We start from the raw sequence: 112,489 nt of genomic DNA on the forward strand, positions 1-112,489 counted from the left end.
CGATCCCTTCGGACCGTCCGGGATGAAGTGCACCTGGGGTGAGGCGCCTACTATTCCGCCGCGCGGCGCGGCTTGAGCGGCCGGCGCGCCAGCACGTCGGCGAGGAAGCGGCCGGTATGGCTGCGCTCGGATTTCGCGACGACCTCCGGAGGGCCGGCTGCGACGATCTCGCCGCCGCCATCGCCGCCTTCGGGGCCGAGATCGATCACCCAGTCGGCGGTCTTGATGACTTCGAGATTGTGCTCGATCACCACGACCGTGTTGCCCTGCTCGACCAGCTCGTGGAGGACCTCCAGCAGCTTCGCCACATCGTGGAAATGTAGTCCGGTGGTCGGCTCGTCGAGAATGTAGAGTGTGCGGCCGGTGGCGCGCTTGGAAAGCTCCTTGGAGAGCTTGACCCGCTGCGCCTCGCCGCCCGACAGGGTGTTGGCCTGCTGGCCGACATGGATATAGCCCAGCCCGACCCGGGCCAGTGTCTCCAGCTTGTCGCGCACCGCCGGCACGGCCTTGAAGAACTCAGCCCCCTCATCGACCGTCATGTCGAGCACGTCGGCAATGGACTTGTTCTTGAAGGTGACTTCCAGCGTCTCGCGATTATAGCGCTTGCCCTTGCAGACGTCGCAGGTGACGTAGACGTCCGGCAAAAAGTGCATCTCGATCTTGATGACGCCGTCGCCCTGGCAGGCCTCGCAGCGCCCGCCCTTGACGTTGAACGAGAAACGGCCCGGCCCATAGCCGCGCGCCTTCGCCTCCGGCAGGCCGGAGAACCATTCGCGGATGGGGGTGAAGGCGCCGGTATAGGTCGCCGGATTCGAGCGCGGGGTGCGGCCGATCGGCGACTGGTCGATATCGATCACCTTGTCGAGGTGCTCCAGCCCCTCCAGCCCGTCATGGGCGAGGGGCGGCTCGGAAGCGCCATTGAGCCGGCGGGCCACGGCGCGGTAGAGCGTATCCACCAGCAGGGTCGACTTGCCGCCGCCGGACACGCCAGTCACAGCGGTGAACAGGCCCAGCGGAATTTCAGCGGTGACGTTCTTCAGATTGTTGGCACGGGCATTGACCACGCGCAGCAGCCGCTTGCGGTCTGGCTTGCGACGCTTGGGCACCGGCACAGCCATCTCGCCGGTGAGATATTTGCCGGTGAGCGAATGAGGATTGGCGAGAATCTCCTGCGGCGTGCCCTGGGCGACGATGCGCCCGCCATGCACGCCCGCGCCCGGGCCGACATCGACGACATAGTCGGCGGCCAGGATGGCGTCCTCGTCATGCTCGACGACAATCACTGTGTTGCCAAGGTCGCGCAGCCGCCGCAGCGTGCCGAGCAGGCGTTCATTGTCGCGCTGATGCAGACCGATGGAGGGCTCGTCGAGCACATAGAGAACGCCGGTCAGCCCGGAACCGATCTGCGACGCCAGCCGGATGCGCTGGCTCTCGCCGCCGGACAACGTCCCTGAGGCGCGGGCGAGGGTGAGATAATCGAGCCCGACGTCAAGCAGGAAGGCGAGGCGCTCGCGGATCTCCTTGAGGATGCGCGCCGCGATCTCGTTCTGCTTGTCGGTGAGCTGGCCGGGCAGGGCGGCGAACCACTCCAGCGCATGGCGCACGGAAAGCTCGGCCGCCTCGCCGACGTGACGGCCGGCGATCTTGACCGCCAGAGCCTCGGGCTTCAGCCGGTAGCCATGGCAGGCCGCGCAGGGCACGGCGGAGAAATATTTGCCGATTTCCTCGCGCGCCCAGTCGCTTTCGGTCTCCCGCCAGCGCCGCTCCAGATTGGTGACGATACCCTCGAAGGTCTTCACCGTCTCATAGGCCCGCATGCCGTCATTATAGACGAAGCGGATCGTCTCGGCCTTGGAGCCGTGCAGGATGACGTTCTGCACCTTCTCCGGCAGGTCGGCCCAAGCCGTGGTGAGCTTCACACCATAATGGCGGGCGATCGCCTCCAGTGTCTGGCCGTAATAGGGCGACGTCGACTTGGCCCAGGGCGCGATGGCACCCTGCTTAAGCGTGCGCGATTTGTCCGGCACGATGAGGTTGGGGTCGATCTTGCTCTCATGGCCCAGCCCGTCGCAGGTGGGGCAGGCGCCGAACGGGTTGTTGAAGGAGAACAGGCGCGGCTCGATCTCGGCAATGGTGAAGCCGGAGACCGGGCAGGCGAATTTTTCCGAGAACACGATGCGGCGCGCCTCGCCGCTCTCTTCCTTCTCATCCGCGAACTCGATCACCGCGATGCCGTCGGCGAGGCCCAATGCGGTCTCGAACGAATCCGCCAGCCGGCTGGCGATGTCCGGGCGAAGCACGAGGCGGTCGACCACCACGTCGAGGTCGTGCTTGAATTTCTTGTCGAGCGCCGGCGCGTCGGCGATCTCATGGAATTCACCATCGATCTTGACGCGTTGAAACCCCTTCTTCTGGAACTCGGCCAGTTCCTTGCGGTATTCGCCCTTGCGCCCGCGCACCACGGGGGCAAGCAGAAAGAGGCGGGTCTTGTCGGGGAGCGCCAGCACGCGATCGACCATCTGGCTGACCGTCTGGCTCTCGATCGGCAGGCCGGTGGCGGGCGAGTAGGGCACGCCCACCCGCGCCCAGAGCAGGCGCATATAGTCGTAGATCTCGGTAACCGTGCCGACGGTCGAGCGCGGATTCTTCGAGGTGGTCTTCTGCTCGATGGAGATCGCCGGGGACAGGCCGTCGATCTGGTCGACGTCCGGCTTCTGCATCATCTCCAGAAACTGGCGGGCATAGGCCGAGAGGCTCTCGACATAGCGGCGCTGACCTTCGGCATAGATTGTATCAAAAGCGAGCGACGACTTGCCCGAACCCGACAGGCCAGTGAACACCACCAGGCTGTCGCGCGGGATTTCGAGATCAACATTCTTGAGATTGTGCTCACGCGCGCCGCGGATCGCAATCGTGCGAGCATCGCGGCGCGGGATATCCACGCGGTCCTTCATTCCAACTCTTCTCGCCGGTTCATCTACGGGCAGCTACGCCAACCTAGTCGCGTCCGGGGCGGCGCAATCCCGAGAAGAGGACCGCCCGGCGAGGGATCAGCCCCCGACGCCGTTAAGCACGGCCGAAAGACCTGCCGCCACCACCATCCCGCCGACTACGGCCAAAATGGCACGCCGGATCAACGCCTGACGGGCGTCCTCCGCACGGATGGCAATGGCGCGGGCGCGCGGGCGGCGGGGCATATGGGTCATGATGGGACAGGCTCCCTCTGAGAACACAGGGTAAACATAGTCCGGCTCCGGCACTTCGCAATGTCCGACTCGACGACTTGCTACAGCTTAGTCGTAATGATAGGAACATAACAAGAACGTTCTCATGCGTCGGACCGGTATCGCCGTCAGTCGCAAAATGGTGGACAAAGCAACGGCTCGGCGCGCAAGCGGGGCGCGGTGCCCGGTCGTTTGGTTTAGTATGCGCTCCCTTTCACGAGCGCGCGCATGTCGGGCGTCCGGCAGTTTCGGAGGACAAGATGGCGGGCAGCGTCAATAAAGTGATCCTGATCGGCAATCTCGGCCGCGATCCGGAAGTACGCACGTTCCAGAATGGCGGGCGGGTGTGCAATCTGCGCATCGCCACCTCGGAAACCTGGCGCGACAAGGCCACAGGCGAGCGCAAGGAGCGCACGGAATGGCACAGCGTGGTGATCTTCAACGAGAACCTGCTGCGCGTGGCCGAGCAATATCTGCGCAAGGGCACCAAGGTTTACATCGAAGGCCAGCTTGAGACGCGAAAGGCCAGCGACCAGTCCGGCGGCCCGGAGCGCTATTTCACCGAGGTGGTGCTGCGCCAGTTCCGCGGCGAGCTCACCATTCTCGACAGCCGCAGTGGCGGCGGTTCCGAAGGCGGTGGCGGCGATGACTACAGCGCCGGCGGCGGCAGCGATTTCGGCTCGGGCGGCGGCTATAGTGGCGGTGCGGGCGGCAGCACGGGCGGCGGGCGCTCCTTCGGCGGCGAGCGCAAGCCTGCCCCTGTCAGCGGTGGCGCGGGCGGCGGTGGCGGCAAGTTCGGCGGCGGTTCGGGCGGCGGCGATCTCGACGACGAAATCCCGTTCTGACGTGGGGAGCGGGTCGGGCGAGAGGGGCGCTCGCCCCGCTGCTCGACGCGTCTCCGGCGATACGGATCCACGCCTTCTGCGCCATGGCGACGCTGGCCCTCGGCACGGTCCAGCTCGCCGCGCCTAAGGGCACGCTGCCGCACCGCTCCCTCGGCTGGCTGTGGTCGGGGCTTTTGGCCACAGTGGCGGTCTCATCCTTCTGGATTCACGGGATGCGCTGGTTCGGGCCGTTCGGGCCCATCCATATACTCTCGCTGTTCGTTATCGTGTCCCTTCCGCTGGCGCTACTGCGGGCGCACCGCGGCGACGTGACCCGCCACGCGCGGGCAAGACCAGCCTGTTCTACTGGGGCCTCATCGCCGCCGGGCTGTTCACCTTCTGGCCGGGCCGGATCATGAGCCAGGTGCTGTTCGGCGGTTGCGGCGGGCTGCCGGACCGCGGCTCTAGGGAAACAGCTCTTATTATACCGCACGTGGTGGCCAGCACAGGAAGAAGCGACACGGGTCTGCTCGCATGAATTGCATTACTAATCGAAAGAGGTAACCTGTTCTCTCGGCATGTAGGAGAGGGGCATGGTCACGCAATCACCATCGGAACAAGTGCGTGCAGCAGGGACAGGCTGGGTCGTCCTCCTCTCCTTTTTATTCAGGGTGTTGGCGATATTAGCGGTTGGCGTGCTGATCTGGTGGTTCAGCGCGCCCATCGCTGTGCTCTTGCAGAACACCGCGCGCTTCAAATACGACAAGCTGGAAGTGTCAGTGCAATTGACGGGCGACTCCCGCGAGGTGCTAAACGCCCTTCTCGCCAAGATCATAGAAACCGCTGCACTGAACGACACTCAGAAAATCGAAAAACTCGAAAGTCTCCTCAGCCGTTACGAACGTTTCATTGATGCGACGATCATTTCAGAGAGAACAGGGGGAGTTGTTCGGACGGAATATGACAAGGCGTTCCAGCAGCTATTGGATCGTGATGTTGCCGGCGCCCGGTCCACACTCAACGAGCTCTATGCGCGTTATCCCACCCAATGGAATATCCACGAGCTAAGGCGTACGATTGCAGATCTGCCTGACAAGCCGAACGATGGGCAATTTCAGCAGCTTTATGCCGATATCGCGAAGTATTGTGCGTGGGCAGCCGATCCGAAGCTGATACAAGATATGGACGCTGCGGCTGGCAAGGTTACCGCGCTCAAGCGCACGGGTTGCGGGAGGCCTGTGGTGCCTTAGGCTAAAAACGACGCCCTTATCCCGTCGATGACGAACTGCACGGCCAGTGCCGCCAGCACGATGCCGAGCAGGCGTGACAAGATCACATTGCCGGTGACGCCGAGCGCCTTGTCCATGCGCTCGGCGGCGAGGAAAACGGCGAGGCAACTGCCGATCACCAGCGCGGTGATGAAAAAGAGCAACGCCAGCAATCCTAGATCGCCCCGCGCCTCACCGGCCAGCAGCAGCATGGCGGTGATGGCCCCGGGGCCCGCCATCAAAGGTATGGCGAGCGGGAACACCGCGAGCGTCCGCAGCAGCTTGTCGCGCTGCGCGACTTCCGAGGGGTCGAATTTACGCTCGGTGCGGCGGCCGAACACCATCTCGAACGAGATCGCAAACAGCAGCAGCCCGCCAGCGATGCGAAAGGCGGGCAGGGTGATGCCCAGCGCCGCCAGCAGCGGCGCACCAACGAGCCCGAAAGCCACCAATATCGCCAGGGCGATGGCGGCCGAGCGCAACGCCACCAGCCGCCGCTCGGCGCTCGTCAGGTCCGTGGTTACCGCCAGGAACAGCGGCGCGAGGCCGATCGGATCGATCACCACAAGCATGGTGACGATCGCCGAGAACACATAGTCCAGCACGGCGTGCCCCCTTTGCTGTTCCGTCCGCCGCAGCCGCCGGTCAACCGCCCGCGCACGACGCAGTGTCGGTACGGTACCGCGTTATAAGATCGCCTGCGCGTCGCGCTGCCAAGGGGGCGGCCCCGGCTGCCGGACGCATCTCCCCGCCACGCTTACGCCACGTTCCGGCAATGCTGCGGAAATGCGGCTGTAAGTTTTTGACGTATCAGCGTTTTTAGCGGCGCCGAAAATGCGCCGTTGCTGGCCTTTCGGAGCGGAATCGGCTAAACAGGCAAACATGTTCCGCAACCACGGAAAGACGATTCCTTGTCCGATTCCGATACTTTGACTCCGGAGGGCGGCGGTCCTTCGGACATTCGGCCCGTTTCGATCACCGATGAGCTCTCGCGCAGCTATCTCGATTACGCGATGAGCGTCATCGTTTCGCGCGCGCTTCCCGATGTGCGCGACGGCCTCAAGCCGGTGCATCGGCGCATTCTGTTCTCCATGCGCGAGAACAACTACACGCCCGAGCGGCCCTACAATAAGTCCGCCCGCGTCACCGGCGACACGATGGGCCGGTACCACCCGCACGGCAACCAGGCGATCTATGACGCGCTGGTGCGGTTGGCACAGGATTTCTCGATGCGCCTGCCGCTGATCGACGGTCAGGGCAATTTCGGCTCCGTCGACGGCGATCCCCCGGCGGCCGAGCGCTATACCGAGGTGCGCCTCGCCAAGCCGGCGATGACCCTGCTGGACGACCTCGACAAGGATACGGTCGACTTCCAGGCCAACTATGACGGCCGCGAGCAGGAGCCGACAGTTCTGCCTGCCCGCTACCCCAATCTGCTGGTCAATGGCGCCGGCGGCATCGCCGTCGGCATGGCCACCAATATCCCGCCGCATAATCTCGGCGAGGTGGTGGATGCCTGCGTGGCGCTGATCGACGACCCCTCGCTCGATATCGAGAAGCTGCTCGACTACATTCACGGCCCTGATTTTCCCACCGGCGCGCTCATTCTCGGGCGCAGCGGCATCCGCCAGGCCTATCTCACAGGCCGCGGCTCTATCGTCATGCGCTCACGCGCCACGATCGAGGAAATCCGCAAGGACCGCGACGCCATCATCGTCACCGCCATTCCCTATCAGGTGAACAAGGCGACGATGATCGAGCGGATCGCTGAACTGGTGCGCGAGAAGCGGCTGGAAGGCATCGCCGAGATGCGCGACGAGTCGTCGCGCGAGGGCATGCGCGTCGTGTTCGAGATCAAGCGCGACGCCCAGGCCGACGTCGTGCTGAACAATCTCTACCGCATGACATCGCTGCAGACCTCGTTCGGCGCCAATATGGTGGCGCTCAATGGCGGCAAGCCCGCCTTGATGAACCTGCTGGATCTGCTGACCGCCTTTGTCGCCTTCCGCGAAGATGTCGTGAGCCGGCGCACTAAGTTTCTGCTGCGCAAGGCGCGTGACCGCGCGCATGTGCTGGTGGGTCTCGCGATCGCTGTCGCCAATATTGACGAGATCATCCACACCATCCGCACCTCGCCCGATCCGGCAACCGCCCGTGAGGCGCTGATGACCCGGCACTGGCCGGCCATGGATGTGGCTCCGCTCATCGCGCTGATCGACGATCCGCGCCACCGTCTGGCGGAAGACGGTACCTATCGGCTCTCCGCCGAGCAGGCACGTGCCATTCTCGACCTGCGCCTGCAGCGCCTCACGGCGCTTGGCCGCGACGAGGTGGCGGATGAACTTGACAAGATTGCCGTCGAGATCCGCGAATATCTCGACATTCTTGGCAGCCGCGAGCGGATCCGCACCATCGTCAAGGACGAGTTGCTGGCGGTGAAGGCGGAGTTCGGTACCCCGCGCAAAACCGAGATCATCGAGGCCGAAGGCGACTTCGAGGACGAGGACCTGATCGCGCGCGAGGACATGGTCGTCACTGTGTCCCACGCCGGCTATGTAAAGCGCGTGCCGCTTTCCACCTATCGGGCCCAGCGACGCGGCGGCAAGGGCCGCTCGGCGATGCAGACCAAGGACGAGGATTTCGTCACCCGCATCTTCGTGGCTTCCACCCACGCGCCCGTGCTGTTCTTCTCCTCCAAGGGCCAGGTCTACAAGCTCAAGGTCTGGCGCCTGCCGATGTCTGCCCCGCAATCGCGCGGCAAGGCGCTGGTGAACATCCTGCCGCTGACCGAGGGCGAACGCATCACGTCGATCATGGCACTTCCGGACGAGGAGGCCTGGAGCCGGCTACAGATCATGTTCGCCACCAATTCCGGCACGGTGCGGCGCAACGAGCTGTCCGATTTCACCAATGTGAACCGGAACGGCAAGATTGCGATGAAGCTCGAAGAGGGTGAGTCGATCGCCGGCGTGCAGCTCTGCACTGAGGCCGACGATGTGCTTCTGACCAGCGCGCATGGCCAGTGTATTCGCTTTCCCGTCACTGAGGTCCGTGTCTTCAAGGGCCGCGATTCCATGGGCGTGCGCGGCATCCAGATGGAGGAGGGCGACCGGCTCATCTCGATGGCCATCATCCGCCATGTCGACGCCACGGCCGAGGAGCGGGCTGCTTATATCAAGCTCGCCAACGCTATTCGCCGTAGCCAGATCGGCGTGGAGAACGGCTCCGAGGCGGGGATCGAAGAAGCCGACATCGTCGAGGCGGAGATCGTTGATGCCGAGGCCGGGGAGGGCACCGTTGCCCCCGCCGAGATCGACCAGGCGCGCTATGTCGCGATGGGCGCGGCGGAGCAGTTCATCCTCACCCTGTCGGAGAATGGCTACGGCAAGCGGACCTCGTCCTACGAGTACCGCACCACGCGACGTGGTGGCAAAGGCATCGTTGCCATGGCGGTCAACGATCGCAACGGGCCGCTGGTCGCCTCCTTCCCGGTGGAGGAAGCCGACCAGATCATGCTCGTCACCGATGGCGGCCAGCTCATCCGCTGCCCGGTCAACGGCATCCGCACGGTCGGGCGCGGCAGCCAGGGCGTGATCGTGTTCGACACGGCCGAGGACGAGAAGGTAGTGTCGGTCGAGCGCGTGACCGAGGAAGAGGGCGAGGACTCACTCGGCGGCGAGGGCGAGGCCAGCGACGCGCCGGTTTAGTCGCGAGGCTATCCATCTGAGCGGCGCGGATATATCCGCGCCGCCGGTCTTTCCGGTATGGTTCCTGCTCGCTGGCTGGTTCGGTCGGGGAATGCATCATGCACGTCACCCTTGTCGCCGTGGCCTGGCTGTTGGCCACGTTTCTCACCGCTACGTCCGCCATTGCCGGTGATGCGATCGGGTTCCGGCAGTTTCAGACGTCAGCGGGCGACGGAAGTCGGAAGCTCGATATCGCCGTCTGGTACCCAACTCAGGCCAGCGGCGAGGCTAGGCTGATCGGCGACAACATGGTTTTTGTCGGCCAGTCGGTCCTGCCGAACGCCCCGCCGGCGCCGGCTAGCCATCCGCTTGTCGTGCTGTCGCATGGCTTCAGCGGAAACATGTTCAATCAGGCGTGGCTGGCGGTTGATCTTGCCCGGCGAGGCTATGTGGTCGCGGCTGTGAACCATCCCGGCACCACAAGTCGCAACATGGACAAGGCGGTCGGCAGGCGTTTGTGGGAGCGCCCGCGCGACATATCCCATGTCATCGATGAACTGACCCGCGCTCCCGCATGGGCGGGCGTCGTCTCCCCGGACCGAGTCGCCGTGATCGGTCATTCGCTTGGCGGCTGGACGGTGATGGAGATCGCCGGCGCGCGGTTCGATACGGCACGGTTCGACGCCGATTGCCACGCCAACACGACGCTCGCGGCTTGCGATGTCTACCACCAGCTTGGCGCCGGCGTTGATAGCCAAGCCCGGGCCGCGCTCGAGCAGGATCTGTCCGACCCGCGCGTAAAGGCGGTGGTCTCGCTCGATCTGGGGCTGGCGCGCGGCTTCGAGCCGGAAAGCCTCGGCCGCGTGCGTGTGCGGGTACTGGTGATGGCGGCCGATGACGGCGACGCACATTTGCCTGCGGAGCTGGAATCCCGCCATCTTGCCAATGGGCTGCCGCCGGCCGCGACCCGCTATGTCGACGTTCCCGGCGCGACCCATTTTAGCTTCCTCAACCTGTGTAAGCCCGGTGGCCGCGAGCTGCTGGAACAGGAAGTGCCAGGCGACGGCATGGTCTGCCGCGATGTCGAGGGTGCCGTGCGGGCCGACATCCACCACCGGGTGGCGGACGAGATTGCCGGCTTCCTTGACGCCTCGCTTCCGCCGCAGTGAGAGCATTCAACGCTGGGCCGGCGCTTGCGTCCGCGGCGGGAGGCCGCTAACGCTTGCCGCGCACTCTTGAGGCCGATGATGAGCGCCACGCGCACCGCTTTCTATCCTGGCTCGTTCGATCCGCCGACCAACGGCCATGTCGAGGTCGCCCGCGCGGCTGCCCGGCTGGTGGATCGGCTGGTCGTGGGCGTCGGCGTCCATCCCGGCAAGACGCCGCTCTTCGCTCCGGCGGAGCGGCTGGAGATGCTGCGCGAGGTCTTCGCGCCGATCGCTCTGGAAGAGGGTGCCCATCTCGACTGCGTCACCTTCGACAATCTCGTGGTGGATGCAGCCGAGGCCCACGGCGCCAGCCTTTTGATCCGCGGCCTGCGCGATGGCACCGATCTCGACTATGAAATGCAGATGGCGGGGATGAACGTGACGTTGAATTCACGCGTGCAGACCGTTTTCCTGCCCGCTTCCCCCATTGCCCGCCCCATCACCGCCACTCTGGTCCGGCAGATCGCTGCCATGGGCGGCGATGTGTCCGCCTTCGTGCCGAGTGCCGTTCTGGCCCGCCTCAGCGGCCGGTTCCGGCGCGAGGCCTAGCGGCGGGCGGCGCCCGCCATCGCTCAACGGAGTTCATGCCCATGATCCGACGCCTTTTCGCCGCCCTCTCCGTCGCCTGCGCGCTGGCCGTGATCGCCGCAGCGCCGGCCTCGGCGCAGGCGCCCAAGCTGCCGCCGAATGTCGATCCGCAGAACGCCATCATCATGCAGACCACCAAGGGTCCGGTGATCTTCGTGCTGCGTTCGGACCTTGCGCCCCAGCACGCCGAGCGCATCAAGACTCTCGCGCGCGAGGGCTATTACGACAATGTGCCGTTCCACCGCGTCATCGAGGGCTTCATGGCCCAGACCGGCGACGGCCAGTTCGGTAACGGTACCGGCGGCTCGCGCTACCCCAACGTGCCGGCCGAGTTCTCGAACGTGCCGTTCAAGCGCGGCACGGTGGGCATGGCCCGCTCCTCTGCGCCGAATAGCGCCAATTCGCAGTTCTTCATCACCTTCGGCGACGCCTCGTTCCTCAATGGCCAGTACACGGTCGTCGGTCAGGTCGTCTCCGGCATGGAGAATGTGGACAAGATCAAGCGCGGCGAGCCGGTGCAGAACCCCGACAAGATCGTTTCGATGAAGGTGGCTTCCGACGTCAAGTGACGCCGCCCCATCCCCGACCCATTGCAAGGAGAGACCCGATGACCGACACCACCGAAACCACGCTGCTGCTCGAAACGACGCAGGGGCCGGTCACCATCCGCTTCCGTCCCGACCTCGCCCCCGGCCATGTCCAGCGCATCGCTGAACTGGCCAAGCAGGGCTTCTATGACGGCGTGGTCTTCCACCGCGTCATTGAGGGCTTCATGGCTCAGACCGGCGATCCGACGGGCACGGGCCGTGGCGGCTCGGGCAAGAACCTGAAGGCCGAGTTCAACAAGGGTCGCCATGTGCGCGGCACCGTCTCCATGGCCCGCGCCCAGCACCCGGATTCGGGCGACAGCCAGTTCTTCATCTGCTTCGGCGACGCCGGCTTCCTCGACGGTCAGTACACCGTGTGGGGCGAAGTGACCGAAGGCATGGAGAATGTCGACAAGATCAAGCGCGGCGAGCCGGTGCAGAACCCGGACAAGATCGTCAAGGCGACCGTCTCCGCCTGATCACCCTGACGTTTAGATCCTGCGTCATCCCGGCCGCGCCCAGGCGCGCGCCGGGATCGCTATTTCAGGCTTAGTCGCATGCGCGTCGATCTGTTCGATTTCGATCTGCCGCCCGAGCGGATCGCGCTCCGGCCCGTCTCGCCGCGCGACACGGCGCGCATGCTGGTCGTGCGGCCCGGCGCCACGCCGGAACTCACCGACGCGCAGGTGCGCGACCTGCCCGATCTGCTGGCGCCGGGCGATGCACTCGTCGTCAACGACACGCGCGTGTTTCCGGCCCGCCTCGACGGCATTCGCCGCCGCGCGGCCTCTCAGGGCGACGGCGTGCAGGTGGAAGCCATGCTGCACAAGCGGCTCGACCCCGACAGCTGGCTGGCGCTGGCCCGCCCCGGCAAGCGGCTGGCACCCGGCGACATCATCGAATTCGCGGCAGCGGAAGGTGAGGCGCCGCTCGCCGCACGCATCGCGGCGAAGGGCGAGGGCGGGGAGGTGACGCTGCGCTTTGACGCGTCCGGTGCCGCGCTCGATGCCGCCATCGCGGCCATCGGTCATATCCCGCTGCCCCCCTATATCGCCGCCAAGCGCCCCGATGACGCGCAGGACCGTGCCGACTACCAGACGATGTTCGCCGCCCATGAGGGGTCCGTCGCAGCCCCCACCGCCGGGCTACATTTCACGCCGGAGCTGATCGAGCGGCTGGCGGGGCGCGGGGTTGAGACCCATCGCGTCACCCTGCATGTCGGCGCCGGCACCTTCCTGCCGGTGAAGGTGGACGACACGGAAGACCACCGGATGCATGCCGAATGGGGCGAAGTCTCAACAGAGGTGGCTGTGGCGCTGAACGCGGTCAAGGCGCGGGGCGGCAAGGTGGTCACGATAGGCACCACGGCGACACGGCTGATCGAGAGCGCCGCGTCGGAAGAGGGGCGGCTCACGGCGTGGCGCGGTGAGACCGATATCTTCATCACTCCCGGCGCCCGCTTCCGCTTCATCGACGGCATGCTCACCAATTTCCATCTGCCGCGCTCGACGCTGGTGATGCTGGTGGCGGCCTTTGTCGGCCACGAGACGCAGAAGCGCGCCTATGCGCACGCGATCGCGACCGGATACCGCTTCTATTCCTATGGCGATGCCTGCCTTTTGCTGCCACAAGCCCGGCCATGAACAATCCCGACCCTCGCCAACAGACTGATTTCCATTACCGCCTGCACGCCACGGACGGGGCGGCGCGCCTTGGCGAGGTCGTCACGCCGCGCGGTGTCGTCCGCACGCCGGCCTTCATGCCGGTCGGCACCGCGGGCACGGTGAAGGGGATGTATCCCGAGCAGGTGCGCGATCTCGGCGCCGACATCCTGCTCGGCAACACCTATCACCTGATGCTGCGCCCCGGCGCCGAGCGCGTGGCACGGCTTGGCGGGCTACACGAGCTGATGCGCTGGCCGCACCCGATCCTCACCGATTCCGGCGGCTTCCAGGTCATGTCGCTGGCGGGCCTACGCAAGATGAGCGAGAAGGGCGTCACCTTCCGTTCGCACATTGACGGCGCCTATCACGAGTTGACGCCCGAGCGCTCGATCGAGATCCAGGGCCTGCTCGGCGCGGATATACAGATGCAGCTGGATGAGTGCGTGCGCCTGCCGGCGAGCCGCGACGAGATAAATCGCGCCCTGCAGCTCTCGCTGCGCTGGGCCGAGCGTTCAAAGAGGGCGTTCGAGGCGCAGCCGAAGGGACGCGCGCTGTTCGGCATCGTGCAGGGCGGCGACGATGCCGAACTGCGCACCCAATCCGCGCGCGGCCTGATCGATATCGACTTTCCCGGCTATTCCATCGGCGGCCTCGCGGTCGGCGAGCCGCAGGCGGTGATGCTGGCGATGCTGGAGGTTGTCACGCCGATCCTGCCAAAGGACAAGCCGCGCTACCTCATGGGCGTCGGCACGCCGGACGATATCATCGAGAGCGTGGCGCGCGGCGTCGACATGTTCGACTGCGTGATGCCGACCCGCGCCGGCCGGCATGCGCAGGCCTTCACCCGCTTCGGCAAGATCAACCTGAAGAACGCCCGCCACGCGGACGACCCGCGTCCGCTGGACGCGGAAAGCGATTGTCCGGCGGCGCGCGACTATTCCCGCGCCTATCTCCACCACCTGGTGCGCTGCGAGGAGATGCTGGGATCGATGCTGCTGACCTGGGTGAATCTGGCCTATTACCAGAGCCTGATGGCCGGTATCCGCGCCGCGATCGCGCAGGGGCGGTTCGAGGCGTTCAAGGCCGAAGTGAAGGAAGGCTGGGCGCGCGGGGACATCCCGGCACGGTGAAGCCGTTTCACCTGCCGTCATCCCGGACGGCCGACGGCCGATCCGGGATCCCTTGACACAACGGGTCGGCACGACGTGCCGTCAATGGCCCGGGCCATGTCACGACGTCATCCCCGGGCTTGGCCCCGGGATCCACGTCTTGCAGTTTGGTGAAGGAAAGTCGTGGATGCCCGGGACAAGCCCGGGCATGACGGTCTTCCTGCTGATCACACAGCCAGCTTGCCGGCGATGGTCGCGACGTGCTTGCCCTGGAAGCGGGCGCCGGCGAGTTCGACCTCGGAAGGCTGGCGCGAGCCGTCGCCATCCGTGATAGTCGCGGCGCCGTAAGGCGAGCCGCCCTTGATCTCGTCGACGCCCATCTGGCCCTGGAAGGCGTAGGGCAGGCCGACCACCACCATGCCGTGATGCAGCAGGGTCGGCACGAAGCCGAGAATGGTGGATTCCTGCCCGCCATGCTGGGTGGCGGAGGAGGTGAACACCGAGCCCACCTTGCCGACCAGAGCGCCGGTGAACCACAGGCCACCGGTCTGGTCGATGAAGCTGCGCATCTGCGAGGCGACCGTGCCGAAGCGGGTCGGCGCGCCGAAGATGATGGCGTCATAATCCTTCAGTTCATCGACGGTCGCGATCGGCGCCTTGTGGTCCAGCTTGAAGTGGCCGGCCTTGGCGACTTCCTCGGGAACCGTCTCCGGCACCCGCTTCACCGCCACATCGGCCCCAGCTTCCCGGGCGCCCTCGGCGATAGCTTCGGCCATCGCCTCGATGTGACCATAGGTCGAATAATACAGCACCAGAACCTTAGCCATTTGTCTCACCCTTCGTCGCGTTTCGCGGGACCCTCGGTCCCGGTGAATGTCATGGCGCGAACCTAGTACCGCGGGCCGCAGGGCGAAAGCGGCATGACCGACGGAGCGGTCTTGCATTCGTGCAATTGGACAAGTTTGACCGGCTCCTTTGTCCGCCTCATCGCTGTGGGCCTCGAAACGCGGGGCATGAATGGCCACGGCCGCTTGCCTTCGCGGAGCGAAACCCTTAATCCCCATTCGCGTGGGGGCCCGTAGCTCAGCTGGTTAGAGCGCGTGACTTTTAATCATGAGGTCCTGGGTTCGAGTCCCAGCGGGCTCACCACGCGCAAAGGCGTTGTTCCTGAAGTCGTTTTCAGCAGCAGGTGTTGATATGTCCTACGCACAGCTTCTCCCGGCCACGGCCTTCGCCCTTGCCCTCGGCGCTGCCCAGCCGGCTCTGGCGGCGGGTGGTTTCGAGTGCCCAGTGAGCACAATTGAGGCCTCCCATGCCGCCACCATCAAGGCGGCGCTGCCGACCGGCGATGGGCTCGACGCGCCGGTCGCGCTGGACGCGGCGGTCGATTCGCTGCGCGCTAAGGGCATCGGCTCGGGGCTGATCATTGATGGTGTGATCACCGCCTACTGCCCCTCCGTGGCGGCGCTGACCGGGCTGAGCGATGCGGCCAAGACCGCGAAGCTTGCCACCTTCGCCTCGCGCGTCACCCGCACCGTCTATGCGCTCGACAGCGCCGACGCGGTGATCCTCGACGTCGCCTTCCCGCCGGCAATTCTCAACGCTATCAACGCCAAGGCCGCCGCGGCCAAGGTGTCGCCCGAAGCGTGGGTGCGCGGTGCCGTCGATGCTGCTCTGAAATAAGCCTTTGCGCTGGCTCTCTTTTCGTGAGCCAGCGCCGTCAGTTTCCGGTGAGGGATTCCAGCCGGGCGATGACGGTCTGGTGGAACTGATCGAGCGTGTCGATGCTCGTATGGTCGATACCGGGCTGGCCGGAGAGGTCGATATTCTCCAGGTCGCCGGTGTAGCCGGGCGTCGCCTCAACCGGCACGCCGAAGCCGTCCGCAGCCCAGAAATTGATGAGAATCGCGACATTCTGCGGCACCGGATCGGGCGCCGTGGCGTCGAAAGTGACCGCGAGGTCGACCGGAATATTCTGCGTTTCCAACGCATTAGCAACCGTTATGACAGCGTTGGCGCCCAGCGAATGGCCGATCAGAATCGTGGGGCCTTCATGTCCCTCACGCGCGCGCTGGTCGATCAGGGCGATAACCTGCTGCGCCTCGTCCCAGCCATAGATCTCCGCGTGATAGCCTTGGGCGACCAGCTCCTGCGCCAGCGCATCAAGTCCTTGCGAGAACACGCCAAACAGCCCACGCAGCAGATAGACATGGGTATCGGCGCGCCCCGGCAGCGGCGCGGCGGCGCTCTGGCCGTGATGCGGCGCATGGGCCGGATTGGCGTGACCGGTGAGTGCAGTGAGGTGGACGATCGGTGCGATGAGAGCAAGAAGGGTGAGCAGGCGCAGCAGCCGTTTCATTCTGTGACCCCGGAGCGTAGAAGCTTCCGCTAGATAGACCAGCTTGCCGCCGATTAGCCATCCTCGGCTGAACCTCGCCCTGTCGAGACCCGTCATGACCAGCCCCGACATGCCCAGCACCTTTGCAACCGTGCCGACTTCCCATGCCAACCGCTATCTCCAGCAGCTCTGTAAGCACTGGACGCACAAGCTGGAGGTGAGCTTCACCCCCGAGCGGGGCGTGGTGGGCTTTCCCGGCGGCACGGTCGCCACGCTGGAGGCCGGGCCGGAGGGGCTGGCGGTGCGGATCGAGGCGCCGGATGTGGAGATGCTGGAAGAGATGAAGGGCGTCGTCGCCCGCCATCTCGATCGCTTCGCCTTCCGCGAGGCGCCACTGCGCTTCGACTGGCAGCCGGCCTGAACCCTATCCGGCCGCGCCCGCTTTTCCGTCACCCGTTTTTTCAGCAGCCGCTTTTCCATCACCCTTGCGAATGCGGAAAGAGAGCACGCCCCCGGTCTGCGCCTGCGCTTCCAGCACATGGCCGTCCTGGCGGGCGAGGTGGGGAATGTCGATCGCCGCCATCGGGTCGGTGCAGTCGATGTGGATCACCGCCCCCGGCGCGGCGCGCGCCAGCGCCCGCCTTGTGTGCAGCGCCGGCAGCGGGCACTTCATTCCCTTGAGGTCGAGCCTGAGCGGCGCGTCGTCGTGATCCATGGCACCCTTCCGCGCCGGGGTTAGGACGGGCCGGCGCGGCGGGCAAGCGGAAAGCGTGATCGGGCGATGCCGCCTCCCGGCTTGACGACAGCGCCGTCGCGACGCGAAGTGCCGGAAAGACGGAACGGGCAGGGGAGGCGTGCATGCGGCTGATCGGATTCGCGGGGTGGAGCGGCGCGGGCAAGACCACGCTGCTGGCGCGGCTGATTCCCGTGCTGGTGGGGCGCGGACACCGTGTCTCCACGGTGAAGCACGCCCATCACAATTTTGATGTCGACAAGCCGGGCAAGGATTCGCACACCCACCGCACGGTCGGGGCCAGCGAAGTGCTGATCTCCTCGGCCAATCGCTGGGCGCTGATGCACGAACTGCGCGGCGCCCCCGAACCCGATCTGCCGGAACTCGTCGCCCGGCTGTCGCCGGTCGATCTCGTGCTGGTGGAAGGCTTCAAGCATGACCGCCATCCCAAGATCGAGATTCACCGGGTGGAGATCGGCAAGCCCTTCCTCTACCCCGACGACCCGTTCATCGTCGGCCTCGCCTCCGACCGGGTCGTGCCGGGCTGCCCGCGCCCGGTGATCGACCTCGCCGATATCGAGGCCATCGCCGATTTCGCCGACCAGCACGCCGTGCCGGTGGCCGGCATCGCCTGGCGGCCGGTGGATCAGAGCGCGGGATAGGCCGCGAGCAGGCGCTCGGCCGCCAGAAGGTCGTCGGGTGTGTTGATGTTCAGGAACGGGTCGACCGGCGCCTGCGGCCATTCCACCGGAACGGCGCCGCTGTGCCGGGCCCAGTTCATCATCCGGCGCTCATCCTCCTCCACCAGCAGGCGGCGCAGGGTATCCCGGGACGCCACCGGCCACAGGCCGACCACCGGATGCTCCCGCCCGCCGGAGACGGCATAGGCCGCCCCTGAGCCCTGCGCCGCCGCCGCCAGCCGTGCGGCAAGGTCGCGCGGCAGAAAGGGACAGTCGCTCGGCACGGTGAGCAGGAAGCGGGTGGCCGGCACGTCGCGCGCCAGATGATCGAGACCGGCGAGAATGCCGGCGAGCGGGCCGGGATGGCCGGGAAGCGTGTCCGCCACCACAGGCAGGCCAAGGCCGAAACGCACTGCGGGCCCATTGGCGTTCAACAGCAGCGGCGAGACCTGCGGGGCGAGCCTTTGGGCGATGCGCGCGAGGATGGTCTCGCCGCCGAGACGCTGCAGCCCCTTGTCGCCGCCGCCCATGCGCCGCGACAGGCCGCCGGCGAGGATGAGGCCGGCAGGAACGGCGGGTGTCATGCGGTCGGCCGGGTCAGCAGATAGCCCGACACGCCGAGAAAGATGGCGCCTATGATCGCCAGCACCGGAACCGGTAGGCCGATGACCACCAGCAGCGCGAAGCTGCCGGCCATGCTGGCGCTCGCGGTCAACTGCGCCCAGCGCGGCACCGCCCCGCTCGCGCGCCACGCCACCACCGAAGGACCGAGGCGGGGATGGGTGAGCAGCCAGCGCTCGAAGCGCGGCGAGGAGCGGGTGAACAGCCAGGCGGCGAGGATGAGGAACACGGTGCCGGGCATAACGGGCGTGACGATACCGACAATGCCCAGCCCGACGCACAGCCAGGCAAGGGCAAACATCGCCCAGCGCACAGGTGCCGCAAGGGAAGACGTCTTCCGCTCTTGCTCCGTCATGCAGGGGTGCATCACCACATCGCCAAGTCGTTCGATCCTCATCCTATAGTCATCACCCCGCGCTGAGCAGCTTCACCGCCACGTCGCGCTCGAAAACATGTAGCAACAGCCGCAGCGCCGCGCCACGCGGGCCCTGAAGATCGGAATCGTTCTTGACTGTTTCAAGCGCCTCCGCCCGCGCCTGAACCAGCAAATCGCCATGCACGTCGAGCCGCGCCAGCCTGAAGCCGGGAAAGCCGCTCTGGCGCGTGCCGAGAACATCGCCCTCGCCACGCAGCTTCAGATCCTGCTCGGCAAGGAAGAACCCGTCCTCGGAGGAGCGCAGCGCCTCCAGCCGCTGACGGGCGATCTCGCCGAGCGGGCGGCGATAGAGCAGCACGCAGGTGGACGCCTCCGAGCCGCGCCCGACCCGGCCCCGCAGCTGGTGAAGCTGGGCGAGGCCGAAACGTTCCGCATGCTCGATCACGATGATGCTGGCTTCCGGCACGTCGACGCCCACCTCGACCACCGTGGTGGCGACGAGGAGCTGGGTTTCCCCGGTGGCGAAGGCGGCCATCGCCGCATCCTTCTCCGCCCCCTTCATCTTGCCGTGGACCAGGCCGACGCGGGCGCCGAAATGCGCCTGCAATTCACTGAAGCGCGCCTGCGCGGCGGCGAGGTCGGAGGTTTCCGATTCCTCGACCAGCGGGCAGATCCAATAGGCGCGCCGCCCCTCTTCCAGCGCGCGGCCGAGGCGGGCGACGATCTCGTCGATGCGGTCGGTGGGAATGGCGCGGGTGTCGATCGGCTGGCGGCCGGCCGGCTTCTCCCGCAATTCGCTGGAATCCATGTCGCCGAAATAGGTCAGCACCAGCGTGCGGGGGATAGGCGTCGCGGTCATGACGAGCACATCCACCGCCTCGCCCTTGGCGGCGAGCGCGAGGCGCTGGTGCACGCCGAAGCGGTGCTGCTCGTCGACAATGGCGAGCGCGAGGTCGTGGAAGTCGACGCCGTCCTGAAACAGCGCATGGGTGCCGATGACGAGGTCGATCGCGCCGCTCGCGAGCCGGCCGAGGATCTCGGTGCGGGCGCGGCCCTTCTCGCGGCCGGTGAGCAGGGCGACGGAGAGGCCGGCCTTTTCCGCCAGCGGGGCGATGGTCTTCATGTGCTGGCGGGCGAGGATTTCGGTCGGCGCCATCAGCGCCGCCTGCCGCCCGGCCTCGATGACGGTGGCCGCCGCCAGCAGCGCCACCACAGTCTTGCCCGAGCCGACATCGCCCTGCAGCAGCCGCAGCATGCGGTCCTCTGACCCGAGATCGGCGCGGATCGCCTTCAGCGCCTCGGTCTGCGAGCCGGTGAGAGCGAAGGGCAGGGCGGCTAGGATGCGGCCCGCAACCGCCCCGTCGCCCAGGCTCGGCCGCCCGGCCTGTTTCACCGTGCTGGCGCGCAGAAGCGCGAGGGCGAGCTGGCCGGCGAGCAGCTCGTCATAGGCGAGCCGCTGCCAGGCCGGGCCGAGCGGGCTGGCATCCAGCGCGTCGCGCGGCTGGTGCACCTTGCGCAGGGCGGCGAGGAAGCCGATCTCAGGCGCCTCATCCCGCCATTCCGGCAGGTCGTGCGCCTGCGCCAGCGCCGCCTCGATGGCGCGCCTGACATGGCCCTGGCCGAGCCCTTCGACGAGGGGATAAAGCGGCTCGATCGGCGGCAGCTTGGCGAGGCCGGCGGCGTCGACCACCCGGTCGGGGTGAACCATCTGCGCCATGCCGTCGTACAGCGTCACGGTGCCCGACACCCAGCGCGTCTCGCCAATGGGGAGAAGTCGCTCCATCCAGCTGCGCTCGGCCTTGAAGAAGGCCAGCGTCAGGTCGCCGGTGGCGTCGTGGCCATAGACGCGGTAGGGCGCACGGGAACCGGGTGGGGTGGGGACATGGCGGTCGACATGGATTTCCACCGTCACCACCGTGTCGGGCACGACCTCCGCCAGCGTCGGGCGCGCCCTTCGGTCGATGGTGGAGGAGGGCAGGTGCAGGAGAAGGTCGAGCACCCGCGCGCCCTCCTCCCGCCCGAGCAGGCGGTTGAACGGACGGGCGAGCTTGGGGCCGATGCCGGGCAGGCCGGTGATCTCGGCGAAATAGGGATTGAGGATGTCGGGCCGCATGATGCCGGGAAGGTGGACGAAGCCGCGCCGGGGCGCAATGCGCTCGGCTGTGGCATCAGGGGGATGGATTCGGATGAAGCGACTTCGCTGGGTCCCGGATCGGCGCTCCGGCTCCGGCGTCGTTTGTCCGGGACACGTCGCCCGTTTCCCGGACCAGCGGCACAAAGTGCCGGGCCGATCCGGGACCCAGCAAACGCTCTTCGGCGAAAGCCATTCGGCATTTCCAGAGGGCGTTGGGCACATCCCCATCCAATGCCCACCTGACAGCGGCGCCCGTGCGCGCTAGAACCACCGGCTTCCGTGCGTCGCATTTCCGGCGCCCCGCCACCGAGGTCTCGACATGACCGGCACCACGCGCTCCAGCGCGGGCCTCGATGCCCGCCGCCGCCGCATTCTCTACCGCTCCTGGCATCGCGGCACCCGCGAGATGGACCTGCTGATGGGCCGCTTCGCCGATGCCTGCATCGGCGAGCTGAGCGAGGAGGACGTCGCCGCCTTCGAGCTGCTGATCGAGGTCGAGGACCCGGACCTCTATGGCTGGCTCGGCGGCGCCCCGCCGGCGCCTGATTTCGACACCCCGCTTTTCCACCGCTTCCGGCAGTTCCACCTGTCGGGAGAGGGCGTTCCCGAGATATGAAGACCGCGACCACATGAAGACGCCGCTTGCCTCCCTGACCAAACGCCTGGCCCCCGGCCGGACGCTGACCCTTGCCAATGTGCCCGCCGGCATGGAGGGGCTGGTCGTCGCCGATCTCGCCCGCGCTCTGGCGGCGCAGGACGACGCGCCCTGGCCGACCCTCATGGTCATCTGCCGCGATACCGACCGCATGGGCGAGCTGGAGCGCGCGCTCGGCTTCTTCGCGCCGGGCGTCGAGGTGCTGCCCTTCCCGGCCTGGGACTGCCTGCCCTATGACCGCGCCTCGCCCAATGCGGCGATCATCGCCCGCCGGATGACGACGCTGGCGCGGCTCGCCCGGGTGAAGGGCCGCGAGGCCGGCACCATCGTGCTGACCACGGTGAACGCCGCGCTGCAGCGCGTGCCGAGGCGCGCCCTCATCGCCACCCAGTCCTTCTCGGCGGCGCCGGGCAATGCGCTGTCGCTCGACGAGGTGGTCGGCTGGGCCGAGATCAACGGCTTCCAGCGCACCTCCACCGTGCGCGACACCGGCGAATATGCGGTGCGCGGCGGCATTGTCGACCTGTTCCCGCCGGGCATGCCGATGCCGGTGCGGCTCGATTTCTTCGGCGACACCCTCGAATCGATCCGCTCCTTCGATCCCGAGACCCAGCGCACCGCCATGCAGATGCGCGCGCTCGACCTGGTGCCGATGAGCGAATTGCAGCTCACCAGCGAGACGATGAAGCGTTTCCGCATGGCCTATGTCGCCGCCTTCGGCGCGGCGCCGCGCGGCGACCTGCTTTATGAGGCGGTGAGCGAGGGCCGGCGCTATCCCGGCATGGAGCACTGGCTGCCACTGTTTCATGACGGGCTCGACACGCTGTTCGACTACGCCCCGAACGCCCCCGTGGTGATGGAGGCGCAGGGCAATGAGGCCGCCGCCTCGCGGCTCGAACAGATCGCCGATTATTACGACGCCCGCCGGCACGGGCTGGAGCATGGCGGCGGCGCCGTGCCCTACAAGCCGCTGCCGCCGGACGCGCTCTATCTCACGGCGGAGGAGTGGAAGACCCACCGCGAGGGCGCGCGCAACCTCGCCATTTCCGCCTATGCGCTGCCGGAATCGAAGGATGTGATCGACCTCGACGGCCGCAATGCGCGCTCCTTCGCGCCGGAGCGGGCGGACCCGGAGGCGGCGCTGTTCGACATTGCCGCCGCCTATCTGCGCGAGCTGGCGAAATCCAAGCGCACCATCCTTGCCGCCTGGTCGGATGGCTCGCGCGACCGGCTTGCCACCGTGCTGGCCGACCACGGCCTCAAGGGCACGCAGACGGTCGGCTCGCGCGATGCCGCCGAGGCGCTGCCCAAGGGCACGATCGCGCTCGCCGTGCTCGGCATCGAGGCCGGCTTCGAGACCGACGCCCTCGCCATCATCGGCGAGCAGGACATTCTCGGCGACCGGCTGGTGCGGCCCAAGCGCAAGGGCCGCCGGCCGCAGGACGTGATCGCGGAACTGGGCGCGCTCACCGCCGGCGACCTCGTCGTGCATGTCGACCACGGCATTGGCCGCTTCATCGGGCTCAAGACCATCGAGGCGATGGGCGCCCCGCATGACTGCCTGGAAATCCACTACGCGGAAGGCTCCAAGCTCTTCCTGCCGGTGGAGAATCTGGAACTGCTGTCGCGCTACGGCTCGGAGGATACCGAGGCGCAGCTCGACCGGCTGGGCGGCGGCGGCTGGCAGGCGCGCAAGGCGCGGATGAAGAGCCGTATCCGCGAGATGGCGGCCGAACTGATCAAGGTCGCGGCGCAGCGCCATACCCAGGAGGCGCCGCGCCTGGTGCCGGCGGCCGGGCTCTATGACGAGTTCCGCGCCCGCTTCCCCTATGAGGAGACCGAGGACCAGGAGGCCGCCATCGAGGCGGTGTTCGACGATCTCGGCTCCGGCCACCCGATGGACCGGCTGGTGTGCGGCGATGTCGGCTTCGGCAAGACCGAGGTGGCGCTGCGCGCGGCCTTCGCCGTGGCGCTGAACGGCAAGCAGGTGGCGGTGGTGGTGCCGACCACGCTGCTGGCGCGCCAGCACTTCAAGACCTTCACCGAGCGCTTCAAGGGCCTGCCTGTCGTGGTGCGGCAGGCCTCGCGCCTCGTGACCGGCAAGGAGCTTTCCGAGACCAAGAAGGGCCTTGCCGACGGCACGGTGGACATCGTGGTCGGCACCCATGCGCTGCTGGGCAAGGCGATTTCCTTCCGCGATCTCGGCCTCGTCATCGTCGATGAGGAGCAGCATTTCGGCGTCAGCCACAAGGAGCGGCTGAAGCAGATGCGCGCCGAGGTGCATGTGCTGACCCTGACCGCCACGCCGATTCCGCGCACGCTGCAGCTGGCGATGACCGGGGTGCGCGAGCTCTCCATCATCGCCTCGCCGCCGGTGGACCGCCTCGCGGTGCGCAGCTTCATCACCCCGTTCGATCCCTTGATCGTGCGCGAGGCGCTGCTGCGCGAGCGCTATCGCGGCGGGCAGAGCTTCTATGTCTGCCCGCGCATCGAGGACCTCGCCGAGGTGAAGGACTTCCTCGACAAGGCGGTGCCGGAGGTGAAGGTCGCCGTCGCCCATGGCCAGATGGCGGCGACCCAGCTCGAAGAGATCATGTCCGCCTTCTATGACGGGCAGTTCGACGTGCTGCTCTCGACCACCATCGTCGAATCCGGCCTCGACATCCCCACAGCCAACACGCTGATCATCCACCGCGCCGACATGTTCGGCCTCGCCCAGCTCTACCAGCTGCGCGGGCGGGTGGGGCGCTCCAAGACGCGGGCCTATGCCATCTTCACCCTGCCGGCGCAGAAGCAGGTGACGGCGCAGGCCGACCGCCGGCTGAAAGTGCTGCAGTCGCTGGATACGCTGGGGGCGGGCTTCCAGCTCGCCAGCCACGACCTCGACATTCGCGGCGCCGGCAATCTGCTCGGCGACGAGCAGTCCGGCCATATCAAGGAGGTCGGCTACGAGCTCTATCAGGAGATGCTGGAGGAGGCGATCGCCAACCTCAAGGCCGGCATCACCGCGCCGGTGGCGGACAAGTGGTCGCCCACCATCTCGATCGGCACGCCGGTGCTGATCCCGGAGGACTATGTGACGGACCTGCATGTCCGCCTCAGCCTCTATCGCCGCCTCGCCGACATGGAGACCGATGCCGAGCTCGAATCGATGGGCGCGGAAATGGTCGACCGCTTCGGCACGCTGCCGGAAGAGGTGGAGCAATTGCTCAAGCTGGTGGGGATCAAGGCGCTGTGCCGCCGCGCCAATGTCGAGAAGGTGGATGCCGGCCCGCGCGGCATGGTGCTGACCTTCCGCGACGGACGCTTCCCCAACCCGGCCGGCTTCATCGCCTATGTCGGCAAGCCGCATGTGGTGGCGAAGATGCGGCCCGACGGCAAGGTGATGTTCTCGGAGGACTGGCCGAGCGCCAATGCGCGGCTCAAGGGCAGCGCCGGCATTCTGAAAGAGCTGGCGAAGATCGCCGAGCAGGGGGCGAAGGCGGCGTAAGCGCCGCCTCGCGGGGCCAACCATCATCCCGGCCGCCGCCGAAGGCGTCGAGCCGGGATCGTCCCCAGTATGGCGTCGCGATCCCGGACAGGACCTGCGGTCCTTCCGGGATGACGCGGGGGAGGGGCTCCGGCGCGTGCCGCCCCTCAGAATTCGCGATCAGTCCAGCGGGCTCTCATAGGCGCCGTCGCTGTCGGGCATCACGTCGGCGTCGACATCCGAGCCGGGGCCGCTGAGGTTTTCGTAATTGCCGCCGGCCTGCTCCATATAGTCCTGGCTCTTGTCCGCCCCCGGCTTGTCCGGCAGCGGGCCGTAATCGAGATAATTCGGGTTGTTGATCGGCGGAATGCTGATCTCCAGCCCGCCCCCGGCCGGCTGGTTCGGATGCACCTCGATCGGCTGCTGCGCGCCGGCAGGCGCGAGGCCCGCGACGAGGAGGGCGGCGACGGAAAGGACGGCGTAACGCATGGACTTCGCTCCAGCACTTCATTCGGACGCGGAAGGCCTGCCTTCGCTGGCCGCCCGCGCGCACTGCCCTTAAGGACCGCGTTCGGGCGCGGCTGTCCAGCGCTTCATGCGCGCGATGACGCGGATTTGGCCGGATGTGGCGGGCCGGCCCAACGCCGCGTGCGGCGTCGCCACCCCTTCGGCCGCTATCCCTTGCCCTGCCACCAGCTCTCCGCCAGCGTGCCGGAGAGTGCCAGCGTCTGCGGCCGCTCCACCTTGCGCCAGCGCGCGATCCACTGGCCCGGCGTGTAGAACAGCGGCACCGAGAACTGCGCGGAAATCAGCACCCGGTCGAGCGCCCGCACCGCCGAGACGAAATGCTCCCGCTCGCGCGCCGCCAGCAGCGCCGCGATCATCGCATCCGCCGCCGGGCTCTTCAGTCCCATGAAATTGCGCGTGCCGGGCGTATCGGCAGCGGCGGAGCCGAAATAGAACGCCTGCTCATTGCCGGGGGAAAGCGACTGGTCCCAGATATAGGGCACCATGTCGTAGTCATAGTTTTGCTTGCGGGCCTCGAACTGCACATTGTCGACGAGGCGGATGTTCAGCCGCACCCCGGCGCGGCGCAGCATGTTCTGATAGGCAAGCGCCAGGCGCTCCTGGTCCTTGGTGCCGACGAGCAGCTCCGGGGCGAAGGGCTGGCCGGTGGCGCGGCTGGTCAGCGTGCCGGCCTTCAGCTCCCAGCCGGCCGCCGCGAACAGGTCCAGAGCCTCGCGCATCCGCACACGGTCGCGGCCCGAGCCGTCCGAGCGCGGGGCATGCCATGAGCCGTCCATCGCCTGCGGCAGCACGGCGTCGGGATAGGGGGCGAGCAGCGCCCGCTCGCGCGCATCGGCCGGGCGGCCGAGGCAGGAGAGCTCGGAATCGTCGTAGAAGCTGCCATTGCGGCGGTAGAGGCCGAAATAGAGGTTGTGGTTGGCCCATTCAAAATCGAACAGCGCCACCATCGCCTGCCGCACCCGCACATCGGTGAAGAGCGGGCGGCGCATGTTGAAGATCAGCGCCGAATAGGGTTTTGGCGTGCCGGTGCCGACCTCCTCGGTGAGGATGCGCCCGTCCCGCACGGCGGGGAAGTCGTAGCCGGTCTTCCAGCGGCCGGGGTCGGTTTCGTAGCGTATGTCGTAGAGCCCGCGCTTGAAGGCTTCAAACTGCGCATTCACATCCCGGTAGAAGTCGTAGCGCAGGCTGTCGAAATTGAAATTGCCGCGATTGACCGGCAGCTCCGCGCCCCAATAGGAAGGGGCCCGCGCCATCAGCACGGTCTCGCCGGGCTTCACCTCGGTCACGGTATAGGGGCCGCTGCCGAGCGGCGCCTTGAAGCTGGTCTGCTCGAAGGTCTCAGGATCGGTGGCGTGGCGGGCCAGCACCGGCATGAGCGCGAGGATCAGCGGCAGTTCACGGTCGACCACGCCGAAGGTGAAGCGGATGGTGAGCCGATCCGTCACCTCGGCCTTCGCCACCTTGCCGTAATAGGTGCGGTGGTTCGGCCGGCCCTTGGCGCGCAGCAGCTCGAAGGAGAACAGCACGTCGTCCGCCGTCACCGGCGTGCCGTCGGAAAAGCGGGCGCGCGGGTCGATCTCGAAGGTGACATAGGAGCGCGCCGCGTCCGTCTCCACCCGGCGCGCCAGCAGGGCGTAGCAGGTGAAGGCCTCGTCCGGGCTGCGCGCCATCAGGCTTTCAACGATGTTCCAGCGCACGAAGGGCGGCGCGGTGCCGCGCACGATGAACGGGTTGAGGCTGTCGAAGGAGCCGACCGCGCCCTGGATCAACCGGCCGCCCTTTGGCGCGTCCGGATTGACGCTGCGGTAATGGGCGAAGCTGTCGGGGTATAGCGGCGCGCCATGCATGGCGATGCCGTGACTTGCGATGCTTTGACTCGCGATGCTCTGACTCGCGATGCTTTGGCTGGAGGTGACGGCGGGCGCCGGCGCGGCACTGTCCTGCGCCCGCGCGGGCGTCAGCAGCGGGTATCCGAGTGCCGTTCCGCCGGCAATTAAGACGTTGCGCCCAAAGGCTCGCCGGGTGATACCGCTCACGCATCGGCTCCTGGTCAGAGATTCGGCTCGTATTTGCCGCCGAGTTCTAGCATGAACCAGACACCGATATTTGCCGGGGTCACTCTGTCGCCTCAATTGCGCTTGAGACAGCCCCACGATCGCGTTATGGCGGCGAGGCGTCCGCTGTTGTCTCTACCCGGTTCGCTCGACAGGAACTCGACATGATCCATCGCTCCACTCTTGCGCGCAGCCTTGCTGGCGCCGCCCTGGCGCTGGCCTTCGCCGGTGGCGCCGCGCTTGCCCAGACGGCGCCGGCCAAGCCGGCCGCCAAGCCGGCCGCCCCTGCCGCCGCCGCCCAGCCGGCGCCTGCCGCCGGCCAGCAGGCCGCCGCCCCGCAGCAGATTCCCGCGATCCCGATTCCGTGGATGAAGCGCTGCCGGCAGGAGCCCTCGATCAACAAGGAGGTCTGCGAACTGGAGCAGACCATCATCACCGACACCGGGCAGTTCCTCGTCCGCTTCGGCGTGTTCGAAGTGCAGGACGACCCCAAGAAGGCCTTCACCGTCGCCTTCCCGACCGGCCTCCTGCTGCGTAACGGCTTTCGCGTGGCGCTGGCCAATGAGCAGCCGATCCTCGGCACCTTCGTGATGTGCGACGAGCGGTTCTGCCGTGGCGACATCCAGGTCGACCAGGGCTTCGTCGACCGCATGAAGAAGGCCCCGGGCCTGACGCTGCAGGTCGCCAATGCGGTGGGCCGCCTCATCTCCTACCCGATCGGGCTCGGCGATTTCGCCAAGGTCTATGACGGCCCGCAGACCGACCAGAAGGTGTTCGAGGCGCAGATCGCCAAGATCCAGGAGCAGGTGAAGGCCCGCCAGGAAGCGCTCAAGACCCAGGCCGAGCAGCGCGAGCAGCAGACCAAGGCCGGCCTCGAAAAGCTCGGCGCCGAGAAGCTGAAGAACGCCCCGGCCCAGTAAGGCGCGGTTGCCACGGCCGGACCTTCCGGCTGGCGGCCCCAGAATGCAGAACGCCCGGCGATGAGCCGGGCGTTTTCGATTCTGGACGAGGATCGCCGCCGCTATTGCAGCCGTTCGCTGCGCACCCGCCAGCCGCCATCGCCATCGGCCGCCAGCATTTCCGGGACCTGGGGATGGCGCACCGGCTCGCCTGTCGTGTCGAGTTCGAGGTTCTGCTCGGAGACATAGGCGACGGCGACATCCAGGTCGACCAGGGCTTCGTCGACCGCATGAAGAAGGCCCCGGGCCTGACGCTGCAGGTCGCCAATGCGGTGGGCCGCCTCATCTCCTACCCGATCGGGCTCGGCGATTTCGCCAAGGTCTATGACGGCCCGCAGACCGACCAGAAGGTGTTCGAGGCGCAGATCGCCAAGATCCAGGAGCAGGTGAAGGCCCGCCAGGAAGCGCTCAAGACCCAGGCCGAGCAGCGCGAGCAGCAGACCAAGGCCGGCCTCGAAAAGCTCGGCGCCGAGAAGCTGAAGAACGCCCCGGCCCAGTAAGGCGCGGTTGCCACGGCCGGACCTTCCGGCTGGCGGCCCCAGAATGCAGAACGCCCGGCGATGAGCCGGGCGTTTTCGATTCTGGACGAGGATCGCCGCCGCTATTGCAGCCGTTCGCTGCGCACCCGCCAGCCGCCATCGCCATCGGCCGCCAGCATTTCCGGGACCTGGGGATGGCGCACCGGCTCGCCTGTCGTGTCGAGTTCGAGGTTCTGCTCGGAGACATAGGCGACGTATTCGGTCTCCGCGTTCTCGGCGAGCAGGTGATAAAAGGGCTGGTCCTTGGTGGGCCGGATATGTTCCGGGATCGATTCCCACCATTCGTCCGTGTTGGCGAATTCGGGGTCGACATCGAACACCACGCCCCGGAACGGGTAGTGCCGGTGCCGGACGACCTCACCTATACGGTATTTGGCGTTGCGCTCTTTCATCATGAACTCGTCCGCCATCCTGAACTTGTCCGCCTTAGGAGTGGCGCCCCCGTAGCGGGCGACGCCAGAGCCTGTCAACCGCTGCCTATGCAACGCGCATGCCCAAACGCCGCGAACGCCGGGCCGCGATGAGGGCGAAAGATGGCGATTGACCAAGGCGAGGCGAGCCGGTAGCGAGCCCTGATGGACGAGGTCCTCGCGCTCGCGCTTCCCTTCTTCGGTGTGATCTTCCTGGGGCTGGGATGCGGCCGGCTGGCGCGCATTCCGGAGAGCGGCCTCGCCTGGCTCAGCTTCTTCATCATCTATCTGGCGCTGCCGGCCCTGTTTTTCTCGCTGGTGGCCCGCACGCCGTTTCACGAACTGACCAACGGCTCCTTCATCCTGGCGACGACGGCGACGACGGCGGTGTGCTTCACGCTCTCGCTGCTGGTCGGGCTGTGGCTGCGGCGCGGCAACCTGCCGGAAGCCACCATCGCCGCCATTGTCGGCTCCTATTCCAATGTCGGCTATATGGGGCCGGGACTGACGCTCGGCGCGCTCGGCGCTGGTGCCTCGGTGCCCACCGCGCTGATCTTCGTCTTCGACAGCCTGTTCTTCTTCACCATCGTTCCCGTGCTGATGGCGATGGGCGGGCGCGATCGCCGCGGGCTCGGCCACACCCTGCTGCTGGTGGTGCGCCGGGTCGTCACCCATCCGTTCAATGTCGCGACCTTTCTCGGGGTGCTGTCGGCCTATTTTGAATTCCACCCGCCGGCGGCGCTGGACAAGACGCTGGAATTCTTGCGCAACGCCGCCGCGCCCTGCGCGCTGTTCACGCTCGGCGTCTCGGTCGCGCTGCGGCCGATGGGGAAGATGCAGAGCGAGGTGCCGTGGCTGCTGGCGATCAAGCTCATCATCCACCCGGCGCTGGTCTGGCTGGTGCTGAGCCTGGTCGGCGGCTTCGATCCGGTGTGGATCGCCACCGCCGTGCTGATGGCGAGCCTGCCGCCGGCGCTGAACGCCTTCATCATGGCCAAGCAGTACGACACCTATGTCGCCGGCGCCTCCGGCGGCGTGCTGGTCGGCACGGTGGTGTCGGTGGCGACGGTCACCGCCATGCTCTACGCCCTGCAGCACGACATGCTGCCGCACGGCCTGCTGCAGTAAGCTAGACCGGCGCCCCGGCCAGCAGGCGCGGCACGTCGCGGGTTGGCCCCACGCCCTCGCGCATCACCCTGCGCCGCAGGCCGGACGACTGGCCGAGCATCCACAGCCCAAGCCCGCGCAGGCCGGCGACCGGGAGCAGATCGGTCAGCAGCGAGCGGTTGAACAGGTCGATGGCGAAGCCGCGCGAGGCGACGTCGCCGCGCCGGCGGCGCTCATAGGCCTCCATCGCGTCCGTGCCGCCAATATCGCGCCCGGCGCGGGCGGCGTCGCTGGCGATCTCGGCCAAAGTGGCGGCGTCGCGAATGCCGAGATTGAGCCCCTGCGCGCCGATGGGCGGGATGATGTGCGCGGCCTCGCCGACCAGCGCGACGCGCCCCTTGGCGAAGCGGGCGGCGGTGCGCTGGCTGAGCGGGAAGCTGCCGCGCGGCGACACAAGCTGCATCGCCCCGAGCAGCGAATGCGCCTTGCGTTCCATGGCGCGGGCGAAGGCGGCGTCGTCCAGCGCTGCCAGCGCTTCCGCTTCCGCCGCCGAGACGACACAGACGACGCTGGAGCAATTGCCGGGCAGCGGCACGAGGGTGAACGGCCCGGTGCGGGTGTGGAATTCGGTGGAGATGTCGCGGTGCGGGCGGCTATGGGCGAGGGTGGCGGTGACGGCGACCTGGGGATAGGCGCGGCTCGTCACCTCGATGCCGGCCGCCCGCCGGCAGGGCGAATTGCGCCCGTCAGCCGCCGCGACCAGCGCGACGGCGAGGGCGCCGCCGCCCTCCAGTTCCAGCGTGGCGTGAGTGGGCGCCTCGACGACGCCCGCCACGCGGGCACTGAGACGCTCGATGCCGGGCGATCCCGCCACCGCCGCGTCGAGGGCGGCGAGCAGCGCCTCGTTCTCGACATTCCAGGCGAAGCCCTCCAGCCCGAGCTCGCCGGCACGGAATTCGACCTCGGGAGCGCGGATGAGGCGCCCGGTATCGTCGACGAGGCGCATCACCCGCAGCGGCGAGGCCTCAGGACGCAGCGCCTCCCACACGCCGAGCGCCTGCAGCGCCTTCACCGAGCCATCCATCAGCGCTGTCGTGCGCGGATCGTGGCTGCGGGGCGGGGCGATGAGTTTCACGCCAAGCCCGCCCGCCGCCAGCGCCAGCGCGGCGATGAGGCCGCTCGCGCCGCCGCCGACCACCGCTGCGGTCTGTGCTGTGTGCGGGTCGGATGACATGTGAACCTCCATGTGCATCACCGGGACTATAAGCCGGACGTGTAGTGTGGGATAAGCAGGCCGACGTGGTCTGGCAATGCAGATCGCGGCGGGCGCATATTATATGTCAGATGTGGAAGAGGCAGGCGGCGATCCCCCGGGACGCGCGGTCGCAGGAGGAAAGCCGGTGGCGATGACAACGAAGTCGCTCAGCGCGGGTCCGGCTGGACGTCGCACGCTGGCTTTCGCCGTTCACATCTTCACCGCCTCGGGTGCGGTCTGCGGGCTGCTGGCGCTGATGGCGGCGGTGGAAGGCCATTGGGCGCTGATGTTCGCCTGGCTCGGCCTCGCGCTGTTCGTCGACGGTATTGACGGCACCATGGCGCGGCGGGCGAAGGTGGGCGAGGTGCTGCCGCGCTGGTCGGGCGACACGCTGGACCTCGTGGTCGACTATCTCACCTATTGCCTCGTGCCGGCCTTCGCGGTGGCGAGCGGAGGGCTGATGCCGTTCTGGCTGGCGGTGGCGGCCAGCGCCACCATCCTGCTCACCAGCGCGCTTTATTTCGCCGACACCTCGATGAAGACCGACGACCTGTATTTCCAGGGCTTTCCGGCGGTATGGAATGTCGTGGTGTTCTATTTCTTCCTCGTGCCGCTCAATCCCTTCGTGATTGCCGGCATCATCGCGCTGCTGGCGGTGGGAACGTTCCTGCCGATCAAGTTCGTCCACCCGTTCCGCGTCGTGCGGCTGCGGCTCGTCACCCTGGCGCTGCTGGCGCTCTGGGCGGTGCTGGCGGTCGTCGCGGTGTTGGAGGACATGCGGCCTGACCTGTGGGTGACCGTCGGGCTGTGCGCCTGCGCGGTCTATTTCACCCTGTTCGGGGTGATCCCCTCGCGCAAGCGGGCGGCCGACCCGCGCCCCTGAGCGCCGGCGGGCGCCTCACCTCATCCCTAACCGGCTGGAGAGTACGATGGCTGCGGCGATTCGCGTCCATGAAACGGGTGGCCCCGAAGTCCTGACCCTGGAGGAGGTGACGCTCGGCGCGCCCGGGCCGGGGCAGGTGAAGCTGCGCCATACGGCGATCGGCCTCAATTTCATCGACACCTATTTCCGCAGCGGGCTCTATCCCGCGCCGAACGGCCTTCCCTTCACGCCCGGCAATGAGGCGGCGGGCGTGATCGTGCAGATCGGCGAAGGGGTGAGCGGCTTCAAGCCGGGCGACCGCGTCGCCTATGGCTCGGCGCTCGGCGCCTATTGCAGCGAGCGGATCATGTCCGCCGCGCCGCTGGTGAAGCTGCCCGATTCGATCGCCGACGAGACCGCCGCCGCGATGATGCTGAAGGGCATGACGGCGCGCTACCTTCTGCGCCAGACCCACAAGGTGAAGGCGGGCGACACGCTGCTGGTGCACGCGGCGGCCGGCGGGGTCGGGCAGATCCTGTGCCAGTGGGCGACGCATCTGGGCGCCACCGTCATCGGCACAGTGGGCTCGGCGGCCAAGGCGGAGATCGCCAAGGAATGCGGCGCCGCCTATGTCATCAATTACAGCGAGGAGAACTTCGTCGAGCGGGTGAGGGAGATCACCGAGGGGGCGCTCTGCGACGTGGTCTATGACGGGGTGGGGCAGGCGACCTATCCGGCCTCGCTCGACTGCATCAAGCCGCGCGGCCTGTTCGCCAGCTTCGGCAACGCCTCCGGCGCGATCAAGGATTTCAGCCTGCTCGCTTTGTCGCAGAAGGGCTCGCTCTACGCGACGCGGCCGACGCTGTTCACCCACATCTCGACCCGTGACGATTTGCTGGCCAATGCCCGCGACCTGTTCGAGGTGGTCGGCTCCGGCGTGGTGAAGATTCCGGTGAACCAGCGCTACCGCCTCTCGCAGGTGGCCGACGCGCATCGCGACCTTGAGGCGCGACGTACCACCGGATCGACCGTGCTGCTGCCGTGATGGTATCCCATTCCCGGAATCTGGCGCAAAACGCGCCATTTTCCGGACCGGGCGGACCAGACTTTAGGCTTGCTCACGGGATCGGCCATGCCATTCTGCCGGTGGTCCGCCACAGAAGTGTCATCCGCATGAACCGCCGCCGCCGCCGAAATTCCGATCTGACAGGCGCCTGCGGCCGCGCCTGCCGGCGGCTGAACGGGTGAGCGGCATGGGGGACGTGCCGGACCCTCCGCACGCGCTGCTCGAAGCCGTCAAGCTGACCAAGAGGTTCGGTTCGCTGGTCGCCAACGACCATGTCAGCCTTGCCATCCGCGCCGGCGAGACGCATGCGCTGCTGGGCGAGAATGGCGCGGGCAAGTCCACGCTGGTCAAGATGATGTGCGGCCTGCTGCAGGCCGATTCGGGCGAACTTCTCTATGACGGCGCGCCGATCGTCTTCCCCGATCCCGCCAGTTCCCGCGCCAAGGGCGTCGGCGTGGTGTTCCAGCATTTCGCCCTGTTCGACGCGCTGAGCGTGGTGGAAAATGTGGCGCTGGGGCTGCCCGGCCACCAGAAGCTCGCCGTCCTCGCCGCGCGAATCGACGACTGCGTCCGCCGCTATGGGCTCAGCGTCGAGCCCTATCGGCGGGTGGGCGAGCTCTCCGTCGGCGAGCGCCAGCGGGTGGAGATCGTGCGCTGCCTGCTCGGCGACCCGCGCGTGCTGATTCTCGACGAGCCGACCTCGGTGCTGACCCCGGACGAATCGGAAAACCTGTTCCGCACCGTCGACCTGCTCACCGATGAGGGCAGGGCGGTTCTGTTCATCAGCCACAAGCTCGACGAGGTGCGCCGGCTCTGCCACCGGGCGACGGTGCTGCGCGGCGGCAAATTCATCGCCGAGGTCGACCCGAAGCAGGAATCCTCCGCCAGCCTGGCGCGGCTGATGGTCGGCGCCGACGTGCCGCGCACGCCGCGCGTGGCGGCGCATGCCCTTGGCGAGCCGCGCCTGCTGGTGCGCCAGCTCAGCGTCGCCGGCGACGGTTCGCGCGGCTCGGCGCTGCACGACATCAATATCGAGGTCCGCGCCGGCGAGATCGTCGGCATCGCCGGCGTCGCCGGCAATGGCCAGACCACGCTGTTCAACGTGCTCTCGGGCGAGACGCGGGTGGCGGACCATGAGAGCATCGTCATCGACAAGGTGGCCGCCGGCGGCCTCGGCCCGACCGAGCGCCGGGCGCTGCGCGCCGGCTTCGTGCCGGAAGAGCGGCTCGGCCACGCCGCCGCGCCTGATATGCGGCTTTCCGACAATGTGCTGCTCACCACCCATGGCGACGGCGAGATCGTCCGGCGCGGCGTGATCCACCGTTCGGTGCTGTTCGCCCGTTTCCAGAAGATCGTGAAGGGCTTCGACGTGCGCTTCGGCGGCAAGGACCCGAAGGCGCGGCGGCTGTCGGGTGGCAATCTGCAGAAATTCGTCATCGGCCGCGAGGTGCTGCGCGATCCCGTGCTGATCGTGGTCGACCAGCCGACCTGGGGTGTCGACGCCTCGGCGGCCGCCTTCATCCGCACCACGCTGCGCGAGCGGGCGGCGCAGGGCTGCGCGGTGCTGGTGGTGAGCCAGGACCTTGACGAACTGCTGGAATTCGCCGACCGCGTCGGCGTGATGTGCGAGGGCCGGCTGACGGCGCCGGTGCCGGTGGCGGAGACCTCGCGCGAGGCGATCGGCCTGGCCATGGGCGGCTCCCATGGCGCCCACGCGGCGGGCGGGGAGGGCGAGCATGCCGCTTAGGCTCGAACGGCTGGAGAACGTCTCCCCCCTGCGGCACGCGATGGCGCCGGTCGTCGCGGCACTGGTCACGCTGGTGGTCGGCGCGGTGATGTTCGTCGCGCTCGGGCATGATCCGGTGCACGCCTTCACCATCTATTTCATCGAGCCCCTGGGCGACGCCTACACGCTGCAGGAACTGGTGGTGAAGGCCTCGCCGCTGTTGCTGATCGGCATCGGGCTTTCCTTCTGCTACCGCGCCAATCGCTGGAACATCGGCGCCGAGGGCCAGTATGTCGCCGGCGCCGTGCTCGGCTCCTGGCTGGCGCTGGCGACGCACGGCACGGAGGCGGGGCCGTGGGTGCTGCCGGCCATGCTGGTGCTCGGCGCCGTTGGCGGGGCGCTGTGGGGGCTGATCCCGGCCTTCCTGCGCGTGCGCTTTGGCGCCAGCGAAATCCTCACCAGCCTGATGCTGGTCTATGTCGCCCAGCTCGGGCTCGACTATCTCGTGCGCGGCCCCTGGCGCGACCCGGCGGGCTTCAACTTTCCCCAGAGCGTGACCTTCGACGACGTGGCGCTGATGCCGCTGCTGATGGAGGACGGCCGGCTGCATGGCGGCATCGTCATTGCGCTGCTGGCGGTGATCGCCGCCACCTTCGTGCTCGGCCGCACGCTGGTCGGGTTCTCGATCGAACTCGCCGGCTCGGCCCCGCGCGCGGCCGCCTTCGCCGGCTTCGACGAGAAGCGCGTGACCTATGGCGTGTTCGCGGTGTCCGGGGCGCTGGCGGGGCTCGCCGGCATCATCGAGGTTGCCGGCCCGATCGGCCAGCTGCAGCCGAGCATCTCGCCCGGCTACGGCTTCACCGCCATCATCGCGGCGATGCTCGGCCGGCTGCATCCGGTGGGCATTCTCGTGGCGAGCCTCGTGCTGGCGCTGACCTATATTGGCGGCGAGGCGGCGCAGATCACCATGCGCCTGCCCTTCGATGTGACGCGGGTTTTTCAAGGCACGTTGCTGATCGCCATTCTGGCGGCCGACATTCTGGTGCGCTACCGCATCCGCCGGGTAGAGGGGACCACCCATGCTTGACGCGGCGATCATCGGGGCGGTGCTCGCCAGCGTCGTCGCGGCGGCGACCACGCTGCTGCTGGCCTCGCTTGGCGAACTTGTGGCCGAGCGTGCGGGCACGCTCAATCTCGGCGTCGAGGGCATGATGATCGTCGGGGCAGCGGTCGGCTATGTCACCGCCTATGGCTCGGGCAGCCTGCTGCTCGGTACGCTGGCGGCGGTGCTGGCCGGCATGGCGCTCTCGCTCGTCTTCGCCGTGCTCGCCATCTGGCTCGCCACCAACCAGGTGGCGTCGGGCCTCGCCACCACGATTCTCGGCCTCGGCCTCGCCGGGCTGATCGGCGCCAGCTTCGTCGGCACCCAGCTCGCCGGCGCGCCGCAGCTGCACATTGCCGGGCTGACCGAGCTGCCGATCCTCGGCAAGGCGCTGTTCGGGCAGGATGCCTTCGTCTACGTCTCGTTCCTGCTGCTGGCGGCGGTGACCTATACGCTGGCGCGCACGCGCATCGGCCTCGTGCTGCGCGCGGTGGGCGAGAACCACGCGGCGGCGCATGCGCTCGGCCATCCGGTGCGGGGCATCCGCACGCTGGCGGTGATGTTCGGCGGCGCCTGCGCCGGGCTGGCGGGGGCGCATCTGTCGCTCGCCTACACCCCGTTCTGGGCGGCGGACATGACCGCCGGGCGTGGCTGGATCGCGCTGGCGCTGGTGGTGTTCTCCGCCTGGCGGCCGCTCTGGCTGCTCGGCGGCGCCTATCTGTTCGGCGCGGTCTCGATCTTGCAGCTGCATGTGCAGGGGTTCGGGCTGGGGATTCCCTCGCAGTTCCTGTCGGCGCTGCCCTATCTGGCGACGATCATCGCGCTGGTGGTGATCTCGGCGCTGAAACATGGGCGCGGGGCGCCCGCTTCGCTCGGCGTGCCTTTCGTGCCGGATCGCTGAACACGACATGGGCCGCGTCATGGCGGCCTCCCGGCGCGCGAGGCGGTCGCGCCCGCCGGTGATCCCCGAGGCCGCGATGAGGGAGCGGAGACGTTCATGCGCAAGATTCTCTCGATGGCGATTGCCATTGCCGCGGGCCTCGCCCTGGCCGGCGCCGGGCTGCCGGAGGCACAGGCGGCGGAGAAGCTGAAGGCGGCCTGGGTCTATGTCGGACCGGTCGGCGATTTCGGCTGGTCGTATCAGCACGACCAGGGCCGCAAGGCGGTCGAGGCGCATTTCGGCGACAAGGTCGAGACCACCTTTGTCGAGAATGTCGACGAGGGTCCCGACGCCGAGCGGGTGATCGAGCAGCTGGCGAGGGCCGGCAACACGCTGATCTTCACCACCTCCTTCGGCTTCATGGAGCCGACGCTGAAGGTGGCCAAGCGCCATCCCAAGGTGTTCTTCGAGCACGCCACCGGCTTCAAGCGGGCCAAGAACGTTTCGACCTACAACGCCAAGTTCCATGAGGGCCGCTATGTCCTCGGCCAGATCGCGGCGAAGACGTCGAAGACCGGCACGATCGGCTATATCGCCTCCTTCCCGATCCCGGAGGTCATCGCCGGCATCAATTCGCTGATGCTGGGCGCGCAGTCGATCAATCCCGACATGAAGATCAAGATCGTCTGGGTGAACTCCTGGTTCGACCCGGCCAAGGAGGCGGACGCGGCCAAGGCGCTGATCGACCAGGGCGCCGACGTGATCTCCCAGCACACGGACAGCCCCGCCGCCATGCAGGCGGCCGAGACGCGCGACGTGAAGGCGTTCGGCCAAGCCTCCGACATGATCAAGTTCGGCCCCGACTCCCAGCTGACCTCCATCGTCGATAATTGGGCGCCCTACTACATCGAGCGTGTCCAGGCCGCGCTCGACGGCACCTGGACCTCCACCGACACCTGGGGCGGGATGAAGGATGGCGAGGTCGTGATGGCGCCCTACACCAACATGCCGGACGAGGTGAAGAAGATGGCCGAGACGACCCAGGCGGCGATCACCTCGGGCGCGCTCAACCCCTTCAAGGGCCCGATCACCAAGCAGGACGGCACGCTCATGGTGAAGGAGGGCGAGGTTCTGGCCGACAAGGACATCCTGTCGATGAACTGGTATGTGAAGGGCATCGACGACAAGGTGCCCGGCCAGTAGGCTCCGGCATCAGGAACGCATCGGCGGCGTGGGCTTTCACGCCGCCCTCGTTGCCAAAGGTGGCGCCATATGCGATTGCGCTTGCACAGGAGCGCGGCCCCCATGCCCGGCCGCGCGGCCGGAGGCGCCGTGTCGACCCTATGACGATCCCCGTGGATATCGCGGCTCTCGGCGCCCGCGCGGCGGCGATGATCGAGCAGCTCGGCGCGATCTCCTCGGCGCCGGACACTCTCACCCGCTTCTTCCTGACGCCCGAACACCGGCGCGCCGCCGATCTCGTCACCCGCTGGATGGGCGAGGCAGGTTTCGCCGTGAGCGAGGACGCGCTCGGCACGGTGCGCGGCGCCTGGCATCCGGCCGGCCCAGACGCGCCGCGCCTGCTCATCGGCTCGCATATCGACACGGTGGCGAATGCCGGGAAATATGACGGCGCGCTGGGCGTGATCCTCGGCATTCTCGCTGTCGAGGCGGTGGCGCGAAGCGGACTGTTGCCGGCCTATGGCATCGATGTGCTCGCCTTCGGCGACGAGGAGGGCACGCGCTTTCCCACCACGCTCTCCTCCTCTGCCGCCTGTGCCGGGGTGTTCGCGCCGGCCAGCCTGCAGGCGCGGGACGGCGACGGCATCAGCCTGCGCGAGGCGCTGCGTGCCTATGGCAAGAACCCCGACGACATCGCCGCCAGTGCCTATGACCCCTCGCGCGTGCTGGCCTATGTCGAGGCGCATATCGAGCAGGGGCCGGTGCTGGAGGCCGAGGGCGTGCCGCTGGGCGTGGTCACCGCCATCGCCGGCGCCTCGCGCCTGTCCGTCACCGTCACCGGCGAGGCCGGCCATGCCGGCACCGTTCCCATGCGCCTGCGCCGCGACGCGCTGAGCGGCGCCGCCGAGATGGCGCTCGCGGTCGAGCGCATCGCCCGCGCCGGGACGGACGGCATGGTGGCGACCGTCGGCCGGGTGCATGTCGAGCCCGGCTCGGTGAACGTGATCCCCTCGCGCGTGGTCTTCACCGTCGATCTGCGCTCGGCATCGGACGCCTCGCGCCGGGCGGCGCTGACGCGGTTCGAGGCCGATGCGCACCGCATTGCCGAGCAGCGCGGCCTCGGCGTCGTCATCTCCGCCTTTCACGAGGTTGCAACTGTTCCCTGCTACCGCGACATTCAGCGGCGGCTGGGCGAGGCGGTGGCCTCGCTCGGTCAGCGGGCCCCGCTGCTGCCTTCCGGCGCCGGCCATGACGGGCAGGCGATGGCAAAGCTCTGCCCGGTCGGCATGCTGTTCGTGCGCTGCGCGGGCGGCATCAGCCACAACCCGGCGGAATATGCCTCGCCCGAGGATATGGGGATGGCCGCGGCAGCGCTCATCCGTTTCATCGAACGGTTTCAACAGCCCCCTTCCGATGGCGGCACAAGCGGAGCACAGACGTGAGCAGTTCCGGCGATTCCGACAGGCTGGCGCGCGAGGTCGATTTCCTCAAGGCGCTGGTGCGCGTGCCCAGCGACAACCCGCCGGGCGACTGCGCGCCTCATGCCGAGGTCGCCGGCCGGCTGCTCGAAGAGCTGGGCTTCGAGGTGGAGCGCCACGCGGTGCCGGAACCCTATGTGCTGGCGCATGGGATGAAATCGGTGGTCAACCTGATCGTCCGCGAGCGCTTCGGCAGCGGCGGCGGCCCGGTGATCGCGCTCAACTCGCATGGCGACGTGGTGCCGCCCGGCGAGGGCTGGACCTATGATCCCTACGGTGCCGAGGAGCGGGGCGGGGCGATCTATGGGCGCGGCGCGGCAGTGTCGAAATCCGACTTCGCCACCTATGCCTTCGCCTTGCTGGCGCTGAAGGAGCGGCCCGACGACCTCGACGGCACGGTCGAGCTCCATTTCACCTATGACGAGGAAGCCGGCGGCTTTGTCGGCCCGCAATGGCTGCTGGAGCACGGCATCAGCAAGCCGGACCTCGCCATTTCAGCCGGCTTCTCCTATGCCGTGGTTATCGCCCATAATGGCTGCCTGCACCTGGAAATCGTCGTGCGCGGCAAGCAGGCGCACGCCGCGATGCCCGAAACCGGCGCGGACGCGCTGGAGGCGGCGACCGGCATTCTCACTGCCATCTATGCCGAGCGCCACCGGCTCAACGGCATCACCAGCGCCACGCCGGGCATCGGCTCGCCCAAGATCACGGTGGGGCTGATCTCGGGGGGCATCAACACCAATGTCGTGCCCGACCGCATCGTCATGCGCGTCGACCGCCGGCTGACCCCGGAAGAGGACGGCGAAAGCGTCGAGGCGGAGCTGCATGCGCTGGTCGAGCGCGCGGTCGCGGGGCGGGCCGGCATCGAGATCGAATGCCGCCGCATCATCCTCGCCGAGCCGCTGCGCACGCTGCCGGGCACCGAGCGGCTGGTCGAGACGATCCAGAAACACGCCGCCGCCGTGCTGGGCGAGACCCCGCCCGCCACCGCCGTGCCGCTCTACACCGATGCGCGCCACTACACGGCGGCCGGCGTGCCGACCGTGCTCTATGGCGCCGGGCCGCGCTCCATCCTGGAGGCGAACGCCCATGCCGCCGACGAGCATGTGCGGATCAGCGACCTCAAGGCGGCGACGCAGGTGATCGAAGCCACGCTGCGCGACCTTCTGAAGCCTTGAGGCCGGAGCGCACGACGTGACCTGGAGCCGCCTTTTCGTCAGCGAGTATTTTTCGGTCTTCGTGGTGTTCGTCGCCACCCTCCCGCTGCTGGCGGCCTGGGGCTGCTACTGGGTGGCGATGCGCCCCAGCCTGGTCGCCGTCTTCGTGCCACGGGACCTGCAGACCTCCTATCTCGGCGCGCTGACCCTACCCTTTGCGCTGTTCCTCGCCTTCATGGTGAGCGACATCTGGAACCGCGAGACGCTCTACGCCCGGACCGTGCTGCAGGAGGTGCAGCGGCTCGACGCCGTGCTCGACATCGCCCGGGTGTGCGGGCCGAGCTGCGCGCCGGTCGACGATGCGGCGGGGGGCTATGCGCGCGCGCTTTCCCGCTATGAATGGGATGAGGGCTGGGTGCGTCCGCAGCCGGAGGTGTCGACCGCCTTTGCCGGGCTGGTGGAGGCGGTCGCCCGGAGCAGCGCCGATGCCGCCGTGCCGAACTACATTCGCAGCACGCTGCTGGCCAGCCAGATCGAGCTCCGGCGGCTGCGGACCGACCGCTACTTCATCCTCCATGCCGACCTGGCGCCGCATCGCTGGATCGTGGTGATGGTGCTGGGGATGCTGTCACTGATCGGGCTGGCGGCGCTGCATGTGGGCAAGCGCTACCAGCTGATCATCGGGCTCTCGACCTTCGCCATCGCCTTCTCGACCACGCTCGCCTACACGGTGGCGCTGTCCTGGCCGACGGTGGACGAGAGCATCGTCCCCTCGGAAGAGCTGCGGCGGGTGCTGGAATAGCGGCGAAGGGTCAGTAGCCCACCGCCGTGCCGTGCAGGTCATAGGCGTCGGCGCGCTCGATCTTCACGGTGACGATCTCGCCGACGCGCAGCGGCCGGCGGGCGGCGACATGGACCACGCCGTCTATTTCGGGCGCGTCCGCCTTGGAGCGGCCGATCGCGACGGTCGGGCCGACCTTGTCGATGATCACCTGCTGGCGGCTGCCGACCTTGCGCTTGAGGCGGCGGGCGCTGACGCGCTGCTGCACCTCCATGAAGCGCTTCCAGCGCTCCTCCTTCACCTCGTCGGGCACCATCTCGGCGCCGAGGGCGTTGGCGGGGGCGCCGTCCACCGGCTCATATTTGAAGCAGCCGACCCGGTCGAGCTCGGCCTCTTCGAGGAAGCCGATGAGTTCCTCGAATTCCGCCTCGGTCTCGCCGGGGAAGCCGACGATGAAGGTGGAGCGCAAGGTGAGGTCCGGGCAGGCGGCCCGCCAGGCCTGCACCCGGGCCAGCGTCTTCTCCTGCGCCGCCGGGCGCTTCATGCGCTTCAGCACGGTGGGGGAGGCGTGCTGGAAGGGAATGTCGAGATAGGGAAGGATGACGCCCTCGGCCATCAGGCCGATCACCTCGTCGACATGGGGGTAGGGGTAGACATAATGCATCCGCACCCAGGCCCCGAGCGTGCCGAGCTCGCGCGCCAGGTCGAAGAAGCGGGCGCGGACCTCACGGTCCTTCCAGGTGCTCGGCGCATAGCGCAGGTCGACGCCATAGGCCGAGGTATCCTGCGAGATGACGAGGAGTTCCTTCACCCCGGCATTCACCAGCCGTTCCGCCTCGCGCAGCACATCGCCCGCCGGCCGGCTGACGAGATCGCCGCGCAGCTTGGGGATGATGCAGAAGGTGCAGCGATTGCTGCAGCCTTCCGAGATCTTCAGATAGGCATAATGGCGCGGGGTGAGCTTGATGCCCTGCGGCGGCACCAGATCGACGAAGGGATCGTGCTGCGGCGGCACCGCCTGGTGGACGGCGGCCAGCACGCTCTCATATTGCTGCGGCCCGGTGACGGCGAGAACGCCCGGATGCACGTCGCGAATCTGCTGGGGCTCGGCGCCCATGCAGCCGGTGACGATGACCTTGCCGTTCTCCTTCAGCGCGTCGCCGATGGCGGCGAGGCTTTCCGCCTTGGCGCTGTCGAGAAAGCCGCAGGTGTTGACGATGACGAGGTCCGCGCCTTCGTGATGGCGCGACAGCTCGTAGCCCTCCGAGCGCAGGCTGGTGATGATCCTCTCGCTGTCGACCAGCGCCTTGGGGCAGCCGAGCGAAACGAAGGAGATGCGCGGCGCCTCACCGCGCGCGGGGGAGAAGGCGTCGGGGGACGCGATGTCGGCCATGATCGTGGGGGTACCCGGCATTTCAGGATCGCGAGGCGTTACGGCACGCCGCCCCATCCGTCAACTGCGCCGGCGCACCCCCGCCCTGCGGCGTCCCCCAATCGCGCGATCAGGCCGCCTGATCTTCCACCGACTGGGCGAGAACGCTGTCGAACAGCTCGACCTCGGGATGGCCGAGATAGAGCGGCTTGTTGGCGCCGGCGCTGCCATGCGCCTTGCGGAACGCCTCCGAGCGCGTCCACGCCTCGAAATCCGCCCGCGACGCCCATTCCGAATGCGAGGCGTAGAGGGTGTGGTCGTCCTTTGTGGCGCCGCGCAGCAGATGGAAGGTCTTGAAGCCCGGCACGGTCTTCAGATGGCTGTCGCGTTCGCGCCAGACGGTCTCGAAATCGGCTTCCGACCCGAGCTTCACCTTGAAGCGGTTCATAGCAAGAAACATGGCGCACTCCTGTGTTGACCCGGCGGAGGACACTTACCCCAAGCCATCGCCGGGGTCGATGCGGCGCAACGCCAAAAGCCGCGCGGACAAAAAAAGGGGCGGCTCGCGCCGCCCGCCAATATCCCGGAGAGACACGTCCAGGACAGGGCTTACTTCAACTTGTCGACATCGATGCCGAAGGTGACGGCGCCGATGGCCACATCCTTGTCGGAAATGGTGACGCTGACCTGGGCGATCTTCTTGCCGTCCTCTTCCTCGACCTTGTCGACGAAGATGGTGCCGGGACCCACCGCATAGGTCTTCTGCCACTTGGCCTCATCCGCCTGCCACAGGTCGGAGGTGCCGTCGGTCTGGCCGACATTGAGGCCGCGATTGTCCATCACGAAGGCTTCGGTGATCACGCCGCCGGAAGCTTCCTTCTTCTGGATCAGGAATTCGGACAGCTTGTTTTTGCGGACGGGATCGACCACCGCCGGGTCCTTGGCGACCCAGGCCTTGTCGAGCACGATGATCTCTTCCTGCATCAGCCGCTTGTGCTTCTTGTTCGACTCGACGATGGCGGCGATCACCACCGGATCGCTGAGCCAGGGCGTGATGCTCTGCTGCACATAGGCCGTCGCCGGCTTCACATGCGCAGCCTCGTCCTGGGCGAAGGCGGGGGCCACACTGAGAATGCTCGCCGCCGCGACGAGCGCGACGAACCTGCTGTGAATGTTCATTGGCGTTTCCTCCTCATGGACGGTCTTCTGCCGTCCGCTGCCACCGTAGCATGGTGTAACGATGGAAACGCAAGAGGTATTCGACGCTGCAAAGCAGCATGAATAATCCATCAAATTCGCATAAGCGAAATATTTAGAACGACAATAGTATAGTTTTTACTAGTTGAGCGCGAACGACAACATACCCACTCCCTCGGGGGCAGGTGGGGCGCCGTGGTGCCCTCAATCAAGGTCGCAAAGGCTGACGAAGGGGAAGAAACACGCTCAGGCGACCAAACTAACCAACAGCGTTCATCAGATACCGTTGCGATCACCATGGTGGGCAATCTGGAATGCCGCATTCCATGTACGATGTTCCGTATTCTTCATGGAGGACAACAAGACTTCACGTAAAAGTGTGGCCGCCAGGCCGTCACATTCGCCCGGCTCTGCCGCAGACGTGCCCAGATACTTCTTGACTGCGTCATTTGAGTGCCAAGATCGCATGCCTAGGATGTGCCTGCCCATCGAGGGATACGGCCCCGCCCCGACGGGTTTCACAAAAGGCCGAAACGGGAGGTTCCACATGACCAACATTGTTGAAGGACCCGCCTTTCGCCCCGAGCCGCTGCATGTGCTGATCGGCCAGGAAGACATCACCATCGACTCGCTGGATGGCGCCATCGGCTTCATCCGCTCGCTGCGCAACGACCGGCTCGGCCGTTTCGCCGAGATGCTGCTGACGCAGCTGGAATCGGCCCGCATTCCCCAGCAGAAGAGCGACGCCTGGGTGGCGTTTTCCACCTGGACCGAGGCCTGCCATCTGCGCAACGACGCCCATCACTGGAGCCGGGCCGCGTAAGGTCCGGGCCCTATTACCGACGGCGGGGAGACCTATGCGCTCCCCGCGCGCCGGCATCGCGTCAAAGGCGATGGCGGCGGCCGCGACGTTGCGGTAAGCGTGCTGGCGGGGATAAGCGTTTCTTACGTCGAGCAACTGCCTTGAAGCCTGTGACTGCCGCCTTCGCCGCGCTTGCCGTTGGCGCCACCTTTGTCGCCCCGCCGCTGCGCGCCCAGACCCAGGGCGGCCAGACCTCGAGCGGCCCGGAACAGCCGGCGGCGCCGCAGGCCGCCCCGCCCGTCGTCCTGCTGCTCGACGGGCTCGGCGTCTATGTCGAGAGCGACTATATCGGCGTTTCCGCCCTGACCCGGCCTCTGGCCCGGCAGGGTTTCCAGACCCGCACCGATTCGCATCTGATGGTGAAGACAAAGGGAATCGTCCCCGATGTCATCATCGGCCATTCCATGGGCGGTGAGACGGCGTTGCGCTATGCCACCGAACTGGCGCGCGCGGGCTACAAGCCGCCAATGGTGATCACCATCGACGCCGCGCCCGCCCCGCCGGCCTGCACCGTGCCGCGCTGCGTGAATATCGCCGGCCCCGGATTCGCCCGGGTGCGCGGCGCCCGCAACATCAGCGCCTGGGACGCTGGCGCGCGCTTTCGCAACCATGCGCAGCTGCCCACCCATCCGGCGGTGCAGGAATTGATCCTGAGGGAAACCGGCGACTGGATGGCCCAGTGGAAGGCAAGCCAGCCGAAGCTCGCGCGCACGGGCCCCAAGACGGGGCGCTCGTCTCCCGCGGCGGAAGCCGCGTCCCCGCCGGCGCCCGCTCCCGCCCTGCCGAAGATGTGGACGATGCCGAGCTGGACCGTGCCCGGCTGGTCGGTGCCGAGCTGGCCTGGCGCAGGCCAGGGCGGCTGATCGCGCCCGCGCCTCTCCGCCAACGGGCGGCCGGTCCGGCAGGACGACGCCCTCAGTCCCGGCTCTGCCTGAGGTGATCGATCAGCGCCCGCAGCTTGGGGGCGAGATTGCGGCGGTTGGGGTAGTAGAGATAGAAGCCCGCAAAGGGCGGGCAATAGGCATCGAGGACGGGCACCAGTTCGCCGCGCGCGACGAGGGGCCGGAACGTCTCTTCCATGCCAAAGGTGATGCCGGCGCCGGCCACGGCGAGCTTGATCATCAGCGCCATGTCGTTGGTGGTGATCTCCGGCGCCACCGCCACGGCGAAATCTCTGCCTTCCTGCGTGAACTCCCAGCGATAGGGCGCCCGTTTCGGCGCCGGCCGCCAGCCGATGCAGCGATGCTGCGCGAGCTCGCGCGGATGCAAGGGCGTGCCGGCGCGCTCGAAATAGGCGGGCGAGGCCACCACGGTCTGGCGCTGCTCGCCCGAAACCGGCACCGCGATCATGTCCTGCTCGATCACCTCGCCGAGCCGCACCCCGGCATCGAACCCCTCGGCGACGATGTCGAACTCCTCATCCGTCACCGTGACGTCGATCTGCACGTCGGGATAGGCAGCGGCGAAGCCGGCCAGCAGCGGCCCGGCGAGAAACCGCTCGGCAATCGAGGAGACGGCCAGCCGCAGCTGCCCGCGCGGCCGCCCGGCAAGATCGCCGGTGCCTTCCACCGCGGCCTGGATGTCGGCAATGGCCGGTGCCAGCGCGGCGTTGAGGCGCTCGCCCGCCTCGGTGAGGCTGACGCTGCGGGTGGTGCGTCGCACCAGCGCCAGGCCCAGCGCGGCCTCCAACCGGCCGATGCTCTGGCTCACCGCCGAGCGTGTCACGCCCAGACGGTCGGCGGCGGCGCGGAAGCTGCGCTCCTGCGCCACCAGGGTGAACACCGAAAGCGCGTTGAGATCGGCCATCATTGGTAAGTCAGGCTTTCCACTGTGTCACGACATGGCTGGCTTATCGCGACAATGCCCGCTCGCTACCTTTCTGCCAACGCGAAACCAGCGCGAAAGCGATCAACAAAGGAGCCGTGCAATGGCACTCGACAAAGTGGTTCTGATCACCGGCGCGTCCAGCGGTATCGGCGCCGGCATCGCCCGCGAACTCGGCCGGGCCGGCGCCCGGCTGGCGCTGGGCGCGCGCCGCACCGAACGGCTCGACGCGCTGGCCGCCGAGATCGCCGCAGAAACCGGCGTGGAGGTGATGACCCGCCGCCTCGACGTTACCGACCGGGCGGATGTCGCCGCCTTCGCCGAGGCCGCCCGCCAGCGCTATGGGCGGGTCGACGTCCTCATCAACAATGCCGGCATCATGCCGCTCTCGCTCATGGCCTCGCTGAAGGTGGAAGAATGGGACGCGATGATCGACGTCAACATCAAGGGCGTGCTGCATGGCATCGCCGCCGTGCTGCCGGACATGACGGCGCGCGGCTCCGGCCACATCGTCAACATCGCCTCCATCGGCGCGCTCGCGGTGGTCCCGACGGCGGCGGTCTATTGCGCAACGAAATACGCCGTGCGCGCCATCTCCGACGGGCTGCGGCAGGAGAACGACCGGCTGCGTGTCACCTGCGTCCATCCCGGCGTGGTGGAGAGCGAACTGGCTGACACCATCACCGATCCCGCCGCGGCGCAGGCGATGACGGCCTATCGCGCCATCGCCCTGACCCCGGACGCCATCGGCCGGGCGGTGCGCTTCGTGCTGGAGCAGCCGGGCGATGTCGATGTGAGCGAGATCGTCGTCCGTCCCACCGCCAGCCGCTGAGGAGGCAAGCCATGCAACCGTTTCCTCCAGCACGGCGGCGCCTCGCCACGCTTGTCGCCGCCGCCTTCCTCTCCCCCTTTGCCGGAGCCGCTCCTGCCATGACCCAGACAAAAGCGGCAGAGCCGCAAACCGCCCAGAGCCACGCCTATGTCGGCATGTGGGTGACGCCCGATGGCTATGTCAGGCACGAACTCCTGCCCAATGGCCGCTATGACGAGGCGCGCGGCAGCCGGCAGAGCGCCTATCGCGGCCGCTATGAGGTGCGCGGCACGCATATCGACTATTGGGACGACACCGGCTTCACCGCCGACGGCACTTTCGTCGACGCCAACACGCTGCACCATGGCGGCATGGTCTTCCGCCGGGTGGAGTGAGAGCGCCGGCCGAACCCGCCCGCGCCCCCTTCTTCTGAACAGCGGCTCCCGCTTGGTGTCCTGGTTCTCAACGCGGGACAAGCCCGGTGATGACGGCGGACCATCTCCTCTCGTGATCCCGGACCGGCCTGTGGCCGTCTGCGGTGACGGCGCGTGAGATCAAGGTCTTGCGGCGGCCGTCTTCTCACCCCCGGCCGCGATAGGGCGCCACGCCCTGGTCCGGCAGCCACACGCCGTCCAGCGGGGCGCCGCTCTGCCAGAACACATCGATCGGGATGCCGCCGCGTGGGTACCAGTAGCCGCCGATGCGCAGCCAGCGCGGTGCCAGCAATGTGTGCAGACGCAGGCCGATGGCGACCGTGCAGTCCTCGTGGAAGGCGCCATGGTTGCGGAAGCTGCCGAGATAGAGCTTCAGCGACTTCGATTCGACCAGCCAGCCATCGGGCACATAGTCGATCACCAGCTGGGCGAAGTCCGGCTGGCCGGTCACCGGGCACAGCGAGGTGAATTCCGGCGCGGTGAAGCGGGCGACGTAGTTCGTGCCGGGGTGCGGGTTCGGCACCCGCTCCAGCACCGCTTCCTCGGGGCTGGCGGGCAGGGCGGTGGCGCGGCCGAGCTGGGTCGTGCCGTCGGCAATGTCGTTCATGGCGGGGCTCCGGACGGGGAGGGGGCGGGCGATATGTCGCTGGCACCTCTTTCGCATGTCACATGGCCGGAGTAGAAGCGCCTCGACCATCCTGACCGAGTTGAGCATTGGGGAAACGCATGACCGCCATCGTCGATATTGTTGGGCGTGAAATCCTGGACAGCCGCGGCAATCCCACCGTCGAGGTGGATGTGATGCTGGAAGATGGCTCGCAGGGCCGCGCCGCCGTTCCCTCCGGCGCCTCCACCGGCGCGCATGAGGCGGTCGAGCTGCGCGACGGCGACAAGTCGCGCTATCTCGGCAAGGGCGTGCTCAAGGCGGTCGAGGCGGTGAATGGCGAGATCTTCGACGCCATTGGCGGCATGGACGCCGAGGACCAGCCGGCACTGGACCAGATCCTGATCGAGCTGGACGGCACGCCGAACAAGGCCCGCCTCGGCGCCAACGCCATTCTCGGCGTCTCGCTGGCGATCGCCAAGGCCGCCGCCGCCGCCCGCGACCTGCCGCTCTACCGCTATGTCGGCGGCGTCAATGCCCGCACCCTGCCGGTGCCGATGATGAACATCATCAATGGCGGCGCCCATGCCGACAACCCGATCGACTTCCAGGAATTCATGATCCTGCCGGTCGGCGCCCCCAGCTTCGCCGAAGGCCTGCGCACCGGCGCGGAAATCTTCCACACGCTGAAGAAGGCGCTGAAGGATGCCGGCCACAACACCAATGTCGGCGACGAGGGCGGCTTCGCGCCGAACCTGCCTTCCGCCGACGCCGCGCTCGCCTTCGTGGTGAAGGCGATCGAGACCGCCGGCTACAAGCCGGGTGAGGACGTGTTCATCGGCCTCGACTGCGCCGCGACCGAGTTCTTCAAGAACGGCAAGTACGATTATGAGGGCGAGGGCGCCGTGCGCGATATCGAGGCGCAGGTGAAGTACCTCGCCGACCTCGTCGGCCGCTACCCGATCTGCACCGTCGAGGACGGCATGGGCGAGGATGACTGGGAGGGCTGGAAGCTGCTCACCGACACCATCGGCTCCAAGTGCCAGCTGGTGGGCGACGACCTGTTCGTCACCAACGTCACCCGCCTGTCGGCCGGCATCAAGCAGGGCGTCGCCAACTCGATCCTGGTCAAGGTCAACCAGATCGGCTCGCTGACCGAGACGCTGAACGCGGTCGAGATGGCGCACAAGGCCGGCTACACCGCCGTCATGTCGCACCGCTCGGGCGAGACCGAGGATTCGACCATCGCCGATCTCGCGGTGGCGACCAATTGCGGGCAGATCAAGACCGGCTCGCTGGCCCGCTCGGACCGCACCGCCAAGTACAACCAGCTGCTGCGCATCGAGCAGGAACTGGGCCCGCAGGCGATCTATGCCGGCCGCTCGGCGATCAAGTCGCTCGCCTGAGCCCGCTCTCTTTCGGCTGAAACAACAAAGCCCCCGTCATCGCGACGGGGGCTTTTTCATGGCCCCTTCCGGGGGGCGGTGGCGGGGAGGGGCGCGTCAGCGCTTCAGCGCTTCAGGCGCTCATATTCCGCCGCCAGTTGCGGCAGGTCCGTGACCTGCGGCGAGTCGGGCTCCATCAGGCCGCCGCTGATCTCCAGCGCGGCGATCGGCCAGAGCCGCTCCACCAGCGCGGGAATCTGCGAATTGGGCACGGCGGCCATGCGCGCATCGACGGCGCAGAGGGCGCGGGCGCGTTCCTCGATGTTTCTGTTCATGCGTCGGCCTCCGTGTGTCCGGCCGGGCGCCGGAACCACCGGGGAAGCTGCTCCGGTTCAGAGCGTGGCAACGAGCCACGCCGGCTTCAGTGCAAGACGATAGCACCGGCTGGGGGCGGGGAATGTCCACAATCATACGCTGGGCGGAAGCTTTGGCCGCTCGCCGCCCTCACATTCGCGACATCGCGCTACCTTTGCCGGTCCGCTGTTCCGGTCGCCCGATTGTGTGTGCGCTGCGGCAGGAAAGGGGATGTTGGCGTTAGCGTTAACCGCGCCTCAACCGGCCCGCTCTAGGCTGCGTGCCCATGATCATTCGCACGCGCTGGCGCTCCTTCTTCCAGACCGTCACCCTGCATCTCGGGGCGGCGGCGCTGGTCGGCTATTTCGCCTTCCAGGGCTATAATGGCCAATATGGCCTTCTGGCCCGCCGCACCTTCGAGCAGCAGCACGCCGAGCTGACGCAGGAGCGGGACAAGCTGCAGGCCCAGCGCAAGGCGCTGCAGGCCAAGGTGGGGCTCATGTCGCCCGACCTCGTCGATGCCGACATGCTCGACGAGCAGGCGCGCGTCCTGTTGAACCTCGTCCACCCCAAGGATCTGGTGCTGCTCAGGGTCCCGGGCGGCCCGCAAGCCAATTGAACGAAAATTCATCGGACGAGCGAATCTGTGGCATGCCAGACGGGTTCCGGTGGGAAACCACGCTATTCCAGAAGCTTAACTCGATTTGAGTTAAATAGAGATTTGAACTGAAATCGAGTTGATCGCCGGAAACCATTGCGCCGGCAACATGTTGTGCGTCGCAGCATTGCGTCCAGCGCGTAGCGCGGAGGGGAAAGGTGCGTTATTAACGTGCCGACTTTGTCCCCGAGCTGAGGATGCGCCATGGTAGCCGCCGCCAATAAATCGGCCGTCGGAAGAGCCCCCACCGCGAAAGCGCCGGCACGGGCCGCGGCCAAGAGTCCGGCCCGGCGTTCGGACAAGATGGCGGCGGTTCCCGAATTCACCAAGGCCGAGGAACTCGAAGCCTATCGCCGGATGCTGGAAATCCGCCGCTTCGAAGAGAAGGCCGGCCAGCTCTACGGCATGGGCCTGATCGGTGGCTTCTGTCATCTCTATATCGGCCAGGAAGCGGTCGTCGTCGGCATGCAGGCCGCCCTCAAGCAAGGCGACCAGGTCATCACCGGCTATCGCGACCACGGCCACATGCTGGCCTGCGGCATGGACCCGAAGGGCGTCATGGCCGAGCTGACCGGCCGGCGCGGCGGCTATTCCAAGGGCAAGGGCGGCTCGATGCACATGTTCAGCACCGAGAAGGGCTTTTTCGGTGGCCATGGCATCGTCGGCGCCCAGGTCTCGCTCGGCACCGGCCTCGCCTTCGCCAACCACTACCGTGACAATGGCAGTGTCACCCTGGCCTATTTCGGCGACGGCGCCGCCAATCAGGGGCAGGTCTATGAGAGCTTCAACATGGCGGAGCTCTGGAAGCTGCCGGTCGTCTACATCATCGAGAACAACAAATACGCCATGGGCACCGCGGTGAACCGCGCCTCCGCCCAGACCGATTTTTCCAAGCGCGGCTCCTCCTTCAACATTCCCGGCGAACAGGTCGACGGCATGGATGTGCGGGCGGTGAAGGCGGCCGGCGAGCGCGCCGTCGAATTCGCCCGCTCCGGCAAGGGCCCCTACATCCTCGAAATGCTCACCTACCGCTATCGCGGCCACTCCATGTCCGATCCGGCCAAGTACCGGTCGAAGGAGGAGGTGCAGAAGATGCGGACCGAGCATGACCCGATCGAGCAGGTGCGCAACCGCCTGCTGGAAAAGAAGTGGGCCACCGAGGAAGAGCTGAAGGCGATCGACGCCGAGCTGCGCGACCAGATGAACGCGGCCGCCGATTTCGCCAGTGCCGACCCGGAGCCGGATCCGTCCGAGCTCTACACCGACATCCTGCGCTGAGCGCGGGCTGATGCTGGTCGAATTCTTCTGGGTCGCGATCGTCGCCGGCGCCTCTGCGGCGGCGGTCATCTGGGTCCTCGCGACCCGGATCGCCCTCGGCATCCTGCGTGCCACCAAGGCAAGCGGTCTGCGCTATTTGCTCGCCCTGCTGTGGCCGTTCGGCACCCGGCTGGTGCCGGGCGCCGCGCCTGCCGAGGCCACCCGGCTCAACAAGATGCTGGTCGGCTTCTTCGCCGCCCTCCTCGTCGCCATCGCCTCGATGGCCGTCTACAGCAATCTGACGTTCGTGCTTCCGGCACCGACGCCGTGACGCGCGATCTTAGACGCACGTTTCTTTGGGGAACGCCGCCATGCCGACCGAAGTTCTGATGCCGGCCCTGTCTCCCACCATGGAGAAGGGAAACCTCGCCAAGTGGCTCAAGAAAGAGGGCGACCAGGTCCGGTCCGGCGACGTCATCGCCGAGATCGAGACCGACAAGGCCACGATGGAAGTCGAGGCCATTGACGAGGGCACCCTCGGCAAGATCCTGGTGCCCGAGGGCACGCAGGACGTCACGGTGAACACCCCGATCGCCGTCATCCTCGCCGAGGGCGAGGACGCGAGCGCGGTCAGCGCGCCCAGCCCGCAGGCGGCCGAATCGGCGCCGCCGGTCGCGGCCGCGCCGCTGGAGCCCTCGCCGGTGGCGGCCTCCGCGCCGGCAACGCCGGCCGTGGTCAATTCCGCCGTCGCCGCCCCGCCCCAGCCCGAGACGGTGCCCGAGCCGGACGTTCCCGAAGGCACGGAATTCGTCAGCCAGACCATGCGCGAGGCGCTGCGCGACGCCATGGCCGAGGAGATGCGCCGCGACGGCGATGTCTTCGTCATGGGCGAGGAAGTCGCCGAATATCAGGGCGCCTACAAGATCACCCAGGGGCTGCTGCAGGAATTCGGCGCCCGCCGGGTCATCGACACGCCGATCACCGAGCACGGCTTCGCCGGCGTCGGCGTCGGCGCCGCCATGGCCGGGCTGAAGCCCATTGTCGAGTTCATGACCTTCAACTTCGCCATGCAGGCGATCGACCAGATCATCAACTCCGCCGCCAAGACCCTGTATATGTCCGGCGGGCAGATCACCTGTTCCATCGTGTTCCGTGGCCCCAACGGCGCCGCCGCCCGCGTCGCCGCCCAGCACAGCCAGGACTACACCTCCTGGTACAGCCACATTCCCGGCCTCAAGGTGGTGGCGCCCTATACGGCGGCCGATGCCAAGGGCCTGCTGAAGTCGGCGATCCGCGATCCCAACCCGATCATCTTCCTTGAGAACGAGATCCTGTACGGCCACTCCTCGCCGGTGCCGAAGCTCGACGACTTCACCGTGCCGATCGGCAAGGCGAAGATCGCCCGCCCGGGCAAGGACGTGACGCTGGTGGCGTGGTCCATCGGCATGAACTACGCGCTGAAGGCGGCCGAGGAACTCTCCAAGCTCGGCATCGAGGCCGAGGTGATCGACCTGCGCACCATCCGCCCGATGGATGTCGAGACCATCGTCGCCTCGGTTAAGAAGACCGGGCGCTGCGTGACGGTCGAGGAGGGCTGGCACCAGTCCGGCGTCGGTTCGGAGATCGTCGCCCAGCTGATGGAGAAGGCGTTCGACTATCTCGACGCCCCGGTGCTGCGCGTGACCGGCAAGGATGTTCCCATGCCCTACGCCGCAAATCTGGAAAAGCTGGCCTTGCCGTCGGTGCAGGACGTCATCGACGCTGCCCGCGCCGTCACCTATCGCTGAGGTCGGAGAAGCGCCATGCCCGTCGAAATCCTGATGCCGGCCCTGTCTCCCACCATGGAGAAGGGCAATCTGGCGAAATGGCTGAAGAAGGAGGGCGACAAGGTCGCCCCCGGCGACGTCATTGCCGAAATCGAGACCGACAAGGCCACGATGGAAGTCGAGGCCATCGACGAGGGCACGCTGGCGAAGATTCTGGTGCCTGAGGGCACCGCCGACGTGCCGGTGAACCAGCTCATCGCCGTGCTCGCCACCGAGGGCGAGGACGTACAGGCGGTTGCCGCCGGCGGCGGCGCCGCTCCTGCCAAGGCGGAGGCGCCGAAGGAGGCGCCGAAGGCGGAGGCCGCTCCGGCGGAGCCTGCCAAGGCCGAAGCTCCCAAGGCCGAGTCCGTTCCTGCTGCCGCTGCGCCGGCCGCGTCCGCGCCAGCCGCCGCATCCGGCGAGCGGGTCTTCGCCTCGCCGCTCGCCCGTCGCCTCGCCAAGGAAAAGGGCGTCGATCTCTCGGGCGTGAAGGGTTCCGGCCCGCATGGCCGCGTGGTTGCGGCCGATGTCGAGGCTGCCCCGGCCGGTGGCGCCGCCAAGGCCGCCGCCCCGGCCGCTGCCAAGCCGGCGCCCGCTGCCGCCGCTCCGGCTGCCGCGCCGGTGTCGAACAGCGCGCTTCTCGAACAGGTGAAGGCCTATTACGAGCCCGGCACCTATGAGGAAATCCCGCTCGACGGCATGCGCCGCGTCATCGCCCAGCGCATGGCGGAGGCGCGCCAGACGGTGCCGACCTTCTACCTCACCGTCGATTGCGACGTCGACGCGCTGCTCAAGCTTCGCGAGGAGCTGAACAAGGCCGCCCCCGAGAAGGACGGCAAGGCCGCCTACAAGCTCTCGGTCAACGATTTCATCATCAAGGCCTATGCGCTTGCCTTCCAGCAGGTGCCGGACGCCAACCAGGTGTGGGGCGGCGACCGCTACCTCAAGCTGAAGCACTCCGATATCGGCGTCGCGGTGGCGATCGACGGCGGCAAGGGCCTGTTGACCCCGATCATCCGCAAGGCCGAGACCAAGACCCTGTCGGCGATCTCCAACGAGACCCGCGAGCTTGCCACCCGCGCCCGCAACAAGAAGCTGGCGCCGGCCGAGTATCAGGGCGGCTCCTCGGCGATTTCCAATCTCGGCATGTTCGGGATCAAGGATTTCACCGCCATCATCAACCCGCCGCACGCCACCATCCTCGCGGTGGGTGCCAGCGAGCAGCGGGCCGTGGTGAAGAAGGGCGAGCTGGCGGTGGCCACGGTCATGACCGTCACCATCTCCTGCGACCACCGGGTGATGGACGGTGCCATGGGCGCGCAGCTCATCGGCGCCTTCAAGCAGATCATCGAAAAGCCGATGTCGATGCTGGTCTGATCCTCGTCATGGCCGGGCTTGTCCCGGCCATCCACGTCTTTCGCAAGGCGCGCCGGGCATTCCCCAGGCCGGCCCTGGCATGACGGAAGAATTCACATGGCGAACAATTACGACGTCCTCTTCATCGGCTCCGGCCCCGGCGGCTATGTCGGCGCCATCCGCGCCGCCCAGCTCGGCCTCAAGGTCGGCGTCATCGAGCGCACCCATATTGGCGGCATCTGCCCGAACTGGGGCTGCATCCCGGCCAAGGCGCTGCTGCGCTCGGCCGAGATCTTCCACTATATCGAGCATGCCAAGGACTACGGCCTCGTCGCGGAGAAGTTCGGCGTCGACATTGCGGGCGTGGTGAAGCGCTCGCGCGGCATCGCGGCGCAGATGAGCAATGGCGTCGGCTTCCTGTTGAAGAAGAACAAGGTCGACGTGATCTGGGGGCAGGCGAGCCTCACCGCCCCCGGCAAGGTCACGGTCGCGCCGGTCGCCGAGCCGGCGCCGAAGGGCGCGCTCACCCCCGGCGACTACACCGCCAAGAACATCGTCATCGCCACTGGCGCCCGCCCGCGCGCGCTGCCGGGCATCGAGCCGGACAAGAAGCTTATCTGGACCTATTTCGAGGCGCTCGCCCCGGCCAGCGTGCCGAAATCGCTGCTGATCATGGGCTCGGGCGCCATCGGCGTCGAATTTGCGACCTTCTACAAGACGATGGGCTCGGATGTGACCATCGTCGAGCTGTTGCCGCAGATCCTGCCCGTCGAGGATGCCGAGATCGCCGGGCATGCCCGCAAGCGCTTCGAGAAGCAGGGCATCAAGATCCTCACCGGCGCCAAGGTGTCGAAGGTGGTGAAGGGCGCGGACAACGTCACCGCCACGGTCGAGACGTCCGACGGCAAGGTGCAGACGCTGACCGCCGACCGGCTCATCTCCGCCGTCGGTGTCGTCGGCAATATCGAGAATCTCGGGCTTGAGGCGCTCGGCGTGAAGACCGACCGCGGCTGCGTGGTGGTCGATGGCCTGTGCCGCACCAATGTGCCCGGCGTCTGGGCGATCGGCGATGTCGCCGGCCCGCCCATGCTGGCGCACAAGGCCGAGCATGAGGGCGTGATCGCCGCCGAGGCGATCGCCGGCAAGCATGCCCATGCGATGGACAAGCTGATGATCCCCGGCTGCACCTATTGCATGCCGCAGATCGCCTCGGTTGGCCTCACCGAGGCGAAGGCGAAGGAAGCTGGCTTCGAGCTCAAGGTCGGCCGCTTCCCGTTCATCGGCAATGGCAAGGCGGTGGCGCTGGGCGAGCCGGACGGGCTGGTGAAGACCATTTTCGACGCCAAGACCGGCCGCCTGCTCGGCGCGCATCTGGTCGGCGCGGAAGTCACCGAACTCATCCAGGGCTTCGTGCTGGCGATGAATCTGGAAACCACCGAGGAAGAGCTGATCAACGCGGTCTTCCCGCACCCGACGGTTTCTGAAACGATGCATGAAAGCGTGCTCAGCGCCTATGGGCGCGCGATTCATATGTAGTCCGGGCGCTACGCCCGGCGGCGGGAGCCTGCCATGGAAGCGGATACTTATGCGGCCCTGAACCAGCCGGGCGTCGGCTGGTTCACCATGATCATCATCGGCCTTCTCGCCGGCTACATCGCCGAGAAGGTGACGGACAGTGATCACGGGCTCTTTGCCAACCTTCTGTTCGGCCTGATCGGCGCCTTTCTCGGCAAGTATCTGGCCGAGATGGCGGCGATCCCGGTCTTCGGCTTCTTCCGCACCCTGATCGCCGCCACGGTCGGCGCCATCATCGTGCTGTTCCTGTGGCGGAAGATTCGCGGGCGGTAGACGCCCCCTTCGCCCCCGCCATGCAAGTGGCACAGGGCGGATGCCTGCGCGTCCCCCCTTTCGCCCGTCGGCCGTGAGGCTTAACTGTGGGACAGGCGGCCTGTGCCGCGTGTCTCGAATGCAGCCAGCGGAACACCAATGGTCGTCGTTCTCAACACTCTCAACCGCGCTCTCGAGAAGCCCCGCCACCCGGAAAAGGCGAAGCGGGCGGAAACGCCTGTTCTGAAGAAGCCGGACTGGATCCGCGTCCGTGCCCCCGGCACGCCCGGCTGGCAGGAGACGGCGGACATTGTGCGCGCCAACGGCCTCGTCACCGTGTGCGAGGAGGCGAGCTGCCCCAATATCGGCGAGTGCTGGCAGAAGAAGCACGCCACCTTCATGATCATGGGCGACACCTGCACCCGCGCCTGTGCCTTCTGCAATGTCCGCACCGGCATGCCCGGCCCGCTGGACCGCGACGAGCCGCAGAAGGTGGCGGACGCGGTAGCCAAGCTGGGGCTTGAGCATGTGGTCGTCACTTCGGTCGACCGCGACGACCTCGACGATGGCGGCGCCGCGCATTTCGCCCGCACCATCGCCGCCATCCGCGCCACCAGCCCGAAGACCACCATTGAGATCCTCACCCCCGATTTCCTGCGCAAGGATGGGGCGCTGGAAGTGGTGGTGGCGGCGCGGCCGGACGTGTTCAACCACAATCTGGAATGCGTGCCCTCGCTCTATCTCAAGGTGCGGCCGGGCGCCCGCTACTTCCATTCGCTGCGCTTGCTTCAGCGGGTGAAGGAGCTGGACCCGACCATCTTCACCAAGTCCGGCATCATGGTCGGCCTCGGCGAGGTGCGGCACGAGGTGCTGCAGCTGATGGACGATCTGCGCTCGGCCGAGATCGACTTCATGACCATCGGCCAGTACCTCCAGCCGACCCGCAAGCACCACCCTGTCATGGCCTTCGTGACGCCGGAGGACTTCAAGTCCTATGAGACGGTGGCCTATGCCAAGGGCTTCCTCATGGTCTCGTCGAGCCCGCTGACCCGCTCCTCCCACCATGCCGGCGAGGATTTCGCCCGGCTGCGGGCGGCGCGGGCGAGCAAGGTCACGCTCGTTCCGTCCGTGGCGGCGGCGGTTCCTGCCTGACCATGCCGTCCTTCACCAATAAGCGGCGCGTGCGCCACTCCGCCACCGACATGTTCGAGCTGGTGGCGGATGTGGAGCGCTACCCGGAGTTCGTGCCGCTGTGCGAGAGCCTGCATGTGCGCCGCCGGGTGGCGAGCGGCGAGGGGGTCGATATCCTCGTCGCCGACATGAGCGTCGCCTACAAGATGTTCCGGGAGAGCTTCTCCAGCCGGGTGACGCTCGACCGGCCGCGGCTCTCCATCGTGGTGGAATATCTCGACGGGCCGTTCAGCCGGCTGGAGAACCGCTGGACCTTCCGCCCGCTGGCCGAGGGCGGCTGCGACGTCGAGTTCTTCATCTCCTATGAATTCCGCTCGCGCACGCTGGGTCTGCTGATGGGGGCGATGTTCGACGCCGCTTTCCGCCGCTTCGCCCAGGCCTTCGAGGAACGCGCCGACGAGGTCTATGGCCGGCGCGCCGTCGCCGGCTAGGGCGCGTGCCCGCCCGCCAGTTCCGCCAGCATGGCCAGTGCGGTGAGGACGGCCAGCCGCCGCACGCCGGCGCGGTCCTGGCCGGCGAACACTTCGCGGCGGGTGATCACCTTGCCGGTCGCGGTGCCGGCGGCGAAATGCACCAGCCCCACCGGCTTTTCGGCCGAGCCGCCGCCGGGGCCGGCAATGCCTGTTATGGAGACGCCGAGCGAGGTTTTTGCCGCCCGCAGCAGGCCGGCGACCATTTCGCGCGCCGTCTCCTCGCTCACCGCGCCATGGGCCGCCAGCGTCGCCGCCGAGACGCCCAGCATCTCCTGCTTGGCGGCGTTGGAATAGGTGACGAAGCCACGGTCGACCACGTCGGAGGAGCCGGCGATCTCGGTCAGCGCGCCGGCGACCAGGCCGCCGGTGCAGGATTCGGCGGTGGAAACCGTTAGCCCGCGCGCCCGGCACAGATCGAGCACCCGGATCGCCTCCAATTCGATGGCTCGCTGCGCTTCATCCATGACCGTTCCTTTCAGTCGATCCAGGGCAGGCGGACGGTCGCCGCCGCCAGCGCGGCGATGCCCTCGCGCCGGCCGGTAAAGCCCAGCCGTTCGCTGGTCGTCGCCTTCACGCTGACGCGGGCGACCGCGATGTCGACGATGGCGGCGATCATCTCGCGCATCGCCTCGCGGTGCGGGCCGATCTTCGGCGCCTCGCAGATGACAGTGGCGTCGAGATGGGCGATGCGGCCGCCGGCGTCGCGCACCAGGGCGGCGGCATGGGCGAGGAACTGGTCGGAGGCGGCGCCCTTCCATTGCGGGTCGGAGGGCGGGAAATGATGGCCGATATCGCCGGCGCCAATGGTGCCGAGCAGGGCATCGGTCAGGGCGTGCAGCACGACGTCGGCATCGGAGTGGCCGGCAAGGCCGAAATCATGCGGGATGCGCAGCCCGCCGAGCACCACATGGTCGCCCGGCCCGAAGGCGTGCACGTCGAAGCCGGTGGCGGTGCGGACATCGGCAAGCTCGGCCAGCAGGCGGCGTTCGGCGGTCACGAAATCCTCCGGCGTGGTGAGCTTGAAATTGGCGGGGTCGCCGGGGAAGGAGGCGACGGCGTGCCCGGCGGCCTCGGCCACCGCCGCGTCGTCGGTCAGGTCATCGGCGCCCGCCTGCGCGCGGTGCGCCGCCAGGATGAGGTCGTAGCGGAAGGCCTGCGGCGTCTGGACGCTGCGGACGGCGTTGCGGTCGGGGCCGGTGGCGAGGAAGCCGGGCGCGGCCACCGCCTTCAGCGTGTCGACCAGCGCCAGCGCCGGCACGGCGGCGCCCGCCGTCGCGGCCGTAGCTATGGCCTGCGCCACCAGCCGTGGCGAGACGAAGGGCCGCGCCGCATCGTGGATCAGCACCAGATCGGGCGGGTCCTGCGCCAGCGCTTCCAGCCCGGCGCGCACCGAGGCCTGCCGCGTCGCGCCGCCTGCCACGGGCGGGAGCACGCCGTCGAAACCCGCCAGCGCCTCGGCGCAGAGGGCGGCATGTTCGGGCGAAATCACCGGCAGCACGTGGCGGATGCCTGCCTGGCCGCGAAAGCCGTTCAGCGTGTGGCGCAGCACCGGCACCCCGCCCAGCGGACGGTATTGCTTGGGCAATCCCTCGCCCGCTCGCAGGCCATTGCCTGCCGCCACCACGATCACGTCGGTCCGCATTGCCTAACGCATCCGCCCTTCCGCTGACTGCCGCTTCAGCAGCTCAGACTTGCCCTGCCGGCTCGTTTAGCGCAAAAGCGGCACATATTTGCAAAAGATTTGACTTAAGCCCTTCGCATGGGTTGATGACGCGCTCGGCATGGCTATTATCTAGGCACCGCTGGTCGGGCTTATTTAATGTGCATCGAGTGATCGCCGCTTGACCCTTTGTTTTTCTCCCGTCGGCAATCTGCAGATCGGCACCGTGGCGGTGCCGGGGGCGGTCGTGCTCGCGCCGATGGCGGGCATCACCGATGCGCCGATGCGGCGCATGGCCTTGCGCTATGGCGCGTCGCTGGCGGTGTCGGAAATGGTCGCCGCCGGTGCCTTCGAGACCGGGCATGAGGAAACCGTGCTGCGGGCGGAAGGGGCAGGGGTGGCGCTGCATGCCGTCCAGCTCGCCGGTAATGAGCCCGAATCGCTGGCCCGCGCCGCCCGCCTCGCGGAAGCCGCCGGCGCGGCGCTGATCGACATCAATATGGGCTGTCCGGCGAAACGAGTGACCACCGGTCTGGCCGGCTCGGCGCTGCTGCGCGACCTCGACCTCGCCACTCGCCTCATCGCGGCGGTGGTGGGGGCGGTGAGCGTGCCGGTGACGCTGAAGACACGGCTCGGCTGGGACGGCGCCGCCACGGTGGCACCGGAGCTCGCCCGGCGGGCCGAGGCGATCGGCGTGCGGATGATCACCATTCACGGGCGCACGCGCTGCCAGTTCTACACCGGCCGCGCCGACTGGACGGCGATCCGCGCGGTCAAGGACGCGGTCTCCATCCCCGTGCTCGCCAATGGCGATCTGGTGGCGATCGAGGACGCGACCGCGATGCTCACCGCGTCCGGCGCCGATGGGGTGATGATCGGCCGTGGCGCGCAGGGGCGGCCCTGGTTTCCCGGCCAGGTCGCCAGCTTCCTGCGCACCGGCCGGGCGCCGGCCGATCCGCCGCTCGCCGAGCAGCGCGACGTGCTGATCGAGCTCTATGAGGGCTGGCTGGGCCATTACGGGCGCGAGCTCGGCATGCGCTGCGCCCGCAAGCATATCGGCTGGTCGCTGGCCAGCGCCACAGCGAGCGCCGGCCGCTCGCCTGATGTCGCCGCCTCCTGGCGCCGGCAGCTTCTTACCCTTGAGGATCCGGCGCGCGTCGTCACCGGAATCCGCGACGCCTATGACGACATTGGATGGAGAGAAGCTGCATGAGTTCGGTTTCCTCGCAACGGCCTGGCCCGCGCGCGGGCAGCGCGACTGCGGAGGCCGTCGTGAATGCGCTGCCGCATCCAGTCATCACGGTGGCGGAAGATAATCGCCTGATCGACGCCAATGTGGCGGCGGAGGCGTTCTTCGAGGCCTCGCTGGCGGTTCTGGTGCGTCATCGCCTGCAGGAATTCGTGCCCTTCGGCAGCCCGATCCTGTCGCTGGTGGAGCAGGTGCGCTCGCGCGGCGCGGCGGTGAATGAGTACCGGGTCGATCTCGGCACGCCGCGCAATGGTGGCGAGCGCATTGTCGACATCCATGTCGCGCCGCTGTCGGAAGTGGCGGGCCATGTCGTCATCATGCTGCAGGAGCGCACCATCGCCGACAAGATGGACCGCCAGCTCACCCATCGCGGCGCCGCCCGCTCGGTGACGGCGCTGGCCTCCATGCTGGCGCATGAGATCAAGAACCCGCTGTCCGGCATTCGCGGCGCGGCGCAGCTGCTCGAATTGTCCGCCAGCGACGACGACCGCTCGCTGACCCGGCTGATCACCGACGAGGCCGACCGCATCGTCAAGCTGGTCGACCGCATGGAGGTGTTCTCCGACGAGCGGCCGATCGAGCGCGAGCCGGTCAACATCCACGCGGTGCTGGAGCATGTCCGCACGCTGGCCAGCACCGGATTCGCCCGTACCATCCGCTTCGTCGAGGAGTACGATCCCTCGCTGCCGCCGGTGCTGGCCAATAGGGACCAACTGGTGCAGGTGTTCCTCAATCTGGTGAAGAACGCCGCCGAAGCCATTGGCGATTCGCCCGACGGCGAGATTCAGCTCACCACCGCCTTCCGCCCCGGCGTGCGGTTGATGATGCCCGGCGCCCCGGCGCGGGTCAGCCTGCCGCTGGAGTTCTGCGTGCGGGACAACGGCCCCGGCGTGCCGGAAGACCTGATGCCGCATCTGTTCGATCCTTTCGTCACCACCAAGCCGACCGGCACGGGCCTCGGCCTGGCGCTGGTGGCCAAGATCGTCGGGGACCATGGCGGCATCATCGAATGCGACAGCCAGCCCCGCCGCACCACCTTCCGTGTCCTCATGCCCATGTACCGCGCCAGTCGCGGTGACGAGAAGAGTTGAGAACCGCCATGCCGACGGGAAGTATCCTGGTTGCCGATGACGACGCTGCCATCCGCACCGTGCTCAATCAGGCGCTGTCGCGGGCGGGCTATGAGGTGCGCTCCTGCGGCAACGCGGCGACGCTGTGGCGCTGGGTCAGCCAGGGCGATGGCGACCTCGTCATCACCGATGTGGTGATGCCGGATGAGAACGCCTTCGACCTGCTGCCGCGCATCAAGAAGGTGCGCCCGGACCTGCCGGTCATCGTCATGAGCGCGCAGAACACCTTCATGACGGCGATCCGCGCCTCGGAGAAGGGCGCCTATGAATATCTGCCCAAGCCCTTCGATCTTAAGGAGCTGATCTCCATCGTCGGCCGCGCCTTGTCCGAGCCGAAGAAGCCGGAGAACGCGCTCAAAGGTCTGGGCGAGGATGCCGACAACATCCCGCTGGTCGGCCGCTCGCCGGCGATGCAGGACATTTACCGCGTGCTGGCGCGGCTGATGCAGACCGACCTCACGGTGATGATCGCCGGCGAGAGCGGCACCGGCAAGGAACTGGTGGCGCGGGCGCTGCACGACTATGGCAAGCGCCGCAACGGGCCCTTCGTTGCCATCAACATGGCGGCGATTCCGCGCGACCTGATCGAATCCGAACTGTTCGGCCATGAAAAGGGGGCCTTCACCGGCGCGAATGCGCGCTCGGCCGGCCGCTTCGAGCAGGCGGAAAGCGGCACGCTGTTTCTCGACGAAATCGGCGACATGCCGATGGAAGCGCAGACCCGGCTGCTGCGCGTGCTGCAGCAGGGCGAATACACCACGGTTGGCGGGCGCACCGCGATCAAGACCGATGTGCGGATCGTCGCCGCCACCAACAAGGATCTGCGCATCCTCATCCAGCAGGGTCTGTTCCGGGAGGATTTGTTCTTCCGCCTCAACGTCGTGCCGCTGCGCCTTCCGCCGCTGCGCGAGCGGGCGGAGGACGTGCCGGACCTCGCCCGCCACTTCTTCCTGCAGGCCGAGCGCGAGGGGCTGCCGCGCAAGCAGATCGACGCCGCCGCGCTCGACCGGCTCAAGCGCTACCGCTGGCCGGGCAATGTGCGCGAGCTGGAAAACCTGATCCGCCGTCTCGCCGCGCTCTACCCGCAGGAAGTCATCACCGGCTCGATCATCGAGGCCGAGCTGTCGACGCCGATCTCGCCGCCGACGCCGGAGGAAAACGGCCAGGACGAGACGCTCTCCGCCTCGGTGGAGCGCCATCTCAATGCCTATTTCGGCGGCTTCGGCGAGAACCTGCCCCCGCCCGGCCTCTATCACCGCATCCTGAAGGATGTGGAGTATCCGCTGCTCTCCGCCGCGCTGGCGGCGACGCGCGGCAACCAGATCAAGGCGGCCGAATTGCTGGGCCTCAACCGCAACACGCTGCGCAAAAAAATCCGGGATCTCGACATCCAAATAATCCGCACCAGTCGGTGAGCGCCTTACGCCCTCGCGAATTAAGGCGGGGGCGGCTCGCCAATGTCACATTTTTGCACCAGTGTCGTATCACTGCATCAGTAGGGCGGGCTGATTCCCGCCGCCAACATGGTGATGGATGAGCGACGCTTCGACCGGCGGAACCAACAGGCAGGAAGCGCTCGACCTCGGCGGGATGGGATTCCGATTCTCGCTCTGGGGCCTGGCGCCGCTGGCGGTGCTGCTGGCGCTGCTCATCGCGCTGGCCAGCTTCATCATCCTCATCGGCATCACCCCGCTGGTGCCGTCGCAGGATGTGATCATCGTCGTCCTGTGCCTCAACGGGCTTATGTCGCTGGTGCTGCTCGGCATCATCGGCCGCGAGGTGTGGCGCATCGTCAAGGCGCGCAAGCGCGGCCGGGCGGCGGCGCGGCTGCATGTGCGTGTCGTCGGCCTGTTCGGCGTGGTGGCGGTGGTGCCGGCGCTGCTGGTAGCGATCCTGGCCAGCATCACCCTCGACAAGGGGCTCGACCGCTGGTTCTCGGTCCGCACCCGCGCCATCGTCGACAATGCGGTGTCGGTCGCGCAGACCTATGTGCGCGAGCATGCCTATTCCATTCGCGGCGACGTGCTGGGCATGTCGCGCGACCTCCAGCGCATCCGCCAGCTCTGGGACCAGGACCGCAGCCGCTTCCGCCAGGCACTGACCGCGCAGGCGGTGGTGCGCGGCCTGCCCGCCGCCATGATCATCGACAAGGACCTCCAGGTCGTCGACCGCGCCACCATCCGCGTCGGCCGCGAATTCGTGGTGCCGGCCAATCTGGCGCTGAAGGACGCGACCGAAGAGCAGCCGCTGATCTATCTGCCGAACGACGCCGATTATGTCGGCGCGGTCATCCCGCTGAAGGATTTCGGCGACCTCTATCTCTATGTCGCGCGCTCGGTCGATCCGCGGGTGATCGATTATCTCAAGGAGACGCAGGCCGCTGTCGTCGACTACCGCAACCTCGAACAGCAGCGCGTGGGCGTGCAGGTGGCGTTCGCGGTGCTCTATGCGGTAATTTCGCTCACCGTGCTGCTCTGCGCCGTGTGGCTCGGCATCAATTTCGCCAACCGTCTGGTGGCGCCGATTCGCCGCCTGATCGGCGCCGCCGATCTCGTCGCCGCCGGCAATCTCTATGTCGAGGTGCCGGTGCGCCGCACCGAGGGCGATCTGTCGAGCCTGGCCGAGACCTTCAACAAGATGACGCAGGAACTGCGCACCCAGCGCGACGACCTCGTCCAGGCCCGCGACCAGATCGACACCCGCCGCCGCTTCACCGAGGCGGTGCTCTCGGGCGTCGGCGCCGGCGTCATCGGCCTCGATCCGCAGGGGCGCATCTCGATCATCAACCGCCCGGCGGAAAAGCTGCTCGGCGTGGTGGAAGCGGATGTGCTCGGCAGTGAATTCGGTGCGGTGGTGCCGGAAGTCGCCTCCCTGCTGGCCCAGGCGATGCAGGCGGGCGAGCGCAGCGTGCAGGCCAATGCCACGCTGACCCGCAATGGCCGCGACCGGGTGATCGCGGTGCGCGTCACCACCGAGCAGTCGCGCGAGGCCGAGCATGGCTGGGTGGTCACGCTCGACGACATCACCGAGCTGGTGGTGGCGCAGCGCAGCTCCGCCTGGGCCGACGTCGCCCGGCGCATCGCCCATGAGATCAAGAACCCGCTCACCCCGATCCAGCTCTCCGCCGAGCGGCTGCGCCGGCGCTACGGCAAGGTGATCGGCGAGGACCGCGAGGTGTTCGACCAGTGCACCGAAACCATCATCCGCCAGGTCGGCGACATCGGCCGCATGGTGGACGAGTTCTCCTCCTTCGCCCGCATGCCCAAGCCCGTCGCCGAGGCGCAGGATATTGGCGAGACGGCGCGGCAGGTGGTCTTCCTCATGCGGGTCGGTAATCCCGACATCACGCTCGACCTCGACTTGCCGGAGCAACCGGTCATCGCCCGCTTCGACCGCCGGCTCATGTCGCAGGCACTGACCAACATCATCAAGAACGCCACCGAGGCGCTGGCAGCGGTGCCGCCGGAAGAACGCACCGACCCGCCGCGCATCCAGGTGGCGGTGCATGCCAATGAGCGGATGGTGACGATCGACGTCATCGACAATGGCAAGGGCCTGCCGACCGAGAACCGGGCGCGGCTGCTCGAGCCTTATGTGACGACGCGCGAGAAGGGCACCGGGCTCGGCCTCGCGATCGTCGGAAAGATCATGGAAGAACATGGCGGCGGCATCGAGCTCGACGATGCCCCCCATGGGCGTGGCGCGTGGGTTCGCCTGCGTTTCGCGCGCGATGGCGGCCCAACGGCCGCCAATGACGGAAAAGGCAACGGCGGGGCCTCGACTGCCCGGCTGGTCGGCTGAAGGAGAACTGACTTATGGCGACGGACATCCTGATCGTCGACGACGAAGCCGATATTCGCGGGCTGGTCGCGGGCATTCTGGAAGATGAGGGCTATGGCGCCCGCACCGCCAAGGACAGCGACGAGGCGCTGGCCGCCATCGAGGCGCGCCGCCCGCATCTGGTCTTCCTCGACATCTGGCTGGAACGCTCGAAGCTGGACGGGCTTCAGCTGCTCGAACGGATCAAGAAGAACCATCCGGACGTGCCCGTGGTGATGATCTCCGGCCATGGCACCATCGAGACGGCGGTGGCGGCGATCAAGCAGGGCGCCTACGACTTCATCGAGAAGCCGTTCAATTCTGACCGCCTGATCCTCGTCGCCGATCGCGCGCTGGAAACGCTGCGGCTCAAGCGCGAGGTGCGCGACCTCAAGCAGCGCACCGCGGTGACGCAGCTGCTGGTCGGCAAGTCCTCGGTGATGAACCAGCTGCGCCAGGGCATCGAGCGCGTGGCGCCGACCAACAGCCGGATCATGATCGTCGGCCCCTCCGGTTCCGGCAAGGAACTGACCGCCCGGATGATCCACTCGGCCTCGCAGCGGGCCAATGGCCCCTTCGTGGTCATCAACGCCGCCGCCATCACCCCCGAGCGCATGGAGGTCGAGCTTTTCGGCGTCGAGATCGGGGAAGGGCAGGGCCGCCAGGTCGGCGCGCTGGAAGAGGCGCATGGCGGCACGCTGTTCATCGACGAGATCGCCGACATGCCGCGCGAGACCCAGAACCGCATCCTGCGGGTTCTGGTCGACCAGAACTTCCTGCGGGTGGGCGGCGCCACCCGCGTCTCGGTCGATGTCCGCATCATCTCGTCCACCGCGCGCAATCTGGAAAAGGAGATTGCCGACGGGCGTTTCCGCGAGGACCTCTATCACCGCCTTGGCGTCGTGCCGGTGCGCGTGCCGCCTCTGGCCGAGCGGCGCGAGGACGTGCCGGAACTGGTGGAGTTCTTCCTCGACCAGATCTCCCAGTCCACCGGCCTGCCGCGCCGGCGTGTCGCCGATGACGCCCTCGCCGTGCTGCAATCGCATGACTGGCCGGGCAATGTCCGCCAGCTGCGCAACAATATCGAGCGCCTGCTCATCCTCGCCTCGGGCGATGCCGACGCGCCTGTCACGGCGGACATGCTGCCCCCCGATGTCGGCGCGCTGGTGCCCAGCCTGCCGAGCGGGGCGGGCGGCGAGCACCTGATGGGCCTGCCGCTGCGCGAGGCGCGCGAAGTGTTCGAGCGGGAATATCTCGTGGCGCAGATCAGCCGCTTCGGCGGCAACATCTCGCGCACTGCCGAGTTCGTCGGCATGGAGCGCTCGGCGCTGCACCGCAAGCTGAAGGCGCTCGGCATCGGCTGAGCGTCCGGCGAACTTCAAGGAAGATGTGCGGCCCGGCCGCGCGGACGTCTCCGGGCGCGTGCGAACCTGCTATAGAGTGACTCGCGAGATGAGAGCCGGGGGGCGCCGCAGGCGGCACCTTCCGATACCAGCGGGGTCGCCATGAAGGTCGTCATTTGCGGGGCGGGGCAGGTGGGGTTCGGCATTGCCGAGCGTCTGGCCGCGGAGCAGAACGACGTCTCGATCATCGACACCTCGCCGCGCCTGATCCAGGCCGTGACCGACACGCTCGACGTGCGCGGCTTCGTCGGCCACGGCTCGCATCCGGATGTGCTGGCCCGGGCGGGGCTGGAGGCGGCGGACATGCTGATCGCCGTCACCCTGCATGACGAAGTGAACATGATCGCCTGCCAGGTCGGCCACGCGCTGTTCGACGTGCCGACCAAGATCGCCCGGGTGCGGGCGCAGAGCTATCTCCAGGGCCACTGGCGCAACCTGTTCTCGCGCGACCACCTGCCGATCGACGTGGTGATCTCGCCGGAGCTCGAAGTGGGCGAGATGGTGCTGCGGCGCCTGTCGCTGCCCGGGGCGGTGGACACGGTGAGTTTCAACGACAGCAATGTCGTGGTGGTGGGCGTGCGCTGCCAGGAGGATTGCCCGGTCCTCGACACGCCGCTGCGCCAGCTGACCGATCTGTTCCCGGATCTGCGCGCCGTCGTGGTGGCGGTCTATCGCAACGGCAAGACCTTCGTGCCGCGCTCGGCCGATTCGCTGCTGGCCGGCGATCTCGCCTATTTCGTCGCCCATACCGACCAGGTGAGCCGCACCCTGTCGATCTTTGGCCATGACGAGCCGCCGGCGCAGCGCATCGTCATCGGCGGCGGCGGCAATATCGGGCTTTATGTCGCCCGCGAGCTGGAGCTGCGCAACCCGAAGGCGCGGGTGAAAATCATCGAGGAAAACCTTGGCCGCGCAGAGGAAATTGCCCAGCAGCTGACGCGCACCGTGGTGCTGCGCGGCAGCGCGCTCGACCGCGCGATCCTGGAGGAGGCGGCCGTTGGCGACGCCGATACGATGATCGCGGTCACCAATGACGACCGGGTCAACATCCTCTCCTGCCTGCTGTCGCGCGAGCTCGGCGCCAAGCGCATGCTGTCGCTGCTGAACGATCCGGCCTATCCCGCCTTTGCGCGCGGGCTCGGCATCGATGCCTATGTGAATCCGCGCCAGATCACCGTGTCGAAGATTCTGCAATATGTCCGCAAGGGCCGCATTCGCGGGGTCCACTCCCTGCTGAACGGTGCCGGCGAGGTGATCGAGGCCGAGGCGCTGGAGACCTCGCCGCTGGTTGGCAAGCCGCTGCGCCAGCTCGACATCTTCGATGGCATGCGGATCGGCGCCGTCATTCGCGGCGGCCGGGTGATGCTGCCGCGCGGCGATACCGTGATCCAGGCGCGCGACCGGGTGGTGATGTTCGCGCTCGCCGACAAGGTGAAGCGGGTCGAGCAGCTGTTCCGGGTCAGCCTTGAGTTCTTCTGAGAGAGGCCGAGACCCATGATCGCGGTCGCCCGCCACAGCGCACAGACGGCCGGGGTCATGGCTGGCTTCCTGCTGCTTTCGGCGCTGGTGTCGCTGTTCCGCCGCGAGCCCGGCGCCGATGTCTTCCTGATGACGGCGCTGCTGACCGTGTTCGGCGCTGGCGCGGTGTTTCTCGCCGTGCGCAACCGTCCCGGCCGGCTCGACCGGCTGGCGGCCTATGGGCTTCTGCTCGTGCTCTGGGTCGGCGTGCCGATCATCGCCGCCGTGCCGATCGCGGCGACGACGACGCTGTCGCCGCTGCATGCCTGGCTGGAGGCGGTGGCGGCCTTCACCACCACCGGCCCGGTGCAGATCCATGACCTTGAGAATGTGCCGCGGGCGACGCTCGGCTGGCTGCTGACGCTGCAATGGGCCGGCGGCCTGCTCACGCTGGTCGGCTTTGTCGCGGTGCTCGGCCCGGCCGGCATGGGCGGCCTGCCAGACCGCAGCGCCCGCGCCAACCTGCTGGCGGCGACCCAGCAGACCACGCTGGACGACGCGCTGCGGCTGGTGCTGCCGGTCTATCTCGGCGCCACACTCCTGTGCACCTTCGTGCTGTTCTTGCTTGGCGTGCGGCTGTTCGAGGCGCTCGGCTTCGCCGGCGCGGCGCTGTCCACCGGCGGCCTGCTGCCCGATGCGGACGGCATTGCCGGCTATGGCCATCTCGGCGTCAAGGCGGTGATGATCGTCTTCATGCTGGTGGGGGGAACGAGCATATTGTGGCAGCGCATGCTGCTCACACGACGCTTTCGCATGGCGCTGGGTCAGTATGAAAATATTGTGCTTTTTGCCCTTTGCCTTGGGCTCGGCATTGCCGCCGCGGCGATCGGTTTCCGCAGCCCCGAGGGCAGCCTTTCGCTGCCCTTCGCGCTGGAGGACGGGCTGTTCACCGCCGTCTCCCTCGTCACCACGACAGGCATCGAGCCGCATGGCGGGGCCTTTGCCAGCCTGCCGGTGACGCTGGTTCTGGCGGTGGTGTTCATCGGCGGCGCCAGCTTCTCCACCACGGGCGGCATCAAGATCTACCGCGCCGGGGTGATGGTGCTGCAGAGTCTGCGCGAGCTGGAGCGGCTGGTGCATCCCAGTGCCGTGCATCCGCGCCGGCTCGGGCAGCAGAATGTGACGCTGCAGATGATGAAGGCGATCTGGATCATGTTCGGCGTCGCCTGCACGGTGATCGGCGCCCTCACCGTAGCGCTCGCACCGGCCATGCCGAGCTTCGAGGCGGCGTTTGTCGCGGTGCTGACGGCGCTGAGCAATGTCGGCCCGGTCTATGCCGCCAACTGGCAGCCGCAGGTGAACTGGCCGGATTGGGGCGCGCTGCCGGCCTATGCGCAGCTTATACTGGCGCTCGCGATGATTCTCGGTCGGCTGGAGATTCTGGTCGTGCTGGGTCTGGCCAATTTCGCGCTGTGGCGCCGCTAGATTAATAACTCGCAGCAGTGCGTTGGGGTCACTTCTTCGCGCAAAGGCTGAACGGGCTCCAGCCGGAATGAAGCGGGCCCACGGGGACGGAAGATGTCGCGCATTGCCTATGTGAACGGATCTTATGTGCCGCATGCCGAGGCGGGCGTGCATGTCGAGGATCGCGGCTACCAGTTCGGCGATGGCGTCTATGAAGTCTGCGAGGTGCGCGGCGGCCACATGGTGGATGAGCGTCGCCACATGGCGCGGCTCGTGCGCTCGCTGGGCGAGCTTCGCATCCGCCTGCCGATGTCGCTCGCCGCGCTCGGCGTCGTGCTGCGCCAGACCATCGCCCGCAACCGGGTGCGCGACGGGCTGGTCTATCTGCAGGTCACGCGCGGCGTGGCCCGGCGCGACCATTATTTCCCCGACGCCGCGACGCCGCCCTCGCTGGTGGTGACGGCCCGTGCGATCGACCCGGCCAAGGGCGAGGCCGTGGCGGGGCAGGGGATCGCCGTCATCACCGTGCCGGATAATCGCTGGGAGCGGGTCGACATCAAGACCATCGGCCTGCTGCCCAATGTGCTGGCCAAAGAGGCGGCCAAACAGGCCGGCGCGCGCGAGGCGTGGTTCGTCGACGCCGCCGGCCATGTCACCGAAGGCGGCTCGACCAATGCCTGGATCGTCACCCCGGAGGGCCGGCTTGTCACCCGCCCGGCGGAAAGTGGCATCCTGCGTGGCATCACCCGCACCGTCATGCTGGAGGTGGCGGAAAAGCTGCAATTGCGGGTCGAGGAGCGGCCCTTCACGGTGGCGGAAGCGCTGGCCGCGCGCGAGGCCTTCGTCACCTCGGCCACCAATTTCGCCACGCCAGTGGTGCGAATCGACGGGCGGGACATCGGCGATGGCCGGCCCGGCCCGGTGGCGCGCGCGCTGCGCGAGAACTTCCACCGGGTTGCCGAGATCGCCCGCTGAAGCGGGAAATTGTGCCCGGCCAGCACCCGCCCGGCATGCGGGCGCGCAAGGAAAGACCTTGCCAAGCGCCGCCAACTTGGCGAAAGCATCTTGCGCGCCAGACATGCTATGCCATGTTTGGGGCGCACGTCTTCATGCTCGCCCGCTCCCGGACGGGGCGCAGAGGTGAAGGCGACCGCGCCGACCTACGAGCAACAACAAACAAACGGATTAAAAAACCATGGCCGCGGAACGTTCGCAGAACCTCCAGGACACCTTTCTCAACCACGTCCGCAAGAACAAGACGCCGCTCACCATCTTCCTGGTCAATGGCGTGAAGCTCCAGGGAGTCGTCACCTGGTTCGATAATTTCTGCGTGCTGCTGCGCCGCGACGGCCATTCGCAGCTGGTCTACAAGCACGCCATTTCGACCATCATGCCCGGCCATCCGGTTCAGCTGTTCGAGCCGGACGAGACCGGCGAGAAGGGCTGATCTTGGAGCTTAAGACCTCCCGCACATCGTCCGCCGGCCGCGCCGCCGGCCTGCCTGTCGAGCACGAGACCGCCGGCGACGCCACCCGCGTGGTGGTGATCGTCCCGCACCTGACCCGTCGCGGGGGCGGGGAGGGCGGGGTGCGCCGCTCGCCCGAGGCGCGGCTCGACGAGGCGATCGGCCTTGTCCTCGCCATCGATCTCAAGCTGGTCGGCAGCGCGCTGGTTGGCCTGTCCCAGGTGCGCCCGGCGACCTATCTCGGCAGCGGCAAGGTCGAGGAGTTCGCCGAGCTGGTGAAGGCGGAGGAGGCGGGGCTGGTCTTCGTCGACGCGCCGCTCAGCCCGGTGCAGCAGCGCAACCTTGAAAAGGCGTTCGCCGCCAAGGTGATCGACCGCACCGCTCTCATTCTGGAGATCTTCGGCCAGCGTGCCCGCACCAAGGAAGGCGTGCTGCAGGTCGAGCTTGCCCATCTGAACTACCAGCGCAGCCGGCTGGTGCGCTCCTGGACCCATCTGGAGCGCCAGCGCGGCGGCTTCGGCTTTCTCGGCGGCCCGGGCGAAACGCAGATCGAGGCCGACCGCCGGCTCATTGGCGAGCGCATCGTCAAGATCGAGCGCGAGCTGGAGCAGGTGAAGCGCACCCGCGCTTTGCACCGCGCCAGCCGCAAGAAGGTGCCTTATCCCGTGGTGGCGCTGGTGGGCTACACCAATGCCGGCAAGTCGACCCTGTTCAACCGGCTGACCCGCGCCGATGTCATGGCGCAGGACCTGCTTTTCGCCACGCTCGACCCGACCTTGCGGGCGGTGCAGCTTCCCACCGGCGACAAGGTCATCCTGTCCGACACGGTCGGCTTCATCTCCGATCTGCCGACCCAGCTGGTCGCGGCCTTCCGCGCCACGCTGGAAGAGGTGATCGAGGCCGATCTGATCCTGCATGTGCGGGACATGTCGCATGAGGATGCCGACGCGCAGGCGCATGACGTCAAGGGCGTGCTCAGCGATCTCGACATCGACCCCGAGGACGATCACCGCGTCATCGAGGTCTGGAACAAGATCGACCGACTGGACGAGGAGAGCCGGACCGGCCTGTTCAACACCGCCGAGCGCCGCGAGGGCGATGCGCGGCCGATCCCGGTATCGGCGCTGACGGGCGAGGGCATGGAGCCGTTGCTTGCCACCATCTCGCAGCGCCTCTCGCGCGAGCGGGTCAGCCTCGCCATCGATCTCGACGCCGCCGATGGCGGCAATCTGAGCTGGCTCTACCGGCACAGCGAAGTGCTGGAGCGCCGCGAGGACGGGGAGGGACGCCTGCATCTGGCGGTGCGCGTGCCGCCCGATCGCGCCGAGCAGATCGAGCGCCGGTTTGGGGCGCGACGGCTCAAGGGGACAGGCGAGGGGGCCTGAACGCCTATAGGCGTCTGAACTCCCCACTGGAACGTCATCCCGGACGGCCGACGGCCGATCCGGGATCGTATCGACAATGGCGAGTGATCCCGGCTCTCCGCTGCCCTCCGGCAGGGAAGACGACCTGAGCGCATGCGAGGGCAGGGCACTCCACCGCCCTACTCCTTCGGCGCCGCCGTCTTCGCCTCCTGCCAAAGAGCTTCCATTTCAATGAGGCTGGCCCCGTCCGGCGTGCGCCCGGCCTGCGCCAGCCGGTCCTCGATGTGGGCGAAGCGGCGGACGAATTTCTCGTTGGTGCCGCGCAGAGCCGCCTCGGGGTCGACATCGAGATGGCGGGCGAGGTTCGCCAGCGCGAACAGCAGGTCGCCAACTTCTTCCGCCGCCGCCTTCCGGTCGCCCGCGACGATCTCGGCTTCCACCTCGTCGATCTCCTCGCGGATCTTGGCCAGTACCGGGCGCACATCCGGCCAGTCGAATCCGACCCTGGCGGCCTTGTCCTGCAGCTTCACCGCCCGGGTGAGGGCAGGGGCGCCGGCCGGCACGCCGTCCAGCGTGCGGCCCTGGTCCGGCTGCGCTGGCAGTCCCCGCGCCTGCTGGCGCTGCGCCCGCTGCGCCTTCTCCTGCGTCTTGATCTGCTCCCACGCCACATTCACCGCCGCCACGTCGCGCCCCTGGGCGTCGGCGAAGACATGCGGATGGCGGCGGATCATTTTCGCGGTGATGGCCTCGACCACGGCGCCGAAATCGAAGGCGCCGCGCTCCTGCGCCAGGCGGGCGTGGAACACCACCTGCAGCAGCAGGTCGCCGAGCTCGTCGCACAGATCGTCGAGGTCGCCGCGGGCGATGGCGTCGGCCACCTCATAGGCTTCCTCGATCGTGTAGGGGGCGATCGTGTCGAAGTCCTGCGCCAGGTCCCAGGGGCAGCCGGTCTCCGGCGTGCGCAGCGCTTCCATGATGTCCAGCAGGCGTTGAATGTCGCGGGAAGGCGTCAAAATGCCGGTTCTCCGATTCGCAGAAGACATATTATGGAAAACATTCTCGTAGTTTCGGACGTCGGCCTGCGCGAGCGTACGTCTATAAGCTATTGATCTAGAACGAGTTCAAGCCCGTCATGGGCGGCGATCACCCCGTCCGGCAGCTCGCGCATCAGCGTGGCGTAGTCGAGGTCGGTGTGCAGGTTGGTCAGCACCGCCCGGCGCGGCTTCATCCGCTCGATCCAGGCCAGCGCCTCGCTGAGCGACAGATGCGTCGGGTGCGGCTTCGGCCGCAGCGCGTCGATGATCCAGACATCGAGGTCCGACAGATAAGCCAGGCTCTCGTCCGGCAGATCGTGCAGGTCGCTGGAATAAGCGAGGCCGCCGATGCGGAAGCCGTAGGAAATGATGCTGCCGTGAAACTGCCGGAAGGCAGTCGCTTCGATCGGCCCGCCGGGCCCGTCGACGCGAATGGTGTCGCCGGCGTGGAAGCGGTGCTCGGTGAGGATCGGTGGGTAGTCGCTGCCCGGCGGCGTCTCGAAGCAATAGCCGAAGCGCTGGTGCAGCATCGCCGACGTCTCGGGATCGACATGCACGTCGATGCGGCGCCGGTGCAGGATGGTCAGTGGGCGCAGATCGTCGATGCCATGGGTGTGGTCCGCATGCTCATGGGTGAACAAAACCGCGTCGAGCCGGTCGACCCCGGCATCGATCAACTGCTCGCGCAAATCCGGCGAGGTGTCGATCAGCACGCGGGTCGGCTGGTCGACCCCCGGCGCGAAGCGCTCCACCAGCATGGAACAGCGGCGGCGGCGGTTGCGCGGCTCGTTCGGGTCGCACACCCCCCATCCCTGCCCGACTCGCGGCACCCCGCCGGAGGAACCGCAGCCGAGAATGGTGAAGGTCAGCGCCATGGCGGGAGCGGAAGCCTCTAGGATGCGCGGGAAAACAGGCGGAAGAAATTCTGCGTCGTCAGCGCCGCGATCTCGTCGAAGGAAATGCCGCGCGCCTGGGCGAGTATATGGGCGGTTTCCACCACATAGGAAGGCTCGTTGCGCTTGCCGCGATGGCTGTTGGGCGCGAGATAGGGCGCGTCCGTTTCCACCAGCACCCGGTCGGCCGGCAGGCTGGCGGCGATCTCGCGCAGCGGCGCGCCTGACTTGAAGGTGAGGATGCCGGAAAACGAGACATAGCCGCCCAGCGCCACGGCGCGACGGGCGAGCTCCGGCCCGGCGGTGAAGCAGTGCAGCACGAAGCCGAAGGCGCCCTTCCCGCTTTCCTCTTCCAGGATCGCCGCCACATCCTCATCCGCGTCGCGGGCGTGGATCACCAGCGGCAGGCCGGTGCGGCGCGCCGCCTCGATATGAAGGCGGAACCCCGCCGCCTGCGCGTCGCGCGGCGCGGTGTCGTAGTGATAATCGAGGCCGGCCTCGCCGATAGCGACCACCTTGGGATGGTCTGCGGCGGCCAGCAGCTCGTCGAGCGTGACGTCTTGTTCCTCGCCGGCATTGTGCGGGTGGGTGCCGACCGAGCAGAACACGTCGTCGAATCGCTCGGCGATCGCCCTCACCTGCCCGGAGCGGCGCACCCTTGTGCCGATGGTGACCAGGCGGCCGACGCCGGCGACGCGGGCCCGCGCCACCACGTCGTCAAGCTCGGCGGCGAAGTCCGGAAAATCGAGATGGCAATGGCTGTCGACGATCATGAGGCGGCCGGCGCCTCGGGCTCGACATAGCGCGGGAACACACCGACCGGGGCCGGGAGGGCGGTTCCGCCCACCAGCCGTCCGGCCTCGCCGAGCGTGGCGAAGCTGCGCGCGTCCTCAGGAACGGCGAGCAGATCCAGCAGCTTGCCGGCACTTGTTGGAATGAAGGGCTGCGCCAGCAGGGCGACCTGGCGCACCACTTCCGCCGTCGTCCACAGCACGGTGCCGAAGCGCTCGGGCGCGGTCTTGCGCAATTCCCACGGCGCGGCGCCGGCGAAATAGCGGTTGGCGTCCGCCACCACCGACCAGATGGCGGCGAGCGCGTTGTGGATCTGCTGGCCCTCCATCGCCTCGCGCACCTTGGCGCCCATGGCGTCGGCGCTGGCGAGGATGGTCGCGTCATCGTCCGAGAGCGGGCCGGGCGCAGGCAGCGCGCCGCCCAGATTCTTGGCGATCATCGACAGCGAGCGCTGGGCGAGGTTGCCCAGATCATTGGCGAGGTCGGCATTGGTGCGGGCGACGATGGCGTCGTGGCTGTAGGAGCCATCCTGGCCGAACGGAATCTCGCGCAGCAGGAAATAGCGCAGCGCGTCGACGCCATAGGCGCGGGCGAGGTCGAACGGGTCGATCACATTGCCGACCGACTTCGACATCTTCTCCCCGCGATTATGGATGAAGCCATGCGCGAACACGGTCTTCGGCGGCTCGATCCCCGCCGACATCAGGAAGGCCGGCCAGTACACGGCGTGGAAGCGGATGATGTCCTTGCCGATGATGTGGAGGTTCGCCGGCCAGTAGCGCTGGAAGCTCTCACTCGTCGTGTCGGGATAGCCGACGCCGGTGATGTAGTTGGTGAGCGCGTCCACCCACACATACATCACATGGTCCGGGTCGCCCGGCACCGGAATGCCCCAGGAGAAGGTGGTGCGGCTGATGGAAAGGTCCTGCAGCCCGCCGCGCACGAAGCTCGTCACCTCGTTGCGCCGCACCTCGGGCCGGATGAAGTCCGGGTGGGCGTCGTAATAGTCGAGCAGCTTCTGCTGATAGGCGGAGAGGCGGAAGAAATAGCTCTTCTCCTCGGTCCATTCCACCGGCGTTCCCTGCGGGCCGAGGCGCACGCCGTCCGGGTTCACCGTCGTCTCGTCCTCGGCGTAATAGGCCTCGTCGCGCACCGAGTACCAGCCGGAATAGGCCCCGGCATAGATGTCGCCGCTCTCCACCATGCGCTGCCAGATCGCCTGGGTGGAGGCGATGTGGTCGGCATCGGTGGTGCGGATGAAGCGGTCATAGTCGACGCCGAGCAGCGCATCCATCTCCTGGAAGCGGGTGGCGTTCTTCGTCGCCCATTCCAGCGGCGTCAGCCCCTGTTTTTCCGCCGTCTGCGCCATCTTCAGCCCGTGCTCGTCAGTGCCGGTCAGGAAGAAGACGTCATAGCCGTCCAGCTTCTTGAAGCGGGCCAGCGCGTCCGAGGCGATCTTTTCATAGGCGTGGCCGATATGGGGCGCGCCATTGGGGTAGTCGATCGCGGTGGTGATGTAGAAGGCGGGTCTCACGGCGGTTTCCTGCGGGGCGGCCGGCCGGCGCGCGATCAGGGGCGCAGGGCCTCGTTGAGCGACGCGAAGATCCGGAGGACGAGGGTCTTGCGGTCGAGATTATAGACATCGGCGTCGACCGCAGCGCGGCGAACCTTCTCCCACACCTCCGGGAGGCGTGCAAGACGAACGCGCGCGGTCTGCCGGCGCCCGGTGGCATGGTCGCTGATCCAGCCCTCGACGGTGCCGACAAACGCCTCCAGCGCCCCTCCCCGGTCGCCGGCCAGCTTTTCGCCGAGCGTGTGCAGCGACTTGGGGTCGACACCGGGCAGCGCGTCGAGCAGGACGGTGGTGGCGTTGCGCACGGCGAGGCCGTCGCCCTCCATCAGGCTCAGCGCCTCGCGCACGCTGCCCCCCGCCGCGTGCGCCGCCTCCGCGAAGCGGCTGCGGTCGAGCGTGGGCATGCTGGCGCTCAGGCCCTCCAGCGCCTCCACCACCTGCCCGTCCGACAGCGCCCGCAGCGGCACCATGCGGCAGCGCGAGCGGATGGTGGGCAGCAGCCGGCCCGGCGCGTGGCTCACCAGCAGGAACAGCGCGCGATTGGGCGGCTCCTCCAGCGTCTTCAGCAGCGCGTTGGCGCCCTGCGCGTTCATCTCGTCCAGCGTGTCGACCACGCAGACCCGCCAGCCGCCGAGCGCCGCCGTGGAGCCGAAGAAGCTGCGCACCCGGCGCACCGTCTCGGCGGGAATCATCGAGGGCAGCTTGCCGGCATCATTGGGCGTGCGCCGCAGCACCAGCAGGTCGGGATGCGAGAGCGCCGCCACCTGCCGCGCCGTGGGGTGATCGGGATCGACCGCGATCGAATGCGCCGGCGCGGCGCCGCCTGACAGCACGAAGCGGGCGATGGCATAGGCCAGCGTCGCCTTGCCGATGCCCTCCGCCCCGCCGATCAGCAGCGCATGCGGCAGGCGCCCGGCGTCCCAGGCGGTACGGACCATCGTCTGCGCCTCCTCATGGCCGATGAGGTGCTGCGTCTCGCGCGGGGCCGGCGCGGCGCCGAAGCGGTCGCCTTCGAGCGGGGCGGCGTCCTTCATGAGCGGCGTCTCCGGCGCGGGGCGGGCAGCTTCAGCCGGGTGGAGACTGCCTGCCAGATCGCCTCCTCCACCGCCTCGGCCTCAAAGCTGGCGTCGATCAGCACACAGCGCTCCGGCTCGCTCGTCGCCAGCGCGCGAAATGCTTCGCGCAGGGCGCGGTGGAAGGCGAGCCCCTCGCTCTCGAAGCGGTCGGCATCGCGGCCGGAGCGGGCGGCGGCGCGGGCGAGGCCTTCCTCGGCGGGAAGGTCGAGAATCAGCGTGAGGTCGGGGCGGGTCTCGCCCACCGTCACCTCCTCCAGCGCGGCGATGAGGCGCGGATCGACATTGCCGAGCGCGCCCTGATAGACGCGGGTCGAATCGGCGAAACGGTCGCACACCACCCATGCCCCGCGTGCGAGCGCCGGGCGGATGGTGGCGTCGAGATGGTCGGCGCGGGCGGCGGCGAACAGCGTCGCCTCGGCCAGAGGCCCCAGCGGCTTGGCGGCGCCGGAAAGAATGAGATGGCGCATGATCTCGGCGCCGGTGGACCCGCCGGGCTCGCGCGTGCCGACGGCGTCGATTCCCGCCGCCTGCAGCCGCGCCAGCAGCCGGCGCAGCTGGGTGGATTTGCCCGCCCCCTCCCCGCCTTCCAACGTGATGAAGCGGCCCGGCGGAACCGGTTTTGCGGCGGGGCGGCTTGCCGGCTTGGTTGCGGGTTTGGCTGCCGCCGTGCCCGCCGTCTTCGCCGTCATGGGAGCCGCCTTGGCGGATTTGGCCGTCGCGCTCGTCGCCGCCTTTGCCGACGCCGGCTCGGCTTTCGCCTTCGCCTTGGCAGACCCCGCCTTGGCCGACCGCTTTGCCGCGGGCTTGGCAGCGCTTTCGGCGGTGGGGCTTGCCGGGGCGGGGGCGTTTGAGGGCGGCTGCGTGCGGGAGGGCATGCTCAGCCGGTCAGCTTGGCGTAGCCCTGGCGCAGCAGGCTCACCACCAGTTCATAAGCGCCGTCCATCGCCCGGCGCCAGAGCGGACCGGCCGGCACCGTCTCGGCCGCCACCAGCGGCACGTCGAGCGCCAGTTGCTCGCCGCGATAGACCATCAGCCGCGCCAGTTCCGCGCCCTTTTCCACCGGCGCGGCGATCGGCCCCTCGAAGCGGATGCGGGCCACCAGCTTCTCGTCGCCATTGCGCGGAATCAGCACCCGGATCGGCCCGTCGCTGGTCAGCGGCGCCCCGTTGCGCGCGCCGCCATAGAGCGTCGCTTCGCCGACGATCTGGCCGGGCTCGAAGAGGGTGCGCGATTCGAACGAGCGGAAGCCCCATTCGAGCAGACGGCGGGCATCGTCGGCCCGCTCCTTCTCGCTCTTGGCGCCCATGATGACGACGACGAGCCGCTGCCCGTTCTGGATCGCCGAGCCGACGAGATTGAAGCCGGCATCCTTCTGGTAGCCGGTCATGAAGCCGTCCGCGCCAAGACTCATGCCGAGCAGCGGGTTGCGGTTGTTCTGCCGGATCTTGTTCCAGAGGAAATCCGGCTCGCCGTAGATTTTGTACAGGTCGGGATAGTCGCGGATGATGTGGGTGGCGACCTTCGCCATGTCGCGCGGCGTCGTCTTCTGGTCGGGGTCGGCAAGGCCGCTCACATTGACGAACAGCGAGCCGGTGAGGCCGAGGCGCTTGGCCTCCTGGTTCATCTTCACCGTGAAGGCGAGCTCATTGCCGGAAATGCCCTCGGCCAGCACGATGGCGCCGTCATTGCCCGAGGGAATGATGGCGCCGCGCAGCAGGTCGCTGACCTTGATGGTGCTGTTGACGGCGGCGAACATGGTGGCGCCCCCCGAGGGGGCCCCTCCCCGCCGCCAGGCATATTCGCTGACCTTGAATTCCTGCTCCTGCGACAGCCGCCCGGCGGTAATCTCGCCGAACACCACCGCCATGGTCATCAGCTTGGCGATGCTGGCGGGCGGGCTGGGCGTGTCGGCGGCGCGCTCGAACAGCACCGAGCCGCTGTCGAAATCGAGCAGGATCGCCTGCGGCGCGGCGATCTCGGGCGCGGTCTGCGCCTGGGCGGGGGGCGTGCCGGCGGCAATAATCAGGGCTGCCGCCAGGCCGAGGACCGCGCGGGCTCCATCGGCAAAACGGCGGCCCGGGAACAGGATGCGCAACAGGCTCACGGTCGATCCTCCCCGGCTCCGGGCAGAGTTAACAGCCGAGCGCCGCCGCCGCAATGCGACCGCGACGCCGGCCTTGCCAGAACGCAGGCAGTCGGAAGACCTCAGTACAGCCCGCGACCCATATCGGTCGCGCCCTCGCCGCCGGTCGGGGCATAGCCCATCACCGGCTGCGGGCCGACAATCCAGCCGGTCGGCGCGGCCGCCGCCTGGGCGGGGGCGGTGCGGACCGGCGGCTGCAAGCTGGCCACCTGCACGGCGCCTGCCGGGGCCGGAGTGGCGGCCTTGGCGCGCTTGGTGGGGGGCGTTGGCTGGGACGTTGCCTGGCGCGGGGCCGGCAGCGCGGCGGCCACCACGGCCGGGCGCGGCGTGCTGGTTCCGCGCACCGGCGCGAGCGGCGCGGCGGCCGGCTCGGCATAGGCCTGCGCCACCTGCTGGTCGTCGGCGGGTTCGCCGAGATCGAACGGCCGGCTCGGCGGCAGCGGCACATTGGCGGCGGTCAGGCCACGCATCGAACCGGCGGAGGCGACCATGACGGCCGGCGCCTCAGCGGGCTTGCCATTCATGCGCAGGGTCGAGGCGAGCTGGATGTCGTCGGAGCCTTCCAGCGGCGCCTTGCCGATATAATCGACGCGCACCCGGGCGGTGCCGGTGGACTTGAAGCCCAGCATGTCGGCGGCGCGGTGCGAGACGTCGATGACGCGGTTGCCGTGATAGGGACCACGGTCATTCACCCGCACCACCATGGAACGGTTATTCGCCAGGTTGGTGACGCGGACATAGGACGGCATCGGCAGCGTCGGGTGCGCGGCGGCGATGGAATGCATGTCGAAGACTTCGCCGTTGGCGGTCAGCCGGCCGTGGAAATCGTCGCCATACCAGGAGGCGAGCCCCTCGGCCCGGTAGTTCTTCGGCTCGGTCGGCACATAGGTCTTGCCGGCCACCACATAGGGCTTGCCGACGCGATAGGTGCCGCCGCCCTTGGGCACGGGCTGGCCGGCCGCGACGACGCGCGGGCTGGCGGAAACGCCGTATTTCGGGTCGATCTTGCTCGTCAGCTTGTTGCCGCCGCTGCAGTTGGCGACCAGAAGGCCGATGCCGCACAGCGCTGCGATCCGGCTGAACCGGACGAATGCCTCACCTGCCGCGCGGCGGCCGGAAGCATTGGCAAGAGCAGGATATGTCCCCATTCACCCCGAACCGTCTGTGAGCGCCGTCCGACCCGAAAACCGGGAGCGGAACCGACGCACCGCACTCAAGATCTCCGGCAAGATACCGGCTATCCGACTTCGTGTCTCTCAGGAGGCTGTCTGAGTGAGGCGAAAATGCGGCGCATCGCTTGGCATGGTGAACGAAGTGTAAGTGACGAAGCGGCAAGGACATTCCTGCGCGCAGCCGCCCTTGCCACCGATCGGTGCCACGGCACCCCTGCCCGAATTCCGCCGCGTGGCGGCTCGGGAGCGGTCACATCATCCGCAGCCGGCCGGTGGTGCCGACCGGTGAGGTGGACAGGTACTGGATCGAACAGCGCACCAGTTCGGGCAGGCTGGTGGCGCCCAGCTTGGCCTTGAGCGCCGAGCAGGTGTTGGCGACCGTCTTGTAGCTGATGCCCAGCTCGTCGGCGATGTGGGTGTAGTCCTTACCCTCGGCCAGCAGCGACAGCGTCTGCAGTTCGCGCGGGGTGATGTCGGCGAGCGGCGCGGTCTTGCGCGAGCCGAGCATGGCCACCTGCAAGGCGAGGTCGTGGCTCATATAGGGCTGGCCCTTCCGCACCCGCTCGAAGGCTTCCAGCAGCGCGCCCGAAGAGGTGTCCTTGAGCACATAGCCATTGGCGCCCGCTTCCAGCGCGCGGCTGGCGATCACCGGGTCGCCATGCATGGAGAAGACGAGAATGGGGGTGCGGGCATCCTGCATCCGTAGGCGGCGCACCAGCACCAGCCCGCTCAACCCGTTGCCCTGCAGAGCGAGGTCGACGATGACGACATCCGGCTTCTCGCGGCGGAACAGGCGATAGCCGGCCAGCACGGTGGAGGCCTCCAGCACCCGCTCCACGCCCGCATCCTCCAGCAGCCGGCGGCAGCCCTGGAGCACGATGGGGTGGTCGTCGATCACGAGGGCGCAGGTCATTGGGCGGCGAGCCTTTCCGGAGCGGCCGAGAGGCCGAATTCAGTGGGGTGGGCGGGAATGGCCACGTCGATTCGGGTCCCGCTCGGCACGGCCGCGATGATACTCCATTTGCCGCCAAGAGCGCCGATGCGCTCTTCCATGCCGATCAGCCCAAAACCGTGCGGCGCGTCGTCGGCGATGCCGGTGCCGTCATCCTCGATGGTCAGGTCGATCCGGCCCGCCCGGCGATCGGCCCGCAGGCTGATGGCGATGTTGCGGGCGTCGCCATGGCGCAGCGCGTTGGTCACGGCTTCCTGGATGCAGCGATAGAGGGTGATGTCGACGCTGTCGCCATAGCGCTCGGCGAGGCCCTCGGTGGCGAGGGTGATGCGGCGGCCGGGCGAATGGCTCTCGAAATCGGCCACCAGGTCGGCCAGCACCGCCGCCAGCGGCACATGGCCGAGCGCCATCGGGCGGATCTTGCGCAGCAGGCGCCGGTTCAGACACTGAATGCGGTTGAGAATATCGGCCATGGTGGCGATTCGCTCGCCCATGCGCTGGCCCAGCGCCGGCTCGGTGCGGGCGGTGAGGCGCTCGATCGATTCGAGATTGGCCCGCAGCCCGAACACACAGGGCCCCAGCTCGTCGTGGAGATCGGAGGCGATCTGCCGGCGCTCGTCGTCCTGCACGCTCACCAGCCGCTCATTCAGCCGGGCGTTGTCGTCGCGCGCCGCCTTCAGCGCGGCGCCGAGCGCGTTGAAGCGGTCGGCGATGAGCGCCAGCTCGCGCACCCGGGGCGTGGCGAGCCGGTGCTCGAAGCGGCCTGCCTCCAGCTCATGCAGCCCGGCCGAGAGGGTGCGCAGCGGCATCAGCAGCCGGCCGAGCACGAGGTAGAGCGCGACGAGAATGGCGATGTTGACCGCCGCCGCCAGCACAGCGAGGTCGGACATGTCCTCCCACACTTCGGCAATCTCGTCGGAGGCTTCGCCGGCGACGCGCACCTGCCCCACAAGGGCGCCGTTCTCGACGACGGGAATGAGGCTCTCCTGGCCTTCCACCGACACCAGCCAGGTGAACCAGGCGGGCACGCCGCCCTCGTGCTCCTCCTCGGCCGCTTCGGCGGGCGCGATGTCCAGCGCGGTGCCGGCCTGGTCCTCGATCCGGATGCGGACATGGCGCAGCCCGCTGATGTGCAGCGGCAGCTGGGCCAGCGAGCCGGTGGCGCCCTCGGCGCTGGCCAGCCGCTCGACCGTTTCCTGCACGAAGCGCTCGGCCACGGCGAGCGAGGACAGCATTTCGGCCTCGGTGGCGCGGCGGGCATTGGCGATGATGACGACCACGGCCAGCAGCGCGGCGCACAGATTGATGGCGACGACGGCGGCCAGTACCTGGGCGCGCAGCGAATGGCGCTGCCACCAGCCGAACGAGGCCGGGCGCGACGGCCCTCCGGGTGCTGAAGCGGGGTTGCCAGTGATGCCGGCCGCGATTTTGGCCGCGTTTCGGGCAGGGGTCACGGCGCGGGATTCCCCGATTTCAGGGCCGGCTCGTCGGCCAGCGCCGCCAGCGCGGCGGTGCGGTCGAGGCCTTGGGTCCGCAGATTGTAATAATGCTGGCACAGATCGCTGAAGCCGGCGCGGGACCCCTTCCCCGCGAGGGTGGAGAAATCGGCGATGATCTCGCGCGCCTTCTCGCGGATGCCGATCTCGGCCAGCATGGTTTCCAGCTGCACGGCGCGGTTGGCGATCATCCGGCCGGTCTCGCCGAAGCGGCCGTCAGCCTCGGCCAATACGCCCTGCCATTCCTTTGCCGCCGGAGCATTCGCCGCGACATCGGCCCCCGCGTCTCGGCTGGCGAGCCACACATCCGGCTCGGTGTCGTCCGTGGGCTGCAGCCAGGTCTTGCGCGCGACGGCATCGCTTTCCGGCGCGGTGACACGCTCGCGCTTTTCCGGCTCGCTCTCCCCCGGACAGCCGGCGAGAGCGAAGGCGAGGGCGGCGCTCAGCGCGAGGCGCAAAAGAGAAAAGGGCGATGTGTTCATTTATACTTATGAACTTCTTATGAGATTGGCCGCAACGACGGTCCACAACAGTACCTCTCCGGCGGCGCCGGCGCCAGCGCCATCGTGGACGCGCCGGCTTGGTTTGGCGTCAAGGGCGCCAACCCGCTGATAGAGAACCATTTTCGGCGGATTGCGGCAAGGGTTCCGGGAGTCATGGGTGAATTATCTGTGGGTGCGGGAAGAAGTTCCCGCCCCGAATTTCCATTCTGCCTAAAGACAATAAATCCGCAGACAGCGAACAATACTCCCAGAACAGCCAATGTTCTTAGAAAATCATAAGAATTCTCCGCCGATCCCAAAGACAAGCTCATGGAACTGCCCACCCATGAGAGGGCACGGCGAGGGATAAAAGAGACCCGCACGTCGACGGCAAAGCCGGGGCGCAGCGGGACGGCCTGGGAAGTAGGAAACGCGAGGGAAGACCCAATGAGCCGACTGCACACTTCGGTGTCCGCGCTCTCTGTCGCCGCCGTGATGGCGGCCGCGGTGAGCCTCGGCGCCTCGGCGCCGGCGGTTGCCAACGACAAGCTCGTCGAGCTGTCGAAGAGCACCGACAATTGGCCGATGACCGGCAAGAACTACAGCGCCAACAATTACAGCGAAGCGAACCAAGTCACCAAGGAGAACGTCAAGCAGCTTCGTCCTGCCTGGTCGTTCTCCACCGGCGTGCTGTCGGGCCATGAGGGTACCCCTCTCGTCGTCGACGGCGTGATGTACATCCACTCGCCCTTCCCCAACACGACCTTCGCGGTCGGGCTGGACGATCCGGGCAAGATCCTGTGGCAGCACAAGCCGAAGCAGAACCCGACCGCCCGCGCGGTGGCCTGCTGCGACGTCGTCAACCGCGGCCTCGCCTATTGGCCCGGCAACGGCAAGGTCGGCCCGCTGATCATCAAGACCCAGCTCGACGGCCATGTGGTCGCCCTCGACGCCAAGACGGGCGAGGAATACTGGAAGCTCGAGAACTCCGACATCAAGGTCGGCTCGACGCTCACCATCGCTCCCTATGTCGTCAAGGACCTGGTGCTGATCGGCTCCTCGGGCGCCGAGCTCGGCGTGCGCGGCTACGTCACTGCCTATGATATCGCCACCGGCGCCCAGAAGTGGCGCGCCTATGCGACCGGCCCGGACGAGGAAGTGCGCCTCTCCGACGACTTCAACAGCGCCAACCCGCATTACGGCCAGAAGGGCCTGGGCAAGGCGACCTGGGAAGGCGAGGCCTGGAAGATCGGCGGCGGCACCAATTGGGGCTGGTACGCCTTCGACCCGGACACCAACCTCTTCTACTACGGCTCGGGCAACCCGGCGCCGTGGAACGAGACGATGCGCCCGGGCGACAACAAGTGGACGATGACCATCTGGGGTCGCGACATCGACACCGGTAACGCCAAGTTCGGCTACCAGAAGACCCCGCACGACGAATGGGACTATGCCGGCGTCAACGTCATGATGCTCTCCGAGCAGCAGGACAAGGAAGGGAAGATGCGCAAGCTTCTGACCCATCCCGACCGTAACGGCATCGTCTACACGCTCGACCGCACCAATGGCGACCTCGTCTCGGCCGACAAGATCGACGACACGGTCAACTGGGTGAAGAAGGTCGACCTGAAGACCGGCCTGCCCGAGCGCGACCCGGAATTCGGGACCCGCATGGACCACAAGGGCCGCGAGATCTGCCCCTCGGCGATGGGTTACCATAACCAGGGCCACGACTCCTACGATCCGCAGCGCAAGTCCTTCTTCATGGGCATCAACCACATCTGCATGGATTGGGAGCCCTTCATGCTTCCCTACCGTGCCGGCCAGTTCTTCGTCGGTGCGACCCTGTGGATGTATCCCGGCCCGAAGGGTGACCGCCAGACCTATGAAGGTCTCGGTCAGGTGAAGGCCTATGATGCCATCAACAACAAGTTCAAGTGGCAGGTGATGGAACGCTTCGCGGCCTGGGGCGGCACGCTCGCCACCGCTGGCGGCGTGATGTTCTACGGGACGCTGGACGGCTTCATCAAGGCGCGTGACAGCGACACCGGCGAGCTGCTGTGGAAGTTCAAGCTTCCCTCCGGCGTGATCGGCCACCCGATGACCTACACCCATGACGGCAAGCAGTACGTCGCCATCTATTACGGCGTCGGTGGCTGGCCGGGTGTCGGCCTGGTGTTCGACCTGAACGACCCGACCGCCGGCCTCGGCTCGGTGGGCGCCTTCAAGCAGCTCCAGCACTACACCCAGATGGGTGGTGGCGTGATGGTGTTCTCGCTGAATGGCGACGGCCCCTACAGCGACCCGAACGTTGGTGAATACTCGACCAACGTGATCCAGGGCGGCGGCTGATACTGCCAGACAAAGCCGCCTGCCGCGTCTCGCGGCGGGCGGCGATGTCGCCGAAAGGCTCAGCGTCCGAGAGGGCTCTTCGTCCGCTGTTGCCTGACGTGACGAGGACGGGGCGGCGGGTAGCTGCAAGCGGCCCGCCTCCCCTGCCCCACACAGGATCTCCCGACCTCGAAATTCGTCCAGGAGGACCCCCCGATGTCCACGCGACAGGTCGTCAGCCGGCTTGCCATTGCCGCCGGTCTCGCTTTTTCCGGTTTCGCCATTGCCGGGCTCGCCGACGCCGCGACCGTCGAGGCCGACAAGGCCGCGGGCCGCAATCCGCACGAGCTGCGCATCTGTGCGTCGAATGTCGAGGCGCCGTTCTCGGCGGCCGATTCCAGCGGATTTGAGGACCGCATCGGCGTCGTGCTCGCCCAGGCCATGGGCCGCAAGCCGGTGTTCGTCCGCAACGACCAGCCGGGCATCTATCTGGTGCGCGACCAGCTCGACAAGAACAATTGCGACGTGGTGATGGGCGTCGATGTCGGCGATGAGCGGGTGCTCGTCTCCAAGCCCTATTACCGCACCGGCTACGTGCTGGTGACCAAGGCCGATCGCAACATCACCGCCAGTGACTGGGAAGACCAGCAGATCAAGGACCAGACCCGCTTCGCGGTGCGGTTCTATTCGCCCGCCGAGACCATGCTCAAGCGCATTGGCCGCTTCGAGGACAACGCGGCCTACATGTACTCGCTGGTCAACTTCAAGTCGCGTCGCAACCAGTGGATCCAGGTGCCGGGCGACCGCATCGTGACCGAGGTCGCCAGCGGCGAGGCCGATGTCGGCATCGCCTTCGCCCCGGAAGTGGCGCGCTATGTGAAATCCTCGTCCACGCCGCTGCGGATCACGGTCATCACCAAGGACATCGACCGGCCGAACGATACGCCGATCCCGATGCATTACGACCAGGCTGTCGGCGTGCGCAAGAACGATCCGGAACTGCTCAAGGAGATCAATGCGGCGCTGGAAAAGGCGCGGCCGCAGATCGAGCAGATTCTGACCCAGGAAGGCATTCCGCTGCTTGAGCCGAATACCTGACGGCCGTTTCCGACGCACCGCGTGTCTGCCGGGCCGCGGTGCGCCCCTGATCTCTTGCTGTGAACAAGGTTCGATGACGAAGACGATTTTCACCAAGAAAGCGGCCGCGCTGCTGCTCGCCGGGGCCCTCGGGGCCGGTCTGGTCGGGTTCGGTGCCCGTGCCGCGATCATGCTGAGCAACACCGTCACTGGTCAGCCACTCGACCTTTCCGAAGCGCCGGAAGAGGGCCGCGACACCAAGGCGGTGAAGGTCTTCCTGGAAACGGGCAAGAATATCTACAACGAGGATCCCGTCTGCCTGCCGAAGGCGCATGAGATCTTCCTGTCGATGTGCTCGGGCTGCCATGGCCATTATGGCGAGGGCAAGATCGGCCCCGGCCTCAACGATTCCTACTGGACCTATCCCAAGAACGAGACCGATCAGGGCTTGTTCGAGACGGTGTTCGGCGGCGCCAACGGCCAGATGGGCCCGATGTATGGCGCGCTCAACATGAACGAGATGCTGCTCGCCATGTCCTGGGTCCGGCATCTCTACAAGGACGATCCGAAGGGCGCGGTGTGGCTCACCGACGAGCAGCGCAGCACGTTCAAGCCCTTCGACGCGAACGCCAAGCACGTAGAGCCAGCCGAAGAGCTGCCCGAAGCGTGCGGCGGGCCGGCGGGCTGAACCGCGCCGGTCGAAGACGGGTGGAACACGACCAGGAGACTGAACATGAGCATCATCGACCGTAGCGTTGCCTTCGCCTTGACCCTCGCCGGCGCCGGCGCGCTGAGCCTCGCCATGATGGGCGGGGCGAGCGCCTATGACGGCACCAACTGCAAGGCCCCCGGCAATTGCTGGGAAGCCAAGCCGGGCTATCCCGACAAGGTGGCCGGCTCCAAGTATGACCCCAAGCATGATCCGAAGGAGCTGAACAAGCAGTCGGAATCGATCAAGGCGATGGAAGCGCGCAACGCCCAGCGTGTCGCCAATTTCGAGAAGACCGGCAAGTTCGTCTACGACGTGAGCAAGATTCCGAACTGACGGTTTCGGGCACGGCTTTGTTTTTCGAGAACCCACTTGCGGGCGGACGCCATTCTCCTGTCCGCCCCGCGATCCTCCGGGCAAGCCGCCCGGTTTGTGGGCAACTGGCGCGGCCGACGCCGAACGGGTTCCCCCCGTCCGGCGTGGGCCGCGCCCTTTTCCGGCACATGCGGCCCTCGCGCCCGGCCGCCTGAAAGGCTTCCCGATGGATCTTGTCCGCGATCCCGACTCCGTGCTGTCGGATTGGCATGCCCATGCGCTGCGTTTCGAGCGCGAGATCGGCAAGGTCGTGCTGGGGCAGGAGCGGGTCATCCGCCTGCTGACGATCGCCACCTTCGCCCGTGGCCATGTGCTGCTGGAAGGCGATGTCGGTGTCGGCAAGACCACGCTGCTGCGGGCCATGGCCCGGGCCATTGGCGGCGCCTTCGAGCGCATCGAGGGCACGATCGACCTCATGCCAGGCGATCTCGTCTACCACGCCCATCTCGGCGAGGACGGCAAGCCGCGGATCGATCCCGGCCCGCTGCTGCGGCAGGGCGAGGACCTCTCGATCTTCTTCTTCAACGAGATCAATCGTGCCCGCCCGCAGGTGCACGCCCTGCTGCTGCGGCTGATGGCGGAACGCTCGGTCTCCGCCTTCAACCGCGAATACCGCTTCCCGCATGTGCAGGTCTTCGCCGACCGCAACCGGGTGGAGCGCGAGGAGACCTTCGAACTGCCCGCCGCCGCCCGCGACCGCTTCCTGATGGAGGTGCAGGTGGTGATGCCGCAGGCCGACGAGGCCCGTCGCAGCCTGGTCTTCGATCCGCGCTTCCATGACGTTGATACGTTGCTGATGGATGTGGAAAGCGGCGTGCTCGACCCGGAGGCGCTCGGCACCGTGGCCCGCGCCATCCAGATCGGCGTCCAGGCCAGCCCGGCGCTGGAGGCCTATACGCTGGCGCTCTGGGATGCGGTGCGCCGTCCCCAGGCGCTCGGCCTCGCGATCGACGGCGTCGACATCAACCGGCTGGTGCAGGGCGGGGCCAGCCCGCGCGGCATGAGCTATCTCATTCGCGCCGCCCGCGTCCGCGCCTGGATGGAAGGGCGCGACATGGTGGTGCCGGAGGATCTGCGCGCGGTCTTCCCCGAGGTGATGGCGCACCGCATCTTCATCGATCCGGTCTATGAGATGCGGCGCGAGCCGATCGTCGCCGCCCTCATCGCCGGCGTGTTCGAGAGAGTGCCGGCGCCATGAAGCGGCCCGCCGGCGCCGGTTCGTCTCCCGAGGTGCGGCCGGTTGACCTGCACCCTGGCGACCTGCGCCCCCTTCCCTATCGCCTGCGCTGGCGGCCGGAGGGCATTTTTCCGGGCGCCCATCCCGGGCGCGGCGAGGGCTCGGAGGGCGAGTTCCGCCGCCATGTCTCGCTGCTGCGCCAGCCCGATCCGCGCCGCATCGATTTGCGCGTCTCGCTGCGCGATCCCCATGGCGAACTGCATGTGCGCCAGTTCGCGCCGCGCCGGTCAGTGCCGGTGGCGACGCTGGTCGATCTGTCCGGCTCGATGCGTTTTGGCGAGGCGGTGGCGGGACGGGTGGCGGAGCTGTGCGCGCTGCTGGCGCTCTCCGCCGTGCGCTCGGGCGACAATTTCGTGCTGTTTGGCTGCGATGCCGGGGTGAACGAGGCCGCCAGCCTGCCGCTGTCGCGCCGGCGCGGGCTGGAGGAGGAGGTGCGCCAATGCCTCATCGCCGCCCAGCCGCGCGGCACCGGCGCGAGCGGGCTGTTCGAGGCCGCCGAGCGCCTGCCGGGCCGCCGGTCGCTGGTGTTCCTGGTCTCCGATTTCCTGATGCCCGCGGCCGAGATCGAGCGGCTGCTCGATGCGCTGTGGCGGCACGATGTCATCCCGGTGGTGGTGCGCGACGGCGCGCTGGAAGAGGGCCTGCCGCACTGGGGGCTGATCGAGCTCGGCGATCTGGAGACCGGCGCGGCCCGGCTGGTGTTCATGCGCCCCGGCCTGCGGGCCCGCTGGCTGCGCGCGGCGCGCGAGCGGCAGGAGGCGCTGGCCGCGCTGTTCTCCCGCCGAGGCCTGCGCCCGGTCGATCTCAAGGACGCGCTCGATACGGACGCGCTGGCCCAACGACTGATGGAGGGCTGAATGGGGCGGCTTGCGCGCATCCTTGCCACGCTGGGCCTGCTGGCCACATTCGTTCTGCTGGCACTGCCCACCTCCCCGGCCCTGGCGCAGCTGCGCACGGTGGAGCTGTATGCGCCGCGCGGCTTCGGCCATGTCATCGGCGACACGCTCACCCTCAGCGCCGACATCGCGCTCGATGCGCCCTTCGTGCTGGACCCCGCCTCGCTGCCGCCGCCGCGGGCTCTGAACTACTGGCTCGACCTGCACGAGGTGCGGCTCGAAGACCATGGCGTGAGCGAGGGCGTGCACCGCTACACGCTCGATCTGGTCTACCAGACCTTCTATGCGCCGCTGGAACCGCGCCGGCTGACCATCCCCGCCGTGGCGCTGTTCGCCATCGAGGGCGAGCGGCGGGTGCCGGTGCAGGTGCCGGCCTGGTCGTTCCTGATGTCGCCGCTGCGCGAGATCGTCGCCACCGGTCCGGGGCCGGCGATGCAGCTCCGGCCGGATATCGCGCCGCCCCTGCTGCCCACGGCCGGCCTCCTGCGCGGGCTGGCGCTCGCCCTCGGCGTGGCGCTGCTGGCCCTGCTGCTGCTGGCCTGGCAGATGGGCTGGGGCCCGTTCGGGCGGCGGCGCGCGCGCCCCTTCGCCCGGGCGGCGCGGGCGATTCCCTTGACGCTCGCCACCGCGCCCGGCGATCCCATCCTGGCCGCCTCGCGCTATGCCCACGCGCTGCAGGCGCTGCACCGGGCTTTCGACGCCACGGATGGCAAGGGCGTGTTCGCCGAGGACCTGCCGGGCTTTTTCGAGCGCCATGCCGCCTTCCGGGCGGCGGAGGCGGAGGTGCGGCGTCTGTTCGCTGCCTCGCGGCGGGCGTTCTTCGGCGCCGATCCCGCCGGGGCGCAGCGCGAATTGCCGCCCGATGAGCTGGTGGCGCTGGCGCGTCGGCTGCGCGCGGTCGAGCGGGGCACGGCATGAACGCCGCCGGCGCCTTCTGGGACGGGTTGACGCGCGGCTGGGGCGTCGATCATCCCGCTATGCTGGCGCTGCTGCTTCTCGCTTTGCTGCCGCTGGTGGCCACGGCGTTCCGCCGTCGCGGCATCGCCTCCGCCGGGCTGGTGCCAGATGATCCGCTGTCGCGGGTGGTGGGTGTCGGCCTGCGGCTGGCTGGCGCGGTGGCGATCGTGGCGCTGGTGCTGGGCCTTGCCGGCCTGCACCGGCGCGAGCAGAGCGTCGAGCGCGAGGGCACCGGCGCCCATCTGGTGCTGCTGCTCGACCGTTCCTCCAGCATGGACAACAGCTTCGCCGACCGCGCGCCGACCGGCGACCAGGAATCGAAGTCGGCCGCCGCCAAGCGGCTGCTGGCGGAGTTCGTCGCCCGGCGCCCGCATGACCGCATCGCGGTCGCCGCCTTTTCCACCTCGCCCATGCCGGTGCTGCCGCTGACCGACCATCACGAGGTGGTGGACGCGGCGATCGACGCGATCGACCGTCCGGGCCTTGCCTTTACCGATGTCGGGCGCGGGCTGGCGCTGGCCTTCTCCTATTTCGCCGAGGACACGGACGAGGCCTCGCGGGCGGTGCTGCTGGTGTCCGATGGCGCGGCGCTGATCGACCGCCGGGTGCAGGAGGCGCTGCGCGACGCGGCGGCGCGCACGCCGGTGCATCTCTACTGGCTGTTCCTGCGTTCGCGCGGCGCCCAGGGCATTTATGACGCGCCGGCCTCGGGCGAGGATTCCGCCCAGGCCAATCCCGAGCGCCATCTGCATCTGTTCCTGCAGAGCCTCGGCGTGCCCTATCGCGCCTTCGAGGCGACCAGCCCGCAGGCGGTGGCGCAGGCGATCACCGAGATCGACCGGCAGGAGACGCGGCCGATACGCTATGTCGAGCGCATTCCGCGCCGCGATCTGGTCCGCCCCGCCTTTCTCGTCGCCGCCCTCGCTGTGGCGCTGCTGCTGGCCGCCAAGCTGGCCGAGCGGCAGCTGCGTCCCGCCGGGCGGGGCGGGGTGAAGGAGGGTACCGACGCCATCGACCTGAGGAGGGCCGCATGAGGACAAGGCGCCTGGCGCTCACCGCCACCTTTGCCCTGCTGGTCGCCAGCCTGGCGGCCGCCATCTGGCTGGGCGCCCGGCTGTTCGTGGTCGAGCGCGACAATGGGCTGATCGCCTCGCTCGCCGCCGGCCACGATCTCGCGATCAGTGCCGAGGACCCGCCGGCGCTGCTGTTCGCACGGCTGCATTTCCTCACCACGCGCGACCGGCTGGACGAGGCGCAGCCGCTGCTGAACCGGCTGGCGGCCGGCGAGGACAAGCGCCTTGCCGTCGCGGCGCTGTACGACATGGCCAATGCCCGGCTCCGCGTCGCCTTCAGCCATCTGGAATCGAACCGCATCGACCCGGCGATCCCGCTGGTTCGGCTGGCCAAGGACAATTACCGCCGTGCGCTGGTGCTCGATCCCGGCTTCTGGGACGGCAAGTACAATCTCGACATCGCCATGCGGCTGGTGCGCGATTTTCCGCAGATCGACCTTGAGGGGGAGGAACTGCCGCCCGACGCGGTGAAGAAGCTCTGGACCGATCTGCCCGGCCTGCCGAGGGGGCTGCCATGAGCAGGGCGGCGGCGGGCACACGCGCGACCGGGGAGGGCCTTGACCGGCAGGGCGGCCTGCGGCGGGACTGGCGGTTCTGGCTGCTGCTGGTCGCGCTGCTTGGCATCATCGCCGCGCTGTTCGCCCCGCGCATCGTCCAGACCGGCAATGTGCGCGATGCCGTGCTGGTGATCGACGTCACCGGCAGCATGAATGTGCGCGACGCGCAGAGCCGGGGGGCGCCGGCCACCCGCCTCGATGCCGCCAAGCGCGGCGCCCGCGACATACTGGCCGGGCTGCCCTGCGGCTCGCGTCTGGGCCTCGGCATCTTCACCGAGCGGCGCAGCTTCCTGCTCTTCGAGCCGGCCGAGGTGTGCGAGAACTTCGCCGCCATCGCCGGCTCGATCGACGATCTCGACTGGCGCATGGCCTGGGAAGGCGACAGCTATGTCGCGCGCGGCGTCCATTCCGGCCTCGCCATGGCCGCCGGCCTGAAGGCCGATCTCCTCTTCATGACCGACGGGCATGAAGCCCCTCCCCTGCCCGGCGGCGCCCTGCCGGAATTCGACGGCAAGCCGGGCGAGGTCGCCGGGCTGCTGATCGGCGTTGGCGGCGTCGATCCTTCCCCGATCCCGAAATTCGACCAGGACGGGCGCGAGACCGGCTTCTATGCCGAAGAAGACGTGCCGCAGGAAAACCGCATGGGCCCGCCGCCGGAGGACGCCGCCTCGCGCGCCGGCTGGAACCCGCGCAACGCCCCCTGGGGTAGCGAGGCGGCCACCGGCACCGAGCATCTGAGCGCCCTGCGCGAGGAACATCTGCGCGCGCTCGCCGCCCAGACCGGGCTCGGCTACGTCGCGCTCGGCAATGCCGGCGGGCTGCTCGCCGCCGTCGAAGCCGATACCCGGCCCCGGCCGGTGGAGATGCGCGTCGATACCGCCGCCATCCCAGCCGTGCTGGCGCTGTTCTGCCTCGCATTGCTGTTCGGGCTCGGCGCAACCACCTCGCGGCGGCCCGAGCGACTTCCCACTCGATAAAGGAAAAAGACGATGCTTCAACGACTTGCGCTCGCGCTGGGCCTTCTCATTCTCGGCCCGGCCCTGGCCCTCGCCCATGGACCGACGCCCCAGCGCGCCGATGAGACGCTGGTGATCGCCGCCCCGCCGGAGGCGGTGTGGGCCGTGCTCTCCCGCTTTGGCGGCATTGGCGAGTGGCATCCGCTGGTGAAGAAGGTGGAGGCGACCGGCGGCGACGCGGCCGGCGCCGAGCGCGTGCTGACGCTGGAGAAAGGCGAGGTCAAGGAAGGGCTGGACGAGCTTGATCCCGCCGCCCACCGCCTCTCCTACCGCCTGCTGACGGAGAATGCCGAGGCGATCCCGGTCAGCTTCTACACCCAGACCATCGAGGTGAAGCCGGACGGCGCCGGCAGCGAAGTCAGCTGGGGTGCCCGCTTCTACCGCGCCGACACCACCAATGAGCCGCCGGAGGATCGCAATGACGCGGCCGCCATCGCCGCGATGACCGACTTCATCCAGCAGGGTCTCAAAGGGCTGCAGGCCAAGGTGACGGCCAAGTGAAGGGTGGGGCGGCAGTGGCGGGGCCGGGAGACGGTGGGGAGAACGCCGCCCTGCCCCCGCTAATGCGGACGCGTCAGGCTCTGGCACGCCTCGCCTTCGCGCTGCTCGCCCTCGGCCCGTTCGCGGCGTCAGGCCCGGCACGGGCCGACACGCCCGCGCCGCTGGTCGCGGTGGTGTCGCAGAAGGCGGCGGAGCTATCGCTCGTCGACATCGACGCGCGCGAGGTGCGGGCGGTGATCGGCCTCGCCGCCGTTCCCGCCGGCCTTGCCGCCAGCGCGGACGGGGCGAGCGTCTACGTCACCCATCCCGACCTCAGCCTGGTCAGCCGCGTCGACCTCGCCTCCGGCACGGTGGCCGCGACCTTCAAGGTCGGGCTGGAGCCCTTCGGCATCGCGGTGAGCGCGGATGGCCGCCACCTGCTGGTCAGCGACTGGAGCGCCGATGCGTTGATCCGCCTCGACGCTTCCACCGGCGCGGAAACCGGCCGCGTCGCCATCGGGCACGCCCCGGCCGGGCTGGTGGTGGATGAGAAAGCAGGCCTCGCCTATGTCGCTGATCGCGAGAGCAACCAGGTCAGCGTCGTGCGCCTCGCCGACATGGTCCGGCTCGCCACCGTGCCAGTGGGGCGGGCGCCGTTCGCGCTGGCGCTGTCGCCGGGCGGCGAGCGGCTCTATGTCGCCAATGTGCAGAGCGGCGACCTCTCGGTGATCGACACCGGCGCCACGCCGCGCGAAATCGCCCGCCCGAAGGTCGGGCTCATGCCCTATGGGGTGGCGGTGACGCCGGACGGGCGCACGGTGCTGGTGAGCAACCAGCAGAGCGGCAAACTCGCCATCGTCGATGCCGAAACGCTCGCGCTGGGACCGGCGCAGCCAAGGCTGGGCACGTTTCCGGAAGGCATCACGGTGGTGTCGCCCAGCCGCGCGGCGGCGGTGGACTGGGCCGAGGACGAGGTGGTGGTGATCGATATCGAGGCCAGCACGATCCTCGGCCGGGTCAAGGTCGGCACCAGCCCGCGCAATCTGGTGGCCCTGCCCCGGGGGCGGTGAACCGGAGGGGCTTTATCCGCCCCAGTCGATCTTTGGAATGTCGCGCCGCACCGCGTCCACTGCCGCGCGCAGCTGCTCCAGCCGCCACTGCTTGTAGGCATGCCCGCCGCCGGACTGCCGGGCGATCCTTGCGGTCCAGTTCGGGCCGTCACCGCTCGTCTCGACCGGGTAGATGGCGACCTCCTGCGCGTCGATGCGGCCGAGACGGGGCTGCACCGCCTCTGAGATCCGTCGTATCACCTCGACTGCCGTCATTATTGCCGCGCTCCACTTCTCGGCCGGGGCCGGCAGGGTATGCCGTGGCAATGTGCGTTCATGATGGCCGTGCCTTGACGCGGCGACGACATGTCGCCCCCCGGCCGAACTTCCGCGGCCATCGCGGGTTAGTCCCGAGATCAAGGAGGTGATCATGACGCTGCATCATTCGGCCAAGCCGCCGGAGGACCTCAACGACCGCAAGGCCATCCGCTTCTTCTTCCGCGGCGACAAGGACATCGTCGAATGCCTCGTCAGCTGGGGCGCGCTGGAGCGGCTGGAGAACAGCCCGCTGGACAGCCGCGCCGACCGCATGGCGCGGTTTGAGCAGCACCGGCTGCTGATCGAGGCGGCGGCCCTGCGCAAGATGGAAAAGGCCGGCGCTGGCGAGCGCCCGCTCACCCTCGACGCGCAGGACGTGCTGGCTGGCCCGGTGGCCTGAGGCCGCCCCTGCGAAAAAAGCCCCGCCGCCCTTTTCCGGGCGGCGGGGTTTTTGCGTGGCGTCAGCCACGGATCAGCTTTTCCGCGGCGTCGAGCGCCGTGCCGCACGCTGCGGCGTCGCCGCTCGCGTCGGCCTGCCGGGCGCGGGCGAGGGCGTCGGCGAGCTGGCCCTCGGTGGAAGCGCCGCCTTCCGCCGCTGTCTTCTGGCCCGAGGTCTGGGCGCGGACATCGGCGGGCGAGGCCGCCTTGCCGGCGAGCGTCTCGTTCATGCCGCCGGTCCCCGGGGCTTCGCCGGTACGGGGCACGCCGGCATCGGGGGCGGTGGTGCCGGCCGGCGGCAGCTGCGTCGGGCCCGATCCCGCGTCGGTGGCGGCGACGTTCTTCTCCACCTGCGCGAGCCGTTCCGTGCACGGCCCGGCAAAGGCGCTGCCGGCTGCGAGGCTCAGCGTCATGCCGAGCATGGCGGTGGTGGCGAGGGTCCGGGCGGTTTTCCGGGGATCTGTCATTGGCGTTCCTCCTGCCAGGGGTTCTGGCTTCGGGAAGAACTTCCCGGCAAACCACTCGTTCCCCGCCCGCGTGCCGGACGCGGGCGGGCGGCGTCGCTCAGGCGGCGCGAACGGTCTCCAGGAACCCGTCCATCACCGCGCGCAGGGTGCGGGACTGCTGGGCGAGGGCGGCGGCGGCGTCCTGCACCTGTGTCGCGGCGCGGGTGGAATCGGAGGCGGCGCTGTTGATGCCAAGGATGTTGCTGGCCACCTGCTCGGTGCCCTGCGAGGCGCGGCTCACATTCTGCGCGATCTCGCGGGTGGCGAAGCCCTGCTGCTCGACCGAGGCGGCGATGGTGCCGGCGATGTTGTTGATCTGCCCGATGACGTCGGTGATCACCACGATCGCGGTGGACGAGCTGGCTGTCGCCGCCTGGATCTCGGTGATCTGGGCTTCGATTTCCGCCGTCGCCTGGGAGGTCTGTTCGGCCAGCTGCTTCACCTCCGTGGCCACCACCGCGAACCCTCTGCCAGCATCGCCGGCGCGCGCCGCTTCGATGGTGGCGTTCAGCGCGAGGAGGTTGGTCTGACCGGCGATATTGCGGATGAGATCGATGATCTGCCCGATCTTGCCCGCCGAGGCCGACAGTGCCCGCACCTTCGTGGCGGTGGCATCCGCCTCGCTCGCGGCCATCGCGGCGACGCGCGCGGAATCATCCACTTGCCGCTTGATCTCGGCGATGGAGCTGGCGAGTTCCTCCGCCGCCGAGGCGACGGTTTGCACATTGGCCGCCGCCTCCTCGGACGCCGCCGCGGCCGTATCGGTTTCGCCGGCGACGCGCTCGGTGGCGGAGGCCATGGTCTGCGCGGCGCCGGAGAGCTGGGTGGAGGCGGAGCCGACGCCATTGACCACTTCGCCCATGGCGTTCTCGAAACCGTCGGCAAGCTTGACCATGGTCGCGCGCCGCTCCTCGTCCTGGCGCAGGCGGCTCGCTTCGACGTCGAGCGCCTGCTGGCGGGCCTTCTCCTCAATGCCGAGGCGTATCTGGTCGACAGCGCGGGAGATGTCGCCAATCTCATCCTTCCGGTTGGCACCGGCAATCTCGGCCACATGCTCACCCGACGCCATGCGGCGCAGCGCGGCGGTGAGGCGCGAGATCGGGCCGGAGACGCCGCTTGCCACAAAGGCCATCGCCACCAGGGCCAGCACGGTGACACTGATAGCCGAGACAACCTGCCAGAACAGGTCGATCTCGGCGCGCTCCTGCAGCGCATCGCGCAGGCTCAAGGCTTCCGCCATCACCAGCGCCTGCGGCACCGTGATGATGAGCGACCAGCTCGCGCCGGTGCGGCCGAGGGCGATCGGCGCGAAGACCTTCAGCAGGTCCTGCCCTGCATCGACCTTCACCACCGACTGGCCGTTGTGCAGAATGGTCATGTCATTGGCCGCATCCGGCTCGATGGCGCCAAACGCGCCGCCGATCGCCTGAGGCTTGGCGCTGGAGGCCACGACCAGCCCGGCATTGGTGACGATCGAGACCGTTCCCTTGCCGTTATAGATCGATGCGTCGACCTTCTCGGCGAGCGCCTGCACGAAGGAGAGGTCGAAGTCGGCCCCAGCGACGCCCGCGAACACCCCGCCCAGCGTGATCGGCACGGACATGGTGGCGAGGAACACCGGCTTGCCCTGGACGATATAGGGCAGCGGCGCGAGGATGCTTTCCTTGCCATCGGTCTGCGGGCCGATGAACCAGCCGCCCTTCATCACCCCGTTCGAGTGCAGGTCGCGGCTGTCATATTCCACCAGCGGCTGCAGCGCGATCTTCCCTTCCGCGTCGCGCGTCCAGTAGGGCAGCGCGCGGCCGGTGGCATCGGAGCCCACGTCCTTGCGGCCGGTGAAGCCGTCGTCATTCCCGTCGAGCGCTCCCGGCATCCAGGCGCTGTAAGTGCCGTTGAAGCGGGGATTGTCCTTCAGCACGCCGAGCAGCACGGCGTTCAGCTGCGAGCGGCGCTGGTCCAACGGCGAGCCGTCGAGGCCGGGCTTGCTCGCCACCACTTCCAGCGCGCGGGCCATGTTGCGCGCCGCGTTGAAGGCGGAATCGACCTCGGTCTGGACGATGCCGGCCTGCGTGGAGGCCAGACGCTGCAGCGATTCCTGGCTCAGGCGCTCCAGAAGATTCTCGACACTTCCCGATACGTAATTCGACGTCTGCGCAGCCGAATAGATGCCATAGCCGACAAGGGCGCCGGTCGCCGCCAGAACGCACAAGGCGGACAGCGATATGATCTTGAATTTCACGGAGTGGATGTTCACCGGCGCCAGTTCCTTCGCTTGTCAGAAGTGCGAAGGGTCCGGGGCCGGGCTTGTGTCAGGCTGGTATTTTACTCCGAATACGTAGTCCTACGTAGCCTGGCGGCGTGCCGGCAGGACCTGAGCTCGATCCTCCTGGAGAGGGGTGACGGGAGACGGGCGACGTCCCGGCGGGGGCTTGGCGAGGGCTTGGCAGACCGCACCCGGATGCGCGGTACCCGCCTCGGTTCGCCATGTTAAAAAGTCAAACAGTATGACTATTCAGCCCTTCCAGACTGTGGCATAGATTCCCCGCCGGCAAGCACCCGCAAGTGGCGCGACGGCTAGACATCACGGGAGAAACGCCAATGAATCTCAGGGCATTGCTGCTTGCGTCCGCCGTTTCCGGCACGCTCTTCTCCGTCGGCGCGCAGGCCGCGGACATGACCATCGGCTTCTCGCAGATCGGCTCGGAATCGGGCTGGCGCGCGGCGGAGACCACCGTTTCCAAGGCCGAGGCCAAGAAGCGGAACATCAATTTCAAGATCGCCGACGCCCAGCAGAAGCAGGAAAACCAGATCAAGGCGATCCGCTCCTTCGTCGCCCAGGGCGTGGACGCCATCTTTCTCGCCCCCGTCGTCGCCACCGGCTGGGATTCGGTGCTTAAGGAAGCCAAGGAAGCGAAGATCCCGGTCGTGCTGCTCGACCGCGACATCGACCCGGCCGGCAAGGACCTGTACCTCACCGCCGTCACCTCCGACAGCGTGCATGAGGGCAAGGTCGCCGGCGAATGGCTGGTCAAGACCGCCGCCGGCAAGCCCTGCAATGTGGTGGAGCTTCAGGGCACCGTCGGCGCTTCCGTCGCCACCAACCGCAAGAAGGGTTTTGAGGACGGCATTGCTGGCGCCTCCAACGTCAAGATCGTGCGCAGCCAGACCGGCGACTTCACCCGTGCCAAGGGCAAGGAAGTGATGGAGAGCTTCATCAAGGCGGAAGGCGGCGGCAAGAACATCTGCGCCGTCTACGCCCATAATGACGACATGATGGTCGGCGCCATCCAGGCGATGAAGGAAGCCGGGCTCAAGCCGGGCACCGAGGTGCTCACCGTCTCCATCGACGCCGTGCCCGACATCTTCAAGGCCATGGCGGCCGGCGAAGCCAATGCCACGGTTGAGCTGACCCCGAACATGGCCGGCCCGGCCTTCGACGCGGTGATCGCCTTCAAGGAAAAGGGCACCGTGCCGCCCAAGTGGATCCAGACGGAATCGAAGCTCTACACCCAGGCCGACAACCCGATGGCGGTCTACGAAGCCAAGAAGGACCTCGGCTACTGAGCCTTGTCCGCGAGAGTTGCCAGACTTCCGCGAGAGGAAAAGGCTCCAATTCTTTGAGACTAGAGCGCTTTCGTGTCGATCGGGCGTTTCCACCCGATCGGATGAGGGCTCTCAGCGGGCGCCGCTGCGGCCCCTCGCCCGCAGCTCCTGCCCCGCGCGAGCCGGTTCTTCCTCCGGCCGGCTCGCGCCGCTTTCCTGCCGCTTCCGAGGCCGCCATGCACGCCACCGAAACGCTGCCGCCGCCGCTTCTGGCGCTCGCCGGCTTCTCGAAATCCTTCGCCGGCTTCACGGCTCTGGACCGCGTCGACTTCACCCTGCGTGCGGGCGAGATCCATGCGCTGCTGGGCGAGAACGGCGCCGGCAAGTCCACCCTCATCAAGGCCATGACCGGCGTGGTGGCGCGCGATGCCGGCACGATGAAGCTCGACGGCGTGGCGATCACCCCCCGCTCGGCGCAGGATGCGCTGGCGGCCGGCATCGCCACCGTCTATCAGGAGGTCAATCTCGCCCCCAATCTCTCGGTGGCGCAGAACCTGTTTCTCGGCCGCCAGCCGACCCGGTTCGGGCTGGTGCGCGAGGGCGAGATGCGCCGGCGCGCCCGCGCCCTGCTCAGCGAATTCGGCCTTTCCATCGACGTGGCCGCGCCGCTGGAGAGCTATTCGGTCGCCATCCAGCACATCGTCGCCATCGCCCGCGCCGTCGACCAGTCGGCGCGGGTGCTCATTCTTGACGAGCCGACCGCCAGCCTCGACGCGCATGAGGTGGAGGTGCTGTTCGCCGTCATGCGCCAGCTCAGCGCACGCGGCATCGGCATCGTCTTCGTCACCCATTTCCTCGATCAGGTCTACGCCATCTGCGACCGCATCACCGTGCTGCGCAATGGAAGGCTGGCCGGCAGCGCGCCGGTGGAGGAACTGCCGCGCCTCGACCTCGTGCGCCTCATGCTGGGTCGGGAGCTCAGCGAGGCAACCTCGCGGCGCCCTCCTGTCATCGAGGGCGAGGCCCGTGCCGATATCGCCACCTTCCGCGGCGTCGGCAAGGCGGGCACCATCGCGCCGTTCGACCTTTCCCTGCGCGCCGGCCATGTCGTCGGCCTCGCCGGCCTGCTCGGCTCCGGCCGCACCGAGACGGTGCGCCTCGTCTTCGGGGTGGACCCTGCCGATTGCGGCGCGGCGGAAGTTGGCGGCCGCGCCGTAACGATCGGCTCGCCGCGCGAGGCCATGGCGCTCGGCTTCGGCTATTGCCCGGAGGAGCGCAAGACCGAGGGCATCGTCGCCGAGCTCACCGTGCGCGAGAACATCGCGCTGGCGCTGCAGGCCCGGCGCGGTGCGCTTTCCCCGCTCTCGCGCCGCGAACAGGACGCGCTGGCGGCGAGGTTCATCGGCCTGCTCGACATCCGCCCGCCCGATCCCGAGCGCCCGGTCGGCCTGCTCTCGGGCGGCAACCAGCAGAAGGTGCTGCTGGCGCGCTGGCTCGCCACCGCCCCGCGCCTGCTGATCCTCGACGAGCCGACGCGCGGCATCGATGTTGGCGCCCATGCCGAGATCATCGGGCTGATCCGCGACCTGTGCCGAGAGGGCATGGCGCTGCTCGTCGTCTCCTCCGAGCTGGAGGAACTCGTCACCTATGCCGACGAGGTCGTGGTGCTGCGCGACCGCGCCCATGTCGCCCGGCTGAGCGGGGCGCAGATCGAGGTGTCCACCATTCTCGCCACCATCGCACAGGCGCCCGCCTGCGCGGATGCGGCGTGACGGAGGGCGGCATGGCATTGCGTCTTCCCCGCATCGGCACCTCGCAGATCGTCGCGCTGGGGCTCATCCTCGTCGCCAACTGGATCGTCTCGCCGCAGTTCTTCGACATCCGCCTGCAGGATGGGCGGCTGTTCGGCAGCCTGATCGATGTGTTCAACCGCGGCGCGCCGGTGGCGCTGCTCTCCATCGGCATGGTGCTTGTCATCGCCATGCGCGGCATTGATCTCTCGGTCGGCGCTGTGATGGCGATCTGCGGCGCCATCGCCGCCAGCCTCGCCGACAGCCATTCCCTCCCCGTGGTGCTGGCCGCCGCACTGGGCGCGGGCCTGCTTTGCGGCCTGTGGAACGGGCTTCTGGTCGCCGTGCTCGGCATCCAGCCCATTGTCGCGACGCTGATCCTCATGGTGGCGGGGCGCGGCATCGCCCAGCTCATCACCGAGGGGCGCATCGTCACCTTCACCTCGCCCGATCTCGCCTTTCTCGGCGGCGGGTCGGTGCTCGGCCTGCCGACGCCTGTTGTGCTGACGCTCGGCATGATGGCGCTGACGCTGCTGCTGGTGCGCGGCACGGCGCTCGGCCTGATGATCGAGGCGACGGGGGGCAATCCCCGCGCCAGCGCGCTGGCCGGCATCGGCACCCGGCTCATCACGGTGGCGGTCTATATGTGGAGCGGGCTGTGCGCCGCGCTGGCCGGCATCGTCGCCAGCGCTGATATTCTCGGCGCCGACGCCAATAATGCCGGGCTCTGGCTGGAGCTCGACGCCATCCTGGCGGTGGTGATCGGCGGCACCTCGCTGTTCGGCGGGCGCTTCTCCATCCTCCTCGCCGTGGTCGGCGCCTTCATCATCCAGGCGATGAACACCGGCATCCTGCTCTCCGGCTTTCCGCCCGAGACCAATCTGGTGGTGAAGGCGGTGGTGGTGCTCGCCGTGCTGCTCGCCCAGTCGCCGCGCCTTGGCGGGCATCTCGCCGGGCTCGGCGTGCTGTTCAAACGCTCGAAATCCGGAGGCAGGCGCTCATGATCCGTTTCCTGAGCCGGCTGACGCCGGTGCTCGCCACGGCTGCGGTATTCCTTGCCGGCTTCGTGGTGTGCGCGCTCATCTACCCCAATTTCGCCTCGCTGCGGGTGGTGATGAACCTGCTTACCGACAATGCCTTTCTCGTCATCGTCGCGGTGGGCATGACCTTCGTCATCATTTCAGGCGGCATCGACCTCTCGGTCGGCTCGGTCATCGGCTTCACCACCGTGTTCCTGGCCCTCGCCATCGAGCGCTGGGGCGTGCCGCCGCTCGCCGCCTTCGTGCTCATCCTCGTCATCTGCGCCGCCTTCGGCGCCGCCATGGGCGCGATCATCCAGTATTTCGAGCTGCCGGCCTTCATCGTCACCCTGGCGGGCATGTTCCTGGCGCGCGGGGTGAGCTTCCTCTTGTCGACGGAATCGCTGCCGATCACCGCCGACCTCTACGCCCATCTCTCCGAACACGCGCTGCGGTTCGGCGCCGGGGCGCGGCTTACCGTGCCGGCGATCATCATGCTCGTCGTCGTGCTCGCCGGCATGGTGCTGCTGCACCTCACCCGCTTCGGCGCCAATGTCTACGCGCTGGGCGGCTCGCGCACCGCCACCGGGCTGATGGGCATCAATGTCGGGCGCACGACAGTGCTGATCTACACCCTCTCCAGCGTGCTGGCCGGGCTCGCGGGCATCGTGTTCTCGCTCTACACCTCGTCGGGCTATTCGCTCTCGGCGGTGGGGGTGGAGCTGGACGCCATCGCGGCGGTGGTGATCGGGGGCACGCTGCTCTCGGGCGGCTACGGCTTCATCTTCGGCTCCTTCCTCGGGGTGATGATCCAGGGCCTGATCCAGACCTACATCAGCTTCGACGGCATGCTGTCGAGCTGGTGGGCGAAGATCGCCACCGGGCTGCTGCTGTTCGCCTTCATCGCCTTCCAGCAGCTCACCTTGCACCTGGCCCGCCGCTCCCGGCGCGCCCCGGCTGGAGCCCATCCATGAGAGCGCCCAACGCCTCGCAGATCATCATCATCCCGGCCCGGCGCTCGCATTCCAACCATGCGGAAGTGGCGCGCACCATCGGCATCGACATCATCGCCGGGCGCTATGGCGAGGGCGCCAAGCTGCCGGGCGATGCCGAGCTGACGCTGATCTTCGGCGTGTCGCGGCCGGTGCTGCGCGAGAGCGTGAAGACGCTGGTGGCCAAGGGCCTGCTCTCCACCAAGGCGCGGGTCGGCACGGTGGTGCGCGAGCGGGCCGCCTGGAACATGTTCGACGCCGACGTGCTGGCCTGGCATCTCGACGCCGGCATCGACAAGCGCTTCCTGCGCGACCTCTCCGAGATCCGCCTCGCGGTGGAGCCGCGCGCCGCCGCGCTGGCCGCCGAGCGCCGCAGCGCCGACGACCTCGCGCTGATGCGGCAGGCCGTGGCGCGGATGAAGGACCAGCCCGGCGCGTCGGAGAGCTTCGCCGAGGCCGACCTGACGCTGCATGTGGCGGTCGCCACCGCCTCGGGAAACCCGTTCATGCGCTCGATCGGCGCGGTGATCGAGGCGGCGCTGCGCGCCTCCTTCGTGCTCTCCGCCCCCGGCGACGCGCGCGAGCACGACATCGCGGTCGCCGCCCATGAGCGCATCGTCGAGGCGATTGCCGACGCCGATGCGGAGGCCGCCGCCGCCGCTATGACCAATGTGATTTTCAACGGCCTGCGCCGCCACGGCGCGGCCGGCTGAACAGGTGCCGAAATGAGCGATGACGGGTCGACCAACGACAACAAGAAGACGCTGCGCAGCCAGGCCTGGTTCGGCCGGCAGGACAAGATGGGGTTCTATTACCGCTCCTTCCTGAAGAATTCCGGCCAGCCGCAGGACCGTTTCGACGGCCGCCCGGTGATCGGCATCTGCAACACCTGGTCGGAGCTGACCCCCTGCAACATCCATTTCCGCGACCTCGCCGAACATGTGCGGCGCGGCGTGCTGGATGCGGGTGGCTATCCCTTGGAATTCCCGGTCTCCTCGCTCGGCGAGGTGACGATGCGCCCCACCGCCATGCTCTTTCGCAACCTCGCCTCGATGGATGTGGAGGAGGCGATCCGCGCTCACCCGCTCGACGGCGTGGTGCTGTTGATGGGCTGCGACAAGACCACCCCGGCGCTGCTGATGGGCGCGGCTTCCGCCAATCTGCCGGCCATCGGCGTGTCAGGCGGGCCGCAGCTGCGCGGCAATTACCGGGGCCAGATCATCGGCTCGGGCACCAACATCATCTCGATGAGCGAGCAGCTGCGCGCCGGCGAGATCACCATGGCCGAGTTTCACGAGGCGGAAGCGGGCATGAACCGCTCCTCGGGCTCCTGCATGACCATGGGCACCGCCTCCACCATGGCCTCGATGGTGGAAGCGCTCGGCATCGGCCTGCCGGAGAACGCCGCCATTCCCGCCGTCGACGCCCGCCGCAATTTGCTGGCGCGCATGGCCGGAAGGCGCATCGTCGACATGGTGCAGGAGGACCTGAAGCCCTCCGATATTCTCACCCGGGAAGCCTTCGAGAACGCCATCCGCACGCTGGCCGCCATTGGCGGCTCGACCAATGCGGTGGTGCACCTGCTCGCCATCGCCGGCCGTGTCGGCATCGACCTGACGCTGGCCGATTTCGACCGGCTCGGCCGCGACATCCATTGCCTGGTCGACCTGATGCCCTCGGGTCGTTTCCTGATGGAGGATTTCTACTATGCCGGCGGCCTGCCGGCGGTGCTGCGGGCGCTGGGCGAGCGCGGCCTGCTCAACAAGGACGCCGTCACCGCCAATGGGCGCACCATGTGGGAGAATGTCGCCACGGCGCCGAACTGGAATGCCGAGGTCATCACCCCGTTCGAGGCGCCGTTCAAGCCGGAGGCCGGCATCGCCATCCTCACCGGCAACCTCGCCCCGGATGGCGCGGTCATCAAGCCCTCCGCCGCCTCGCCGGAACTGATGGTGCACACCGGCCGCGCCGTGGTGTTCGAGAGCGTCGAGGAGATGCACCATGGCGTGAATGACGAGGCGCTCGACATCGACGCCTCCTGCATCATGGTGCTGAAGAACTGCGGCCCGAAGGGCTATCCCGGCATGGCCGAGGTCGGCAACATGCCGCTTCCCGCTAAGCTGCTGCGCGAGGGCGTGCGCGACATGATCCGGATTTCCGATGCCCGCATGTCCGGCACCGCCTATGGTACCGTCGTGCTGCATGTCGCCCCGGAAGCCACCGCCGGCGGGCCGCTGGCGCTGGTGAAGAATGGCGATCTGATCACGCTCGACGTGCCGGCCCGCTCGCTGCACCTGCATGTGAGCGAGGAGGAGATGGCCGCCCGCCGCGCCGCCTGGGTGGCGCCGGAACCGCACGCGACGCGCGGCTACCAGCGTCTGTATATCGACCATGTGCTGCAGGCCGATCGTGGCGCCGATTTCGACTTTCTGGTCGGGCGTTCGGGTTCGCCCGTTCCCCGCGACAATCACTGAGGTGCAGGATGACCAGCCTTTCCGCCGCCGGCCCGTATAAGGGCGTGTTCCCGGTCGCACCGACCGTGTTCGACGCCGAGGGCCGGCTCGATCTCGACGGCCAGAAGCGCGCCATCGACTTCATGATCGACGCCGGCTCGCACGGCCTGTGCATCCTCGCCAATTTCTCCGAGCAGTTCGTGCTCGCCGATGACGAGCGCGACCTGGTCATGACCACGGTGCTGGAACATGTGGCAGGTCGGGTGCCTGTCATCGTCACCACCACCCATTTCGCCACCCATATCTGTGCCGAGCGCTCGCGCCGCGCGCAGGAGGCGGGGGCGGCGATGGTGATGGTGATGCCGCCCTATCACGGCGCCACCTTCCGCGTGCCGGAAGCCTCGGTCTATGCCTTCTACAAGGCGGTCTCCGACGCGATCGACATCCCGATCATGGTGCAGGACGCGCCCGTGGCCGGCACGCCGCTCTCCGTGCCGTTCCTCGCCAAGATGGCGCGCGAGATCGAGAACCTCGCTTATTTCAAGATCGAGGTGCCGCAGGCCGCCAACAAGCTGCGGGCGCTGATCGAGGCCGGCGGGGATTCCATTGTCGGTCCGTGGGACGGCGAGGAGGCGATCACGCTTATGGCCGATCTCGACGCCGGGGCCAACGGCGCCATGACCGGCGGCGGCTATCCCGATGGCATCCGCCAGATCATCGACCCCTATGTCGCGGGCAATCGTGAGGCCGCGCTCGACGCCTATGAGCGCTGGCTGCCGCTGATCAACTATGAGAACCGGCAGGCCGGCTTCGCCACGGCGAAAATCCTGATGCAGGAAGGCGGCGTCATCAAGCACGACACGCTGCGCGCCCCGCTGCCGCCGGTCCACCCCGCCACCCGCGCCGGGCTGATCGAGCTGGCCCGCCGGCTCGATCCAATGGTATTGAAGTGGGGCAAGTGAGCGTGATCGCGCAGGAAATGGCCATGACCGACCTCACCGGCGCCGCCCTTCTCGGCTCCCGCGACCTCACCGGCGCCGCGACCTTCCGCGCCGTCGATCCCGCCACCGGCGCATCGCTGGAGCCGGCCTTCACCGAGGCCGGCCCGGCCGAGGTGGCGCAGGCGGTCGCGCTCGCCGCGAGCGCCTTCCCGCTCTACCGCGCCACCACGCCGGAAGCCCGCGCGGCCTTTCTCGACGCCATCGCCGCGAATATCGAGGCGCTGGGCGATGGGCTGATCGCGCGCGCCGCTGAGGAAACCGGCCTGCCCACCGCCCGCCTCACCGGCGAGCGGGCCCGCACCATGGGTCAGCTTCGCCTGTTCGCCAGCTGGGTGCGCGCCGGCGGGGCCGACGAGCCGCGCCTCGACAGCGCCCTGCCCGATCGCACGCCCCTGCCCCGGGCCGATCTGCGCCTGCGCCATATCGGCGTGGGACCGGTGGCGGTGTTTGGCGCCTCGAACTTCCCCCTCGCCTTCTCGGTAGCGGGCGGCGACACCGCCTCGGCGCTGGCAGCCGGCTGCCCGGTCATCGTCAAGGGCCACCCCGCCCATCCCGGCACGTCGGAACTGGTCGGCCGCGCCATCCGCGCCGCTGTGAGCGCCGCCGGCCTGCCGGAAGGCGTGTTCTCGCTGCTCACCGGCACCTCGCATGAATTGGGTTCCGCGCTGGTGGCCGATCCGCGCATCAAGGCGGTGGGCTTCACCGGCTCGCGCGCTGGGGGGCTGGCGCTGTGCCGCATCGCCGCCAGCCGGCCCGAGCCGATCCCGGTCTTTGCCGAGATGAGCAGCATCAACCCGGTGTTCCTGCTGCCCGCCGCGCTGGAGGCGCGCGCCGAGACGCTGGCCACCGGCTTTGTCGGCTCGCTGACCATGGGCGCCGGCCAGTTCTGCACCAATCCGGGCCTCGTCATCGCCCTCAGCGGCCCGGCGCTGGACCGCTTCATTGCCGCCGCTTCCCCGTTGGTGGCGTCGGCCCCCGCCGCCACCATGCTCACCCCGGGCATCGCCGGCGCCTATGCCAAGGGCGTCGCCGCCTTGGAGACCTGCGCGGACGTCACCGAACTCGCCCATGGCGCGGAGGGCGGCGCCAATGCCTGCCGCCCGGCGCTGTTCGTCACCGAGGCGGCCGCCTTCCTGCGCGAGCCGGTGCTGTCGCATGAGGTGTTCGGCGCCTCTTCGCTGGTGGTGCGCTGCGCCGATGCCGACGAGATGGCGGCCGTGGCCGGCGCGCTGGAAGGCCAGCTCACCGCGACCCTGCATCTGGACGCCGCCGACCACGCCCTCGCCGCCACCCTGCTGCCGGTGCTGGAGGACAAGGCCGGGCGCATTCTCGCCAATGGCTGGCCGACCGGCGTGGAGGTCTGCCACGCCATGGTGCATGGCGGCCCGTTCCCGGCGACCTCGGACCCGCGCTCGACCTCGGTCGGCACGCTCGCCATCCGCCGCTTCCAGCGCCCGGTCTGCTACCAGGACCTGCCGGACGCGCTGCTGCCCGCCGCCGTGCAGACAAGCAATCCGCTCGGCCTGCCCCGCCTTATCGATGGCACGCTGGTGCCCGCCGGGGAGGCGCGCTCATGAGCCCGATCCGTCTCGCCCTTGTCGGCCTCGGCAAGATCGCCCGCGACCAGCACCTCCCCGCCATCGCCGCGACGGAGGGCATCGAACTGGTCGCGGTGGCCAGCCGCAATGCGAGCCTCGACGGCGTCGCCCATTTCGCCACGCTGGCCGAGCTGCTGGCGAGTGGGGAGGCGATCGACGCGGTGGCGCTGTGCACCCCGCCGCAGGGGCGGCACGACCTCGCGGCGCTGGCCTTGAAGGCCGGCAAGCATGTGCTGCTGGAGAAGCCGCCCGGCGCGACGGTGAGCGAGCTCGGCCCGCTCGTCGCAGCGGCGGAGGTGTCGGGGCGGACGCTGTTCGCCACCTGGCATTCGCGCTTCGCCCCGGCGGTGGAGCCGGCCCGCGCCTTCCTCAGCGAAGTCGCCCCCCGCGCGGTGACGATCACCTGGAAGGAGGATGTCCGCGTCTGGCATCCCGGCCAGCGCTGGATCTGGGAGCCGGGCGGGCTCGGCGTGTTCGATCCGGCGATCAACGCCCTGTCGATCCTCACCGCCATCCTGCCGCGCGCCGTGTTCGTGACCGGGGCGGAGCTGTCCTTCCCGTCCAATTGCGCCGCGCCCATCGCTGCGACGGTCGATCTGGCCGATGCGGGCGGGCTGAAGGTGCACGCCGATCTCGATTTCCTGCAAACCGGGCCGCAGAGCTGGGACATTGCTGTTGAGACCGACCGTGGCACGCTGCTGCTGTCACATGGCGGGGCGAAGCTGACGCTGGACGGGCAGGTGCTGAGCGCCCAGCCCGAAGCCGAATACCAGAACATCTACAAGCACT

107 protein-coding genes, 1 tRNA gene and 1 pseudogene (1 of these 109 cut by a window edge) are annotated in these 112,489 nt (G+C 68.0%); 73 read left to right on the forward strand and 36 right to left on the reverse strand.

Features of this window, described 5'->3' with window-relative positions; translation table 11 throughout:
- Positions 1-50: 50 nt before the first annotated feature.
- Complete coding sequence (gene uvrA / locus J2S76_RS01620; RefSeq protein ID WP_307056898.1) at positions 51-2,954, reverse strand: excinuclease ABC subunit UvrA; 2,904 nt, start codon at positions 2,952-2,954, stop codon at positions 51-53.
- Between the two features lie 96 nt (positions 2,955-3,050).
- On the reverse strand, positions 3,051-3,206 hold the full coding sequence (locus J2S76_RS01625; protein WP_307056900.1) for a hypothetical protein: 156 nt from the start codon (positions 3,204-3,206) through the stop codon (positions 3,051-3,053).
- A gap of 278 nt (positions 3,207-3,484) precedes the next feature.
- Here J2S76_RS01625 and ssb point away from each other — a divergent pair, with 278 nt between their 5' ends.
- From ssb to J2S76_RS01640, 3 genes are all read left to right on the forward strand, one after another.
- A complete protein-coding gene (gene ssb, locus J2S76_RS01630; RefSeq protein WP_307056902.1) occupies positions 3,485-4,069 on the forward strand; it encodes a single-stranded DNA-binding protein in 585 nt (194 codons plus the stop codon).
- An 83-nt stretch (positions 4,070-4,152) separates the two neighbouring features.
- Positions 4,153-4,467, forward strand: a complete 315-nt coding sequence (locus J2S76_RS01635) for a DUF2306 domain-containing protein (protein WP_307056905.1) — start codon at positions 4,153-4,155, stop codon at positions 4,465-4,467.
- A gap of 174 nt (positions 4,468-4,641) precedes the next feature.
- Complete coding sequence (locus J2S76_RS01640; RefSeq protein WP_307056907.1) at positions 4,642-5,298, forward strand: hypothetical protein; 657 nt, start codon at positions 4,642-4,644, stop codon at positions 5,296-5,298.
- Here the strand turns inward: J2S76_RS01640 and J2S76_RS01645 are convergent.
- Positions 5,295-5,921: a MarC family protein gene (locus tag J2S76_RS01645; protein ID WP_307056909.1), complete on the reverse strand. Its 627-nt coding sequence runs from the start codon at positions 5,919-5,921 to the stop codon at positions 5,295-5,297. The genes J2S76_RS01640 and J2S76_RS01645 overlap by 4 nt on opposite strands.
- A 306-nt stretch (positions 5,922-6,227) precedes the next feature.
- Here J2S76_RS01645 and gyrA point away from each other — a divergent pair, with 306 nt between their 5' ends.
- From gyrA to tgt, 7 genes are all read left to right on the forward strand, one after another.
- The gene (gene gyrA, locus J2S76_RS01650; protein ID WP_307056910.1) at positions 6,228-9,023 is read left to right on the forward strand and encodes a DNA gyrase subunit A; all 2,796 of its coding nucleotides are present in this window, start codon (positions 6,228-6,230) and stop codon (positions 9,021-9,023) included.
- Between the two features lie 98 nt (positions 9,024-9,121).
- Positions 9,122-10,171 (forward strand): alpha/beta hydrolase family protein, encoded by a 1,050-nt coding sequence (locus J2S76_RS01655; RefSeq protein ID WP_307056912.1) that lies wholly within the window; start codon positions 9,122-9,124, stop codon positions 10,169-10,171.
- Positions 10,172-10,249: 78 nt separating this feature from the next.
- Positions 10,250-10,759, forward strand: coding sequence for a pantetheine-phosphate adenylyltransferase (gene coaD / locus J2S76_RS01660; RefSeq protein WP_307056913.1), 510 nt, complete (start codon positions 10,250-10,252; stop codon positions 10,757-10,759).
- A gap of 41 nt (positions 10,760-10,800) precedes the next feature.
- Positions 10,801-11,367, forward strand: coding sequence for a peptidylprolyl isomerase (locus tag J2S76_RS01665; protein ID WP_307056915.1), 567 nt, complete (start codon positions 10,801-10,803; stop codon positions 11,365-11,367).
- Positions 11,368-11,405: 38 nt separating this feature from the next.
- Positions 11,406-11,864, forward strand: a complete 459-nt coding sequence (locus J2S76_RS01670; protein ID WP_018391009.1) for a peptidylprolyl isomerase — start codon at positions 11,406-11,408, stop codon at positions 11,862-11,864.
- Positions 11,865-11,942: 78 nt separating this feature from the next.
- Positions 11,943-13,028: a tRNA preQ1(34) S-adenosylmethionine ribosyltransferase-isomerase QueA gene (gene queA / locus J2S76_RS01675; protein WP_307056918.1), complete on the forward strand. Its 1,086-nt coding sequence runs from the start codon at positions 11,943-11,945 to the stop codon at positions 13,026-13,028.
- Entirely contained in the window at positions 13,025-14,179 is a 1,155-nt protein-coding gene (gene tgt, locus J2S76_RS01680) for a tRNA guanosine(34) transglycosylase Tgt (protein WP_307056920.1), read from the forward strand. The genes queA and tgt overlap by 4 nt, the downstream gene beginning before the upstream one ends.
- Positions 14,180-14,385: 206 nt before the next feature.
- Here the strand turns inward: tgt and wrbA are convergent, their stop codons facing one another.
- The gene (gene wrbA / locus J2S76_RS01685; protein ID WP_307056923.1) at positions 14,386-14,985 is read right to left on the reverse strand and encodes an NAD(P)H:quinone oxidoreductase; all 600 of its coding nucleotides are present in this window, start codon (positions 14,983-14,985) and stop codon (positions 14,386-14,388) included.
- Positions 14,986-15,230: 245 nt separating this feature from the next.
- Here wrbA and J2S76_RS01690 point away from each other — a divergent pair.
- Both J2S76_RS01690 and J2S76_RS01695 read left to right on the forward strand, forming a co-directional pair.
- A tRNA-Lys gene (locus J2S76_RS01690) sits at positions 15,231-15,307 on the forward strand.
- Positions 15,308-15,355: 48 nt separating this feature from the next.
- The gene (locus tag J2S76_RS01695; protein WP_307056925.1) at positions 15,356-15,841 is read left to right on the forward strand and encodes a hypothetical protein; all 486 of its coding nucleotides are present in this window, start codon (positions 15,356-15,358) and stop codon (positions 15,839-15,841) included.
- Between the two features lie 37 nt (positions 15,842-15,878).
- On the opposite strand, the gene J2S76_RS01700 is transcribed toward J2S76_RS01695, so the two are convergent.
- Positions 15,879-16,517: an alpha/beta fold hydrolase gene (locus J2S76_RS01700; protein WP_307056927.1), complete on the reverse strand. Its 639-nt coding sequence runs from the start codon at positions 16,515-16,517 to the stop codon at positions 15,879-15,881.
- A gap of 109 nt (positions 16,518-16,626) precedes the next feature.
- Between J2S76_RS01700 and J2S76_RS01705 the strand changes: the two genes are divergently transcribed.
- A complete protein-coding gene (locus J2S76_RS01705) occupies positions 16,627-16,917 on the forward strand; it encodes a DUF2218 domain-containing protein (RefSeq protein ID WP_307057709.1) in 291 nt (96 codons plus the stop codon).
- A gap of 3 nt (positions 16,918-16,920) precedes the next feature.
- Here J2S76_RS01705 and J2S76_RS01710 read toward each other — a convergent pair whose 3' ends face one another.
- Positions 16,921-17,211 carry a sulfurtransferase TusA family protein gene (locus J2S76_RS01710; protein ID WP_307056929.1) on the reverse strand — a complete coding sequence of 97 codons (291 nt, stop codon included), beginning with the start codon at positions 17,209-17,211 and terminating at the stop codon, positions 16,921-16,923.
- Between the two features lie 143 nt (positions 17,212-17,354).
- Here J2S76_RS01710 and mobB point away from each other — a divergent pair, with 143 nt between their 5' ends.
- On the forward strand, positions 17,355-17,891 hold the full coding sequence (mobB, locus tag J2S76_RS01715) for a molybdopterin-guanine dinucleotide biosynthesis protein B (protein ID WP_307056931.1): 537 nt from the start codon (positions 17,355-17,357) through the stop codon (positions 17,889-17,891).
- Here the strand turns inward: mobB and mobA are convergent.
- Genes mobA through recG form a run of 3 tightly spaced genes read right to left on the reverse strand, consistent with a single transcriptional unit; the run spans position 17,876 to position 21,019 of the window.
- Positions 17,876-18,493 carry a molybdenum cofactor guanylyltransferase MobA gene (gene mobA, locus J2S76_RS01720; protein ID WP_307056933.1) on the reverse strand — a complete coding sequence of 206 codons (618 nt, stop codon included), beginning with the start codon at positions 18,491-18,493 and terminating at the stop codon, positions 17,876-17,878. The two genes, mobB and mobA, sit on opposite strands and share 16 nt — an antisense overlap.
- A complete protein-coding gene (locus J2S76_RS01725; RefSeq protein ID WP_307056935.1) occupies positions 18,490-18,927 on the reverse strand; it encodes a YbaN family protein in 438 nt (145 codons plus the stop codon). The genes mobA and J2S76_RS01725 overlap by 4 nt, the downstream gene beginning before the upstream one ends.
- A gap of 10 nt (positions 18,928-18,937) precedes the next feature.
- A complete protein-coding gene (recG, locus tag J2S76_RS01730; RefSeq protein ID WP_307056937.1) occupies positions 18,938-21,019 on the reverse strand; it encodes an ATP-dependent DNA helicase RecG in 2,082 nt (693 codons plus the stop codon).
- Positions 21,020-21,359: 340 nt separating this feature from the next.
- Here recG and J2S76_RS01735 point away from each other — a divergent pair, with 340 nt between their 5' ends.
- Together J2S76_RS01735 and mfd are read left to right on the forward strand one after the other, a co-directional pair.
- On the forward strand, positions 21,360-21,656 hold the full coding sequence (locus J2S76_RS01735) for an FAD assembly factor SdhE (protein WP_307056939.1): 297 nt from the start codon (positions 21,360-21,362) through the stop codon (positions 21,654-21,656).
- Positions 21,657-21,669: 13 nt separating this feature from the next.
- Positions 21,670-25,185, forward strand: coding sequence for a transcription-repair coupling factor (gene mfd / locus J2S76_RS01740; protein WP_307056941.1), 3,516 nt, complete (start codon positions 21,670-21,672; stop codon positions 25,183-25,185).
- A 159-nt stretch (positions 25,186-25,344) separates the two neighbouring features.
- Here mfd and J2S76_RS01745 read toward each other — a convergent pair whose 3' ends face one another.
- Positions 25,345-25,653, reverse strand: a complete 309-nt coding sequence (locus tag J2S76_RS01745; RefSeq protein ID WP_307056943.1) for a hypothetical protein — start codon at positions 25,651-25,653, stop codon at positions 25,345-25,347.
- A gap of 185 nt (positions 25,654-25,838) precedes the next feature.
- Positions 25,839-27,728, reverse strand: a complete 1,890-nt coding sequence (locus J2S76_RS01750; protein ID WP_370874674.1) for an extracellular solute-binding protein — start codon at positions 27,726-27,728, stop codon at positions 25,839-25,841.
- A gap of 182 nt (positions 27,729-27,910) precedes the next feature.
- On the opposite strand from J2S76_RS01750, the gene J2S76_RS01755 reads away from it, so the two are divergent.
- Complete coding sequence (locus tag J2S76_RS01755; RefSeq protein WP_307056945.1) at positions 27,911-28,666, forward strand: invasion associated locus B family protein; 756 nt, start codon at positions 27,911-27,913, stop codon at positions 28,664-28,666.
- A gap of 101 nt (positions 28,667-28,767) precedes the next feature.
- On the opposite strand, the pseudogene J2S76_RS01760 reads toward J2S76_RS01755, so the two are convergent.
- Together J2S76_RS01760 and hspQ are read right to left on the reverse strand one after the other, a co-directional pair.
- A pseudogene (locus tag J2S76_RS01760) lies at positions 28,768-28,899 on the reverse strand (heat shock protein HspQ); the annotation flags it as partial.
- A 407-nt stretch (positions 28,900-29,306) separates the two neighbouring features.
- Positions 29,307-29,654, reverse strand: a complete 348-nt coding sequence (gene hspQ, locus J2S76_RS01765) for a heat shock protein HspQ (protein WP_307056947.1) — start codon at positions 29,652-29,654, stop codon at positions 29,307-29,309.
- 165 nt (positions 29,655-29,819) lie between these two features.
- On the opposite strand from hspQ, the gene J2S76_RS01770 reads away from it, so the two are divergent.
- The gene (locus tag J2S76_RS01770; protein ID WP_307056949.1) at positions 29,820-30,782 is read left to right on the forward strand and encodes an AEC family transporter; all 963 of its coding nucleotides are present in this window, start codon (positions 29,820-29,822) and stop codon (positions 30,780-30,782) included.
- A gap of 1 nt (position 30,783) precedes the next feature.
- Here J2S76_RS01770 and J2S76_RS01775 read toward each other — a convergent pair whose 3' ends face one another.
- Complete coding sequence (locus tag J2S76_RS01775) at positions 30,784-31,995, reverse strand: UbiH/UbiF family hydroxylase (RefSeq protein ID WP_307056951.1); 1,212 nt, start codon at positions 31,993-31,995, stop codon at positions 30,784-30,786.
- A gap of 172 nt (positions 31,996-32,167) precedes the next feature.
- Between J2S76_RS01775 and J2S76_RS01780 the strand changes: the two genes are divergently transcribed.
- The 9 genes from J2S76_RS01780 to J2S76_RS01820 all read left to right on the forward strand — a co-directional run bounded on the left by J2S76_RS01780 (position 32,168) and on the right by J2S76_RS01820 (position 42,271).
- Entirely contained in the window at positions 32,168-32,899 is a 732-nt protein-coding gene (locus tag J2S76_RS01780; RefSeq protein ID WP_307057713.1) for a CDP-alcohol phosphatidyltransferase family protein, read from the forward strand.
- 46 nt (positions 32,900-32,945) lie between these two features.
- Positions 32,946-33,923 (forward strand): quinone oxidoreductase family protein, encoded by a 978-nt coding sequence (locus tag J2S76_RS01785; protein ID WP_307056953.1) that lies wholly within the window; start codon positions 32,946-32,948, stop codon positions 33,921-33,923.
- Positions 33,924-34,131: 208 nt separating this feature from the next.
- On the forward strand, positions 34,132-35,691 hold the full coding sequence (locus J2S76_RS01790; RefSeq protein ID WP_307056955.1) for an ABC transporter ATP-binding protein: 1,560 nt from the start codon (positions 34,132-34,134) through the stop codon (positions 35,689-35,691).
- Positions 35,681-36,757, forward strand: coding sequence for an ABC transporter permease (locus J2S76_RS01795; protein ID WP_307056957.1), 1,077 nt, complete (start codon positions 35,681-35,683; stop codon positions 36,755-36,757). Before J2S76_RS01790 ends, J2S76_RS01795 begins: the two co-directional genes overlap by 11 nt.
- Positions 36,750-37,673: an ABC transporter permease gene (locus tag J2S76_RS01800; protein WP_307056959.1), complete on the forward strand. Its 924-nt coding sequence runs from the start codon at positions 36,750-36,752 to the stop codon at positions 37,671-37,673. The genes J2S76_RS01795 and J2S76_RS01800 overlap by 8 nt, the downstream gene beginning before the upstream one ends.
- A gap of 96 nt (positions 37,674-37,769) precedes the next feature.
- Positions 37,770-38,855 carry a BMP family ABC transporter substrate-binding protein gene (locus tag J2S76_RS01805; RefSeq protein WP_307056962.1) on the forward strand — a complete coding sequence of 362 codons (1,086 nt, stop codon included), beginning with the start codon at positions 37,770-37,772 and terminating at the stop codon, positions 38,853-38,855.
- 140 nt (positions 38,856-38,995) lie between these two features.
- Positions 38,996-40,276, forward strand: coding sequence for an allantoate amidohydrolase (locus tag J2S76_RS01810; RefSeq protein WP_307056964.1), 1,281 nt, complete (start codon positions 38,996-38,998; stop codon positions 40,274-40,276).
- Entirely contained in the window at positions 40,273-41,490 is a 1,218-nt protein-coding gene (locus tag J2S76_RS01815; RefSeq protein WP_307056966.1) for an ArgE/DapE family deacylase, read from the forward strand. Before J2S76_RS01810 ends, J2S76_RS01815 begins: the two co-directional genes overlap by 4 nt.
- 16 nt (positions 41,491-41,506) lie before the next feature.
- Entirely contained in the window at positions 41,507-42,271 is a 765-nt protein-coding gene (locus J2S76_RS01820; protein WP_307056968.1) for a bestrophin-like domain, read from the forward strand.
- 10 nt (positions 42,272-42,281) lie between these two features.
- Here the strand turns inward: J2S76_RS01820 and rimO are convergent, their stop codons facing one another.
- From rimO to J2S76_RS01835, 3 genes are all read right to left on the reverse strand, one after another.
- On the reverse strand, positions 42,282-43,643 hold the full coding sequence (gene rimO / locus J2S76_RS01825; protein ID WP_307057715.1) for a 30S ribosomal protein S12 methylthiotransferase RimO: 1,362 nt from the start codon (positions 43,641-43,643) through the stop codon (positions 42,282-42,284).
- A gap of 109 nt (positions 43,644-43,752) precedes the next feature.
- The gene (gene hmuQ / locus J2S76_RS01830; protein ID WP_018391039.1) at positions 43,753-44,082 is read right to left on the reverse strand and encodes a heme-degrading protein HmuQ; all 330 of its coding nucleotides are present in this window, start codon (positions 44,080-44,082) and stop codon (positions 43,753-43,755) included.
- 149 nt (positions 44,083-44,231) lie between these two features.
- The gene (locus tag J2S76_RS01835) at positions 44,232-44,801 is read right to left on the reverse strand and encodes a hypothetical protein (protein ID WP_307056970.1); all 570 of its coding nucleotides are present in this window, start codon (positions 44,799-44,801) and stop codon (positions 44,232-44,234) included.
- Between the two features lie 565 nt (positions 44,802-45,366).
- Between J2S76_RS01835 and J2S76_RS01840 the strand changes: the two genes are divergently transcribed.
- Together J2S76_RS01840 and J2S76_RS01845 are read left to right on the forward strand one after the other, a co-directional pair.
- A complete protein-coding gene (locus J2S76_RS01840) occupies positions 45,367-45,642 on the forward strand; it encodes a hypothetical protein (protein ID WP_307056972.1) in 276 nt (91 codons plus the stop codon).
- 149 nt (positions 45,643-45,791) lie between these two features.
- The gene (locus J2S76_RS01845; RefSeq protein WP_307057717.1) at positions 45,792-46,544 is read left to right on the forward strand and encodes a hypothetical protein; all 753 of its coding nucleotides are present in this window, start codon (positions 45,792-45,794) and stop codon (positions 46,542-46,544) included.
- Positions 46,545-46,596: 52 nt separating this feature from the next.
- Here the strand turns inward: J2S76_RS01845 and J2S76_RS01850 are convergent, their stop codons facing one another.
- Complete coding sequence (locus J2S76_RS01850; RefSeq protein WP_307056974.1) at positions 46,597-47,490, reverse strand: LysR family transcriptional regulator; 894 nt, start codon at positions 47,488-47,490, stop codon at positions 46,597-46,599.
- Positions 47,491-47,608: 118 nt separating this feature from the next.
- Here J2S76_RS01850 and J2S76_RS01855 point away from each other — a divergent pair, with 118 nt between their 5' ends.
- Positions 47,609-48,337, forward strand: coding sequence for an SDR family oxidoreductase (locus J2S76_RS01855; RefSeq protein WP_307056976.1), 729 nt, complete (start codon positions 47,609-47,611; stop codon positions 48,335-48,337).
- 11 nt (positions 48,338-48,348) lie between these two features.
- Entirely contained in the window at positions 48,349-48,711 is a 363-nt protein-coding gene (locus J2S76_RS01860; RefSeq protein WP_307056978.1) for an Atu4866 domain-containing protein, read from the forward strand.
- A gap of 184 nt (positions 48,712-48,895) precedes the next feature.
- On the opposite strand, the gene queF is transcribed toward J2S76_RS01860, so the two are convergent.
- A complete protein-coding gene (gene queF / locus J2S76_RS01865; protein WP_307056980.1) occupies positions 48,896-49,357 on the reverse strand; it encodes a preQ(1) synthase in 462 nt (153 codons plus the stop codon).
- Between the two features lie 119 nt (positions 49,358-49,476).
- Between queF and eno the strand changes: the two genes are divergently transcribed.
- On the forward strand, positions 49,477-50,760 hold the full coding sequence (gene eno / locus J2S76_RS01870; RefSeq protein ID WP_126279321.1) for a phosphopyruvate hydratase: 1,284 nt from the start codon (positions 49,477-49,479) through the stop codon (positions 50,758-50,760).
- Between the two features lie 104 nt (positions 50,761-50,864).
- Here the strand turns inward: eno and J2S76_RS01875 are convergent, their stop codons facing one another.
- The gene (locus tag J2S76_RS01875; protein ID WP_307056982.1) at positions 50,865-51,074 is read right to left on the reverse strand and encodes a hypothetical protein; all 210 of its coding nucleotides are present in this window, start codon (positions 51,072-51,074) and stop codon (positions 50,865-50,867) included.
- Between the two features lie 305 nt (positions 51,075-51,379).
- Here J2S76_RS01875 and J2S76_RS01880 point away from each other — a divergent pair, with 305 nt between their 5' ends.
- The 9 genes from J2S76_RS01880 to J2S76_RS01920 all read left to right on the forward strand — a co-directional run bounded on the left by J2S76_RS01880 (position 51,380) and on the right by J2S76_RS01920 (position 59,618).
- Positions 51,380-51,712 (forward strand): FtsB family cell division protein, encoded by a 333-nt coding sequence (locus J2S76_RS01880; RefSeq protein WP_307056983.1) that lies wholly within the window; start codon positions 51,380-51,382, stop codon positions 51,710-51,712.
- 342 nt (positions 51,713-52,054) lie between these two features.
- Positions 52,055-53,029, forward strand: a complete 975-nt coding sequence (pdhA, locus tag J2S76_RS01885; RefSeq protein ID WP_018391155.1) for a pyruvate dehydrogenase (acetyl-transferring) E1 component subunit alpha — start codon at positions 52,055-52,057, stop codon at positions 53,027-53,029.
- A gap of 10 nt (positions 53,030-53,039) precedes the next feature.
- Positions 53,040-53,339 carry a hypothetical protein gene (locus J2S76_RS01890; RefSeq protein ID WP_307056985.1) on the forward strand — a complete coding sequence of 100 codons (300 nt, stop codon included), beginning with the start codon at positions 53,040-53,042 and terminating at the stop codon, positions 53,337-53,339.
- Positions 53,340-53,379: 40 nt separating this feature from the next.
- The gene (locus J2S76_RS01895; protein WP_307056987.1) at positions 53,380-54,795 is read left to right on the forward strand and encodes a pyruvate dehydrogenase complex E1 component subunit beta; all 1,416 of its coding nucleotides are present in this window, start codon (positions 53,380-53,382) and stop codon (positions 54,793-54,795) included.
- A gap of 15 nt (positions 54,796-54,810) precedes the next feature.
- On the forward strand, positions 54,811-56,190 hold the full coding sequence (locus tag J2S76_RS01900) for a pyruvate dehydrogenase complex dihydrolipoamide acetyltransferase (RefSeq protein ID WP_307056989.1): 1,380 nt from the start codon (positions 54,811-54,813) through the stop codon (positions 56,188-56,190).
- A 96-nt stretch (positions 56,191-56,286) separates the two neighbouring features.
- Positions 56,287-57,705 (forward strand): dihydrolipoyl dehydrogenase, encoded by a 1,419-nt coding sequence (lpdA, locus tag J2S76_RS01905; protein WP_307056991.1) that lies wholly within the window; start codon positions 56,287-56,289, stop codon positions 57,703-57,705.
- A 33-nt stretch (positions 57,706-57,738) separates the two neighbouring features.
- Complete coding sequence (locus J2S76_RS01910; RefSeq protein WP_018391149.1) at positions 57,739-58,017, forward strand: GlsB/YeaQ/YmgE family stress response membrane protein; 279 nt, start codon at positions 57,739-57,741, stop codon at positions 58,015-58,017.
- A 138-nt stretch (positions 58,018-58,155) separates the two neighbouring features.
- Complete coding sequence (gene lipA / locus J2S76_RS01915) at positions 58,156-59,148, forward strand: lipoyl synthase (protein WP_307056994.1); 993 nt, start codon at positions 58,156-58,158, stop codon at positions 59,146-59,148.
- Between the two features lie 2 nt (positions 59,149-59,150).
- The gene (locus J2S76_RS01920) at positions 59,151-59,618 is read left to right on the forward strand and encodes a type II toxin-antitoxin system RatA family toxin (RefSeq protein ID WP_307056996.1); all 468 of its coding nucleotides are present in this window, start codon (positions 59,151-59,153) and stop codon (positions 59,616-59,618) included.
- Here the strand turns inward: J2S76_RS01920 and J2S76_RS01925 are convergent.
- Positions 59,615-60,124, reverse strand: a complete 510-nt coding sequence (locus J2S76_RS01925) for a CinA family protein (RefSeq protein ID WP_307056998.1) — start codon at positions 60,122-60,124, stop codon at positions 59,615-59,617. The two genes, J2S76_RS01920 and J2S76_RS01925, sit on opposite strands and share 4 nt — an antisense overlap.
- Before the next feature lie 11 nt (positions 60,125-60,135).
- Positions 60,136-61,302: a bifunctional 2-C-methyl-D-erythritol 4-phosphate cytidylyltransferase/2-C-methyl-D-erythritol 2,4-cyclodiphosphate synthase gene (locus J2S76_RS01930; protein WP_307057000.1), complete on the reverse strand. Its 1,167-nt coding sequence runs from the start codon at positions 61,300-61,302 to the stop codon at positions 60,136-60,138.
- Between the two features lie 199 nt (positions 61,303-61,501).
- Between J2S76_RS01930 and dusB the strand changes: the two genes are divergently transcribed.
- The 10 genes from dusB to hflX all read left to right on the forward strand — a co-directional run bounded on the left by dusB (position 61,502) and on the right by hflX (position 74,693).
- Entirely contained in the window at positions 61,502-62,533 is a 1,032-nt protein-coding gene (gene dusB / locus J2S76_RS01935) for a tRNA dihydrouridine synthase DusB (RefSeq protein ID WP_307057002.1), read from the forward strand.
- A complete protein-coding gene (locus tag J2S76_RS01940; RefSeq protein ID WP_307057004.1) occupies positions 62,530-63,660 on the forward strand; it encodes a two-component system sensor histidine kinase NtrB in 1,131 nt (376 codons plus the stop codon). The genes dusB and J2S76_RS01940 overlap by 4 nt, the downstream gene beginning before the upstream one ends.
- Before the next feature lie 8 nt (positions 63,661-63,668).
- Entirely contained in the window at positions 63,669-65,114 is a 1,446-nt protein-coding gene (gene ntrC / locus J2S76_RS01945; RefSeq protein WP_018391142.1) for a nitrogen regulation protein NR(I), read from the forward strand.
- A 118-nt stretch (positions 65,115-65,232) separates the two neighbouring features.
- Complete coding sequence (locus J2S76_RS01950) at positions 65,233-67,500, forward strand: sensor histidine kinase NtrY-like (RefSeq protein ID WP_307057006.1); 2,268 nt, start codon at positions 65,233-65,235, stop codon at positions 67,498-67,500.
- A gap of 14 nt (positions 67,501-67,514) precedes the next feature.
- Positions 67,515-68,882: a nitrogen assimilation response regulator NtrX gene (ntrX, locus tag J2S76_RS01955; protein ID WP_307057008.1), complete on the forward strand. Its 1,368-nt coding sequence runs from the start codon at positions 67,515-67,517 to the stop codon at positions 68,880-68,882.
- A 141-nt stretch (positions 68,883-69,023) separates the two neighbouring features.
- The gene (gene trkA / locus J2S76_RS01960) at positions 69,024-70,400 is read left to right on the forward strand and encodes a Trk system potassium transporter TrkA (RefSeq protein ID WP_307057010.1); all 1,377 of its coding nucleotides are present in this window, start codon (positions 69,024-69,026) and stop codon (positions 70,398-70,400) included.
- Between the two features lie 15 nt (positions 70,401-70,415).
- Positions 70,416-71,864: a TrkH family potassium uptake protein gene (locus J2S76_RS01965; protein WP_307057012.1), complete on the forward strand. Its 1,449-nt coding sequence runs from the start codon at positions 70,416-70,418 to the stop codon at positions 71,862-71,864.
- A gap of 93 nt (positions 71,865-71,957) precedes the next feature.
- Complete coding sequence (locus J2S76_RS01970) at positions 71,958-72,818, forward strand: D-amino-acid transaminase (RefSeq protein ID WP_307057014.1); 861 nt, start codon at positions 71,958-71,960, stop codon at positions 72,816-72,818.
- A 220-nt stretch (positions 72,819-73,038) separates the two neighbouring features.
- Entirely contained in the window at positions 73,039-73,290 is a 252-nt protein-coding gene (gene hfq, locus J2S76_RS01975) for an RNA chaperone Hfq (protein WP_013166585.1), read from the forward strand.
- A complete protein-coding gene (gene hflX / locus J2S76_RS01980; RefSeq protein ID WP_307057720.1) occupies positions 73,287-74,693 on the forward strand; it encodes a GTPase HflX in 1,407 nt (468 codons plus the stop codon). The genes hfq and hflX overlap by 4 nt, the downstream gene beginning before the upstream one ends.
- 158 nt (positions 74,694-74,851) lie before the next feature.
- Here hflX and mazG read toward each other — a convergent pair whose 3' ends face one another.
- From mazG to J2S76_RS02035, 11 genes are all read right to left on the reverse strand, one after another.
- Positions 74,852-75,685, reverse strand: coding sequence for a nucleoside triphosphate pyrophosphohydrolase (mazG, locus tag J2S76_RS01985; RefSeq protein ID WP_307057015.1), 834 nt, complete (start codon positions 75,683-75,685; stop codon positions 74,852-74,854).
- An 89-nt stretch (positions 75,686-75,774) separates the two neighbouring features.
- Positions 75,775-76,581 carry an MBL fold metallo-hydrolase gene (locus J2S76_RS01990; RefSeq protein ID WP_307057017.1) on the reverse strand — a complete coding sequence of 269 codons (807 nt, stop codon included), beginning with the start codon at positions 76,579-76,581 and terminating at the stop codon, positions 75,775-75,777.
- A gap of 17 nt (positions 76,582-76,598) precedes the next feature.
- Positions 76,599-77,372, reverse strand: a complete 774-nt coding sequence (locus J2S76_RS01995) for a TatD family hydrolase (protein ID WP_307057019.1) — start codon at positions 77,370-77,372, stop codon at positions 76,599-76,601.
- Positions 77,369-78,925, reverse strand: coding sequence for a methionine--tRNA ligase (metG, locus tag J2S76_RS02000; RefSeq protein ID WP_307057021.1), 1,557 nt, complete (start codon positions 78,923-78,925; stop codon positions 77,369-77,371). The genes J2S76_RS01995 and metG overlap by 4 nt, the downstream gene beginning before the upstream one ends.
- 35 nt (positions 78,926-78,960) lie before the next feature.
- Positions 78,961-79,998: a DNA polymerase III subunit delta' gene (locus tag J2S76_RS02005; RefSeq protein ID WP_307057023.1), complete on the reverse strand. Its 1,038-nt coding sequence runs from the start codon at positions 79,996-79,998 to the stop codon at positions 78,961-78,963.
- Positions 79,995-80,729: a dTMP kinase gene (gene tmk / locus J2S76_RS02010; RefSeq protein WP_307057025.1), complete on the reverse strand. Its 735-nt coding sequence runs from the start codon at positions 80,727-80,729 to the stop codon at positions 79,995-79,997. Before tmk ends, J2S76_RS02005 begins: the two co-directional genes overlap by 4 nt.
- A 188-nt stretch (positions 80,730-80,917) precedes the next feature.
- A complete protein-coding gene (locus J2S76_RS02015) occupies positions 80,918-82,144 on the reverse strand; it encodes a D-alanyl-D-alanine carboxypeptidase family protein (protein WP_307057027.1) in 1,227 nt (408 codons plus the stop codon).
- Between the two features lie 101 nt (positions 82,145-82,245).
- Entirely contained in the window at positions 82,246-83,331 is a 1,086-nt protein-coding gene (locus tag J2S76_RS02020; RefSeq protein ID WP_307057029.1) for a septal ring lytic transglycosylase RlpA family protein, read from the reverse strand.
- A 274-nt stretch (positions 83,332-83,605) separates the two neighbouring features.
- Positions 83,606-84,268 carry a response regulator transcription factor gene (locus tag J2S76_RS02025; protein ID WP_018391127.1) on the reverse strand — a complete coding sequence of 221 codons (663 nt, stop codon included), beginning with the start codon at positions 84,266-84,268 and terminating at the stop codon, positions 83,606-83,608.
- Positions 84,265-85,761, reverse strand: coding sequence for an ATP-binding protein (locus tag J2S76_RS02030; protein ID WP_307057032.1), 1,497 nt, complete (start codon positions 85,759-85,761; stop codon positions 84,265-84,267). The genes J2S76_RS02025 and J2S76_RS02030 overlap by 4 nt, the downstream gene beginning before the upstream one ends.
- Complete coding sequence (locus J2S76_RS02035) at positions 85,758-86,285, reverse strand: hypothetical protein (RefSeq protein WP_307057034.1); 528 nt, start codon at positions 86,283-86,285, stop codon at positions 85,758-85,760. The genes J2S76_RS02030 and J2S76_RS02035 overlap by 4 nt, the downstream gene beginning before the upstream one ends.
- A 447-nt stretch (positions 86,286-86,732) precedes the next feature.
- Between J2S76_RS02035 and J2S76_RS02040 the strand changes: the two genes are divergently transcribed.
- The 12 genes from J2S76_RS02040 (at position 86,733) to J2S76_RS02095 (ending at position 98,063) form a co-directional block, all read left to right on the forward strand.
- Complete coding sequence (locus J2S76_RS02040; protein ID WP_307057036.1) at positions 86,733-88,637, forward strand: methanol/ethanol family PQQ-dependent dehydrogenase; 1,905 nt, start codon at positions 86,733-86,735, stop codon at positions 88,635-88,637.
- A gap of 195 nt (positions 88,638-88,832) precedes the next feature.
- A complete protein-coding gene (gene moxJ / locus J2S76_RS02045; RefSeq protein ID WP_307057038.1) occupies positions 88,833-89,714 on the forward strand; it encodes a methanol oxidation system protein MoxJ in 882 nt (293 codons plus the stop codon).
- 73 nt (positions 89,715-89,787) lie between these two features.
- Positions 89,788-90,381: a cytochrome c(L), periplasmic gene (gene moxG, locus J2S76_RS02050; RefSeq protein WP_018391122.1), complete on the forward strand. Its 594-nt coding sequence runs from the start codon at positions 89,788-89,790 to the stop codon at positions 90,379-90,381.
- Positions 90,382-90,426: 45 nt separating this feature from the next.
- A complete protein-coding gene (locus J2S76_RS02055) occupies positions 90,427-90,738 on the forward strand; it encodes a methanol dehydrogenase [cytochrome c] subunit (RefSeq protein ID WP_018391121.1) in 312 nt (103 codons plus the stop codon).
- A gap of 205 nt (positions 90,739-90,943) precedes the next feature.
- Entirely contained in the window at positions 90,944-91,975 is a 1,032-nt protein-coding gene (locus tag J2S76_RS02060) for an AAA family ATPase (protein ID WP_307057041.1), read from the forward strand.
- Complete coding sequence (locus J2S76_RS02065) at positions 91,972-92,871, forward strand: DUF58 domain-containing protein (RefSeq protein WP_307057043.1); 900 nt, start codon at positions 91,972-91,974, stop codon at positions 92,869-92,871. Before J2S76_RS02060 ends, J2S76_RS02065 begins: the two co-directional genes overlap by 4 nt.
- On the forward strand, positions 92,872-93,828 hold the full coding sequence (locus tag J2S76_RS02070) for a nonribosomal peptide synthetase MxaA (protein ID WP_307057045.1): 957 nt from the start codon (positions 92,872-92,874) through the stop codon (positions 93,826-93,828). It begins immediately after the preceding gene.
- The gene (locus J2S76_RS02075) at positions 93,825-94,901 is read left to right on the forward strand and encodes a vWA domain-containing protein (protein ID WP_307057047.1); all 1,077 of its coding nucleotides are present in this window, start codon (positions 93,825-93,827) and stop codon (positions 94,899-94,901) included. The genes J2S76_RS02070 and J2S76_RS02075 overlap by 4 nt, the downstream gene beginning before the upstream one ends.
- Positions 94,898-95,458 (forward strand): hypothetical protein, encoded by a 561-nt coding sequence (locus J2S76_RS02080; RefSeq protein WP_307057049.1) that lies wholly within the window; start codon positions 94,898-94,900, stop codon positions 95,456-95,458. The genes J2S76_RS02075 and J2S76_RS02080 overlap by 4 nt, the downstream gene beginning before the upstream one ends.
- Complete coding sequence (locus tag J2S76_RS02085) at positions 95,455-96,474, forward strand: vWA domain-containing protein (protein ID WP_307057051.1); 1,020 nt, start codon at positions 95,455-95,457, stop codon at positions 96,472-96,474. The genes J2S76_RS02080 and J2S76_RS02085 overlap by 4 nt, the downstream gene beginning before the upstream one ends.
- Positions 96,475-96,486: 12 nt before the next feature.
- Positions 96,487-97,014 (forward strand): SRPBCC family protein, encoded by a 528-nt coding sequence (locus J2S76_RS02090; protein WP_307057053.1) that lies wholly within the window; start codon positions 96,487-96,489, stop codon positions 97,012-97,014.
- A 62-nt stretch (positions 97,015-97,076) separates the two neighbouring features.
- Entirely contained in the window at positions 97,077-98,063 is a 987-nt protein-coding gene (locus J2S76_RS02095; protein ID WP_307057055.1) for a YncE family protein, read from the forward strand.
- A gap of 12 nt (positions 98,064-98,075) precedes the next feature.
- Here the strand turns inward: J2S76_RS02095 and J2S76_RS02100 are convergent, their stop codons facing one another.
- A complete protein-coding gene (locus tag J2S76_RS02100; protein WP_307057057.1) occupies positions 98,076-98,318 on the reverse strand; it encodes a hypothetical protein in 243 nt (80 codons plus the stop codon).
- Between the two features lie 154 nt (positions 98,319-98,472).
- On the opposite strand from J2S76_RS02100, the gene J2S76_RS02105 reads away from it, so the two are divergent.
- On the forward strand, positions 98,473-98,760 hold the full coding sequence (locus J2S76_RS02105; protein WP_307057059.1) for a DUF1488 family protein: 288 nt from the start codon (positions 98,473-98,475) through the stop codon (positions 98,758-98,760).
- Positions 98,761-98,821: 61 nt separating this feature from the next.
- Here J2S76_RS02105 and J2S76_RS02110 read toward each other — a convergent pair whose 3' ends face one another.
- Positions 98,822-99,265: a hypothetical protein gene (locus J2S76_RS02110; RefSeq protein ID WP_307057061.1), complete on the reverse strand. Its 444-nt coding sequence runs from the start codon at positions 99,263-99,265 to the stop codon at positions 98,822-98,824.
- A gap of 97 nt (positions 99,266-99,362) precedes the next feature.
- A complete protein-coding gene (locus J2S76_RS02115; protein WP_307057063.1) occupies positions 99,363-101,558 on the reverse strand; it encodes a methyl-accepting chemotaxis protein in 2,196 nt (731 codons plus the stop codon).
- 344 nt (positions 101,559-101,902) lie between these two features.
- On the opposite strand from J2S76_RS02115, the gene ytfQ reads away from it, so the two are divergent.
- The 9 genes from ytfQ to J2S76_RS02160 all read left to right on the forward strand — a co-directional run.
- Positions 101,903-102,868 carry a galactofuranose ABC transporter, galactofuranose-binding protein YtfQ gene (gene ytfQ, locus J2S76_RS02120; protein ID WP_307057065.1) on the forward strand — a complete coding sequence of 322 codons (966 nt, stop codon included), beginning with the start codon at positions 101,903-101,905 and terminating at the stop codon, positions 102,866-102,868.
- A 215-nt stretch (positions 102,869-103,083) separates the two neighbouring features.
- The gene (locus J2S76_RS02125) at positions 103,084-104,619 is read left to right on the forward strand and encodes a sugar ABC transporter ATP-binding protein (RefSeq protein ID WP_307057067.1); all 1,536 of its coding nucleotides are present in this window, start codon (positions 103,084-103,086) and stop codon (positions 104,617-104,619) included.
- 11 nt (positions 104,620-104,630) lie between these two features.
- Positions 104,631-105,641, forward strand: coding sequence for an ABC transporter permease (locus J2S76_RS02130; protein WP_307057069.1), 1,011 nt, complete (start codon positions 104,631-104,633; stop codon positions 105,639-105,641).
- Positions 105,638-106,630, forward strand: coding sequence for a galactofuranose ABC transporter, permease protein YjfF (gene yjfF / locus J2S76_RS02135; RefSeq protein ID WP_307057070.1), 993 nt, complete (start codon positions 105,638-105,640; stop codon positions 106,628-106,630). The genes J2S76_RS02130 and yjfF overlap by 4 nt, the downstream gene beginning before the upstream one ends.
- On the forward strand, positions 106,627-107,361 hold the full coding sequence (locus J2S76_RS02140) for a FadR/GntR family transcriptional regulator (protein WP_307057072.1): 735 nt from the start codon (positions 106,627-106,629) through the stop codon (positions 107,359-107,361). The genes yjfF and J2S76_RS02140 overlap by 4 nt, the downstream gene beginning before the upstream one ends.
- A gap of 12 nt (positions 107,362-107,373) precedes the next feature.
- Positions 107,374-109,122 (forward strand): IlvD/Edd family dehydratase, encoded by a 1,749-nt coding sequence (locus J2S76_RS02145; RefSeq protein ID WP_307057074.1) that lies wholly within the window; start codon positions 107,374-107,376, stop codon positions 109,120-109,122.
- An 8-nt stretch (positions 109,123-109,130) separates the two neighbouring features.
- On the forward strand, positions 109,131-110,063 hold the full coding sequence (locus tag J2S76_RS02150; protein WP_307057076.1) for a dihydrodipicolinate synthase family protein: 933 nt from the start codon (positions 109,131-109,133) through the stop codon (positions 110,061-110,063).
- A 17-nt stretch (positions 110,064-110,080) separates the two neighbouring features.
- Positions 110,081-111,679 carry an aldehyde dehydrogenase (NADP(+)) gene (locus J2S76_RS02155; RefSeq protein WP_370874690.1) on the forward strand — a complete coding sequence of 533 codons (1,599 nt, stop codon included), beginning with the start codon at positions 110,081-110,083 and terminating at the stop codon, positions 111,677-111,679.
- On the forward strand, positions 111,676-112,489 hold the 5' portion of the coding sequence (locus J2S76_RS02160) for a Gfo/Idh/MocA family protein (RefSeq protein WP_307057080.1). The gene runs 113 nt beyond the window's last position; the window shows 814 of its 927 coding nt (coding positions 1-814); it begins with the start codon at positions 111,676-111,678; its stop codon lies beyond the right edge, outside the window. Before J2S76_RS02155 ends, J2S76_RS02160 begins: the two co-directional genes overlap by 4 nt.

The sequence above is a fragment of the Ancylobacter vacuolatus genome (genome assembly GCF_030813595.1).
GTDB lineage: Bacteria > Pseudomonadota > Alphaproteobacteria > Rhizobiales > Xanthobacteraceae > Ancylobacter > Ancylobacter vacuolatus.

Bases quoted from the DNA above. Each gene is read 5' to 3' on its own strand.
- uvrA (WP_307056898.1), bottom strand. From the start codon at position 2,954: ATGAAGGACCGCGTGGATATCCCGCGCCGCGATGCTCGCACGATTGCG.
- J2S76_RS01625 (WP_307056900.1), bottom strand. From the start codon at position 3,206: ATGACCCATATGCCCCGCCGCCCGCGCGCCCGCGCCATTGCCATCCGT.
- ssb (WP_307056902.1), top strand. From the start codon at position 3,485: ATGGCGGGCAGCGTCAATAAAGTGATCCTGATCGGCAATCTCGGCCGC.
- J2S76_RS01635 (WP_307056905.1), top strand. From the start codon at position 4,153: ATGGCGACGCTGGCCCTCGGCACGGTCCAGCTCGCCGCGCCTAAGGGC.
- J2S76_RS01640 (WP_307056907.1), top strand. From the start codon at position 4,642: ATGGTCACGCAATCACCATCGGAACAAGTGCGTGCAGCAGGGACAGGC.
- J2S76_RS01655 (WP_307056912.1), top strand. From the start codon at position 9,122: ATGCACGTCACCCTTGTCGCCGTGGCCTGGCTGTTGGCCACGTTTCTC.
- coaD (WP_307056913.1), top strand. From the start codon at position 10,250: ATGAGCGCCACGCGCACCGCTTTCTATCCTGGCTCGTTCGATCCGCCG.
- J2S76_RS01665 (WP_307056915.1), top strand. From the start codon at position 10,801: ATGATCCGACGCCTTTTCGCCGCCCTCTCCGTCGCCTGCGCGCTGGCC.
- J2S76_RS01670 (WP_018391009.1), top strand. From the start codon at position 11,406: ATGACCGACACCACCGAAACCACGCTGCTGCTCGAAACGACGCAGGGG.
- queA (WP_307056918.1), top strand. From the start codon at position 11,943: ATGCGCGTCGATCTGTTCGATTTCGATCTGCCGCCCGAGCGGATCGCG.
- tgt (WP_307056920.1), top strand. From the start codon at position 13,025: ATGAACAATCCCGACCCTCGCCAACAGACTGATTTCCATTACCGCCTG.
- wrbA (WP_307056923.1), bottom strand. From the start codon at position 14,985: ATGGCTAAGGTTCTGGTGCTGTATTATTCGACCTATGGTCACATCGAG.
- J2S76_RS01695 (WP_307056925.1), top strand. From the start codon at position 15,356: ATGTCCTACGCACAGCTTCTCCCGGCCACGGCCTTCGCCCTTGCCCTC.
- J2S76_RS01700 (WP_307056927.1), bottom strand. From the start codon at position 16,517: ATGAAACGGCTGCTGCGCCTGCTCACCCTTCTTGCTCTCATCGCACCG.
- J2S76_RS01705 (WP_307057709.1), top strand. From the start codon at position 16,627: ATGCCCAGCACCTTTGCAACCGTGCCGACTTCCCATGCCAACCGCTAT.
- J2S76_RS01710 (WP_307056929.1), bottom strand. From the start codon at position 17,211: ATGGATCACGACGACGCGCCGCTCAGGCTCGACCTCAAGGGAATGAAG.
- mobB (WP_307056931.1), top strand. From the start codon at position 17,355: ATGCGGCTGATCGGATTCGCGGGGTGGAGCGGCGCGGGCAAGACCACG.
- mobA (WP_307056933.1), bottom strand. From the start codon at position 18,493: ATGACACCCGCCGTTCCTGCCGGCCTCATCCTCGCCGGCGGCCTGTCG.
- J2S76_RS01725 (WP_307056935.1), bottom strand. From the start codon at position 18,927: ATGAGGATCGAACGACTTGGCGATGTGGTGATGCACCCCTGCATGACG.
- recG (WP_307056937.1), bottom strand. From the start codon at position 21,019: ATGCGGCCCGACATCCTCAATCCCTATTTCGCCGAGATCACCGGCCTG.
- J2S76_RS01735 (WP_307056939.1), top strand. From the start codon at position 21,360: ATGACCGGCACCACGCGCTCCAGCGCGGGCCTCGATGCCCGCCGCCGC.
- mfd (WP_307056941.1), top strand. From the start codon at position 21,670: ATGAAGACGCCGCTTGCCTCCCTGACCAAACGCCTGGCCCCCGGCCGG.
- J2S76_RS01745 (WP_307056943.1), bottom strand. From the start codon at position 25,653: ATGCGTTACGCCGTCCTTTCCGTCGCCGCCCTCCTCGTCGCGGGCCTC.
- J2S76_RS01755 (WP_307056945.1), top strand. From the start codon at position 27,911: ATGATCCATCGCTCCACTCTTGCGCGCAGCCTTGCTGGCGCCGCCCTG.
- hspQ (WP_307056947.1), bottom strand. From the start codon at position 29,654: ATGGCGGACGAGTTCATGATGAAAGAGCGCAACGCCAAATACCGTATA.
- J2S76_RS01770 (WP_307056949.1), top strand. From the start codon at position 29,820: ATGGACGAGGTCCTCGCGCTCGCGCTTCCCTTCTTCGGTGTGATCTTC.
- J2S76_RS01775 (WP_307056951.1), bottom strand. From the start codon at position 31,995: ATGTCATCCGACCCGCACACAGCACAGACCGCAGCGGTGGTCGGCGGC.
- J2S76_RS01780 (WP_307057713.1), top strand. From the start codon at position 32,168: ATGACAACGAAGTCGCTCAGCGCGGGTCCGGCTGGACGTCGCACGCTG.
- J2S76_RS01785 (WP_307056953.1), top strand. From the start codon at position 32,946: ATGGCTGCGGCGATTCGCGTCCATGAAACGGGTGGCCCCGAAGTCCTG.
- J2S76_RS01790 (WP_307056955.1), top strand. From the start codon at position 34,132: ATGGGGGACGTGCCGGACCCTCCGCACGCGCTGCTCGAAGCCGTCAAG.
- J2S76_RS01795 (WP_307056957.1), top strand. From the start codon at position 35,681: ATGCCGCTTAGGCTCGAACGGCTGGAGAACGTCTCCCCCCTGCGGCAC.
- J2S76_RS01800 (WP_307056959.1), top strand. From the start codon at position 36,750: ATGCTTGACGCGGCGATCATCGGGGCGGTGCTCGCCAGCGTCGTCGCG.
- J2S76_RS01805 (WP_307056962.1), top strand. From the start codon at position 37,770: ATGCGCAAGATTCTCTCGATGGCGATTGCCATTGCCGCGGGCCTCGCC.
- J2S76_RS01810 (WP_307056964.1), top strand. From the start codon at position 38,996: ATGACGATCCCCGTGGATATCGCGGCTCTCGGCGCCCGCGCGGCGGCG.
- rimO (WP_307057715.1), bottom strand. From the start codon at position 43,643: ATGGCCGACATCGCGTCCCCCGACGCCTTCTCCCCCGCGCGCGGTGAG.
- hmuQ (WP_018391039.1), bottom strand. From the start codon at position 44,082: ATGTTTCTTGCTATGAACCGCTTCAAGGTGAAGCTCGGGTCGGAAGCC.
- J2S76_RS01835 (WP_307056970.1), bottom strand. From the start codon at position 44,801: ATGAACATTCACAGCAGGTTCGTCGCGCTCGTCGCGGCGGCGAGCATT.
- J2S76_RS01840 (WP_307056972.1), top strand. From the start codon at position 45,367: ATGACCAACATTGTTGAAGGACCCGCCTTTCGCCCCGAGCCGCTGCAT.
- J2S76_RS01850 (WP_307056974.1), bottom strand. From the start codon at position 47,490: ATGATGGCCGATCTCAACGCGCTTTCGGTGTTCACCCTGGTGGCGCAG.
- J2S76_RS01855 (WP_307056976.1), top strand. From the start codon at position 47,609: ATGGCACTCGACAAAGTGGTTCTGATCACCGGCGCGTCCAGCGGTATC.
- J2S76_RS01860 (WP_307056978.1), top strand. From the start codon at position 48,349: ATGCAACCGTTTCCTCCAGCACGGCGGCGCCTCGCCACGCTTGTCGCC.
- queF (WP_307056980.1), bottom strand. From the start codon at position 49,357: ATGAACGACATTGCCGACGGCACGACCCAGCTCGGCCGCGCCACCGCC.
- eno (WP_126279321.1), top strand. From the start codon at position 49,477: ATGACCGCCATCGTCGATATTGTTGGGCGTGAAATCCTGGACAGCCGC.
- J2S76_RS01875 (WP_307056982.1), bottom strand. From the start codon at position 51,074: ATGAACAGAAACATCGAGGAACGCGCCCGCGCCCTCTGCGCCGTCGAT.
- J2S76_RS01880 (WP_307056983.1), top strand. From the start codon at position 51,380: ATGATCATTCGCACGCGCTGGCGCTCCTTCTTCCAGACCGTCACCCTG.
- pdhA (WP_018391155.1), top strand. From the start codon at position 52,055: ATGGCGGCGGTTCCCGAATTCACCAAGGCCGAGGAACTCGAAGCCTAT.
- J2S76_RS01890 (WP_307056985.1), top strand. From the start codon at position 53,040: ATGCTGGTCGAATTCTTCTGGGTCGCGATCGTCGCCGGCGCCTCTGCG.
- J2S76_RS01895 (WP_307056987.1), top strand. From the start codon at position 53,380: ATGCCGACCGAAGTTCTGATGCCGGCCCTGTCTCCCACCATGGAGAAG.
- J2S76_RS01900 (WP_307056989.1), top strand. From the start codon at position 54,811: ATGCCCGTCGAAATCCTGATGCCGGCCCTGTCTCCCACCATGGAGAAG.
- lpdA (WP_307056991.1), top strand. From the start codon at position 56,287: ATGGCGAACAATTACGACGTCCTCTTCATCGGCTCCGGCCCCGGCGGC.
- J2S76_RS01910 (WP_018391149.1), top strand. From the start codon at position 57,739: ATGGAAGCGGATACTTATGCGGCCCTGAACCAGCCGGGCGTCGGCTGG.
- lipA (WP_307056994.1), top strand. From the start codon at position 58,156: ATGGTCGTCGTTCTCAACACTCTCAACCGCGCTCTCGAGAAGCCCCGC.
- J2S76_RS01920 (WP_307056996.1), top strand. From the start codon at position 59,151: ATGCCGTCCTTCACCAATAAGCGGCGCGTGCGCCACTCCGCCACCGAC.
- J2S76_RS01925 (WP_307056998.1), bottom strand. From the start codon at position 60,124: ATGGATGAAGCGCAGCGAGCCATCGAATTGGAGGCGATCCGGGTGCTC.
- J2S76_RS01930 (WP_307057000.1), bottom strand. From the start codon at position 61,302: ATGCGGACCGACGTGATCGTGGTGGCGGCAGGCAATGGCCTGCGAGCG.
- J2S76_RS01940 (WP_307057004.1), top strand. From the start codon at position 62,530: ATGAGTTCGGTTTCCTCGCAACGGCCTGGCCCGCGCGCGGGCAGCGCG.
- ntrC (WP_018391142.1), top strand. From the start codon at position 63,669: ATGCCGACGGGAAGTATCCTGGTTGCCGATGACGACGCTGCCATCCGC.
- J2S76_RS01950 (WP_307057006.1), top strand. From the start codon at position 65,233: ATGAGCGACGCTTCGACCGGCGGAACCAACAGGCAGGAAGCGCTCGAC.
- ntrX (WP_307057008.1), top strand. From the start codon at position 67,515: ATGGCGACGGACATCCTGATCGTCGACGACGAAGCCGATATTCGCGGG.
- trkA (WP_307057010.1), top strand. From the start codon at position 69,024: ATGAAGGTCGTCATTTGCGGGGCGGGGCAGGTGGGGTTCGGCATTGCC.
- J2S76_RS01965 (WP_307057012.1), top strand. From the start codon at position 70,416: ATGATCGCGGTCGCCCGCCACAGCGCACAGACGGCCGGGGTCATGGCT.
- J2S76_RS01970 (WP_307057014.1), top strand. From the start codon at position 71,958: ATGTCGCGCATTGCCTATGTGAACGGATCTTATGTGCCGCATGCCGAG.
- hfq (WP_013166585.1), top strand. From the start codon at position 73,039: ATGGCCGCGGAACGTTCGCAGAACCTCCAGGACACCTTTCTCAACCAC.
- J2S76_RS01990 (WP_307057017.1), bottom strand. From the start codon at position 76,581: ATGGCGCTGACCTTCACCATTCTCGGCTGCGGTTCCTCCGGCGGGGTG.
- J2S76_RS01995 (WP_307057019.1), bottom strand. From the start codon at position 77,372: ATGATCGTCGACAGCCATTGCCATCTCGATTTTCCGGACTTCGCCGCC.
- J2S76_RS02005 (WP_307057023.1), bottom strand. From the start codon at position 79,998: ATGAAGGACGCCGCCCCGCTCGAAGGCGACCGCTTCGGCGCCGCGCCG.
- tmk (WP_307057025.1), bottom strand. From the start codon at position 80,729: ATGACGGCGAAGACGGCGGGCACGGCGGCAGCCAAACCCGCAACCAAG.
- J2S76_RS02020 (WP_307057029.1), bottom strand. From the start codon at position 83,331: ATGGGGACATATCCTGCTCTTGCCAATGCTTCCGGCCGCCGCGCGGCA.
- J2S76_RS02025 (WP_018391127.1), bottom strand. From the start codon at position 84,268: ATGACCTGCGCCCTCGTGATCGACGACCACCCCATCGTGCTCCAGGGC.
- J2S76_RS02035 (WP_307057034.1), bottom strand. From the start codon at position 86,285: ATGAACACATCGCCCTTTTCTCTTTTGCGCCTCGCGCTGAGCGCCGCC.
- J2S76_RS02040 (WP_307057036.1), top strand. From the start codon at position 86,733: ATGAGCCGACTGCACACTTCGGTGTCCGCGCTCTCTGTCGCCGCCGTG.
- moxJ (WP_307057038.1), top strand. From the start codon at position 88,833: ATGTCCACGCGACAGGTCGTCAGCCGGCTTGCCATTGCCGCCGGTCTC.
- moxG (WP_018391122.1), top strand. From the start codon at position 89,788: ATGACGAAGACGATTTTCACCAAGAAAGCGGCCGCGCTGCTGCTCGCC.
- J2S76_RS02055 (WP_018391121.1), top strand. From the start codon at position 90,427: ATGAGCATCATCGACCGTAGCGTTGCCTTCGCCTTGACCCTCGCCGGC.
- J2S76_RS02060 (WP_307057041.1), top strand. From the start codon at position 90,944: ATGGATCTTGTCCGCGATCCCGACTCCGTGCTGTCGGATTGGCATGCC.
- J2S76_RS02065 (WP_307057043.1), top strand. From the start codon at position 91,972: ATGAAGCGGCCCGCCGGCGCCGGTTCGTCTCCCGAGGTGCGGCCGGTT.
- J2S76_RS02070 (WP_307057045.1), top strand. From the start codon at position 92,872: ATGGGGCGGCTTGCGCGCATCCTTGCCACGCTGGGCCTGCTGGCCACA.
- J2S76_RS02075 (WP_307057047.1), top strand. From the start codon at position 93,825: ATGAACGCCGCCGGCGCCTTCTGGGACGGGTTGACGCGCGGCTGGGGC.
- J2S76_RS02080 (WP_307057049.1), top strand. From the start codon at position 94,898: ATGAGGACAAGGCGCCTGGCGCTCACCGCCACCTTTGCCCTGCTGGTC.
- J2S76_RS02085 (WP_307057051.1), top strand. From the start codon at position 95,455: ATGAGCAGGGCGGCGGCGGGCACACGCGCGACCGGGGAGGGCCTTGAC.
- J2S76_RS02090 (WP_307057053.1), top strand. From the start codon at position 96,487: ATGCTTCAACGACTTGCGCTCGCGCTGGGCCTTCTCATTCTCGGCCCG.
- J2S76_RS02095 (WP_307057055.1), top strand. From the start codon at position 97,077: ATGCGGACGCGTCAGGCTCTGGCACGCCTCGCCTTCGCGCTGCTCGCC.
- J2S76_RS02100 (WP_307057057.1), bottom strand. From the start codon at position 98,318: ATGACGGCAGTCGAGGTGATACGACGGATCTCAGAGGCGGTGCAGCCC.
- J2S76_RS02105 (WP_307057059.1), top strand. From the start codon at position 98,473: ATGACGCTGCATCATTCGGCCAAGCCGCCGGAGGACCTCAACGACCGC.
- J2S76_RS02110 (WP_307057061.1), bottom strand. From the start codon at position 99,265: ATGACAGATCCCCGGAAAACCGCCCGGACCCTCGCCACCACCGCCATG.
- ytfQ (WP_307057065.1), top strand. From the start codon at position 101,903: ATGAATCTCAGGGCATTGCTGCTTGCGTCCGCCGTTTCCGGCACGCTC.
- J2S76_RS02125 (WP_307057067.1), top strand. From the start codon at position 103,084: ATGCACGCCACCGAAACGCTGCCGCCGCCGCTTCTGGCGCTCGCCGGC.
- J2S76_RS02130 (WP_307057069.1), top strand. From the start codon at position 104,631: ATGGCATTGCGTCTTCCCCGCATCGGCACCTCGCAGATCGTCGCGCTG.
- yjfF (WP_307057070.1), top strand. From the start codon at position 105,638: ATGATCCGTTTCCTGAGCCGGCTGACGCCGGTGCTCGCCACGGCTGCG.
- J2S76_RS02140 (WP_307057072.1), top strand. From the start codon at position 106,627: ATGAGAGCGCCCAACGCCTCGCAGATCATCATCATCCCGGCCCGGCGC.
- J2S76_RS02145 (WP_307057074.1), top strand. From the start codon at position 107,374: ATGAGCGATGACGGGTCGACCAACGACAACAAGAAGACGCTGCGCAGC.
- J2S76_RS02150 (WP_307057076.1), top strand. From the start codon at position 109,131: ATGACCAGCCTTTCCGCCGCCGGCCCGTATAAGGGCGTGTTCCCGGTC.
- J2S76_RS02155 (WP_370874690.1), top strand. From the start codon at position 110,081: ATGGCCATGACCGACCTCACCGGCGCCGCCCTTCTCGGCTCCCGCGAC.